The 111,484-nt window shown below is 58.8% G+C and carries 115 protein-coding genes, 2 tRNA genes and 2 pseudogenes (1 of these 119 cut by a window edge); 55 read left to right on the top strand and 64 right to left on the bottom strand.

Annotation, left to right across the window (positions count from 1 at the left end; genetic code table 11):
- From DXY16_RS06960 to DXY16_RS06890, 14 genes are all read right to left on the bottom strand, one after another.
- Positions 1-526, bottom strand: partial view of a carbamoyl-phosphate synthase gene (locus DXY16_RS06960; protein WP_115120528.1) — the start only. The gene continues 602 nt to the left of window position 1, outside the view; 526 of the gene's 1,128 nt are visible here — the first part of the coding sequence; the start codon lies at positions 524-526; the stop codon falls past the left edge of the window.
- A gap of 106 nt (positions 527-632) precedes the next feature.
- A complete protein-coding gene (locus DXY16_RS06955) occupies positions 633-1,226 on the bottom strand; it encodes an HNH endonuclease signature motif containing protein (RefSeq protein WP_137007064.1) in 594 nt (197 codons plus the stop codon).
- A 411-nt stretch (positions 1,227-1,637) separates the two neighbouring features.
- Positions 1,638-3,101 carry a hypothetical protein gene (locus DXY16_RS14955; RefSeq protein ID WP_179949733.1) on the bottom strand — a complete coding sequence of 488 codons (1,464 nt, stop codon included), beginning with the start codon at positions 3,099-3,101 and terminating at the stop codon, positions 1,638-1,640.
- On the bottom strand, positions 3,101-3,814 hold the full coding sequence (locus DXY16_RS06940) for a hypothetical protein (protein WP_137007063.1): 714 nt from the start codon (positions 3,812-3,814) through the stop codon (positions 3,101-3,103). Before DXY16_RS06940 ends, DXY16_RS14955 begins: the two co-directional genes overlap by 1 nt.
- A 342-nt stretch (positions 3,815-4,156) precedes the next feature.
- Complete coding sequence (locus DXY16_RS06935; RefSeq protein ID WP_115120524.1) at positions 4,157-5,713, bottom strand: DUF5906 domain-containing protein; 1,557 nt, start codon at positions 5,711-5,713, stop codon at positions 4,157-4,159.
- On the bottom strand, positions 5,710-6,633 hold the full coding sequence (locus DXY16_RS06930) for a hypothetical protein (protein ID WP_115120523.1): 924 nt from the start codon (positions 6,631-6,633) through the stop codon (positions 5,710-5,712). The genes DXY16_RS06935 and DXY16_RS06930 overlap by 4 nt, the downstream gene beginning before the upstream one ends.
- Before the next feature lie 590 nt (positions 6,634-7,223).
- Positions 7,224-8,132 carry a hypothetical protein gene (locus DXY16_RS06925; protein WP_115120522.1) on the bottom strand — a complete coding sequence of 303 codons (909 nt, stop codon included), beginning with the start codon at positions 8,130-8,132 and terminating at the stop codon, positions 7,224-7,226.
- Positions 8,132-8,293 carry a hypothetical protein gene (locus DXY16_RS14720; RefSeq protein WP_170953878.1) on the bottom strand — a complete coding sequence of 54 codons (162 nt, stop codon included), beginning with the start codon at positions 8,291-8,293 and terminating at the stop codon, positions 8,132-8,134. The genes DXY16_RS06925 and DXY16_RS14720 overlap by 1 nt, the downstream gene beginning before the upstream one ends.
- 31 nt (positions 8,294-8,324) lie before the next feature.
- Positions 8,325-8,564, bottom strand: a complete 240-nt coding sequence (locus tag DXY16_RS06920) for a hypothetical protein (protein WP_115120521.1) — start codon at positions 8,562-8,564, stop codon at positions 8,325-8,327.
- The gene (locus tag DXY16_RS06915; protein WP_137007062.1) at positions 8,561-8,803 is read right to left on the bottom strand and encodes a hypothetical protein; all 243 of its coding nucleotides are present in this window, start codon (positions 8,801-8,803) and stop codon (positions 8,561-8,563) included. Before DXY16_RS06915 ends, DXY16_RS06920 begins: the two co-directional genes overlap by 4 nt.
- Positions 8,800-9,333: a hypothetical protein gene (locus DXY16_RS06910; RefSeq protein WP_115120519.1), complete on the bottom strand. Its 534-nt coding sequence runs from the start codon at positions 9,331-9,333 to the stop codon at positions 8,800-8,802. The genes DXY16_RS06915 and DXY16_RS06910 overlap by 4 nt, the downstream gene beginning before the upstream one ends.
- Positions 9,330-9,509 (bottom strand): hypothetical protein, encoded by a 180-nt coding sequence (locus DXY16_RS06905; RefSeq protein ID WP_137007061.1) that lies wholly within the window; start codon positions 9,507-9,509, stop codon positions 9,330-9,332. Before DXY16_RS06905 ends, DXY16_RS06910 begins: the two co-directional genes overlap by 4 nt.
- A gap of 546 nt (positions 9,510-10,055) precedes the next feature.
- Entirely contained in the window at positions 10,056-11,234 is a 1,179-nt protein-coding gene (locus tag DXY16_RS06895; protein ID WP_115120516.1) for a hypothetical protein, read from the bottom strand.
- A 144-nt stretch (positions 11,235-11,378) separates the two neighbouring features.
- Positions 11,379-11,451: transfer RNA gene (locus DXY16_RS06890), tRNA-Thr, on the bottom strand.
- 5 nt (positions 11,452-11,456) lie between these two features.
- Between DXY16_RS06890 and DXY16_RS06885 the strand changes: the two genes are divergently transcribed.
- Positions 11,457-11,750 carry a DUF3493 domain-containing protein gene (locus DXY16_RS06885; protein ID WP_371410880.1) on the top strand — a complete coding sequence of 98 codons (294 nt, stop codon included), beginning with the start codon at positions 11,457-11,459 and terminating at the stop codon, positions 11,748-11,750.
- Between the two features lie 555 nt (positions 11,751-12,305).
- On the opposite strand, the pseudogene DXY16_RS06880 reads toward DXY16_RS06885, so the two are convergent.
- The 7 genes and pseudogenes from DXY16_RS06880 to DXY16_RS06850 form a co-directional block, all read right to left on the bottom strand.
- A pseudogene (locus DXY16_RS06880) lies at positions 12,306-12,743 on the bottom strand (low-complexity tail membrane protein); the annotation flags it as partial.
- Positions 12,744-12,840: 97 nt separating this feature from the next.
- Positions 12,841-16,185, bottom strand: coding sequence for a translation initiation factor IF-2 (gene infB, locus DXY16_RS06875; protein ID WP_115120515.1), 3,345 nt, complete (start codon positions 16,183-16,185; stop codon positions 12,841-12,843).
- 73 nt (positions 16,186-16,258) lie between these two features.
- The gene (locus DXY16_RS06870; RefSeq protein WP_115120514.1) at positions 16,259-16,528 is read right to left on the bottom strand and encodes a YlxR family protein; all 270 of its coding nucleotides are present in this window, start codon (positions 16,526-16,528) and stop codon (positions 16,259-16,261) included.
- Positions 16,525-18,000 (bottom strand): transcription termination factor NusA, encoded by a 1,476-nt coding sequence (nusA, locus tag DXY16_RS06865; RefSeq protein WP_115120513.1) that lies wholly within the window; start codon positions 17,998-18,000, stop codon positions 16,525-16,527. Before nusA ends, DXY16_RS06870 begins: the two co-directional genes overlap by 4 nt.
- A 67-nt stretch (positions 18,001-18,067) precedes the next feature.
- Positions 18,068-18,535 (bottom strand): ribosome maturation factor RimP, encoded by a 468-nt coding sequence (rimP, locus tag DXY16_RS06860; protein ID WP_115120549.1) that lies wholly within the window; start codon positions 18,533-18,535, stop codon positions 18,068-18,070.
- Positions 18,536-18,667: 132 nt separating this feature from the next.
- On the bottom strand, positions 18,668-19,174 hold the full coding sequence (locus DXY16_RS06855; RefSeq protein ID WP_244281589.1) for a hypothetical protein: 507 nt from the start codon (positions 19,172-19,174) through the stop codon (positions 18,668-18,670).
- A gap of 83 nt (positions 19,175-19,257) precedes the next feature.
- Complete coding sequence (locus DXY16_RS06850) at positions 19,258-19,527, bottom strand: hypothetical protein (RefSeq protein ID WP_115120512.1); 270 nt, start codon at positions 19,525-19,527, stop codon at positions 19,258-19,260.
- Positions 19,528-19,782: 255 nt separating this feature from the next.
- Between DXY16_RS06850 and DXY16_RS06845 the strand changes: the two genes are divergently transcribed.
- Together DXY16_RS06845 and rpiA are read left to right on the top strand one after the other, a co-directional pair.
- Complete coding sequence (locus DXY16_RS06845; RefSeq protein ID WP_244281592.1) at positions 19,783-20,850, top strand: trypsin-like peptidase domain-containing protein; 1,068 nt, start codon at positions 19,783-19,785, stop codon at positions 20,848-20,850.
- 61 nt (positions 20,851-20,911) lie between these two features.
- Positions 20,912-21,607 (top strand): ribose-5-phosphate isomerase RpiA, encoded by a 696-nt coding sequence (gene rpiA / locus DXY16_RS06840; RefSeq protein ID WP_115120547.1) that lies wholly within the window; start codon positions 20,912-20,914, stop codon positions 21,605-21,607.
- Between the two features lie 5 nt (positions 21,608-21,612).
- On the opposite strand, the gene hisD is transcribed toward rpiA, so the two are convergent.
- A complete protein-coding gene (gene hisD / locus DXY16_RS06835) occupies positions 21,613-22,935 on the bottom strand; it encodes a histidinol dehydrogenase (protein WP_115120510.1) in 1,323 nt (440 codons plus the stop codon).
- A 120-nt stretch (positions 22,936-23,055) separates the two neighbouring features.
- Between hisD and rpsT the strand changes: the two genes are divergently transcribed.
- The 14 genes from rpsT to DXY16_RS06765 all read left to right on the top strand — a co-directional run bounded on the left by rpsT (position 23,056) and on the right by DXY16_RS06765 (position 40,430).
- Positions 23,056-23,358 carry a 30S ribosomal protein S20 gene (rpsT, locus tag DXY16_RS06830; protein ID WP_115120509.1) on the top strand — a complete coding sequence of 101 codons (303 nt, stop codon included), beginning with the start codon at positions 23,056-23,058 and terminating at the stop codon, positions 23,356-23,358.
- A 62-nt stretch (positions 23,359-23,420) separates the two neighbouring features.
- A complete protein-coding gene (locus DXY16_RS06825) occupies positions 23,421-24,206 on the top strand; it encodes a TatD family hydrolase (RefSeq protein WP_371410879.1) in 786 nt (261 codons plus the stop codon).
- A 298-nt stretch (positions 24,207-24,504) separates the two neighbouring features.
- Entirely contained in the window at positions 24,505-27,798 is a 3,294-nt protein-coding gene (gene rpoB, locus DXY16_RS06820; RefSeq protein ID WP_115019605.1) for a DNA-directed RNA polymerase subunit beta, read from the top strand.
- A gap of 49 nt (positions 27,799-27,847) precedes the next feature.
- Positions 27,848-29,752, top strand: a complete 1,905-nt coding sequence (locus tag DXY16_RS06815) for a DNA-directed RNA polymerase subunit gamma (protein ID WP_115120507.1) — start codon at positions 27,848-27,850, stop codon at positions 29,750-29,752.
- Positions 29,753-29,807: 55 nt separating this feature from the next.
- Positions 29,808-33,914 (top strand): DNA-directed RNA polymerase subunit beta', encoded by a 4,107-nt coding sequence (locus DXY16_RS06810; protein WP_115120506.1) that lies wholly within the window; start codon positions 29,808-29,810, stop codon positions 33,912-33,914.
- Between the two features lie 68 nt (positions 33,915-33,982).
- Complete coding sequence (locus DXY16_RS06805; RefSeq protein WP_115120505.1) at positions 33,983-34,135, top strand: high light inducible protein; 153 nt, start codon at positions 33,983-33,985, stop codon at positions 34,133-34,135.
- A complete protein-coding gene (gene rlmN, locus DXY16_RS06800; protein WP_115120504.1) occupies positions 34,132-35,184 on the top strand; it encodes a 23S rRNA (adenine(2503)-C(2))-methyltransferase RlmN in 1,053 nt (350 codons plus the stop codon). The genes DXY16_RS06805 and rlmN overlap by 4 nt, the downstream gene beginning before the upstream one ends.
- 28 nt (positions 35,185-35,212) lie before the next feature.
- Positions 35,213-37,102, top strand: a complete 1,890-nt coding sequence (locus tag DXY16_RS06795; RefSeq protein ID WP_115120503.1) for a sodium:solute symporter family protein — start codon at positions 35,213-35,215, stop codon at positions 37,100-37,102.
- A gap of 34 nt (positions 37,103-37,136) precedes the next feature.
- Positions 37,137-37,262 carry a hypothetical protein gene (locus DXY16_RS15270; protein ID WP_256359588.1) on the top strand — a complete coding sequence of 42 codons (126 nt, stop codon included), beginning with the start codon at positions 37,137-37,139 and terminating at the stop codon, positions 37,260-37,262.
- A gap of 34 nt (positions 37,263-37,296) precedes the next feature.
- Complete coding sequence (locus DXY16_RS06785; RefSeq protein WP_115120501.1) at positions 37,297-38,106, top strand: HEAT repeat domain-containing protein; 810 nt, start codon at positions 37,297-37,299, stop codon at positions 38,104-38,106.
- 116 nt (positions 38,107-38,222) lie between these two features.
- On the top strand, positions 38,223-38,426 hold the full coding sequence (locus tag DXY16_RS06780) for a DUF2997 domain-containing protein (protein ID WP_115019590.1): 204 nt from the start codon (positions 38,223-38,225) through the stop codon (positions 38,424-38,426).
- Positions 38,426-38,818: a DUF1257 domain-containing protein gene (locus tag DXY16_RS06775; protein WP_115019588.1), complete on the top strand. Its 393-nt coding sequence runs from the start codon at positions 38,426-38,428 to the stop codon at positions 38,816-38,818. Before DXY16_RS06780 ends, DXY16_RS06775 begins: the two co-directional genes overlap by 1 nt.
- Positions 38,819-38,838: 20 nt before the next feature.
- Positions 38,839-39,225, top strand: coding sequence for a ferredoxin (locus DXY16_RS06770; protein ID WP_115120500.1), 387 nt, complete (start codon positions 38,839-38,841; stop codon positions 39,223-39,225).
- Positions 39,225-40,430 carry an aldo/keto reductase gene (locus tag DXY16_RS06765; RefSeq protein WP_115120499.1) on the top strand — a complete coding sequence of 402 codons (1,206 nt, stop codon included), beginning with the start codon at positions 39,225-39,227 and terminating at the stop codon, positions 40,428-40,430. Before DXY16_RS06770 ends, DXY16_RS06765 begins: the two co-directional genes overlap by 1 nt.
- 19 nt (positions 40,431-40,449) lie before the next feature.
- Here the strand turns inward: DXY16_RS06765 and rsmG are convergent, their stop codons facing one another.
- Positions 40,450-41,202 carry a 16S rRNA (guanine(527)-N(7))-methyltransferase RsmG gene (gene rsmG / locus DXY16_RS06760; protein ID WP_115120498.1) on the bottom strand — a complete coding sequence of 251 codons (753 nt, stop codon included), beginning with the start codon at positions 41,200-41,202 and terminating at the stop codon, positions 40,450-40,452.
- Between the two features lie 34 nt (positions 41,203-41,236).
- Between rsmG and DXY16_RS06755 the strand changes: the two genes are divergently transcribed.
- Together DXY16_RS06755 and DXY16_RS06750 are read left to right on the top strand one after the other, a co-directional pair.
- On the top strand, positions 41,237-41,818 hold the full coding sequence (locus DXY16_RS06755; RefSeq protein ID WP_244281588.1) for a J domain-containing protein: 582 nt from the start codon (positions 41,237-41,239) through the stop codon (positions 41,816-41,818).
- On the top strand, positions 41,760-42,026 hold the full coding sequence (locus DXY16_RS06750) for a DUF3143 domain-containing protein (RefSeq protein ID WP_115120497.1): 267 nt from the start codon (positions 41,760-41,762) through the stop codon (positions 42,024-42,026). Before DXY16_RS06755 ends, DXY16_RS06750 begins: the two co-directional genes overlap by 59 nt.
- A gap of 113 nt (positions 42,027-42,139) precedes the next feature.
- On the opposite strand, the gene DXY16_RS14715 is transcribed toward DXY16_RS06750, so the two are convergent.
- The 4 genes from DXY16_RS14715 to DXY16_RS06735 are packed head-to-tail and all read right to left on the bottom strand — an operon-like array spanning position 42,140 to position 44,891.
- Positions 42,140-42,295 (bottom strand): hypothetical protein, encoded by a 156-nt coding sequence (locus DXY16_RS14715; protein ID WP_170953877.1) that lies wholly within the window; start codon positions 42,293-42,295, stop codon positions 42,140-42,142.
- Positions 42,296-42,297: 2 nt separating this feature from the next.
- On the bottom strand, positions 42,298-42,972 hold the full coding sequence (gene bioD, locus DXY16_RS06745; RefSeq protein WP_115120496.1) for a dethiobiotin synthase: 675 nt from the start codon (positions 42,970-42,972) through the stop codon (positions 42,298-42,300).
- Positions 42,969-43,694, bottom strand: coding sequence for an alpha/beta hydrolase (locus DXY16_RS06740; RefSeq protein WP_115120495.1), 726 nt, complete (start codon positions 43,692-43,694; stop codon positions 42,969-42,971). Before DXY16_RS06740 ends, bioD begins: the two co-directional genes overlap by 4 nt.
- Positions 43,695-43,724: 30 nt before the next feature.
- Positions 43,725-44,891, bottom strand: a complete 1,167-nt coding sequence (locus tag DXY16_RS06735) for an aminotransferase class I/II-fold pyridoxal phosphate-dependent enzyme (RefSeq protein WP_115120494.1) — start codon at positions 44,889-44,891, stop codon at positions 43,725-43,727.
- 59 nt (positions 44,892-44,950) lie between these two features.
- Here DXY16_RS06735 and DXY16_RS06730 point away from each other — a divergent pair, with 59 nt between their 5' ends.
- Positions 44,951-47,713 carry an RNA helicase gene (locus DXY16_RS06730; protein ID WP_115120493.1) on the top strand — a complete coding sequence of 921 codons (2,763 nt, stop codon included), beginning with the start codon at positions 44,951-44,953 and terminating at the stop codon, positions 47,711-47,713.
- Between the two features lie 12 nt (positions 47,714-47,725).
- Here DXY16_RS06730 and fumC read toward each other — a convergent pair whose 3' ends face one another.
- From fumC to DXY16_RS06710, 4 genes are all read right to left on the bottom strand, one after another.
- Positions 47,726-49,123 carry a class II fumarate hydratase gene (gene fumC, locus DXY16_RS06725; RefSeq protein ID WP_115120545.1) on the bottom strand — a complete coding sequence of 466 codons (1,398 nt, stop codon included), beginning with the start codon at positions 49,121-49,123 and terminating at the stop codon, positions 47,726-47,728.
- 92 nt (positions 49,124-49,215) lie between these two features.
- Positions 49,216-49,317 (bottom strand): adenylosuccinate lyase, encoded by a 102-nt coding sequence (locus tag DXY16_RS06720; RefSeq protein ID WP_115120492.1) that lies wholly within the window; start codon positions 49,315-49,317, stop codon positions 49,216-49,218.
- 15 nt (positions 49,318-49,332) lie between these two features.
- The gene (purB, locus tag DXY16_RS06715; RefSeq protein WP_115120491.1) at positions 49,333-50,628 is read right to left on the bottom strand and encodes an adenylosuccinate lyase; all 1,296 of its coding nucleotides are present in this window, start codon (positions 50,626-50,628) and stop codon (positions 49,333-49,335) included.
- A gap of 43 nt (positions 50,629-50,671) precedes the next feature.
- Positions 50,672-50,935 (bottom strand): hypothetical protein, encoded by a 264-nt coding sequence (locus DXY16_RS06710; RefSeq protein ID WP_115019564.1) that lies wholly within the window; start codon positions 50,933-50,935, stop codon positions 50,672-50,674.
- A 99-nt stretch (positions 50,936-51,034) separates the two neighbouring features.
- Between DXY16_RS06710 and DXY16_RS06705 the strand changes: the two genes are divergently transcribed.
- On the top strand, positions 51,035-51,895 hold the full coding sequence (locus DXY16_RS06705; RefSeq protein ID WP_115120544.1) for a TlyA family RNA methyltransferase: 861 nt from the start codon (positions 51,035-51,037) through the stop codon (positions 51,893-51,895).
- A gap of 26 nt (positions 51,896-51,921) precedes the next feature.
- Here the strand turns inward: DXY16_RS06705 and DXY16_RS06700 are convergent, their stop codons facing one another.
- Together DXY16_RS06700 and DXY16_RS06695 are read right to left on the bottom strand one after the other, a co-directional pair.
- Positions 51,922-52,260 carry a P-II family nitrogen regulator gene (locus DXY16_RS06700; protein WP_115019558.1) on the bottom strand — a complete coding sequence of 113 codons (339 nt, stop codon included), beginning with the start codon at positions 52,258-52,260 and terminating at the stop codon, positions 51,922-51,924.
- 164 nt (positions 52,261-52,424) lie between these two features.
- A complete protein-coding gene (locus DXY16_RS06695; protein ID WP_115120490.1) occupies positions 52,425-52,643 on the bottom strand; it encodes a DUF4278 domain-containing protein in 219 nt (72 codons plus the stop codon).
- A gap of 18 nt (positions 52,644-52,661) precedes the next feature.
- On the opposite strand from DXY16_RS06695, the gene DXY16_RS15010 reads away from it, so the two are divergent.
- Both DXY16_RS15010 and queF read left to right on the top strand, forming a co-directional pair.
- Entirely contained in the window at positions 52,662-52,832 is a 171-nt protein-coding gene (locus tag DXY16_RS15010) for a hypothetical protein (RefSeq protein ID WP_206749553.1), read from the top strand.
- 87 nt (positions 52,833-52,919) lie between these two features.
- Complete coding sequence (gene queF / locus DXY16_RS06690; RefSeq protein WP_115120489.1) at positions 52,920-53,330, top strand: preQ(1) synthase; 411 nt, start codon at positions 52,920-52,922, stop codon at positions 53,328-53,330.
- On the opposite strand, the gene DXY16_RS06685 is transcribed toward queF, so the two are convergent.
- The 7 genes from DXY16_RS06685 to DXY16_RS06650 all read right to left on the bottom strand — a co-directional run bounded on the left by DXY16_RS06685 (position 53,302) and on the right by DXY16_RS06650 (position 61,845).
- A complete protein-coding gene (locus DXY16_RS06685; protein WP_115120488.1) occupies positions 53,302-54,597 on the bottom strand; it encodes a cytochrome c biogenesis protein ResB in 1,296 nt (431 codons plus the stop codon). The genes queF and DXY16_RS06685 overlap by 29 nt on opposite strands.
- Before the next feature lie 3 nt (positions 54,598-54,600).
- Complete coding sequence (locus DXY16_RS06680; protein WP_170953880.1) at positions 54,601-55,269, bottom strand: cytochrome c biogenesis CcdA family protein; 669 nt, start codon at positions 55,267-55,269, stop codon at positions 54,601-54,603.
- A gap of 107 nt (positions 55,270-55,376) precedes the next feature.
- The gene (locus DXY16_RS06675) at positions 55,377-56,540 is read right to left on the bottom strand and encodes an FtsW/RodA/SpoVE family cell cycle protein (protein ID WP_115120486.1); all 1,164 of its coding nucleotides are present in this window, start codon (positions 56,538-56,540) and stop codon (positions 55,377-55,379) included.
- A 223-nt stretch (positions 56,541-56,763) separates the two neighbouring features.
- A complete protein-coding gene (locus DXY16_RS06665; RefSeq protein ID WP_007098856.1) occupies positions 56,764-56,964 on the bottom strand; it encodes a phycobilisome linker polypeptide in 201 nt (66 codons plus the stop codon).
- A gap of 5 nt (positions 56,965-56,969) precedes the next feature.
- Entirely contained in the window at positions 56,970-57,458 is a 489-nt protein-coding gene (gene apcB / locus DXY16_RS06660; RefSeq protein WP_115019550.1) for an allophycocyanin subunit beta, read from the bottom strand.
- Between the two features lie 41 nt (positions 57,459-57,499).
- Positions 57,500-57,985, bottom strand: a complete 486-nt coding sequence (locus tag DXY16_RS06655; RefSeq protein WP_115120484.1) for an allophycocyanin — start codon at positions 57,983-57,985, stop codon at positions 57,500-57,502.
- A gap of 317 nt (positions 57,986-58,302) precedes the next feature.
- Entirely contained in the window at positions 58,303-61,845 is a 3,543-nt protein-coding gene (locus DXY16_RS06650) for a phycobilisome rod-core linker polypeptide (protein ID WP_115120543.1), read from the bottom strand.
- Between the two features lie 165 nt (positions 61,846-62,010).
- On the opposite strand from DXY16_RS06650, the gene DXY16_RS06645 reads away from it, so the two are divergent.
- The 13 genes from DXY16_RS06645 to DXY16_RS06585 all read left to right on the top strand — a co-directional run bounded on the left by DXY16_RS06645 (position 62,011) and on the right by DXY16_RS06585 (position 71,443).
- Entirely contained in the window at positions 62,011-63,213 is a 1,203-nt protein-coding gene (locus tag DXY16_RS06645) for a bifunctional 2-polyprenyl-6-hydroxyphenol methylase/3-demethylubiquinol 3-O-methyltransferase UbiG (RefSeq protein WP_115120483.1), read from the top strand.
- 47 nt (positions 63,214-63,260) lie between these two features.
- Positions 63,261-63,653: a hypothetical protein gene (locus tag DXY16_RS06640; protein WP_371410878.1), complete on the top strand. Its 393-nt coding sequence runs from the start codon at positions 63,261-63,263 to the stop codon at positions 63,651-63,653.
- Positions 63,654-63,677: 24 nt separating this feature from the next.
- A complete protein-coding gene (gene atpB / locus DXY16_RS06635) occupies positions 63,678-64,403 on the top strand; it encodes a F0F1 ATP synthase subunit A (RefSeq protein ID WP_115019543.1) in 726 nt (241 codons plus the stop codon).
- A 172-nt stretch (positions 64,404-64,575) separates the two neighbouring features.
- Positions 64,576-64,824: an ATP synthase F0 subunit C gene (gene atpE, locus DXY16_RS06630; protein WP_007098848.1), complete on the top strand. Its 249-nt coding sequence runs from the start codon at positions 64,576-64,578 to the stop codon at positions 64,822-64,824.
- 94 nt (positions 64,825-64,918) lie between these two features.
- Complete coding sequence (locus tag DXY16_RS06625) at positions 64,919-65,386, top strand: F0F1 ATP synthase subunit B' (protein WP_115019541.1); 468 nt, start codon at positions 64,919-64,921, stop codon at positions 65,384-65,386.
- The gene (locus DXY16_RS06620) at positions 65,386-65,904 is read left to right on the top strand and encodes a F0F1 ATP synthase subunit B (RefSeq protein WP_371410877.1); all 519 of its coding nucleotides are present in this window, start codon (positions 65,386-65,388) and stop codon (positions 65,902-65,904) included. Before DXY16_RS06625 ends, DXY16_RS06620 begins: the two co-directional genes overlap by 1 nt.
- Entirely contained in the window at positions 65,904-66,452 is a 549-nt protein-coding gene (gene atpH, locus DXY16_RS06615; protein ID WP_115120480.1) for an ATP synthase F1 subunit delta, read from the top strand. The genes DXY16_RS06620 and atpH overlap by 1 nt, the downstream gene beginning before the upstream one ends.
- Before the next feature lie 58 nt (positions 66,453-66,510).
- The gene (gene atpA / locus DXY16_RS06610; RefSeq protein ID WP_115120479.1) at positions 66,511-68,031 is read left to right on the top strand and encodes a F0F1 ATP synthase subunit alpha; all 1,521 of its coding nucleotides are present in this window, start codon (positions 66,511-66,513) and stop codon (positions 68,029-68,031) included.
- Between the two features lie 13 nt (positions 68,032-68,044).
- Positions 68,045-68,995, top strand: a complete 951-nt coding sequence (locus tag DXY16_RS06605; RefSeq protein WP_115019534.1) for a F0F1 ATP synthase subunit gamma — start codon at positions 68,045-68,047, stop codon at positions 68,993-68,995.
- Between the two features lie 371 nt (positions 68,996-69,366).
- Complete coding sequence (locus DXY16_RS06600; RefSeq protein ID WP_115120478.1) at positions 69,367-69,702, top strand: 2Fe-2S iron-sulfur cluster-binding protein; 336 nt, start codon at positions 69,367-69,369, stop codon at positions 69,700-69,702.
- On the top strand, positions 69,699-69,911 hold the full coding sequence (locus DXY16_RS06595) for a hypothetical protein (protein WP_244281587.1): 213 nt from the start codon (positions 69,699-69,701) through the stop codon (positions 69,909-69,911). The genes DXY16_RS06600 and DXY16_RS06595 overlap by 4 nt, the downstream gene beginning before the upstream one ends.
- Positions 69,908-70,987: a DUF3326 domain-containing protein gene (locus DXY16_RS06590; protein WP_115120477.1), complete on the top strand. Its 1,080-nt coding sequence runs from the start codon at positions 69,908-69,910 to the stop codon at positions 70,985-70,987. The genes DXY16_RS06595 and DXY16_RS06590 overlap by 4 nt, the downstream gene beginning before the upstream one ends.
- Positions 70,988-71,443: a YchJ family protein gene (locus DXY16_RS06585; RefSeq protein ID WP_115120476.1), complete on the top strand. Its 456-nt coding sequence runs from the start codon at positions 70,988-70,990 to the stop codon at positions 71,441-71,443.
- A gap of 432 nt (positions 71,444-71,875) precedes the next feature.
- Here the strand turns inward: DXY16_RS06585 and ald are convergent, their stop codons facing one another.
- The 5 genes from ald to DXY16_RS06555 are packed head-to-tail and all read right to left on the bottom strand — an operon-like array spanning position 71,876 to position 77,736.
- Positions 71,876-73,015, bottom strand: coding sequence for an alanine dehydrogenase (gene ald, locus DXY16_RS06575; RefSeq protein WP_115120474.1), 1,140 nt, complete (start codon positions 73,013-73,015; stop codon positions 71,876-71,878).
- Positions 73,016-73,043: 28 nt separating this feature from the next.
- Positions 73,044-74,786, bottom strand: a complete 1,743-nt coding sequence (locus DXY16_RS06570) for an NAD+ synthase (protein WP_115120473.1) — start codon at positions 74,784-74,786, stop codon at positions 73,044-73,046.
- Positions 74,787-74,792: 6 nt separating this feature from the next.
- Positions 74,793-75,380, bottom strand: a complete 588-nt coding sequence (locus DXY16_RS06565; protein WP_115120472.1) for a nicotinate-nucleotide adenylyltransferase — start codon at positions 75,378-75,380, stop codon at positions 74,793-74,795.
- Positions 75,377-76,759, bottom strand: a complete 1,383-nt coding sequence (locus DXY16_RS06560) for a GTP-binding protein (protein WP_244281586.1) — start codon at positions 76,757-76,759, stop codon at positions 75,377-75,379. Before DXY16_RS06560 ends, DXY16_RS06565 begins: the two co-directional genes overlap by 4 nt.
- Positions 76,720-77,736 (bottom strand): CNNM domain-containing protein, encoded by a 1,017-nt coding sequence (locus DXY16_RS06555; protein WP_115120471.1) that lies wholly within the window; start codon positions 77,734-77,736, stop codon positions 76,720-76,722. Before DXY16_RS06555 ends, DXY16_RS06560 begins: the two co-directional genes overlap by 40 nt.
- 11 nt (positions 77,737-77,747) lie before the next feature.
- Here DXY16_RS06555 and DXY16_RS06550 point away from each other — a divergent pair, with 11 nt between their 5' ends.
- Entirely contained in the window at positions 77,748-79,124 is a 1,377-nt protein-coding gene (locus tag DXY16_RS06550) for an aminopeptidase P N-terminal domain-containing protein (RefSeq protein WP_115120470.1), read from the top strand.
- A 179-nt stretch (positions 79,125-79,303) separates the two neighbouring features.
- Here the strand turns inward: DXY16_RS06550 and DXY16_RS06545 are convergent, their stop codons facing one another.
- Positions 79,304-80,098, bottom strand: coding sequence for a TIGR01548 family HAD-type hydrolase (locus tag DXY16_RS06545; RefSeq protein ID WP_115120469.1), 795 nt, complete (start codon positions 80,096-80,098; stop codon positions 79,304-79,306).
- A gap of 78 nt (positions 80,099-80,176) precedes the next feature.
- Here DXY16_RS06545 and DXY16_RS06540 point away from each other — a divergent pair, with 78 nt between their 5' ends.
- The gene (locus DXY16_RS06540) at positions 80,177-80,692 is read left to right on the top strand and encodes a 30S ribosomal protein PSRP-3 (protein ID WP_115019511.1); all 516 of its coding nucleotides are present in this window, start codon (positions 80,177-80,179) and stop codon (positions 80,690-80,692) included.
- A gap of 305 nt (positions 80,693-80,997) precedes the next feature.
- Here the strand turns inward: DXY16_RS06540 and atpC are convergent, their stop codons facing one another.
- Both atpC and atpD read right to left on the bottom strand, forming a co-directional pair.
- Positions 80,998-81,399 carry an ATP synthase F1 subunit epsilon gene (gene atpC / locus DXY16_RS06535; RefSeq protein WP_115120468.1) on the bottom strand — a complete coding sequence of 134 codons (402 nt, stop codon included), beginning with the start codon at positions 81,397-81,399 and terminating at the stop codon, positions 80,998-81,000.
- A 77-nt stretch (positions 81,400-81,476) separates the two neighbouring features.
- Entirely contained in the window at positions 81,477-82,937 is a 1,461-nt protein-coding gene (atpD, locus tag DXY16_RS06530; protein WP_115019508.1) for a F0F1 ATP synthase subunit beta, read from the bottom strand.
- Positions 82,938-83,176: 239 nt separating this feature from the next.
- On the opposite strand from atpD, the gene groES reads away from it, so the two are divergent.
- The 3 genes from groES to DXY16_RS06515 all read left to right on the top strand — a co-directional run bounded on the left by groES (position 83,177) and on the right by DXY16_RS06515 (position 86,244).
- Positions 83,177-83,488, top strand: a complete 312-nt coding sequence (gene groES / locus DXY16_RS06525) for a co-chaperone GroES (RefSeq protein WP_115120467.1) — start codon at positions 83,177-83,179, stop codon at positions 83,486-83,488.
- A gap of 101 nt (positions 83,489-83,589) precedes the next feature.
- On the top strand, positions 83,590-85,224 hold the full coding sequence (gene groL / locus DXY16_RS06520) for a chaperonin GroEL (RefSeq protein ID WP_115120466.1): 1,635 nt from the start codon (positions 83,590-83,592) through the stop codon (positions 85,222-85,224).
- Between the two features lie 663 nt (positions 85,225-85,887).
- Positions 85,888-86,244 carry a hypothetical protein gene (locus DXY16_RS06515; RefSeq protein WP_115120465.1) on the top strand — a complete coding sequence of 119 codons (357 nt, stop codon included), beginning with the start codon at positions 85,888-85,890 and terminating at the stop codon, positions 86,242-86,244.
- A gap of 71 nt (positions 86,245-86,315) precedes the next feature.
- Here the strand turns inward: DXY16_RS06515 and DXY16_RS15265 are convergent.
- The 3 genes and pseudogenes from DXY16_RS15265 to gpmI all read right to left on the bottom strand — a co-directional run.
- A pseudogene (locus DXY16_RS15265) lies at positions 86,316-86,444 on the bottom strand (Ycf66 family protein); the annotation flags it as partial.
- A 232-nt stretch (positions 86,445-86,676) separates the two neighbouring features.
- Positions 86,677-86,907: a preprotein translocase subunit SecG gene (gene secG, locus DXY16_RS06505; protein WP_115120464.1), complete on the bottom strand. Its 231-nt coding sequence runs from the start codon at positions 86,905-86,907 to the stop codon at positions 86,677-86,679.
- 24 nt (positions 86,908-86,931) lie between these two features.
- Positions 86,932-88,596 (bottom strand): 2,3-bisphosphoglycerate-independent phosphoglycerate mutase, encoded by a 1,665-nt coding sequence (gene gpmI, locus DXY16_RS06500; protein ID WP_115120463.1) that lies wholly within the window; start codon positions 88,594-88,596, stop codon positions 86,932-86,934.
- A gap of 104 nt (positions 88,597-88,700) precedes the next feature.
- Here gpmI and pyrR point away from each other — a divergent pair, with 104 nt between their 5' ends.
- Positions 88,701-89,252 (top strand): bifunctional pyr operon transcriptional regulator/uracil phosphoribosyltransferase PyrR, encoded by a 552-nt coding sequence (gene pyrR, locus DXY16_RS06495; protein WP_115120462.1) that lies wholly within the window; start codon positions 88,701-88,703, stop codon positions 89,250-89,252.
- A 77-nt stretch (positions 89,253-89,329) separates the two neighbouring features.
- Here the strand turns inward: pyrR and DXY16_RS06490 are convergent, their stop codons facing one another.
- The 3 genes from DXY16_RS06490 to DXY16_RS06480 all read right to left on the bottom strand — a co-directional run bounded on the left by DXY16_RS06490 (position 89,330) and on the right by DXY16_RS06480 (position 92,180).
- Complete coding sequence (locus DXY16_RS06490) at positions 89,330-89,551, bottom strand: ferredoxin-thioredoxin reductase variable chain (RefSeq protein WP_115120461.1); 222 nt, start codon at positions 89,549-89,551, stop codon at positions 89,330-89,332.
- Positions 89,552-89,596: 45 nt separating this feature from the next.
- Positions 89,597-90,445 (bottom strand): hypothetical protein, encoded by an 849-nt coding sequence (locus DXY16_RS06485; protein ID WP_115120460.1) that lies wholly within the window; start codon positions 90,443-90,445, stop codon positions 89,597-89,599.
- Positions 90,446-90,548: 103 nt separating this feature from the next.
- The gene (locus DXY16_RS06480) at positions 90,549-92,180 is read right to left on the bottom strand and encodes an Hsp70 family protein (protein ID WP_115120459.1); all 1,632 of its coding nucleotides are present in this window, start codon (positions 92,178-92,180) and stop codon (positions 90,549-90,551) included.
- Positions 92,181-92,219: 39 nt separating this feature from the next.
- Here DXY16_RS06480 and DXY16_RS06475 point away from each other — a divergent pair, with 39 nt between their 5' ends.
- The 4 genes from DXY16_RS06475 to DXY16_RS06460 all read left to right on the top strand — a co-directional run bounded on the left by DXY16_RS06475 (position 92,220) and on the right by DXY16_RS06460 (position 93,742).
- A complete protein-coding gene (locus tag DXY16_RS06475) occupies positions 92,220-92,504 on the top strand; it encodes a hypothetical protein (protein ID WP_115019491.1) in 285 nt (94 codons plus the stop codon).
- A 26-nt stretch (positions 92,505-92,530) separates the two neighbouring features.
- Positions 92,531-92,758 carry a DNA-directed RNA polymerase subunit omega gene (locus tag DXY16_RS06470; RefSeq protein ID WP_043692626.1) on the top strand — a complete coding sequence of 76 codons (228 nt, stop codon included), beginning with the start codon at positions 92,531-92,533 and terminating at the stop codon, positions 92,756-92,758.
- Positions 92,755-93,141, top strand: a complete 387-nt coding sequence (locus DXY16_RS06465; RefSeq protein ID WP_115120458.1) for a DUF1818 family protein — start codon at positions 92,755-92,757, stop codon at positions 93,139-93,141. The genes DXY16_RS06470 and DXY16_RS06465 overlap by 4 nt, the downstream gene beginning before the upstream one ends.
- A gap of 346 nt (positions 93,142-93,487) precedes the next feature.
- On the top strand, positions 93,488-93,742 hold the full coding sequence (locus tag DXY16_RS06460) for a DUF2811 domain-containing protein (RefSeq protein ID WP_115120540.1): 255 nt from the start codon (positions 93,488-93,490) through the stop codon (positions 93,740-93,742).
- Here DXY16_RS06460 and DXY16_RS06455 read toward each other — a convergent pair.
- From DXY16_RS06455 to DXY16_RS06430, 6 genes are all read right to left on the bottom strand, one after another.
- Positions 93,694-94,434, bottom strand: coding sequence for a hypothetical protein (locus DXY16_RS06455; RefSeq protein ID WP_115120457.1), 741 nt, complete (start codon positions 94,432-94,434; stop codon positions 93,694-93,696). The genes DXY16_RS06460 and DXY16_RS06455 overlap by 49 nt on opposite strands.
- Positions 94,435-94,447: 13 nt before the next feature.
- The gene (locus DXY16_RS06450; RefSeq protein ID WP_371410875.1) at positions 94,448-94,894 is read right to left on the bottom strand and encodes an EVE domain-containing protein; all 447 of its coding nucleotides are present in this window, start codon (positions 94,892-94,894) and stop codon (positions 94,448-94,450) included.
- Positions 94,895-95,731: 837 nt separating this feature from the next.
- Positions 95,732-97,108, bottom strand: a complete 1,377-nt coding sequence (murD, locus tag DXY16_RS06445) for a UDP-N-acetylmuramoyl-L-alanine--D-glutamate ligase (RefSeq protein ID WP_115120539.1) — start codon at positions 97,106-97,108, stop codon at positions 95,732-95,734.
- Between the two features lie 27 nt (positions 97,109-97,135).
- Positions 97,136-97,207: transfer RNA gene (locus DXY16_RS06440), tRNA-Val, on the bottom strand.
- A gap of 94 nt (positions 97,208-97,301) precedes the next feature.
- Positions 97,302-98,147, bottom strand: coding sequence for a photosystem II S4 domain protein (locus DXY16_RS06435; RefSeq protein ID WP_244281584.1), 846 nt, complete (start codon positions 98,145-98,147; stop codon positions 97,302-97,304).
- Positions 98,090-98,605, bottom strand: coding sequence for a hypothetical protein (locus DXY16_RS06430; protein WP_115120454.1), 516 nt, complete (start codon positions 98,603-98,605; stop codon positions 98,090-98,092). The genes DXY16_RS06435 and DXY16_RS06430 overlap by 58 nt, the downstream gene beginning before the upstream one ends.
- 78 nt (positions 98,606-98,683) lie before the next feature.
- Between DXY16_RS06430 and serA the strand changes: the two genes are divergently transcribed.
- The 4 genes from serA (at position 98,684) to DXY16_RS06410 (ending at position 102,177) form a co-directional block, all read left to right on the top strand.
- Positions 98,684-100,270 (top strand): phosphoglycerate dehydrogenase, encoded by a 1,587-nt coding sequence (serA, locus tag DXY16_RS06425; protein WP_115019482.1) that lies wholly within the window; start codon positions 98,684-98,686, stop codon positions 100,268-100,270.
- 26 nt (positions 100,271-100,296) lie between these two features.
- On the top strand, positions 100,297-101,211 hold the full coding sequence (gene prmA, locus DXY16_RS06420; protein WP_115120453.1) for a 50S ribosomal protein L11 methyltransferase: 915 nt from the start codon (positions 100,297-100,299) through the stop codon (positions 101,209-101,211).
- 139 nt (positions 101,212-101,350) lie between these two features.
- On the top strand, positions 101,351-101,650 hold the full coding sequence (locus DXY16_RS06415) for a ferredoxin (RefSeq protein WP_115019479.1): 300 nt from the start codon (positions 101,351-101,353) through the stop codon (positions 101,648-101,650).
- 119 nt (positions 101,651-101,769) lie between these two features.
- The gene (locus DXY16_RS06410; RefSeq protein ID WP_170953876.1) at positions 101,770-102,177 is read left to right on the top strand and encodes a hypothetical protein; all 408 of its coding nucleotides are present in this window, start codon (positions 101,770-101,772) and stop codon (positions 102,175-102,177) included.
- A 48-nt stretch (positions 102,178-102,225) separates the two neighbouring features.
- Here the strand turns inward: DXY16_RS06410 and psbV are convergent, their stop codons facing one another.
- Together psbV and DXY16_RS06400 are read right to left on the bottom strand one after the other, a co-directional pair.
- A complete protein-coding gene (gene psbV / locus DXY16_RS06405) occupies positions 102,226-102,738 on the bottom strand; it encodes a photosystem II cytochrome c-550 (protein WP_244281583.1) in 513 nt (170 codons plus the stop codon).
- Between the two features lie 127 nt (positions 102,739-102,865).
- On the bottom strand, positions 102,866-103,813 hold the full coding sequence (locus DXY16_RS06400) for a ribonuclease Z (RefSeq protein WP_115120451.1): 948 nt from the start codon (positions 103,811-103,813) through the stop codon (positions 102,866-102,868).
- A gap of 166 nt (positions 103,814-103,979) precedes the next feature.
- On the opposite strand from DXY16_RS06400, the gene DXY16_RS06395 reads away from it, so the two are divergent.
- The 5 genes from DXY16_RS06395 (at position 103,980) to DXY16_RS06375 (ending at position 110,744) form a co-directional block, all read left to right on the top strand.
- Entirely contained in the window at positions 103,980-105,371 is a 1,392-nt protein-coding gene (locus DXY16_RS06395) for a SpoIID/LytB domain-containing protein (protein ID WP_115120537.1), read from the top strand.
- Between the two features lie 75 nt (positions 105,372-105,446).
- Positions 105,447-106,166, top strand: coding sequence for a glucosamine-6-phosphate deaminase (locus DXY16_RS06390; protein ID WP_115120536.1), 720 nt, complete (start codon positions 105,447-105,449; stop codon positions 106,164-106,166).
- Complete coding sequence (locus DXY16_RS06385) at positions 106,141-109,920, top strand: hydantoinase B/oxoprolinase family protein (RefSeq protein ID WP_244281582.1); 3,780 nt, start codon at positions 106,141-106,143, stop codon at positions 109,918-109,920. Before DXY16_RS06390 ends, DXY16_RS06385 begins: the two co-directional genes overlap by 26 nt.
- An 83-nt stretch (positions 109,921-110,003) precedes the next feature.
- Positions 110,004-110,264 carry a DUF4278 domain-containing protein gene (locus DXY16_RS06380; protein ID WP_115120450.1) on the top strand — a complete coding sequence of 87 codons (261 nt, stop codon included), beginning with the start codon at positions 110,004-110,006 and terminating at the stop codon, positions 110,262-110,264.
- 141 nt (positions 110,265-110,405) lie between these two features.
- On the top strand, positions 110,406-110,744 hold the full coding sequence (locus tag DXY16_RS06375; RefSeq protein WP_115120449.1) for a hypothetical protein: 339 nt from the start codon (positions 110,406-110,408) through the stop codon (positions 110,742-110,744).
- Positions 110,745-110,759: 15 nt separating this feature from the next.
- Here the strand turns inward: DXY16_RS06375 and DXY16_RS06370 are convergent, their stop codons facing one another.
- Complete coding sequence (locus DXY16_RS06370; protein WP_115120448.1) at positions 110,760-110,939, bottom strand: hypothetical protein; 180 nt, start codon at positions 110,937-110,939, stop codon at positions 110,760-110,762.
- A 198-nt stretch (positions 110,940-111,137) separates the two neighbouring features.
- A partial coding sequence (locus tag DXY16_RS14710) for a hypothetical protein (protein ID WP_170953875.1) occupies positions 111,138-111,484 on the bottom strand: 347 nt, incomplete at its 5' end.

Raw genomic sequence — 111,484 nt, 5'->3', positions numbered from 1 at the left:
AGGAATCTGATACTGCTTCTAAACCTGCTGCGATCTGCTGGAAGAACGCACTTTCCTTGTCGTAGAGCGTGACACCTGTTTCAGCATTGCCTGTATTCATCGGCCTGCTGTCATAGCCGCCGTTCACGCCATACATCCAGCTGCGGTCGCTATTCAGCCAGCGGTAGCCAAGCCTTGATGAGGTACTGATCGTTGTGCCAGCAACCTCTGTATTGACGATGCTGCTGTTGCCGCCGTAATCAGCAAAGTTGGCATTGAGCAACACATCAGCAAAGAACACACTGTTCTCGCCAACAGACAGGGGCAAGAACCCACCAATACCTGCTTGATTCGGTGTTCCTGCTCCTTGCAATGCGCCTTGGAAACCCCAATTGAACTGAACAGCATCCTTGAGGTTGATCTCCATCACCCCCAGATCTTCTGCGCCACCTGCCTCTTGAGCAATGGCAGGCAGCAGAGCGCCATTAGCGAGTGCCAGTGCAGCAACACCGCTCAGCGATAAGGACAGGCGCAGGGACCGATGCATGGATCAGGCGTCAGTCCGCGCATGATGCCGGGCTTTGCTTGGTTGCGCCCGTTGAGGCTGAGCTTGGTAACGGAACTGAGGAAGATTTTGTTCCGATCGAATCTGCTTAAGAATCTTCTGCCTCGTACTTTGCTCCTTTGCTTAGGTTCTCTTCGGCGGTGAGTATCTGAAGGTTGTCGGGGTGATGTTTGCCGCCTTTGGCTAATGGCTTGATGTGGTCAACGTGCCAAGAGCGTGCTCCATCGCGTGCGTTTAATTCATTGGCCTCAGCATAAATTGCATCTACACGTTGCTGCTCTTCTGCGCTCAATTCATTGTATTGATCGGCTAAATTTCGCAGGGTTTCATGCCTTCTCTGCTTGTAATAAGCTTTGTTTTGCTCATAATGGTTGCGCATTCCTTGCAGATAGCTTTCGCGATTGTTGGTTCTATAGCGTTTTGCCTTTTCTCGCTTATGTTCTGGCGAGAGTTTTGACCAGCCTTTCTTGTTGGTTTCTCTAATACTTTCAGGGTGATTTTCTCTAAACCTAGACACATTTGAACGGTTGCATTCAAGGCATTTTCTATCGCTTACAGAGCGTTCTGCTATGTGGCCGTGCTTGCAAGGCTTGCCTGTGTAGTAGCGCTTGAGACCTTGGGCCTGCGCTTCCTTGCGGGAGATGATTTTGGGAGCAGGCTCATCCATGCCTGAATTATCCATCAGACCTCTGCTGAGGCCATCGCCCACTCGGGGAATTTTCGGCTGGGCACTCCTCTGCACCAACGGTCCACATCACTGGCATAACTTCCTTCCGCGCCTTTCCCCTGCGCTCATCATTCACTCCCTGCAGCGACCTCGCATCAGGCCATAACCGCGCTTCACCCTCAATTACACCCAATACCTCATCTCTCCTCACCCTTCGCAGCACCGCGCCCTCCGCAGCCCTGCATAACCTCCCCATTGGAATCATTCTCCTGATAATTACTTTCACCCAATATTCATTCCTCTCACTCTCAACAACACCATCAATCTCCAACATCTCGCCATCCTCATCACATAATTCCACCCCAAATTCAGCACGCGTCACACTTGACGCCAACCTCACAACATCTCCCTTAATTATCTTCATCCCTAATACACAGCCACCGGCCTGTTTGCTACCCACTTGCTCCGCCACCACTGCACCCCATATCTCACCGCATCCAAACTGTGATTCGCACAGCCATCTGCAATCCGCTCCACATCCCTCGGATGCCTAGGCAGCGTCGGCCATGTAGCCATTAAACCCTCACACGACCTAGTCCACAGCAGCCACGGCGTCTCTGGATCCCTCCCAGCTGCCTGCAACATCGTCCGCACCAAACTCAGCCCCGATGCCTCCCTCGCTTGCATCTTCCCAGCCCTAACCAACGGGCAGCCCGCATCCTTAAAGTCCCCCGCCACACTCCCTTTCGGCCCTCCCGTCGCGTTAAACACCGCATCGTCTGCAACCACACTCGTGCTCCCAGTCCTTAATCCCCAGCGGCTCAGCCACTCCATAATTCCCACTGCTTGCTCGGCATTGCTCAGATAAGTGCCACGCGTCCAGTCACGCTGCCCACCCGCCGTGCTGGCAGCTACATAAAACTCATCCAGTAAATGGATGCTCCCCTTTGGTGCACCCTCTGGATCTGGTAAACACAAATACGCCACTGTCGGTGCACTGCAGCCCCAGTCCATGCAGACAAACGCTCGACGCAGTACGTCCTGTCTGATGCCGCCAGGTCGCACATCTCGCAGTGATCTCCGGATCCCGAAGCTCGAGCCAAAGAACGCTCCAGCAATGTCCACATCCAGCCGCCCATGCAGCCACGCATCCAGCAGCGCAGGGTCATCAGCAGCTGCAATCCTGATGTTCCGGATATAGGCATCAACATCCAAATGCTGATTCGAGCTGGCCGTGAAACTGGCAAAGATGACGTGCTTGCCCAGATCCTCTGACCAGAACCTCGAGGCCTTCCCTGGCTCTGGATAACCCGCTGGAATCCCATATCTCGCCTGCAGCCATGGATGCGCTGGACCGCCAGGATTCCCCAGCAGGATGGTCCTCGTCGGCACCCCAGCAGGTCCACGCAACGTGGCAGCGGCCTGGTCGATAAACGCACTGTCGAAGTGATTTCCCACCTCGTCATGGATCGCCGTGATGAACGATCGACCCTGCAGCCGGGCCAGTGCCTTCACCTGCTCAGCTGGGCCAGCACCGGTGTAAGCCAGCTCGAGCTTCCCGAATGGCATGTCCTTGCCGCCGAGCCTGAATGTCAGGTCCCCGCTCGAGTAGGTCGTGCCTGGGAATGCCACCGTCAGGTAGCGCCACAGCAGGCCCTGGAGCTCGGTGAGGCCCTGAAAGGTGGTTCGAGTAATCAGGCAGCTGAACTTCGATTTGAAGTGCGCCGCGTCCCTGGCCACCAGCAGCGCAATGCCCCAGCTCTTGCCTGTGCCTCGAGCACTGATCACGCAAAGGTCATCGCCGTGTGGCGCATCCAACATGAGGCGCTGGGTGAGCGTGGGCTCGCGGATCTCGATGCCGGCACTGCCGGCGACGGGGGCAACAGTCATCAGATCAGCTCCTGCTGCTCGAGGGCAGGTGTCCCGACTGCGGGATGGCCAGAAGTCCCTTTGACGCCTCCGCTAGGCGTAGGTCTATGCAGGTCTGCACTTGCATCTGCCGGCATGAGTAGGTCTGTGCTCTCACTTTTGCTCTCACTCGTGGTCACATCGACAGTCTCTGCAGAGCTCCAGCGATCAGAGAAAGAAGCGCCATCGGCAGGAGCACTCAGGTTGATCACCGTGGCCTGTTGAGTCGTTTCATTGGCGCGATCAGTGATGCCCAGGAACTGAGCCCACTGATCAGCGGATCTGGCCAGCGCCTCAGCAGTGCGGGGATCGATTCCTTTTGTCCTGCGGATCTCCCTCGAGCCATCGCTGCGCTCGATCGTTTGAATCCGGCCCTCGCCGGCCTGGCGTGAGATTTCCCCTGCAAGGTGTCCAAGGGTGTTCTTGAACAGCTGGTCAATTTCAATCGTTCGCCGGGTGATGTTGATTCCGTTTTCCTCGACATGCTTTTCCCCTCGCCTAACTGCTTCCCATGCAGTGCGGGAGGACTTAACGCCGATGTCATCACCGATGGCCCGAATGGAGGAACCATTCATGTGCAGTTCGTAGGCCCGAATATCACGTGTGATGAGTTCTTGGGACCGCTTGCGCTTGTATTTCCCCGGAGCAGATTTGCCCTCTGAAGGGTCCGTTTGTTTTACGACCGTTTGGCTCATGAACCAAGATTAGCGGTTCTATGTCGGAGGCAAGGAGGCAATGGAGGCAAAATGCCCTACCCCGGTCAGATATTTCTCCACGCGTTTTATATACCCCTTTTAATAAAACATTGAATAGATATAGAGGTTTAGCTCCATTGCCTCCGAAGTATTGGTGTGACTGGGATCTTGCCACCAGATTTGCCACCGATTTGACTCCGCAGCGGATGCAGTTTGCCCCCGGTCTCCTGATTGTCAGTTCTGTGGTCTGACGTAATAGTTGATTTGCCTCCGTTGCCTCCGCGCGACTGCAATCACTGAACATTTGCATCCGTGCTTGCCTCCGGTTTGCCTCCTTTGCCTTCAGAAGGGGCATTCATTTGCCCCCAGATCAGTTGTGTTTGCCCCCACCCGTTTGATGCCATAAACCAGCACTCTTCGATCGGAGGTTGTGGCTCTATCGGGCTTGATGTCTGGATAGAGCTGCATGAGCCGTTTGGGCAGCAATCGGGCAGCGCGGATTGGTTCGTCACCGTCTTTGGTGCTGATGAACTTCCAATCGCCAATGCGATCCATGGCCATCCAATCGTTGTCCTTGTACCAGCGCGTCAGGTCTTCCCAGATGTCCTTGGCCTCGACTTCATCGGTGATGTCATTGGTGACGCGATAGCCGGCATCACGGAGGAAGCCATGAATGTGGCAGGTAGCTTCTCTGAGCTCTTGCAGGTCATCGCTGACTGCATCGAGGCTGAAGCCATGCTGCACAACATCCCCAAGGGTTTGGATCAGGAGATTGAGCAGGCCTGGCAGGACTTTCTCCGCCAAGAAATCAGGATCGTGTTTGAACCGTGGGTCTGCTGTTTTCTGACCGGGTTTGGGTTGAACGCTGTAGGTGTGCGGCATCTTGATGACACCCCAGCGCGAGGCGATTGCAGCACTGCCTCCATCAAGCAGTGGCGGCTGATTCAGGAAGAACAGGAAGGCAGCCCGTGGGGTGATCCAGTTCCCTTTGATGCCTTTGTCTTCGACGTACATCGGCTCACCGGTGATGGCGGCCTTTAGTGATTCGAGGTTGTCGATCTTGAAAGCGCCGCTGTTCTCAGAACCGATGGAGAGTCGTGCGCGATCCAGTTGCGAGACGCTGAATCGGCCTCGACCGGACCCTGATTCGTAGCCCTGCCAATCCTTGATGGAAAGGATCGCGACGGAACTGCTGCCATGCAGCCGGCCCAATGCTTCGCGGATGGTGTCCTTGCCGTTCTTGCCGGTACCGATGAGCATCGTCGCGGGGATGCGATGGCCACGACTGCGGACGGCATCAACATCGAGCGTTGCGCCGGCCACCTCCAGGAAGAGGGCACGGCCTTCAACGCTGAAGCATTCGAGAAGTTGATTGGCGTAGGTCAGATCGGCCTCGGCGTTGTAAGTGACGCCAGGGGGATCAGTGAAGAGGTGCTGTTCCGGGTCATGGATTTCCAGCGTGGGGATAGGGCGGGATCCATCCCATGAAATGTGCAGCACTCCATTGCGGCAATTGACGTAGCCATCAGGGTTGAGCTCTTCTGCGTCGCGTTCTGTCCGTAGCTGGATCCATTGCAGCGCTTCAGTAATGAACCGAGGCTTCATGAATGGATGGCTTTCGCCGCCATCCTTGAGCGGCACTTTGGTGACCCGTGCGATCTCGACGATCTTTCGCTTGAGCTTGCTCGTGGAAATCAAGCGGTAATAGTTAGCGGCCCATTGGTAGGTCTGGCCGTTGACGGTGATTAGCGGCGCTGGCGGAGGGGAATCAGGGTCAGGTGCATGTAGCAGTGCCTGTTCAACCTGCGCGGTGAAATATCGCGTGAGGTCTTCTTCAGTGAGTGCCCTGGCTTCATCAAGTTCCAGGTTGATTTCTGAAATGGAGGGAATGGAAGTCATGAGGCAGTTACCGCCAATCGGGCGAGGTGTTGGTTCCGGGCATTTCGTTTCCGCCGGCACGGAAGGGGTTGATGAGGCTTGAAGGTGAGGACATCACCGGTGCGCTTGACCAGCGCGTAACCGTTGACGACCTGACCAATCGAGAGCGGCCCATGGGACTGCTCTGCGCTGAAGGTGGATCCAGGCATGCAAAGGATCAGCCCATCGGATGTCTCGTCACACCAGAGAGCAGAACCACCACGGCCCGAATGTCTGCCGCAGATCGGGCAGGGATCGAGTCGACGGGTGCCGTTGCGTGTTTTTGATGGCCTAGACCCAGAAGCAGCCAAGGCTGTTTGCTTCAGCGCGATGCTGACGGCATGAGCCCACCAGTCATCAGGTGGAGCGTTTAGTGCTTCAGGGCCGAGCCCAGCAGGCCAGAAATAATTGCCGCCGCTCGATGGGTGCTCTCCCAGGACGATCACTTGCCGGCCACCAAAGAAGAACACCTCAAGGGCTTCGCCTTTGGCGTCGTCTTGCTTTGGTGCGGTGATCGTTTTGCCCTGAAATTCGACCGTGCCATCAAGTTGCTGAGGCAGCATCTCGAGCTGTTCTGGCGTTGGCCGGCAGAGCACCTTCAGGCGGAAAGGATCGTTATCGCGATGGACCTGCCAGGTAGTGGCTTCCCATGGATAAATCCCCAGCCCGAGGGCTGTTTCACCGTCGAAGTCAAAGCAAAGGAGCGGCCCTGTTAGCAGCCCAGTGCGAGCACCAACGGATCGCATGCCATCAGCGGTTTGCAGCTGATCAACGCTGAAGCCAGCATGTTTCTGCCAGCCATTGAGCATCGGTCCTTTGCCTTCATTTCCCCAACCGACGGGAAGGAATGCGAGGTCATCGACGAGGGGCTGGAGACGATCGAGTTCAGAGAACCAGCTCATGTCAGCTCAGCTCCTGAGCGATGAGCATCTGATCAACAGCACGATGCGCCCAGATAGGTGCACGGCCTGGGAATTTATCGATCAGTTCTTCTGGATGCACCGCTGCAGCGCAACAACATCTGCAGAGAAGGGAATCAGCTCCCTGCGTTCTGGGTAAAGTCCTAATAGTCATTGGTGCAGTGGCTTTCGACAGTGGCCCGAGGAGTGGTGTCCTGCGGGCCGTTTTTTTTGGATCAAGCTTCGGCGGTTGCCAGGCTTCCGAGATACAGAAGCTGTCGCGCAGCTTCAGCCATGGAGCGGAGTCCTTGGCTTTTTCGATATAGCTCGATGTAATCCTTTTGTTCGGGTGACAGAACCAAAGTCAGAGGACATTTGCGTTCTCTGTTGCAGTTCGGGGCTGGAATAGTGAGCGGCATCAAGTGTCATTGGGTGACGACGTTCGAACACTACATGGATTCAAAAATGGCTCACGTCGGTCTTTGCCTGCGTCTGCATCTCTTTGCCGGCAGATGTATCTAACTTCATTACTTTCTTAAGCATTTCTACACACAAAAAAGCCCCCTTATGGGGGCTTCATGATCTTTAAAGTGTCAAGACAGTGATTTCAGAGCCATCGTGATCTGCTCACGTTGTTCTGATTCGATGTTGCGCTCTTTTTCAAGATCGCCATCAAATAAATCTAATGCGATGTCTTCAATCCGCTGCCGAGCTTCAGCTGGATTCATTGCATCCATCTCCACACAGACCTCTTGTTCGGGCATAAAGCCATGCCGCTCAAGAAATCTCATTGTGCGGCTGTCGTTTTTGTTGGCGCCTCGCAGCGCGACAAGTGCGCCAAAGCCGTCTAGGTCATCGCGGGTCACAAGTACCCGCTGCATCGTTACGGCCTCCGGCTCACTGACATGCGATTGGATCTCCTCCAATGCTGCCCGCGGCCAATCGTCACCGCTTGGATCGAAATCAGCGCAGACCAGAAGCTGAATGGCTTGCCCTTCACGGATGTGCTCATCCACGCTGAGGGCCACTGACCGCAAGTAACTGGCAGAGCCATAACCCTTGCAGGCCACCACATCCAAGCCGAATTGCCGAGCGTGCTGGAGATAAACAGGTATTTGACCTGCCTTCTCCACGATCACTAACGGCCGGATCCGCTGCTCACGCCAGAAGTCCAGTCGGTAGTAGTGCGGTGCTGTCCATGCAAAGCCAGAAGGATCCACCCAGCGAGGCTGCCAATAACTGGCTCGAGATTCATCCACCACCCATTCCCAGGACATCACTCCTGCTTTGCGCAGATTCAAGACGCGAGTTTGGACAAGGTTGTAATTGACCCGGCTGCCCAGGCTGTCCTTGGTGATGTAATCAAGTAATGCGGACACCACTGCTTGGTAATAGAGACCGCGAACGGTGATCGGATGGAGCTCTGAAGCCAGACGCACCAGCTCGGATCTGAGCAGTGCGTCCTGATCATGAGACAGCAGTTTTGGGGGTTTTCTGCTCATCAGTGCCCCCAGTAATTGCTTTCCAAATCCCGTATCTCGAGCAGGCATTCCCGCCGGAGCCGCAACAGTTCAGGCAGCTGCTTTGTCGTCGCAGTGCGCTGGCGCTCGAGGGCACGATCGATGTCCTCTAAGCGGCGCTTGATCTTGAGGAGAGGTCTCATATGACCCCCTCAAACCAGCCGTCTTTCGCCATCAGATGGCCCCCTGGAGAGAGGGTCCCACCAGCTCCCGGCTGTATCGGTTGCAGGCTCTGAAGACGAATTGCCAGAACTCCTCGTCTGTCATCGACGGGTCGACTTGTGAGAGCAGATCCGTCCCAGCCAGAGAGCGCCCATCGACCTTGGCCATCTCCACGGCCTCCATCAGCTCATTGCAGATGCGCAGGTCAATGTGGCGCTGGCGGCTGTCCACAGAGAAATCAGGGATCGTCATGACTTGCCCCTCCCTGGTGCTGTGATGCCCTCCTGCTGAAGAACATCGAGCAGTCCATTCATCGAATCCATCCGATCCGTTGCGCCGGCGTCTCCCTTGGCGGTGAGCATTGAAAACGCGGCGATCAGTGGCATGCGCCGTTCCCAGTCAGGAGTGTCTGGCTGCAGTTGCCGGTGCAGCATCAGCAGATCGCGCATGCCTTCGGTGATCAAGGCCTTGCGGTCGGTCATGGTCGTCATGACTGCACCTCCTCGCTGCGATGCGTCCGGGTGGCCAACTTGACCAGCTCATCCAGTTCGCCGCTGCTGGTGTGTTCCAGCGCTTCCACGATGAAGTCGGCCAGGGGGATGTCGCTGTTGTTCAGCGCCTTGTGCAGCAGGACTGCAACCATTCGCTGGGCCAAGGTCTCCCGCGCCAGGTCATCAACCTCCTGCCATTCCTCTGAGGTGAGGGTGTTCTGGAGGTCGCGCATTTCGTCCTGGCTGCTGCCATAGACGGCCCACGCGAATGAATCGTGGAGGGGGTGCAATCCCTGGCCGGCCATCTGATCAGCAACCGCTGCAGCGGCCAACTGAACGTGGGTTGGATGGGATTGATAGGGGAGGGGCAGGTCATGGCCGGCTTCCGCATAGAAGACATCGGAAGCGCGGTTCATCACCTTGGCGGCGTGTTTCATCCGTTTCCGCCAAGCCTCATTAGCGGCGGGGTTGCTGGGGTTGAGCCCCCAGGCCATCTGCCCATATGGAGCTTCGTTGGTGGTGCTGCTCACGCTGCACCTCCTTTGGCCACTTCCCACGCTTTGAGCGTGAGTTCAGCGTTCCAAATCCAGGGCGATTTATCCGCCGGTGTGCGGCGTTTGTAGTGCCGACCATCAATCCACGGGGACTGATCAATCGTTCGGTAGTAGTGAAGCGTCCGGACGGAAATTCCGAGCTCAGACGCCATATCTCCTGACAGGAGCCATGGGGTGTTTACAAGCATTGGTGCCAGTAAATGGGTGTACTGGCTGAGGCCGTTATTGCTGCTTTTGTTCCTGGGTTTGTTTCTGGTCAGCCCAGAACTTCTGCGATCGCCGAATGGCTTTCATCGTCCGCCGCTTGTGCTCTTGCATGACGCAAGTAGGAGCTTCGACAATGAGAACGCAGCCCTCAGGCACAACTGACGAATGGCCAGCGGTGCTCAGAAATTCGCGGATCTGACGCTCGTTTCCTTGAAGCTCTGGCGGGAGCTCAAGGCGAATGCGTCGTGAGCCGAGTGGTTTCTTTGAGGAGCGTCGAGTCATACGGATGGGGAAGGAATCGCAGAGGAACAGCGATTAACGGCAACCCGACCCGATTCACCACTGGAAGCCATCCCGGTGGGCGCTGGCCCTCTGCCAGAGCAGAGAGGGGGGCTCGAAGCCCCAACATCGTGTAGGCAAGCTAACACTATTTCCGGTGTGCGCAACACATTGCCGGCACAGAACGACGCTATGGGTGGATTTAGTCGGGATCAGACGTGCTCCAGAACGGACTCATCTCGAGCCCACTCGTAACTGCTTTCATGAGTGCTCAAGCTGTGGCCCATGGCCATGCAGATCACATCATTCCGATGCCCTAAGTGATGGGCACGCAGCGAGAAAGCATTCCTGAAGCTGTATGGGCGGACCCATTCGCCGCAGTCCGCATATTGCTGCTTGAGCTCAAGCCAATACTTCTGACGCTCAAGAAATGTCCGCACTGCGTACTTGTCAGCCAAAGGCGGCAGCGGCAATTGACCGATGGCCATTGCGCCGGCGAGGTTCCAATCGACCTGCTCGCCAAAGGCATCAGTGAGCGGCAAAGGCATCAACCAACGCGGCTTTGTCTTCACTCGATTGCAGACCTTCTGATAAGTGCAGAACAGCGCTGGCTGCTTTGTTGTCGGGTGCGGCTTCACCACAAGGTGATTCAGTTCTTCTGGTCTGAGGCCGTAAAGCGCCATCAGCTGAATGGCATTCCTCCAGCGGTTTGCTGCATCGCTGTCAGCCAATGAATCCAGCAAACGCAGGATTTCAGCGTCAGTGATCGTCGCCACGGTGCGGCGCTCTGCTTTCGCGCCGCGGAGTTGCTTTACTGCGCGATCCGTCAGCGTCCAGCTTTCAGGCGGCAGGTTGCATTCCTCTACGCCGAACTCGAGGAACAACCGCAGGCACTTGATTGCCTTGCCTCTGTTGGTTGGCATTTCAGCCCAAGGCTCAATCAGACGGATGGCCAGCGCCCGTGCATTAGCCGGAGGCGATGACGTGCCCATCAGCAGAACGATGCGTTCAAGGAACGGCTTGTAATTGCGCTTCCAGCTGGTTTCGGTAACGGGTGCCAGCACTTCGCGGTCAGCCTGGAATTTTTCCACCAGCACTGGCCATTCGCTCGTCACTGTTGGACGTGTGGCCGCGGCGGGCTGAGTGGATTTGGCGACCGCATCCCGCAGGTCGAAACCCTCACCCACCAACTTGTGGAGTTCGGTGATCAGCTGCACTGTCTCGGGCACGGTGTCGGCAGCCCAGGCGATTGGCAGCGTCACGGTCGTGGCGGTGGTGCCTCCCTTGCCGGAACGAACGCTCAGGAAGACCTTGCCCCGCATGTTGCGGACAGACCAGCCCTTCGGGCAGCTGTTGCGAAGTCTGGTGATCCATTTGGCTGCGTCAGCCATGGGGTGAGAGCAGGTAGGCGTGGGTCAAGCATAACCACATAGTGAGAGCAGGGTGAGAGCAAGCCCCAAAACTCGTCAAAATTCAAGGCAAATAAAAACCCAGCGACAGAGGAAAGCTCCTGCTGCAACTGGGTTTGAGTCTTAAGCCGATGACCTGACTTGAACAGGCGACCCACGCTTTACGAAAGCGTTGCTCTACCAGCTGAGCTACATCGGCGTCGATTGGAACTTAACATTCTGGACTGCAGCCTCAAGGGATTGAACGGTCAGAACCCCAATGGTCAGTTGGATCCTGCACTGAGGGAGAGGCTTCTTAAAGAGTCACGCACTCCCTGGAGAGGGTTGCGCCGGTTGCTCTGGATCGCTCTCTTCGCCTCCGGTGGCCTCGGCCTGTTCGTGATGAGTTTTCGCGTCAGCGCTGGCGACAGTGTCGTGCTCTCCGACCTCGCTATCCAGATCGGGGCCGTCATGACCTTCGGAGGGCTGCTCTGGTTCGATCGCTCCAAGGACGGCTAATCCAGGATCGGAAGCCACTGCTCCTGCTGCAGGAGTGTCATTGCTGTCTGGCGCAGGAGTGGAACGTGTTGCAGAGAGGTCTTCGCTGATCGTGGTGGGGGTGTCCAGTTTTTCGCTGACATCCTCAGGCTGGTGCTGGTCTTCAGCCTCGCTGTCTTTCAGGGCCTGGTCCTGCCCTGCCGTCTCTTCCACGTTGTCGTCGCTCTCTTGTTGCCCCGCTGATGGGATCTCAGGCGTTTGGTGATCGTCTGTTGTGCCGCCACTGGCATCGACGGCGGTTGCAGCGACATCGCTTGCATCTGCGTCGCTTACATCGACATCACTTACATCGACATCACTTCCATCGGCGTCGCTTGCATCGATGGTGGTTGTTGCGGAGGTGGTTGTTGGGGTGGATTCGACCGCTGACCGTTCGTCTGAACTGGCTGCAGGTGGTGTTGTCGGTGCTTTCGGCTGCGAATCAGCAACGACCTCAGGACCCCAGTCCAGGTCTGGCAGCCGGAGCAGACTCAGGCCTAATGACAGAGTTGTCTGTTGCAACTCGGCTTCGCTCAGTGGGGTCAAGCGGTCCAGGGCATCGTTGTCTCTGGTCAGTAGCCAACTGGTCTGAATCAGCTGATGCCATTGCCATAGGAGAAGAGCCAGGAGGGGCGCCGCAATCAGCAGGCTCCCCAGGCGGCTGCCGTGCTGCAGCGGCGACAAGTCCGCCACTAGCAGGGCGGAGGCATCGATCCACCACAACAACAGCAGCAAGGGCACGACACCTGCACTCCCAAGCAGTTTCAAAGGGAGAGTGGTTTGGGCCGCGCTGAGCTGCCGCTGGCGCTTGGTGCGATCGGCTAGGGGAAGTCGCAGAAGGAGCAGTGATCCCCAGTCTGGTGATCGCCGCCAGAGCAGAAAGGCTGGTGCGAGAGCCCCGATGCCCCAGGTCAAGAGTCTTTCCAGGGCAGGGAATGGGCCCAGGTCTGAGCCGGCGAGCACAAGTCGAAGCACCAGCAGCTCCAGTGGGATGGCGCCAAGGGCCAGACACTGAAGCCACAACAGGGGCTCGCGACGAGAACTCACGATGGATCGGGGCAGGGGGTGACGGTCAGGTGCTCAGCTTGCGGCGTTGGGTGACCATCTTGAAGCCTTCAATCCGGTCGCCTTCCTCCCAATTAGCAAAACGATCGCAGCCAATGCCGCACTCGAATCCGGTGGCGACTTCCTTGACGTCGTCCTTGTTGCGACGGAGGGAGTCGAGGTCGCCTTCGAACACCACTTCTTTGCCCCGACGGACACGCACCTTGCAGTTGCGTTGCAGCTTGCCAGTGGTGATGTAGCAACCGGCCACGGCGCTCTTGCCGATGGTAAACACCGCACGCACTTCCGCTTCTCCCAAGGCCTCTTCGACCAACTCTGGCTCCAGGAGGCCTTCCATCGCCAGCTGAATGTCCTCGAGCAGTTTGTAGATCACGTCGTAATCGCGCACATCAACGCCCGTGGCATCTGCGGCGCGTTTCGCACCGGAGGCCATTGAGGTGTTGAAACCCACGATCACGGCACCGGAGGCCGCTGCAAGATCGACGTCTGTTTCCGTGATTTCACCAGGTGCCGAGAGCAGAACCCGAACCTGGACTTCGTCCTTCGGTAGCTGTTCCAGCGATCCGAGAATCGCTTCCACACTGCCTTGGACGTCGGCCTTGAGAATGAGGTTGAGCTCCTTAAGCTCGCCATCGCTTGCCTGGCCAGACATGGCTGTGAGCGATACACGCCTTGAGGCCATCTGTTGAGCCAGTCGGGTGGCACGGGCATCGGATGCCCTGTCTCCCACGACTGCACGGGCGGATTTTTCGTCGGTATACACCTCGAATTCATCGCCTGCTGTTGGCACTTCACTGAAGCCAAGCGCCTCAACGGCGAAGGAAGGTCCGGCCTCCTTCATGCGCTTGCCGGCATCGTCGACCATGGCGCGGACTTTGCCAAGCACAGGGCCAGCGGCCAGAACGTCGCCTGTTTTGAGGGTGCCGTTCTGAACCAGCAGCGTGGCCACAGGACCCTTCGCTTTGTCGAGATGCGCTTCGATCACGGTGCCGCGGGCCATGCGATCGGGATTGGCCTGTAGGTCTTCCACTTCGGTGACCAGCAGGATCATTTCCAGCAATTTGTCGATGTTTTCGCCCTTGATGGCACTGACGGGCACCATCACGACATCGCCGCCCCATTCTTCTGCCAACAGGTTCTGATCTGACAGTTCCTGTTTGACCCGGTCTGGGGAGGCACCTTCCTTGTCGCACTTGTTGATGGCAACCACGATCGGCACTTCGGCAGCACGGGCATGGCTGATGGCCTCCAGTGTCTGAGGCCTGACGCCATCATCGGCAGCGACCACCAGAACAGCGACGTCGGTCACCTTGGTGCCACGGGCACGCATGGCAGTAAAGGCTTCGTGCCCAGGAGTGTCGAGGAAGGTGATCTTGCGGGGTTGCTTGTTGTGTTCAACCTCCACTTGGTAGGCGCCGATGTGCTGGGTGATGCCGCCTGCCTCGCCAGCAGCAACGCGCGCTTTTCGAATCGCATCCAGCAGGCTCGTCTTGCCATGGTCGACGTGGCCCATCACCGTGACCACGGGCGGACGGCGGATCAGATGCTCGAGGTCTTTCTCCTCGATCATCTCGACGGTCTTCTTGGCGGCTTCCTCCACATCGTCCTGGAGTACCGGCACCCCGAATTCGTCGGCCACCGCCTCGATGGTCGGCATATCCAAGCTTTGGGTCACCGTGGCGATGATGCCCTTGAAGAACAGGGATTTGATGATTTCGGAGCTCTCCACACTGAGCATGTCGGCAAGCTCCTGCACCGTGAGGTTGTCCTCCGGCACAACGATCATCTCGGGCCTGACTTGCTTGGCCTCGCGTGCAGCGCGAAGCTCCATGGCCCGTCGCCGCTGACGCTGACGGGCTGTCTCCTTGCGGCGCTTGCGGACGGCAGCCACCGGTTTCGGCGTTGAGCGGTGCGGTGTCTTCGGCTTGGAGGGACGAGCCAGGCTTGCAGAGAGCACCATGGCCTGCTGCTCACCGGCGAAGCCGCCGGTCTGTGCAGCCAGGGCATCATCGTTTTCGCCAATGATGTGGACCTTTTGCCGCTGCTTCTGGGGAGAACGGCTCCGCAGTGCTTCCAGCTTGGCGCTGTCATCCCAGTCGGGTCGTCCGGGACGACGCTGACCACCTGCACCAGGTGCGGGTCGGTAACCAGGCCGGCGGGGTGCGGCTGCAGGGGATGGCGATGTGGCCGGCCGTGCGATTGGGGGCACCGCCTTTCGGGTCGGTCCTTCTGCCGTGCGAGGCGTTACCGGTGAGCCATCGGCGCGGCGCGGTGGCGGTGCTCCAGGGCGCCCACTCGGTTTTTGCAGCTGCATGAGCTCACCGGGCGCCATCGGCTTGCGCATGCCGCTGGGCATGCCCGGACGACTTGGAGGCGCCGGTCGGCCACTGCTATCGCGACCTCCTGCTCCCTGACCATCGCGACGGATGGGTTTACCCACCAATTCGAGGGTGTTGCCGCCCGAGCGTGCTGCTCCGGGCCGTCCGCCTGCAGTTTTGCTGGCTCCGGGACGAGATGGAGATCCAGGCCGTTGAGGGGCCCCGGGTCGTTGCGGCATGGCGGGCCGCTGATTTTGGCTACCGGCCTGACTTGGACGTGGGCTGACGCCAGGGCGTTGTCCGTTGCCGGCTCGCGTCGGAGGCCCAGGAGGGCGTTTCGGCTGAGGCCGTCCCACCAGTTCAGGTCTGGCTGGCGGTCGTTGGGGTGTAGGTGCGCTGCGTTTGACCGGGGGTGGAGCTGCTGGTCGGGGAGCTCCGCCTCCTTTGGCCTGAACTGGTCTTGGGCTTGGTGTGAGCGGCTTGCTTGCCACTGGCTTTGCACTGGGGGCTGCTGGCCGCGGTTGCGGTGCTGTGGGCTTGCTCACCGGTGCTGCCGCCGGTCGAGCCGGTGGGGTTTTGGCTGCCGCAGCGGGATTTGCAGGCGCTGGGCGGCTGACCGGGGCACTGGCTGTCGATTGGCGCGCCACAGGTTGCTTAGGCGCCGAGGGAGTCGAAGCTTTGGAGGGTTGTGGCGCTTTGGCAGCTACCGGCGTGGTTGCCGATGGTTTGGCTGCCACCGGTCTGCTCGGTGCGGCAGCAGTGGGCTTGACCGGTGATTTTGCCGGTGCTGCCACTGGAGCCTCAGCTTTTTTGACGGACAGGATGGCTTTGCCCGCAGGTGGTTTGGCTGGTGCTGCTGGTTGCATGCCTTTCTTGAGCAGGCCGCGGATCTTGCCTGCTTCTGTCTCACTGATGGAGCTGCTGTGGCTTTTCGCCGCAATGGACAGCTTTTCAGCGGCATCAAGCACGTCCTTGTTGTCCAGGCCAAGGTCCTTGGACAACTCATAAATTCTGACTTTGCCGCTGCTGGTCATTCAGGTCTCCGGTCGGTCCGGGCACGGAGTGCCTCGGGGCCCCAGACAAGCTGGGGCCAATGTTCATCTTGCCTCAGCGGCTGTCTCTCTGAAAGGAGAGCCGCTCCTGCAACGTGGCGATAACGCTGTCGGGCACCTGGCATCGCAGGGCCTTATTCAGACGTTTTCGGCGACGTGCCTCATCCAGGCAGGCCTCGGTCGGGCAGAGGTAGGCCGAGCGACCCATCCCCCGATCTAAGAGGACCCCCTCCCTGTGGTCGCGGATGACGCGCCAGAGTTGTTGGCGATCCAACAACTTTCGACAGGCTACGCAGCGACGCAGGACAGGGCGTGGTTCGTTCACCGGGCTCCATCCTCGTCAGCGGTCACGGCTTCGTTGTCGCTCTCAACGGATTCGGCCTCGACGCCCTCCACCTCATCGGTGGGTGCCTCGGTTGGCTTGGCTTCGCCCGATTCAGCCATCGCATTGGCATCGTCCATGGCTTCCATCGTTTCGGCCATGTCTTGGCCGTACTCCTCCTCGTCTTCAGGGAGGGGATAGAGCTCGCGCAGACGGGCGTCTTCCTCAGCTCTTGCCGCTTGCTCGGCAGCCAGGCGCTCCTCGGCCTCTCTCTGCAATGCCTCTTCTTCTTCTCGCTGGGAGATCAGCTCGGCGACGACCGCGTCTTCGCTGGCTTGGTCGTACTCCTGTGAGTTCTTGATATCGATTTTCCATCCGGTGAGCCTGGCCGCAAGACGCACGTTCTGTCCTTCACGACCGATGGCGAGGCTGAGCTGATCGGGGGGCACGAGCACATGGGCATGCTGACCAACAGGGTCGACCAGGCGAACCATCTCGACACGGGCCGGACTGAGGGAGTTGGCGATGTACTGGCCGGGATCTGAGGACCAGCGGATCACGTCGATCTTCTCGCCGCGCAGTTCATTCACCACCTGCTGAATGCGGGATCCCCTGGCGCCGATGCAGGCGCCAACTGGATCGACTTCCCTTTCGATGCTGTCGACAGCAACCTTGGTGCGCGGTCCGACCGAACGAGAGGGGGGATTGGCTTCCCTGGCGACAGCCACGATGCGCACCGATCCTTCCTGGATCTCAGGTACCTCATTTTCGAACAAGTACACCACCAGGCCAGCGTTGGCGCGGCTGATAAACAGCTGAGGCCCACGCCGCGGCACTTCACTGACTTCCTTCAGGAAGACCTTGAAGGTCGCATTAGCTCTGTAATTGTCATTCGGTAGCTGGTCGCGTCTGGGCAGTTCCGCTTCCACCTCGGGCCGACCCAGCCCAGAGCTCACTGCCATGATCACGGACTGGCGCTCAAAACGGATCACACGTGCGGTCAGCACTGGATCCTCAAGGTCGGCGAATTCCTCCTGGATCATGCGGCGCTGCTGATCGCGCAGCTTTTGGGCGAGCACCTGTTTCGTGGTGGCCGCCGCCATTCGGCCAAACTCCTCTTTTTCGGGAGTGACATCAAGCACCACCGTGTCGCCTGCCTGGGCGTCATCGGCGACTTGCATCACTTCGGCGAGAGCAATCTGATGGTCGTCGCTTTCGACCTCTTCAACGATGATCTTGCTGGCCAGCACCCGGTAGCCCTCTTCATCGAGATCGAGCGCAACATCGAAATTGCTGAAGTATTCCTCGTCAAATGGATCTTCATTGATCCCTAGATACAAGGTGCGTCGATAGCGCTCGTAGCCCTTGAGTAGAGCCTCGCGCAGGGCGGCTTCGACAACCTGAGGTGGCAGCTTTTTCTCGTCGCTGATGTCATCGATCAGGTTGGTGAGGCCGGGGAGTAGAACGAGTGCCATCGAGGGCTGAAGGAAAGAAGAAAAGGTGGTGGGTCGGAGACACGACCGGAGAGATTGGCTGCTCTAACTAGCTGGTGGGGCTGGTCAGCTGCACAGAGCGGATGCTCGATCGGGGGATTCGTTTGATTCGACCCTTGATATTGACTTCAAGGTGATCATCAGTCCTCTCCAGAAGAGACCCTGCCAGGGTTTGTTGCTGTCCCTCGTTATCTAGAAAGATGACGTCGACGGGAAACCCCCTAAATGTCTGAAAATCGCGATCGCTCTGGAGCAGATCTCCGATGCCAGGACTGCTGATCTCCAGGACGTAGGCCTCCGTTAACAGTGTGGACGCCTCGATCGCTTCGCCCATCGGAAGACTCAAACCAGCGCAGTCGTCGAGGGTCACATCGTCACCGCTGGTGTGGCGGATTTGAATCTGAACCGTCATCGGCCTCAGATGGGTGAGCATCTGAAGATCTGCCAACTCAAATCCTTGGTCGGCAGCGGCTTTTGCTGCGACAGAAGTGAGATCTGGCAGGAGGGGATGGGGCAACGAGGGGCTGGGATGTCGGGCTCTGGCCCGACGGCTGATACTGAGATCACCCTCCTGGAGAGAAGGACTCGCCAGGCCTGTGAACAATGTAGTGGATCGAGGGAAGACAGCCAGGTTGCGCAGCTGTCTGAATCAGTTGCAGCCTTGCACTGAGATTCGATAGCTGAAGCCGGTTGCGGCAGGGTCGTTGTTAGCTCCAATCCGAAAATTCACCTGGCTGACTGCTTTGCCTGAAGGAGAGGTGAACGGACCGAACTGGGCTCCTGTCCCCGTTGGCGGTTGCATGGTCTGATCCACAACCTTCAGATTGCCGCCATCGCTGAATTTGAGGAATGCCTGTATTGGATACGCTCCAGGATTGCCGTCTGTTGAGTCGGCAGTGAAGAACAATTTGAAGGAGCGATAGGGCTGATTGACAACGAAATCGGTGTTCCAGTTGGTGCGACCGACAGCTCGGCCTAGCAATCCCTTCGGACGCTCCACTTTCTTCTTGACGATCCATGGTTTGGGCCCGCTGCCATTGCCGCCGACCGGCATCAGAAACGTGCAGGAGGCTTGTGCAGCAACGGGCAGCACTGACACCAGAGTGACTGCCACTGCTGAGGAAAGAAGGGCGAGCCGATGTCTGAAGTGCCGCATGATCTGGAAAGAGGCGCTGTTGTCACTTTGAACTGAGCATTCAGAGCTGTCCACAGCCCACGTCCAGATGTGCACGACAGGGATCAGCTACCCCCATTGGCTCTGCCCAGATCAAGGGGAGGAGCTTCGTCGTAGCGGTCGCCGGGCTGTTCTTCGCCGCGCTTCGTTGCATCTTGATTGATGCAGCTGGCCTTCTGTTCATCGTTGCTGAGGTACCGACAAACCCTGACCCAAAGCTTGCTGCGGGTGCCGGCTCCACCGAGGCTGAACAACACCTGATCGATCCCGTTACTGCAGTCAATCTCCACCTGACAGAGCTCACAGCGAAGGCGCTGGCTTGTGGGGGCAGTCATGGTCTGGTCCCTGAGATGACGGCGCAAATTAATGGCAGGACAAAACCTCCGTTGCAACAACGGATGCCATGCGCATCGCGCTATCGAGCCCTTCTCTTCCCAGTGCTTTTGATGCAGCCGCTGCGCGTCCCTGGCTTGGGCTCACACACCACCACCCGACCGTGCTCCCTAAGTTGCAGATGAGATTTTCCGTTTGTGATCGCAGCCATGAATCGCCTTAGGCGCTCTCAAGGAGTGGCATTGCTCTTCTCCCTCATGGCCGCTGTTTTGTTGGTCTTCCCTCCCTCGGTGCAGGCGACCCCCGACAGTCCCCATAGCTTCGTCGCCAAGGCCGTTCGCCAAGTGGCACCGTCCGTGGTGCGTATCGACACGGAACGCACCGTGGAGCGTCAGCCCTATGACCCCACTCTGATTGATCCCCTGCTTCGAGACCTACTGGGTGAACCGGGGGGAATGGAGCATGAACGTGGTCAGGGCTCCGGAGTGCTGATTGCTGCTGATGGTCTGATCCTCACGAATGCCCATGTGGTTGAGCGAGTGGATGAGGTCACGGTGACCCTTGCTGATGGTGATCAGCGCGACGGATTGGTTGTCGGTACCGATCCAGTGACGGATCTCGCCTTGGTGCGTCTTCAGCAAGGCCCTTCGCCTGAGGTGGCCCCCCTGGGAGATTCGGAAGCCTTGGAAGTTGGCGATTGGGCGATTGCACTCGGGACTCCTTATGGGCTTGAGCGAACGGTGACGCTTGGCATCGTCAGCAGCCTGCACCGCAATATCAGCAGCCTCGGTTTTTCTGATAAGCGTTTGGACTTGATTCAGACCGACGCAGCCATCAATCCAGGAAATTCAGGGGGGCCGTTGGTCAATGCCAGGGGGCAAGTGATTGGCATCAATACCCTTGTGCGTTCCGGCCCCGGTGCCGGACTCGGTTTCGCCATCCCCATCAACCTGGCCCGCAGGGTGGCTGATCAGCTGGTGGCTGATGGTCAGGTGGTCCATCCTTATTTGGGTTTGCAGCTGGTGCCTCTCACGGCACGGATCGCCCGTGAACACAACCAGGATCCGAATGCTCTGGTGCAGTTGCCGGAACGATCTGGTGCATTGGTTCAGACCGTTCTGCCTGATAGTCCTGCCCAGAAAGCTGGCTTAAGGCGTGGTGATGTGGTGATCACGGCCGGTGAGACAGCCGTGGTCGATCCCCAGTCGCTGCTCAGTCAAGTGGATCGTGCTGAGATTGATGCACCCCTTGCCCTCGAGGTGGTTCGCAACGATAAGGTCTTGCACCTTTCGGTCAAACCGGCTCCACTGCCTGGCCTGGGATGAGCGCTCTTGCTACGGTCGCGCGATCTTTTTGCACTTGACGACGGTGGATCTTCAGACCCAGATGAAACAAGCGGTGGCCACCGCTGCTGTGGATCAGATCAAGGACGGCATGGTGCTTGGGCTTGGTTCCGGTTCCACCGCTGCTTTGATGATCCAAGGGCTCGGGGCCAAGCTTGCGACTGGTGAGCTGAAGGACATTGTTGGTGTCACCACCTCGTTTCAGGGCGAGGTGCTCGCAGCAGAACTTGGCATCCCGTTGCGCAGCCTCAACGCTGTCGATCGGATTGATCTGGCCATCGATGGGGCCGACGAGGTGGATGCCGCCTTTCAGCTGATCAAGGGTGGCGGTGCTTGCCACGTCCAGGAAAAATTGGTCGCCTGTCGTGCCGATCGTTTCGTTGTTGTGGTCGATTCCACCAAGTTGGTGGATCGCCTCAACCTCGATTTTCTCCTCCCTGTCGAAGTGCTGCCCGGTGCCTGGCGTCAGGTCCAAGCCCAACTTCAGGCGATGGGTGGCAATGCGGACCTGCGCATGGCCACCCGCAAGGCTGGCCCTGTTGTGACCGATCAGGGAAATCTGGTCCTCGATGTGAAGTTCAACGGCGGGATTGTTGATCCCGTTGGTCTTGAGCGCGACCTCAACAATCTCCCCGGGGTGCTCGAGAATGGGCTGTTCGTCAATCTGGCGGACGAGGTGCTGGTGGGCGAGGTCAATGGAGATGTGGCCGGGGTGCGCAGCCTCGAACGCGGATCCTGAGACGCTCAGCTCAACCTGAGATGCACTGAATTGGCATGGCTGTGAAGCCCTTCACTGCGGGCGAGCTCTTCAACTGCTCGTCCCGTTGCTTCAAGGGCAGCCCGGTTAAAGGCAATCAGAGAGGTGTGGCGCATGAACGTCTCAACGCTGAGCGCACCACTGAACCTGGCCGTGCCGCATGTCGGCAGCGTGTGATTGGGGCCTGCGAGGTAATCCCCGACCGCTTCCGGTGACCAGGGGCCAATGAAAATAGCTCCTGCATTCAGGATGCGATCGGCAAGGTGTTGGGGCCGTTCCACTAGCAGTTCCAAATGTTCTGGGGCGAAGCGATCACTGAGGCCTGCGCAGGTTTCGAGGTTGTCGCACACGACAATCACCCCCCAGTCTTGGAGGGATTGACGACAAATCCGTTCGCGGGGGTGCCCCTCCAGTTGTCGTTCAAGTTCGGAAGGGAGGGCATCGGCCAAGGTTTGCTCAGTGGTGAGAAGGATCGCTGCGGCAAGGGGGTCGTGTTCGGCCTGGGCTAAGAGATCAGCGGCGACCTGCTCCACCCTGGCGGTGTGGTCAGCAATGACCAGGACTTCGCTGGGGCCTGCAAGGGAATCGATTCCCACCTGGCCCACCACCGCTTTCTTGGCAAGCGTGACGAAGATGTTGCCCGGACCGGAGATCACATCCACTCGGGGCACTGTTTCAGTGCCGAAGGCCAGGGCGGCAATCGCCTGGGCTCCGCCGATGCGATACACCTCATGCACTCCAGCGAGATGGGCCGCTGCGAGCACGGTTTGATTCACTTCACCATCCGGTCCGGCGGGTGTCACCATCACGATCCTGTCCACACCTGCAGCGCGGGCCGGTACGGCATTCATCAGCACCGTGCTGGGGTAGGCGGCCCTCCCGCCCGGCACATAGAGGCCGGCACGCAAGACCGGTCGCCACCGTCGACCAAGCCGCTCGCCGTGAACGCCTTCAATCTCTAGATCCTTGGGCTTCTGCCGCTGATGGAAATCCTGAATGCGCCGATGGGCGAGCTCCAGGGCATCGCGCAGATCGTTGCTGGTGTTTGTCCAGGCTTGCTCTAACTGCGTTGGAGCCACTTGCAGTGGTTCGGGGCGGAAGTGGTCGAATCGCTGCGTCAGTTCGATTAGGGCGCGATCCCCTTGCTGGCGCACCTGAGTGAGAATGCCGTTCACCGTGGCCTGCGCCTGCTGTTGTGTGTCGCCGGTTGTGCGATTGGCCAGTTGGTCGAGTACTTGCTCCGCTGCGCCCACGTCACGGAGGCAACGCAGCAAAGAGGGCGCTGATGACTGACTGCTCGACGCTGTCATCGGCGGGCTGGAGGGCGACTGCCGCTTCAAGCTAGGTCCCTTCAGCTCCCTTGCCGGAGGTGGGGTAAGCGTGCGCTCGCTGGGTTATGGTGTTGGATTGTCGAACCAGTATCCGACTCAGTGGCTAATAACAAGTCATCGAAGAAGCGCGTTCAGATTGCGGAGCGCAACCGTGTCCAAAACAAGACTTACAAGTCTGCGCTGCGTACCTTGATGAAGCGTTGCTTCAGCGCTTGCGACGCCTATTCATCCGAGCCAGGCGATGACGCCAAGGCCACGGTTCAGGCCAGCATGAAGGCTGCTTTCAGCAAGATCGATAAGGCCGTCAAGGTCGGTGTGCTGCATCGCAACAATGGAGCCCATCAGAAGTCGCGTCTCAGCGCTGCTGTGAAGAAGGCGATTGAACCGGCCACCGCGGCCTGAAGCTACGCCTCGGGGTTGCGGGTGACCTGCAGAATGGACCTGAAGGCGCGTTTCAGGTCCTGGTGACGTCTCCCACACTGATTGACAGCCACTGTCACATCGTTTTTCGGAACTTTGAAGACGATCTTGAGGCTGTTGCCAGCCGTTGGAGGCAAGCCGGTGTTGTCTCTCTTTTGCATGCATGCGTCGAGCCGGCTGAGATCCCTGCGATCCGTGCCCTTGCCGATCGCTTCCCTGAGATGCGTTACTCCGTCGGAGTGCACCCGCTCGATACCGAGCACTGGCAGGACAGCACTGCAGTGGTGTTGCGACAGGCTGCCCTGGACGACAACAGAGTGGTGGCCATTGGCGAACTGGGCCTAGATCTGTTTCGCGATAAAAACCTTTCTGAGCAGTTGGATGTCCTGAGGCCTCAGTTGGATCTGGCGGTGGAGCTTGATAAGCCCGTGATCATTCACTGCCGGGATGCTGCAGAGCCCATGCTCGAGGAACTGCGTTCTCGTCGGTCTGAGGGGCGATGCCCAGCTGGTGTGATGCATTGCTGGGGTGGAACCCCTGATGAGATGGAGGCGTTTCTGGACTTGGGCCTCTATATCAGTTTCAGCGGCACGGTGACCTTTGCCAAAGCAGCCGAAACCCATGAATGTGCTCGCCGGGTGCCGCAAGACCGTTTCTTGGTAGAAACCGATTGTCCTTTCCTTGCTCCAGTGCCCCGTCGTGGCAAGCGCAACGAGCCTTCCTATGTCACGGCTGTGGCGGCCAGAGTGGCGGAGCTGCGAGGTCAGAGCCTTGACGAGGTGGCGACGACAAGCACCGCTAATGCTCGGCGTCTGTTCGGGCTGCCTTGATCCCCGAATCAAAACCTGTCAACCCGGAAGGGGTTCGACGCAACACCCTGAAGTGTAAGATGGTTCATTGGCCTGGCCCGGGTGCATGATCTGCGCCTGAGCTCCCAGAAGCGTCCATTTCCTTCCGGTGCATTGACGACGTCTGCCGTTCTGTCCCGAGATCTCTGAAAGCCCAGCTGCGGTAGCCGTTCTCCGTTGAGGGGGACGGCTTTCGTTGGCTGGGCATCGATGGTTTCGCGGTCATGACGATCCAACGTTCAGGCCTTTTGTCCCCCACTTCACATCTGCAGGTCTCCGCATGAGCAGCAGCGCGATTCAGGTCGCCAAGACCGCCACCTACCTGCCCGATCTGGTAGAGGTGCAGCGGGCAAGCTTTAAGTGGTTTCTTGACAAAGGCCTGATCGAGGAGCTGGAGAGTTTCTCCCCGATCACCGATTACACCGGAAAGCTCGAGCTGCATTTCGTCGGTAGTGAATACCGATTGAAGCGTCCTCGTCACGATGTGGAAGAGGCGAAGCGGCGGGATGCCACCTTTGCCTCCCAGATGTATGTCACCTGCCGTCTGGTGAATAAGGAGACAGGGGAGATCAAGGAACAGGAGGTGTTCATTGGTGAGCTCCCCCTGATGACTGAGCGCGGCACGTTCATCATCAACGGCGCCGAGCGCGTGATCGTGAACCAGATCGTGCGGAGTCCTGGTGTTTATTTCAAAGACGAACAGGACAAGAACGGCCGCCGCACTTACAACGCCAGCGTCATTCCCAACCGGGGAGCTTGGCTGAAGTTTGAAACCGATAAGAACGACTTGTTGCACGTGCGGGTTGATAAGACCCGCAAGATCAATGCGCACGTCTTGATGCGTGCGATGGGACTGTCGGATAACGACGTCATCGACAAGCTCCGGCACCCCGAGTACTACCGCAAGTCGATCGAGGCTGCGAATGATGAGGGCATCAGCTCCGAAGACCAGGCGCTGTTGGAGCTCTACAAAAAGCTGCGTCCGGGTGAGCCGCCTTCAGTCAGCGGTGGTCAGCAGTTGCTCCAGACGCGCTTTTTCGATCCCAAGCGCTACGACCTGGGCCGTGTCGGCCGCTACAAGATCAACAAGAAGCTGCGGCTCACGATCCCCGATGCCGTGCGCACCCTCACCCATGAGGATGTGCTCTCAACCCTTGACTACCTAATCAATCTTGAACTCGACGTTGGCGGAGCCAGTCTTGATGACATCGATCATCTAGGGAATCGTCGGGTCCGCTCTGTTGGTGAGCTGCTTCAGAACCAGGTGCGTGTTGGCCTCAATCGCCTGGAGCGAATCATTAAAGAGCGCATGACCGTCGGTGAGACGGATTCGCTCACTCCGGCCCAGCTCGTCAATCCCAAGCCCTTGGTGGCGGCGATCAAGGAGTTTTTCGGCTCCAGCCAGCTGAGCCAGTTCATGGATCAGACCAACCCCCTTGCTGAGCTCACGCACAAGCGTCGGATCAGTGCGCTTGGTCCAGGCGGTCTGACTCGCGAACGTGCTGGCTTCGCTGTCCGCGATATTCATCCTTCCCATTACGGCCGTCTCTGTCCAATCGAGACGCCCGAGGGACCGAACGCAGGTCTGATCAACTCCCTGGCGACCCATGCCCGGGTGAATGAGTACGGCTTCATCGAAACGCCGTTCTGGAAGGTTGAGAACGGTGTGGTGCTCAAGAAGGGTGACCCGATCTACCTGTCTGCTGACCTTGAAGACGAGTGCCGGGTTGCTCCTGGAGACGTGGCCACTGATGCCGACGGTCGGATCCTCGCCGATTTGATCCCCGTTCGTTACCGCCAAGACTTCGAGAAGGTCCCTCCAGAGCAGGTTGACTACGTTCAGCTCTCACCTGTGCAGGTGATCTCTGTGGCAACGTCGCTCATCCCTTTCCTGGAGCACGACGATGCCAACCGAGCCTTGATGGGCTCCAACATGCAACGTCAGGCTGTGCCACTGCTGCGCCCTGAGCGTCCTCTCGTGGGTACGGGACTCGAGACCCAAGTGGCCCGTGACTCCGGCATGGTGCCGATCTCGCGTGTCAATGGAACCGTCACCTTCGTGGATGCCACGGCGATTGTTGTGCGGGACGAAGAGGGGGTGGATCACACCCACTTCTTGCAGAAGTACCAGCGCTCAAATCAGGACACGTGTCTGAACCAGCGCCCAATTGTTCGTCAGGGAGATCCAGTCATCGTTGGCCAGGTGTTGGCTGATGGCTCGGCTTGCGAGGGGGGTGAAATTGCACTCGGCCAGAATGTGCTGATCGCTTACATGCCTTGGGAGGGCTACAACTACGAGGATGCAATCCTTGTTAGTGAGCGTTTGGTCAACGACGATCTCTATACCTCGGTGCATATCGAGAAGTACGAGATTGAAGCCCGTCAGACCAAACTTGGCCCCGAAGAAATCACCCGCGAGATCCCCAACGTTGCGGAAGAAAGCCTCGGCAACCTTGATGAGATGGGCATCATTCGGATTGGTGCCTTCGTTGAAAGCGGAGATATCTTGGTGGGCAAGGTGACTCCCAAAGGGGAGTCCGACCAACCCCCTGAGGAGAAACTGCTGCGAGCGATCTTCGGCGAAAAGGCCCGAGATGTGCGCGACAACTCACTGAGGGTGCCAAGCACTGAGCGTGGACGTGTGGTGGACGTGCGGATCTATACGCGTGAACAGGGTGATGAGCTGCCGCCTGGCGCCAACATGGTGGTGCGCGTTTATGTCGCTCAACGACGCAAGATTCAGGTCGGCGACAAGATGGCCGGTCGCCACGGCAACAAGGGAATTATTAGCCGCATCCTTCCCCGCGAAGATATGCCTTATCTGCCGGATGGAACCCCCATCGATATCGTCCTCAATCCTCTGGGTGTGCCGAGCCGGATGAATGTGGGTCAGGTGTTTGAGTTGCTCATGGGCTGGGCTGCATCAAACCTTGATTGCCGCGTCAAAATTGTGCCCTTCGACGAGATGTACGGCGCTGAGAAGTCCCAGCAGACCGTCGAAGCTTTCCTGAAGGAAGCGGCAAGTCAGCCCGGTAAGGACTGGATCTACAACCCTGATTCCCCTGGCAAGCTCCTTTTGACTGATGGCCGCACCGGCGAGCCTTTTGATCAGCCTGTTGCTGTGGGTTACTCCCACTTCCTCAAGCTTGTTCACCTGGTCGATGACAAGATTCACGCTCGCTCAACCGGTCCTTACTCCTTGGTGACCCAGCAGCCCCTCGGCGGCAAGGCGCAGCAAGGTGGTCAGCGTCTGGGTGAGATGGAAGTTTGGGCTCTTGAAGCCTATGGAGCCGCCTACACCCTGCAGGAACTACTCACTGTCAAGTCGGACGACATGCAGGGGCGCAATGAGGCCCTCAACGCCATCGTCAAGGGCAAGCCAATCCCTCGTCCCGGTACCCCTGAGTCTTTCAAGGTGCTGATGCGCGAACTGCAGTCGCTCGGCCTTGATATTGCTGTCTTCACAGATGAAGGTAAGGAAGTGGATCTGATGCAGGACGTGAACCCCCGCCGGAGCACACCAAGCAGGCCCACCTACGAATCCCTTGGCGTCGCGGATTACGACGAGGACTGACGGATCAACGATCGAACCAACAACTCTTTCCTTCTTTCCCTAACCGTCAATGAGCAACAGCAATCTCCGCACTGAAAATCACTTCGATTACGTCAAGATCACACTTGCATCCCCTGACCGGGTGATGGAGTGGGGTCAGCGCACCCTCCCCAATGGACAGGTGGTGGGAGAGGTCACCAAGCCTGAGACCATCAATTACCGCACGCTGAAGCCCGAGATGGACGGGCTGTTTTGCGAGAAGATCTTCGGTCCCTCAAAGGATTGGGAGTGCCATTGCGGCAAGTACAAGCGGGTGCGTCATCGCGGCATTGTTTGTGAACGCTGTGGTGTGGAGGTCACGGAGAGCCGGGTGCGACGCCATCGCATGGGCTTTATCAAGCTGGCAGCTCCCGTATCCCATGTCTGGTACCTCAAGGGCATTCCCAGTTACGTGGCGATCCTGCTTGACATGCCACTGCGTGATGTCGAGCAGATCGTCTACTTCAACTGCTACACCGTTCTTGATGCTGGCGATCACAAGGATCTGAAGTACAAGCAGCTGCTCACTGAGGATGAGTGGCTGGAGATCGAAGACGAGATCTATGCAGAGGATTCCGAGATCGAGAATGAGCCGGTGGTGGGCATCGGCGCTGAGGCTCTCAAGCAGTTGCTGGAAGACCTCAACCTTCAGGAGGTGGCCGAGCAGCTGCGTGAGGAGATCGCCGGCAGTAAGGGCCAGAAACGCGCCAAGTTGATCAAGCGCCTGCGCGTGATCGACAACTTCATCGCGACCAATGCTCGTCCCGAGTGGATGGTGCTGGATGTGATCCCCGTGATCCCCCCCGATCTGCGTCCGATGGTGCAGCTCGATGGCGGTCGTTTTGCGACCTCGGATCTCAATGACCTTTACCGCCGTGTGATCAACCGGAACAACCGGTTGGCTCGCCTGCAGGAGATCCTTGCCCCTGAAATTATCGTCCGCAACGAGAAGCGGATGTTGCAGGAGGCCGTCGATGCACTGATCGACAATGGGCGTCGTGGCCGCACCGTGGTCGGTGCGAATAATCGTCCGCTCAAATCACTGAGCGACATCATTGAAGGTAAGCAGGGTCGTTTCCGTCAGAACCTGCTTGGTAAGCGGGTTGATTACTCCGGTCGTTCTGTGATCGTGGTTGGACCGAAGCTGAAGATGCATCAGTGCGGCCTACCCAAGGAGATGGCAATCGAGCTGTTCCAGCCGTTTGTGATCCATCGCCTGATCCGCCAAAACATCGTCAACAACATCAAGGCAGCTAAAAAGCTCATCCAGCGTGCGGATGATGAGGTGATGCAGGTGCTGCAGGAAGTGATCGATGGTCACCCGATCCTGCTCAACCGTGCTCCAACCCTGCACCGTCTCGGCATCCAAGCCTTTGAACCGAAGCTTGTTGATGGTCGGGCCATCCAGCTCCACCCCTTGGTTTGTCCGGCTTTCAACGCCGACTTCGACGGTGACCAGATGGCAGTGCACGTGCCCTTGGCGATTGAAGCGCAGACGGAAGCTCGCATGCTGATGCTGGCGAGCAACAACATCCTTTCGCCTGCTACCGGGGAGCCGATCATCACTCCTTCCCAAGACATGGTGCTTGGTGCTTACTACCTCACAGCTCTCCAGCCCGATGCCAAGACCGTGGACTTCGGCGATCGCTCCTGCACCTTCTCCGATCTAGAAGATGTGATCCGTGCTCACGCGGACAATCGCCTCAGCCTGCATCAGTGGGTATGGGTCCGTTTCAACGGTGAAGTCGACGATGAGGAAGAACTGGATCAACCGATCAAGTCCGAGACTCTCAGCGATGGAACCCGCCTCGAACAGTGGACCTATCGCCGAGATCGTTTCGATGAGGACGGAGCGCTGATCAGTCGCTACATCCTCACAACAGTGGGCCGTGTCGTCATGAATCACACGATCATTGATTCGGTGGCAGCCACCTGACGCCTGAATTGATCCCGTTATTTCCCCTTTTCTGAACGACTGACTGATCGCTGCCATGACCTCCACTCCTTCCAAATCCCGCAAATCCGCCAAGGGCTCTAAGGCTGCCAAGGCCAAGGCTGCCAAGGCCGCTGCCGCTGCTGCAGCCAGCAGGGCTCTTGCCAAGACTCCACCACCCTTTCGCAATCGGGTGGTGGACAAGAAGGGCCTCAAACAGCTGGTCGCCTGGGCTTATAAGCACCACGGCACAGCAGCCACGTCAGTGATGGCTGACCAGCTCAAGGATTTGGGTTTTAGGTATGCCACCCAGGCGGCTGTGTCCATTTCGGTGGATGACCTCAAGGTGCCGGAAGCCAAGCAGGATCTACTCGGGCAGGCGGAAGAACTGATCACGGCCACCGAGGAGTCGTATCGCCTTGGCGAGATCACCGAGGTGGAACGTCATACCAAAGTGATCGACACCTGGACCGAGACGAATGAGCGTCTGGTCGATGCAGTCAAGAAGAACTTCAACCAGAACGATCCGCTCAACTCGGTCTGGATGATGGCCAACTCAGGTGCTCGCGGCAATATGTCGCAGGTGCGTCAGCTGGTGGGCATGCGTGGCCTGATGGCCAATCCCCAGGGCGAGATCATTGACCTTCCGATTCGCACTAATTTCCGGGAGGGATTAACGGTCACCGAGTATGTGATCTCCTCCTACGGCGCCCGTAAGGGTCTGGTGGATACGGCACTGCGGACCGCAGACTCGGGCTATCTCACCCGTCGTCTTGTCGACGTCGCCCAGGATGTGATCGTCCGTGAGGACGACTGCGGCACCACCCGCTCGATCATGGTGAAGGCCGAGGACGGCAAGTACGGAAGTCGCCTTGTTGGACGCCTCACCGCCGATCAGGTCGTTAATACTGAGGGTGAGGTGCTGGCGGAGCGCAACACCGAAATTGATCCGCCTCTCTCAAAACGCTTTGAGAAGGCCGAAGTGCCTGCAGTGATGGTGCGGTCTCCCCTCACTTGTGAAGCCAACCGTTCGGTCTGCCGAAAGTGTTATGGATGGGCGCTGGCTCATAACGAGCTTGTGGACCTGGGCGAGGCCGTCGGCATCGTTGCGGCTCAGTCCATCGGTGAGCCCGGGACCCAGCTCACCATGCGCACCTTCCATACCGGTGGTGTCTCCACTGCTGAAACCGGTGTTGTGCGCTCCAAAGTTGAGGGCACTGTTGAATTTGGGCCTAAAGCGCGTGTGCGTCTTTACCGCACCCCTCATGGTGTGAATGCTGAGCAGGCCGAGATCGATTTCACACTCACGATCAAGCCGTCTGGCAAGGGCAAGGCACAGAAGATCGAAATCACGAACGGTTCGCTGTTGTTTGTCGACAACGGCCAGCAGATCGCCTCTGACGTCACTGTCGCCCAGATCTCTGCCGGCGCTGTCAAGAAGAGCGTTGAGAAAGCAACCAAAGATGTCATCTGCGACCTGGCAGGTCAGGTGCGTTATGAGCAGGCGATTCAGCCCAGAGAGGTGACTGATCGTCAGGGCAACATCACACGCAAGGCTCAGAGACTCGGCCGGATGTGGGTTCTCGCCGGTGATGTTTACAACCTGCCCCCCAATGCCAAGCCGGTGGTCAAACCGAGCGACACGGTCACGGAGGGCCAGGTGCTTGCCGAGGCCAGCCAGGCAAGTGAGTTCGGCGGTGATGTCCGCTTGCGCGACTCCCTCGGTGACTCTCGCGAGGTGCAGATTGTCACCACCGCGATGACGCTCAAAGACTTCAAGCTGTTGGGTGAGTCCACCCACGCAGGAGAAATCTGGAATTTGGAGGCGAAGGACGGCACGCGTTACCGTCTCAACACCATCCCCGGTAGCAAAATCGGATCGGGTGAAGTGGTGGCCGAACTCGCTGATGATCGTTTTCGGACTCAGACCGGCGGTTTGGTGCGTTTCGCCACCGGTCTGGCCATTAAGAAGGCCCGTTCCGCCAAAAACGGTTACGAGGTCAACAAGGGCGGCACCATGCTCTGGATCCCCCAAGAGACCCATGAAATCAACAAGGACATCTCCTTGTTGATGATCGAGGACGGCCAGTGGATCGAAGCTGGCACCGAGGTGGTGAAAGACATCTTTAGTCAGACCGCCGGCATCGTCACCGTCACCCAGAAAAACGACATCCTGCGCGAGATCATCGTGCGCAGTGGCAGTTTCCACCTCTGCACCGAGAAGAAGGCGCTTGAGCGCTTCCAAGGTGACGGTGTCATGGTGAATCCCGGTGAGGCGATCGCGAAGGGCATCAATAGCGATGCGATGGTCTATGTCCAAGCCGTGGAGACGCCGGAAGGCACAGGTCTGCTCTTGCGTCCCGTTGAGGAGTACACCATCCCCAACGAAGCTCAGCTGCCTGAGCTTGGTCACGTGAAGCAGCCCAACGGTCCCCATCTGGGATTGAAAGCCACCCAGCGCCTCGCTTTCAAGGACAACGAGTTGGTCAAGTCTGTGGAGGGCGTCGAGCTCCTGAAGACTCAGCTCAGTCTCGAAACCTTCGAGACCACTCCGCAGATGACCGTTGATGTGGAGCGCGTGCCAGACAAGCGAGCCAAAACGATCGAACGTCTGCAGCTGGTGATCCTTGAGAGCATCCTCGTGCGTCGTGACACCATGTCCGACTCCAGCCATGGCTCGACCCACACCGAATTACAGGTGGAAGATGGTCAGTCGATCAAGGCTGCTGATGTGGTTGCGACCACCCAGATCCTTTGCAAGCAGGAGGGTGTGGCCCAGATGCCTGAAGAACTCGATGATGAGCCCGTGCGCCGTTTGATCGTCGAGCGTGAGGAAGACACCACCACAATCACCACCAGCGCTAAGCCGACGGTGGGTGTTGGTGAGCGAGTGGTGGATGGGGAAGAGCTCTGCGCCGGTCAACCCGCCGGCTGCTGTGGAGAGATCGAAGCGGTGGAAGGTAATTCCGTCACTCTGCGTCTCGGCCGCCCCTACATGATTTCGCCAGACTCCGTTCTCCACGTTCGCGATGGCGACCTTGTGCAACGAGGTGATGCCTTGGCTCTTCTGGTGTTTGAGCGACAGAAGACCGGTGACATCGTTCAGGGTCTACCTCGAATTGAAGAATTGCTAGAAGCCCGGCGTCCGCGGGAATCGACGATCCTCTGCAAGAAGCCCGGCGTCGTTGAGATCAAGCAGGGTGAAGATGACGAGACCACCACGGTCACGGTGATTGAAGCCGACGATGCCGTGGCTGAATATCCGATCCTTCTGGGCCGCAACGTCATGGTCAGCGATGGACAGCAAGTCCATGCCGGTGAGCTGCTCACTGATGGCCCGATCAATCCGCATGAACTTCTGGAGTGCATCTTCGAGGATCTGCGCTCTCGCAAGCCACTGATGGATGCAGCCCAAGAGGCGATCGCCAAGCTTCAGCACCGTCTGGTGAATGAAGTGCAGAACGTCTACAAGTCTCAGGGCGTCTCCATTGATGACAAGCACATTGAAGTGATTGTCCGTCAGATGACGAGCAAGGTGAGAATTGAGGACGCTGGCGACACCACCCTGCTGCCTGGGGAGTTGATCGAGTTACGTCAGGTCGAGGACACGAACCAGGCCATGTCGATCACAGGTGGTGCCCCCGCTGAGTTCACCCCAGTGCTGCTGGGCATCACCAAGGCTTCTCTCAACACCGATAGCTTCATCTCCGCGGCCTCCTTCCAGGAGACCACTCGCGTGTTGACTGAAGCGGCGATTGAAGGGAAGAGTGATTGGTTGCGGGGTCTCAAGGAGAACGTGATCATCGGACGCTTGATCCCTGCAGGAACTGGCTTCAGCGGTTTCGAAGAGGAGCTGCGTGCAGAAGCCGGGCCCCATCCCGACATCCTGTCGGAAGACCCGGCTGGGTATCGCCGGATGCAAAACCTTCGCCCCGACTACACCGTTGACATGCCTGCCGCCGATGCCGCCAAGGCGACTGCAGTTCTTGATGATCCCAGTGATGCCGATCTGTCCGCCACTCGTACCCGTCATGGCATCGAGGACAAGAGCAGCCTTGCTGCCTTTGCCCGTCCTGACGCCGACAACGAGCTGAAGGAAGAGCAGGTGGTGGATGCTGAAGCTGTGGAAGGGCTTCAAGAAGAAGGTCTTCTCAGCGATGAGTGAGTCTCTGCTCAACCTTCACAGCAGTGGCTTCCTCCACTCCAGACTGACTTGTCCCATGTGTCCCGGTCATGCTTGATCCCACACTGATCCCCAAACGCAAGTTGCCTCGGTATGGCTTCCACACCCATACCGAAAAGTTCAATGGTCGCGTGGCCATGCTCGGCTTTATCGCCTTGCTGGCCCTTGAATACAAGCTCGGTCACGGCGTGATTTCCTGGTGAGCTCTGCTCTGCTCGGGTGCAGTGCTGCTGAGCTTGAGCAGTGGGCTGTGGCCCAGGGGCAGGCGGCCTTTCGCGGTCGTCAACTGCATGATTGGCTGTATGGCAAAGGGGCTCGTGATCTGAATGCGATCACCGTGCTGCCTAAGGCTTGGCGTGCGGCATTGCAAGATCAGGGCGTGGTGGTTGGACGCCTCCATGAGCAACTGCGGTCTGTGGCGAGTGATGCCACCACCAAGTTGCTGCTCGGTACCGATGATGCCGAGACGATCGAAACGGTTGGCATCCCTACAGATCAGCGGCTCACGGTGTGTGTCTCGAGTCAGGTGGGATGTCCGATGGCCTGTCGGTTCTGTGCCACAGGAAAAGGCGGTCTTCAACGTTCGCTGGCAACTCACGAAATCGTTGATCAGGTGCTCAGTATCCGCGAGGTGATGGATCGCCGCCCTTCCCATGTTGTGTTCATGGGCATGGGCGAGCCGCTACTCAACATCGAGGCGGTCTTGGAGGCGATTCGTTGCTTCAACGACGATCTCGGCATTGGCCTGCGCAGGATCACCGTGAGCACCGTGGGGGTGCCCCGCACCTTGCCCAAGCTGGCGGAACTGGCCATGGAGAAACTTGGCCGCGCCCAGTTCACTTTGGCGGTGAGTCTGCATGCCCCCAACCAGCAGCTGCGCGAGGAGTTAATTCCTACCGCTCACGCTTATCCCTATGACGAGCTGCTCGACGACTGTCGTCACTATCTGGCGATCACGGGCCGGCGGGTGAGCTTCGAATACATCCTTCTGGGCGGCCTCAATGACCATCCAGCCCATGCTGAGGAGCTGGCCGATCGGGTTGGGGGGTTTCAGAGCCATGTGAACCTGATCGCCTACAACCCGATCGAGGAGGAGGAATTCCAGAGACCCTCATCAGAGCGGATTGCTGGTTTCCGCCGGGTTCTGGAGCGGCGTGGCGTGGCCGTCAGCCTGCGGGCCAGCCGCGGACTGGATCAGAACGCCGCCTGTGGTCAATTGCGGAGACAAAACAGGTCAGAACCCACGATCTAAGGGAGACTGCCTCCACCTGTATCGAGCCATGACCGGAGTCGACTGGCTGATTCTTGCTGTCTACATGCTTGGCACGCTGGTGCTGGGTCTGTGGTTGTCACGCCGTAACCGCAGTGAAGACGATTACTTCGTTGCCGGTCGCAGCCTCAGTGGCTGGCTAGCGGGTGCGTCGATGGCGGCGACCACCTTCTCCATTGATACGCCTCTCTATGTCGCTGGTTTGGTTGGAACTCAAGGCCTGGCAGGGAACTGGCAATGGTGGGGTTTTGGTCTAGCTCATGTGGCGATGGCTGTGGTGTTTGCACCCTTGTGGCGCCGTAGTGGCGTGATGACCGACGCTGCCTTCACGGAGCTGCGTTACGGCGGAGCAACCGCCGCCTGGCTGCGGGGGACCAAGGCCTTTCTGCTGGCTCTTCCGGTGAACTGCATCGGCATCGGCTACGCCTTCCTGGCCATGCGCAAGGTGGTGGAGGCCCTCGGTCTCGTTTCGAACCAAACGGTCTTCGAATTTCAGGGAAAGGTTGGCTCCGGCATCGTCACCCTTGGCCTCTCTGACACTGTGTTGTTGCTCGCAGTCGTGGCGGTGCTGGTGCTTATTTACACAGTTGCTGGCGGGCTGTGGGCGGTTGTGGTCACCGATTTTGTGCAGCTGGTGCTGGCCATGCTTGGTGCTCTGGCCGTGGCCTGGGCTGCGGTGCATGCCGCCGGAGGCATGGAGGCGATGCTCACCCAGATCAACGATCTCGGTCGACCGGAACTGCTCTCGCTGGTGCCATGGCGCTGGGAAGGGGATTTCAGCGGGATATGGCCCTGGAAGGAGGGGGGCTTCAACTGGTCGGCTTCAGCTGGGATGGGCGTGAGGTGGATTGGCGGAGCCCAAATCAGTGTTGCCACCTTCTTGGCCTATCTGACGGTGCAGTGGTGGAGCTTTCGTCGCAGTGATGGTGGCGGTGAATTTATTCAGCGCATGCTGGCGACCCGAGATGAGCGTCAGGCCCAGTTGGCCGGCTGGGTGTTTCTCGTCGTCAATTATTTGTTGCGTAGCTGGTTGTGGGTGGTGGTGGCTCTTGCTGCCCTGGTGCTGCTCCCACCTGGTGGTGACTGGGAGCTCAGTTATCCGATCTTGGCTGTGCGTTATCTACCTCCGGTGGTTCTGGGCCTGGTGGTTGTGTCGCTAGTGGCGGCCTTCATGAGCACCGTGAGTACCTCGGTGAACTGGGGTGCCAGCTATCTCACCCATGACCTCTATCAGCGCTTTGTGCATCCCAAGGCCAGCCAGAGGGAATTGCTGCTGGTGGGGCAGATCATCAGTGTGTTGTTGCTCGTCTGCGGGGTTGTTGTGGCCATGTTGGCTCAGAGCGTTGGCGACATTTTTCGCTTGGTCATTGTGATCGGAACGGGTTCAGGCGCAGTCCTTATCCTGCGTTGGTTCTGGTGGCGCATCAATGCAGCCGCTGAGTTGGCGGCCATGATTTGTGGCTTCGTTGTGGGCCTGAGTACGTCCGGAAAATTAGATCCGCTGCTGGATCGCTTGGTTTGGATCCCTCCGCTGAAGATTGACGATTACGGCGAGCGCCTGATGGTCACCACAGGCATTACGGCGATGGTTTGGGTTCTGGTGATGCTGATGACGCCGCCTGAATCGCCCGATGTGATCGAGCGTTTTGTCCGCAAGGTGCAGCCTCCCGGGCCGGGTTGGAGACGATGGCGCCAGCGATTTGATGTGGATGTCGTCGATCCTCTTGACGAACTGATTCGACGATTCCTGCTCAGTAGTGGTGTGCTTTTCGGTGCCCTGATTGGCTCAGGGGCTTTCTTGCTGCATCAATCTCTGACCGGTTGGTTTGGGATTGCGCTGGCAGTGCTCTGCGGTTTGCCTCTGCTCAAAACGTATGGGCTACGGTCCCGCCCCGGTTAAACAGGTTTCAGAATGGAGTGAAAGCCTCTTCAAGTTGCAGTTCTTCCGTTCCACTCTTCTGCCGGCGCTGATTGTGCTGCTCTTCGCCTTAGCCCTCGTGGCCGTTAGTGCCCGGATCTGGTTGCCAGGCGACATGCTCGCCCCTGCCCCCATCGGCTGATTCATGCCATCCAGCTGCCTTTACGATCAGCATCATGAGTGATCTTGAAAACCAGTCAGGAGACGAGGGGTTGGCCGATCTCGCCATTGACCCTGAGGTGCTTGAGAGGGAGCTTGCCGCCGAGCTGCTTGGTGATCCTCTTGATGAGATCGCCTGCGAGGAAAGTGAAGATGAGGCACTCGTAGCGGCACGAGAGTGTGACGCAGGCCTGAAGTGGTTGCTGGGTAGTCATGAGGATCGTTTGCAGGGATTGAGGGTGTTCTGTGAATACCGAGACCCTCGTGCAGTGCCACAGCTTCTCCCTCTGCTTCAGGAGATGTGTCCTGTGTTGAGGATGAGTGCGGTGTATGCCCTTGGACGGAATCCATCTCCAGTGGCCGTAGAGCCTCTTCTGAATCTTCTGCAGTCCGACTCCAACGGCTACGTGCGCAAGGCAGTGGTTTGGAGTCTGGGCAACCATGCCGATGCTCCTGTGCTCAACCCCCTGGTTCGTGCCCTCCAAACCGATATCGCGGCCGTGCGTCTGTGGGCATCCGTTTCGTTGGCAGAAGCGGGGATGGTCTCAGCGGCCAAGGCTGATCTTGTTGCCTCCGAGCTGTTGGTCAGCCTCGGGATCGATAGTGAGCCGGTGGTACGTAGTAACTGCATCTGGTCACTTGGCCAGTTGATCGATCAATTGGAGGCGCCGCGCCGCGAGCAGGTGATGGAGGCATTTGTTCAAGCCTTGGTGCACGACCCTGAAGCCTCTGTGCGCGATGAAGCTCGAGCTGCGTTGGAGCAGCTTGATCAGCCTGACTTGCTGGAACGGGTGCAGACGTTGGTGGACGAGGGGCTTCTGGCGTAAAGCATCGTCTGATCGCGTCTGATCACGACTTCAACCACTCTGTGGCCGAGCTGTAACAGATAAACCCCAGCCTTTGGCAACGTTGCTTAGCATCTGCCGAACATTGACTGAGGTGCATGCCCCAGCGCACACTCCGCTTTCGGATCCGCCCCGATGGTCGCGTCGAGGAACGGGTTGAAGGTCTTCAGGGAGAGGCTTGCCTGGGACTCACCGAACGGCTGGAGACCGCTTTAGGCTCCGTCGAACGGCGAGAGGCCACATCTGAGGCCTACACCACACCTTCTGAGCAATCCCAGCCCCTGTCCGTTAAACATCTCTGATGTCTCACTTCAGCACTGTCAAAACCGAGCTCCGTCAACGTGAGCCTCTGGTCGCGGCCCTGCGTGATCTTGGCTATTCCCCAGAGGAGGGATCAAGAGTGGTGCGCGGCTATCGCGGTCAGACAGTGGAAGCCGAACTGGCAGTGGCGATGAGCGATGGTGGGGATCTTGGCTTTCGCTGGAATGCAGAAACCGGCGCCTATGAATTGGTCACCGATCTCGATCTCTGGAGACAACAAGTGCCGATCGAGCGTTTTCTGTCCAAACTCACTCAGCGCTATGCGTTCAATACTGTTTTGAAAGCAAGCGCTCAAGAAGGGTTTGAAGTCGCTGAACAACGTGATTGTCAGGATGGATCAATCGAGCTTGTTGTGACGCGCTGGGATGCTTAATTCCTGGTTCCGACTGTTGCGTGACCTTTCCTTTTGACCCTTCTGTCGCCTACAGGGCCTCGGCTGTTGAGTCCGATGGTCCGACTGGATCAGAGCCTGTTCTCGGCGGTGCTCTGAGAGAACAAGCTGTTTGGGTGGATGAGGCAGTTTGTATCGGCTGTCGTTACTGCTCTCACGTGGCTTCCAACACCTTTGTGATTGAACCAAGCCTGGGGCGTTCTCGGGCGATTCGTCAGGATGGCGACAGCACATCCTGCATCCAAGAGGCGATCGAGACTTGCCCGGTGGATTGCATTCATTGGGTCGGCTTTGAGGAGCTTGATGGTCTCCGCGAGCGTCTTGAGGGCATGGAGATGTTGCCTTTGGGTTTGCCCTCTCCCTCACGGCACCGCCGGCAAAAGTTCTGATGGCGGCCGGCTTGCCCACCCGGCGTTTTGGGCGCACGGAGTTATCAATCCCGGTGCTTTCGCTCGGGGGCATGCGCTTTCAGCAGAGCTGGACCGATCTCCCTGCAGAAGAGATCAAGCCTGAGTCACAGAAGACGGTTGAAGCCACGCTGCAGAAAGCCGTGGATTGCGGTTTTCACCATGTGGAAACCGCCAGGCATTACGGCAGTTCCGAGCGCCAGATCGGCTGGGCGTTGCCGAAGGCTTGTGATCCGCAACGCCTTCTCCAGACCAAGGTGCCACCCCGTGAAGACCCGGCTGTGTTTGAACGAGAGCTTGAGCTCAGTGTGGAGCGGCTTGGTGGGGCCCGTCTTGATCTGCTGGCGATTCATGGAATCAACCTGTCAGAGCATCTCGACTGGACCATTCGGTCAGGGGGCTGTCTGGAGGTGGTGCGGCGCTGGCAAAGCGAGAACCGCATCGGTCATGTGGGTTTCTCCACCCACGGTCCAACGGACCTGATCCTGAAGGCGATCGCCACCGATCGTTTTGATTACGTCAATTTGCACTGGTACTTCATACGCCAGGACAACGATCTGGCCCTCACGGCTGCGAGGCGCCATGACATGGGTGTTTTCATCATCAGCCCTACCGATAAGGGCGGGCATCTGCATACTCCCTCGCCCAGGTTGGTGGAGCTTTGCGCACCCTTGCATCCGATCGTCTTCAACGATCTTTTTTGTCTCAGTGATCCCAGGGTGCATACGATCAGCGTTGGCCCTTCCCAACCAAGCGATCTTGATTTGCATCTAGAGGCGGTTGCCTTGCTTGATCAGGCTCCTGCTTTGATCCTGCCGATCATTGAGCGGCTCCAATCTGCAGCCCGCATGGCTCTCGGAGATGCCTGGTGTGAGACCTGGCAAGCCGGATTGCCGAGTTGGGAAGACACACCTGGCGAGATCAACCTGCCTGTGTTGCTCTGGTTGCACGGTTTGGTAGAGGCCTGGGGCTTAGAGGGCTATGCCAAGGCCCGCTACGGCCTGTTGGGTCAGGGATCCCATTGGTTCCCTGGGGCGAATGCCGATCTGCTCGATCGGGATGTGAGTGAAGCCTGCTTAAGAGCTGCACTCACGAAGAGCCCCTGGGCTGATCAGATCCCAACCCTGTTGCGGGGGTTACGGCAACGGGTCGGCGGATGCGCGCAGCAGCGTCTGGCGCAGATCTGATGCATTGCCCTTCCCGTCTTCAACCGCTGTTGGCGCCAAGGGGGAGCTTGGCAGGCAGTCCCACAGCCCGGGGATAGGTTTTGGGACAGGGGCCGGTCGCTTGCAGGCGCAAAAGATGGCGCATGCCTTTTCCCGCTGGCAGTTCCAGAGCATCACGCGCTCTGATCCGAGCTTTGAGGGGGGCCAAGGCTTGTTCCAGCTCCTGCTGATCGTTAACGCTCCAGCGGCCGCGATACAGGAGTGCCTCGCCCTCGTTGCGCAGCAGTGGCACCAGATATTCGGCCACCACAGGGGCCGCCGCTACGGCACGAGCCATGGCCAGGTCAAAGTGGCCGCGGCAGGAAGGATCGCGGCCTGTCAGCTCCACGCGCTCGGTACGAACGGTGACTCTGTCTTTGATGCCAATCGCCTCTGCCATGGCCAGGACTGCGGTGGTTTTTCGGCCGACCGAATCCACCAGAGTGAGTTGGGCCCCCGGCAGGGCAATGGCGACTGCTAGCCCAGGGAAGCCTCCACCGGTGCCCACATCGATACAGCGGCGAGGAGCTGTCGCAGTTTCCAGTTCCTGATGCAGGGGCCAGAGACTGTCAATGATCTGCGACACCCAAAAGTCTTCTCCCTCCAATAGCCGTGTCAGGTTGACGCGGGAATTCCAGCTCAGAAGTTCGCTCTGCAAGGTCTGGAACTGGAGGAGCTGCACCTCGTTTGGAGCCCAGCCCAAGGCGTTCCAAAGTTCAGGACCAGGAACACTAAAAAGGGACGTGGACGGCATGGAGCGCGAAGGACAAGTCTTCCTAGGATGACGCTTGGCCTCCCGCTTCGATGTGGCCTCTGCAGATCGGAGTGTGAGCACCCCACCGACTCATTACGAACGTCTTGGGGTAGGGCCAGGAGCTGATAGCCACACACTGCGTCAGGCCTTCCGCAGCCGCAGCAAGGCGCTCCATCCTGATACCACCAGCCTTCCAGCCGCTGAGGCGGCGCGACAGTTCAGGCTGTTGCGCGAAGCCTATGACCAGTTGCAGGATCCCACCCGGCGGGCTGCCTATGACGCGTCCTTGCAGCAGCAGTGCCTTCAACAGCAGCAAGCAGCCGAGAAAGCTCAAGCGACACCTCTCGCTAATTCGGATGGTTGGGGTCGTGTCGGGGAACGTCGCCCTCTTTCCGGGGGGGAATGGTGGGCACTGTTGCTGTTGCTGCTGGCTCTGATCTTCTGCCTGTTGCTGGGCATCGGTGGCGCCTGGGCCCGAGGCTTGGAACTCCAGGTGCAACCCAGTTGGTTGGTGGCAGATCAGACTTTGGCTCAGCCTTTGATCAAGGTTCGCAGCGATGACCCCACTGCCACCGGGCCAGACACCACTCAATCGCCATTCACTCCGCTCACTTGAAGAATGGCTCAACGAACTCGGTGCCGTTCGCACGGAGTCAGACCCTTGCCTCTGGCATTGGCAACAACCCACATGGTCCGCTCAGATCCGTTTGGACCAGGAAGACCTTCTGGTGACCTGGGAACACACTGGCAGGCCCTGCCAACGCAGCTTCCCCTACGGACTGTCCCGATTGGATGTTGAGGCTGCCATGCGGGCAGGTCCCTGATGGCTTGCCACCAACAGTCTCAAGCGCAGCCGTTGATCCTCCAACCAGCTCGCTTTGATGAGCATGAATGGGTCACAAGGTGGCCTTTGGGATCCCCAATTCTTTGGGCTGCATTAGCGACAGACTTCACTGCGCTCTTCTGCTCCGGTGGAGAGAGGCCCGCAGTTGACCCAGCGCACCAGATTCAACTCCACATCAGTGAACAGAACAAGGATGCCTCCGCAGAGCAGGATGACTGCAAGGGTTGCCCATGTCTGTCGGCGGCTCATGCTCAGTTGCTTGCTTGGGTGAGTACTGCTTTGAACTTAGGGCCGAGATTCTGCTGTTGCCACTCACGTTGCAGGGTCTCTGCATTCAGTGGATTCAGGGGTGGCAGCTGTGCGAGGACCGGCACCTTCCCCAGCTGCTCCAGGGTGCGTGGGTTGTCGGCATGACAGGGGCCATTCAGGATCAGTCCCAGCACGGGAAGGTCCCGGCGCTTTAAGGCCTCGAGGCTGAGCAGGGTGTGATTGAGGGTGCCCAGGCCGCTGTGGGCCACCAGCACGATGGGCAGTCGCCAGCGTTCTAGCTGATCGATTTGCAACCAGTCGCGCGTGAGTGGCACCAGCAGCCCTCCCGCACATTCCACGACAAGTGGTGAGGTCACAGATGGGAGACGGAGATGGGCGGGATTGATCCGTTTGCTTTCGCGTTCCGCCGCCCAGTGAGGCGAGACGGGCGCTTGGAACACGTAGGCCTCCGGGATCCAGCGCTGCTCGGGCAGGTTCAGCAGCTTGATCACCTGCTGACGGTCACTGCCTTCGCTCAGACCACTTTGCACCGGTTTCCAGTAGCTCGCCCCCAGCCCCTGCACCAACAAGGCACTAACCACCGTCTTGCCGACATCGGTGTCTGTCCCACAGACCACCAGCTGGAGGGGGGATTGTTCAGAGATGGTGGAGGTCATGGTGCTGTTCCGGAGTGTTCAAGCCATTCCTGCACGCGCAACAGCAGATCGGGTACGAGCAAGGCATGGCCACTGCCCTCCAGAGTCCAGATGCTGGGTTTGTGTTGGAGATGGTGCTGGAGATCTTCCAGCAATTGCCGGCGTGCTTCGGCCACCACAATCGCGTCTGCGCCCGCATTCACCACCAGCACCCTGGCACCGGTGGGAAGACCAGAGGGAAGCGATGCGGTGTCACGGAGCTGTGTGAGATCCGCACGCAGTCGTTGTCTGCCTGCAGTCGAAAGCCCGTCGTGTACAGGGTTTGCTGGTAGCCCGCTTGCAGATTCAGGGGCTGCAGCCCGGTTGAGAAAGGTGTGAAGCATGGTCCTTTCTTGGTCTGTGCCGATGCAGTGGCCCATGCCGATCAGCCCGGTATGCAGGGCTCGTCCGGCTCGCCCTACAGGCACAAAACGGCTGAAGCAGGCCAGCAGCACCACGTCGGTTGACGCTCTGAGCACCGGTTCGGGCAGCAGATGGGGACCAAGAGAGTGGCCGATGATCACGCGGCGCTGTTGTTGGACCGGACTGCGATCGCTGCTCCAGGTGGGCATGAAGGGTGGACGTGACCCGTACCCCCTCTCTCCGTTTTGCCACGTCCACCCATGGTGTTGGAAGCGGCGCTGCCAAGGGCGCCATACACGGCTGTCGCCGCTCCAACCATGCATGGCGATGACTTGTTTCATCGCAGTGTGATTGCGGTCATGGGGTAGCGGTCATTGAGCCTTCGCCAGGCAGTGCAGCAAGAGTTCCAAGGTGTCATCACTCTGCTGCCGATGCAGCACTAGGCGCAGCCTTGCACTGCCCTCCGGCACCGTGGGGGGACGGATGGCAATGCTGAGTAGGCCTGCCTGCTCCAGTTGTTGCTGCAGATTCAGGGCGGTTTGGTCATCGCCCACAAGCAACGGCAGGATCGGGCCACGCCCCCTTGGCCTTGGCCAGCCCGCAGTCGCGATGCGATCGCGCCAGTGCTCAGCACGCTCCACCAACTCCCTGCCCCAGTGGGGGTGAGCCTGGATGAGTTGGAGGGCCGCCAGGGCTGCAGCTGCCAGGGGGGGGGCTAGGGCTGTGGTGTAGCGGAATGCGCCGCTGCTTTGCAGCAGTTGATCTCCCACTTCGTCATCACAAGCGAGAAAGGCGCCGCCACTGCCGAATGCCTTGCCGAAGGTGCCGCTCACCATCGTGACGCCGTGATGGATGTGATCACTGGGCGTTGCAATGGTTGCCGCCAGTCCTTCTCCATTGGGCCCAAGGATTCCGAGGGCGTGTGCTTCATCGACGAGCAGCTTTGCGTCATGGGCACAGCAGAGCGCCACCATGCTCGCCAGATCCGGGCTGGTTCCCTCCATGCTGAACAGACTTTCGGTGATCACCAGCAGCGGCTGGGACGGCCTTGCCCTGCGAATGTTCTCGAGCTGAAGACTGAGATCTCCAAGGTTGTTATGGGCGAACCGCTTGAGCCGGGCACCGCTCGCTTGAACACCCACCAGTAGGGAGTGATGGATGAGCCGGTCGGCCAGCACCGTGGTGTGTCGATCCGTGAGGGCTGTCACCGCCGCCAGGTTTGCTTGAAAGCCACTGGGAAAGAGAAAGGCCCGTTTCCAGCCCAACCAGGACCCCAGAGCGGCTTCCAGCTCCTCATGGACCGGACGGCTACCGCTCACCAGACGCGAACCACCGGCGCCGACCCCTTGATCCTTGATGGCCCGCCAGGCGGCCTGTTGCAGCAGGGGATGTCGGGCCAGATTGAGATAATCATTGCTCGCCAGATCAACCAGGCCCTGATGGGATGGGTGGGTGCCGGAGGGTCGCAGGCGATCCGATCCGGGCTTGGGCACCCAGGTGCGCAGGCTGCGGCGGCGAGCGGGCGGGATGCTGGCCATCGATTCACTTTGGATCACGCCTGTCGGTGTGAGGCCATGGCCTCCCTAGGATCTTGGCCATGGCTGATCATGATTCACCCTCTGCGCAGTCTGCAATCAATGGGGTGATTGACCTCGAGCAGCTGTTTTCCTTCGCACTGGATGACTTCCAGCTTGAAGCGATCGATGCCCTCAATCAGGGACAGTCGGTCGTGGTGAGTGCTCCCACAGGCTCAGGAAAGACCTTGGTGGGTGAATATGCCATTCACCGCGCCATCGCGCACGGTCAGAAGGTGTTTTACACCACCCCTTTAAAAGCACTGTCCAATCAGAAATTACGGGATTTCCGCGAGCAGTTCGGTCAAGACAATGTTGGCCTGATGACCGGTGATTTGAGCGTCAATCGCGACGCCAGGGTCGTGGTGATGACAACCGAGATCTTCCGCAACATGCTCTATGCGGAAGTGGACAAGGGCAACGATCCCCTTGCTGATGTTGAGGCTGTGGTCCTCGACGAGTGCCATTACATGAATGACTCTCAGCGCGGCACCGTTTGGGAGGAATCGATCATTCATTGCCCGCCATCGGTCCAGTTGGTGGCGCTGTCAGCCACGGTCGCCAACGCAGGTCAACTCACCGATTGGATTGAGCGTGTTCACGGGCCGACAAGGCTCGTCTTGAGCGATTTCCGTCCGGTGCCGCTGCAGTTCAGCTTCTGCAGTGCCAAGGGATTGCATCCTTTGCTGAATGAAGCCGGTAATGGTTTGCATCCCAACTGCAAGGTGTGGCGTGCTCCCAAAGGTCACAAGCGCAAGGGTCGCTCCCCAAAACCACCGCAGCCAGAACCGCCACCGATCAGTTTCGTGGTGGCCCAGATGGCAGAGCGGGACATGCTTCCGGCGATCTATTTCATCTTCAGCCGGCGCGGATGCGATAAGGCTGTTCGTGATCTCGGCGTGCAGTGCCTCGTCTCGACAGAAGAACAAGCCCGGATCGCTGCGCGTTTGCGGGCCTATACCCTTGCCAACCCGGAAGCCGTCCGTGACGGGCTCCATGCCGATGCCCTACTGAGAGGGATTGCTGCACACCATGCCGGTGTGCTTCCGGCTTGGAAAGAGTTGATTGAAGAGCTGTTTCAGCAGGGATTGGTGAAGGTGGTTTTTGCTACCGAAACCCTGGCTGCCGGCATCAATATGCCTGCCAGGAGCACTGTGATCGCTTCATTGTCGAAGCGCACAGAACGGGGCCATCGCCCCTTGATGGCCAGTGAATTTCTACAGATGGCCGGTCGTGCGGGGCGCCGTGGTCTCGACTCCAAGGGGTATGTGGTCACTGTGCAGAGCCGCTTTGAGGGGGTCCGCGAGGCGGGGCAGTTGGCCACCAGCCCTGCGGATCCGCTGGTGAGTCAGTTCACTCCCAGCTATGGCATGGTGCTCAATCTGCTTGCTCGCCATGACCTCTCGAAGGCGCGGGAGTTGGTCGAGCGCAGCTTCGGGCGCTATCTGGCAAGCCTCGACTTGGTGGAGGAGGAGGAGATCCTCAATCAGTTGCGTCTTCAGCTCGGCCAACTCCAGGGCACGTCAGGAGATGTGCCTTGGGAAGACTTCGAGGATTATGAGAAACGGCGTGGACGCCTGCGCGAGGAGAGGAGACTGCTGCGCATCCTGCAGCAGCAGGCTGAGGAAACCTTGGCCAATGAACTCACCCTGGCGCTTCAGTTCGCCAGTACCGGAACGCTGGTGAGTCTGAAGGCCCCACAACTGCGCGGTGGTGTCACCCCAGCGGTGATTGTTGACAAGCTCGATGGCCCGGGTCAGTTTCCATTGCTGCTCTGCCTGACGCACGACAATGTCTGGCTGTTGCTGCCCTGTCAGGCGGTCGTGAGTCTGCATGCAGAGCTCAGCTGCCTCCAGGTGGACAGTGTCACCGCTCTCGACCTCCATCGAGCTGGCGAGTTGCGTCATGGTGACCAGCAGAGCGGTGGTCTTGCTCTGGCAGTGGCGCATATGGCCCAACGCCATGACATGACAACGCCCCAATACGACCTGGCTGGTGAGGTGCTTTCCCAGGCCAGGCTGGTGAAGGAGTTGGAGGAGGATCTGGAGGCCCATCCCGCTCACCGCTGGGGTGATCGGCGTCAGCTCAAGAAGCATCGGCGGCGTATGGAAGAGCTAGAGATCGAGATCGGCGAACGCCAGCAGCTCTTGCATCATCGGGCCAATCGCCATTGGGACACCTTCCTGGCCCTGATCGAGATCCTTCAGCACTTTGGTTGTCTTGACGATCTTCAGCCCACGGAGATTGGCCGTACCGTTGCAGCCCTTCGGGGTGATAACGAGCTCTGGCTTGGTCTGGCCTTGATGAGCGGCCATCTGGATGATCTGCCGCCACAAGAGTTGGCAGCAGTGTTCGAGGCGATCAGCACTGAAGTGAACCGGCCGGATCTATGGAGTGGTTTCCCGCCCCCGCCGCGAGCTGAGGAGGCTTTGCATGATCTGATGGGACTTCGCCGCGAACTGTTGCGGGCCCAGGAACGCTCCAACGTGGTGGTGCCTGTGTGGTGGGAGCCCGAGCTGATGGGGCTGGTCGAGGCGTGGGCCAATGGCTGCGCCTGGAATGACCTCATCGCTAACACCTCCTTGGATGAGGGCGATGTGGTGCGAATCATGCGGCGAACGGTGGATCTTTTGGCCCAGGTGCCCTACTGCGAAGCGATCAGCGAGCAGCTGCGCAGTCATGCCCGTCAGGCGCTGAGGGCGATCAACCGCTTCCCGGTGGCTGAAGCCGAGGATCTGCTCAAGACTGGTGAGGGACTCAATCCTGCGACTGAACGGGCAGCTTGACCAGCTTTCCCCTTAGCCGTGGGGGATGGTCATGGCGGCCGGATCGACGATGCGATCGAAGTCTTCGGCGCTGACATAGCCGAGCTCTAGGGCTGCATCGCGCAAACTTGAGCCCTGTTCATGGGCATATTTAGCGATAGCGCTGGCTTTGTCGTAGCCAATCACCGGTGCCAAGGGGGTCACCAGCATCAGCGACTGCTCAACGTCGCGCTGGATTCGGGTGTTGTTGGGCGTGATCCCTTCCACCATCGCGACCCGGAAGCAGCGGCTGGCATCCGTTAGCAACGTGATGGCCTGCAGCAGGTTGAAGCCGATCAGTGGTTTGTAGACGTTCATTTGTAGATGGCCACCGGCGCCTGCCATGGCCACGGCTGCATCCAGACCGATCACCTGGGTGCATACCATCGCCATGGCTTCACACTGCGTGGGGTTCACCTTGCCAGGCATGATCGAGCTCCCGGGCTCGTTCTCTGGGAGATGCAGTTCCGCCAGGCCGGCGCGGGGTCCGCAGGCAAGCAGGCGGATGTCGTTGGCGATCTTGAGCAGGCTCACAGCCAGCAGTCGGAGTTGCCCCATGGCGTTGACCAGGCCGTCATGGCTCGCCATCACGGCGAATTTGTTCGGTGCGGAGCTGAAAGGCAACCCCATCAGGCGGGCTAATTCCGCGGCGGCTTGGTCCGCATAGCCATCGGGGGCATTGAGGCCTGTGCCTACGGCGGTGCCCCCGAGCGGCAGCAACAGCACTTCCTTCAGGCTGGCGTTGATGCGCACAGACGCAGTGTTGATCTGATCTCGCCATGCGGAGGCCTCTTGCCCCAAGGTGAGAGGTACCGCGTCCTGGAGGTGCGTGCGGCCGATTTTCACGATGCTTCCCCAGGCCTCAGCTTTGGCCGCAAAGGTTTGGCTCAGCCGTTGTAGTTCAGGTAATAGACGGTGGCAGATCCCATCAGCTGCGGCGACGTGAATCGCTGCTGGGAAGGCGTCGTTGGTCGATTGCGACTTGTTGACGTGGTCATTGGGATGGACTGGTTGATGGCTGCCGAGCTCTTCTCCTGAGCTGCGTGCTGCCAGATTGCTGATCACCTCGTTGAGGTTCATGTTGGTCTGGGTCCCGCTGCCGGTCTGCCAGACCCGAAGAGGAAATTGATCGTCGTGTTGGCCTTCTGCAATGGAGGCAGCAGCGTCAACAATCAAATCGCGTTTCGCTTCGTCCAGGACACCAAGTTTGGTGTTGACGATGGCTGCCACCTGCTTGATCCTTGCCAGGGCATGGATCAGCTCAGTTGGCATCCTGTCGGCTGCAATGTCGAAGTTCTGCAGAGACCGTTGGGTTTGAGCGCCCCATAGGGCTTCAGCAGGCACCTCAACAGGCCCCATGCTGTCGGTTTCGACCCGTGTCGCTGCCACCATCAGTTCGTCTCGCCCCGCTGCGACGCACTTGCACACGTCTTCATCCTGCCAGCAGGGCTTGGATGACCGACTCTGGTGTTGGTCAGCTGTCTTCAGCTGTCTGGTCTAGGTCGCAGCACCAGCCAGGTCACAGCCGCTAAGCCTGACAGGCTCACGACCACGTAAATCCAGTCGGCATAGGGGGTCCAGAACATCGGCTGAGCGGGTGATCAGAGCCCCAGGCGTGACCAGATCACCCCTAGGTTGGCCTGGTGTAGATCGGTGCTGAAGCAGGCCGCCAGTTGTTCGGGATTGAGCTTGTTGGTCACATCGGGGTCGGCTTCTAAATTGCCGCGGAAATCACCACCGTCGGTGTTCCAGGCCGTATGGGCGTTGCGTTGCACGACCCGGTAGGCATCCTCACGGCTCATGCCGGCATCGACTAATCCAAGTAGGACTCGCTGGCTAAACACCACGCCGCCGTAGACGTTCATATTGCGGCGCATGTTGTCGGGATACACCCCCAGTTGGGAGATGACGGCGGTCATCTCTCTCAGCATGAAGTGAAGGGTGACAGAGCAGTCGGGCAGCATCATGCGCTCGGTGGAACTGTGGCTGATGTCGCGTTCATGCCAGAGCGCCACGTTTTCCAGTGCTGCCACCACGTAGCTGCGCAGTACGCGCGCCAGACCGCTGATCCGCTCGCTGCGGATCGGATTGCGCTTGTGAGGCATGGCTGAACTGCCTTTCTGTCCCTTGGCGAAGCTCTCCTCCACCTCAAGCACGTCAGTGCGTTGCAGGTTGCGGATCTCGGTGGCGAATCGGTCGAGAGACGCTCCCACCAGTGCGAGTGTCTGCACGTAATCGGCATGGCGATCGCGTGAGATCACCTGAGTGCTGGCGGTGTCTGGGGTGAGGTCCAGCCGCTCGCAAGTCAGGCGCTCCACTTCAGGGTCGGTATTGGCGTAGGTGCCCATGGCACCGCTGATCTGGCCGACGGCCACATCACGCTCAAGTCGCTCAAGCCGCTCTGCGTTGCGGCGGGTCTCCGCTAGCCAGCCAGCCAGTTTGAAACCAAAGGTGATCGGTTCGCCATGAATGGCGTGGGAGCGACCGATCATCACGGTGGCCTTGTGGGCGATCGCCAGCTTGGCGATCGCCTGATCCAGATCGGCGAGTTCCTTTCGCAGCAAGCCAACCGATGCCTTGAGCTGCAAGGCAACGCCGGTATCCAGCACGTCGCTGCTGGTCATGCCGACATGAATGAAGCGTCCTGCATCACCCACGTGCTCGTTCACATTCGTGAGGAAGGCAATCACATCGTGACGAACCTCCGCCTCGATCTCGAGGATCCGCTCCGGCTCGAAGGCGGCCTTGGTCCTGATCTCCTCCATCGCGTCCTCAGGCACGCGTCCAAGGCTGCAGTTCGCTTCACAAGCGGCCACTTCAACGTCGAGCCAGCTCTGGTATTTGGCTTTATCAGTCCAGAGGTTGCCCATTTCGGGCAGGGTGTATCTCTCGATCAAGGCCAGCGCGTGGCAACGACGTCACCAATGTATGGCCCTGCCTTCAGGCTGAATGCAGCCGCTGGTGCTCCACTTCCCACTGCACATGCTGGCCCCAGGCCTGCTGCCGCACTAGGCAACGACCGCCACGGCAGTGGATGACCTGAAAGGGAGGAAGGTCTGAGGGATGGTTATCGAGGGTCACGAAACTACCGGGGTGCAGCAGTTCGAACACATCGTGCTTTGGAGCTGGGGAGACGGCGCTGAGAACGCGTTCAGCCCGGTTTCGGCCGTGGCGATGGCTGCGGGGAGGCTGACTAGCTGACACGTCCCGATGGGCGGATTGGGTTGATCTTCCCGGAGGTCATCCAGGCTTTGGACTTACCCCCCGGATTTGTTCGGTTTTCCCCTCTGCTTTTATGACGAAATGGCACACAAGACCCGTTTGGACCAGCATTTGCTGACGCTGGGCCTGGTGCCAACCAGGCAGCAGGCTCAGCTGTTGATTCGTGCTGGCAAGGTTCGTGATGGAAGCGGGCTGCTGCTGGATAAGCCTGGCCAGCAGGTGGCCATGGATCTCACGGTGACTGTGGAGCAACCCCCACGTTTTGTCTCCCGTGGAGGAGAGAAATTGCTGAAGGGGCTCGAGGTGTTTCCTCTGACAGTTGAGGGTCGCGTTTGTCTGGATGGTGGGATCTCTACCGGTGGATTCACCGATTGCCTTTTGCAGCACGGTGCGCGTCGGGTCTATGGAATTGATGTGGGCTATGGCCAGACGGCCTGGAGCCTGCGCACCGACCCCAGGGTGGTGCTGCGAGAACGCACCAATCTGCGCAGGCTCACCCCCGAAGAGATGTATGGACCTGATGATCCCCGCCCCGACTTTGCGGTAGCGGATGTCTCTTTCATTTCGCTAGGTCTGGTGATGCCAGCGATTCAGGCCTTGCTTGCCCCTTCGGAAGCGGAAGCCGTGCTGCTGGTGAAACCCCAGTTTGAAGTGGGTCGTGAACGGGTGGGGAAGGGAGGAGTCGTCAGAGATCCTGGGGCCCATCGCGATGCTTTGCGTGGAGTGATTCAGGCTGCATCTGGTCTCGCTTGGCAGGCTTACGGACTCGTTGGCTCGCCCATTACCGGACCGGCCGGCAATCACGAATATCTGCTCTGGTTGCGCGCCGGGCGCCCGGATCTGGTCTGGTTGTCTGGTTCACGCAAGGGTCAAGCTGTGACCGAGGTCGATGACACAGACATCGCCAGAGTGGTGACTACCACCCTGGCGAAGGCTGAATGAAGTCATCCGAGCGGGTGGACCTGTCGTCAGAGAGCGGTGCCGTCGCGCTCACCCGTGCGGATTCTCAACACGCTGTCGACTGGGGAAATGAAGATCTTGCCGTCGCCGATCTCTCCTGTTTTGGCGGCCTCAGCGATGGCGTTCACGACGGCCTCAACATTGCTGTCATCGATCACAACCTCGATCTTCAGTTTCTGTAGGAATTCAACGGTGAATTCAGATCCGCGGTAGCGCTCCACCTGGCCTTTCTGGCGTCCGAAGCCGCGTACTTCGCTCACAGTCATGCCAACGATGCCGGCGTTGACTAGGGCGAGTTTGACGTCCTCAAGCTTGAAGGGGCGAATGATGGCCTCGACTTTTTTCATGGACGGCGATCGATAATTTCGAGTGTTAAAAGTGTGTCAGAAAAGGCCTGCTTTCGGTAGAGCCTGCACCGGAAGATATTGCAGGATGAATTGAAAAGGTCTCTCTGAGGTTTCGCCCATTAGGACTCAGCCTCGGAGAGAGGATTGTGCTGGCTGCTACTGATTCAGGAGTCCAAGCTGCTCTGGGCCTCTTGGCGGCGATGGTGATACACGCTGCCTCGGTAATGGAGCTCTACGTGTGGATCGGGCGCTGCAGCGTCGTGTCGCAGAGGAGCTTCGTAGTGCAGGCCACGGTAGGTGTGATCAACCTTGGCTCTGCTGGCCTGTTCGTGCTTGCTGGGGTCGTACTGGATCCCGCGATAGGTGCGCAGTTGAATGGTCATGGTGGGCAACTCGAAGGGATGAACCTTGTCCCGGCTTTGGCCGGGTCCGCTTCGATAGAAGGAGCGTTGCTTCGCCTTGCGGACTGGCTACTTCCTGCTGGTGGGTCGGTGCAAAGCACCGCTGGAGCTCAACGTTTTGTCCTTCATTATCATTTTATCGAGATGCCGCTGTTCATGGTGAACATTTGATCATTCCTTCATGGATATTTCCTGAAGGAATGTGGTGGCGGTGGGCTTGCCCTGAGCCTTAGTGTTCGACTTGTCTGTTGCCGACCTGTGAGCGAAGTCGCCCCTGATGCCACGCGCACGCCTCTATATGGGGAGAGGTCGATTGCCGATGCAGAACTGATCTGCTTTGAGAACCCTCGCCCAGGACGGCCCTACGAGGTCTCGATCGAACTGCCAGAGTTCACCTGCCTGTGTCCGTTTTCGGGGTATCCCGATTTCGCTGTGCTCCGGTTGCTCTATCAACCGGGGCCGAAAGTGGTTGAGCTCAAGGCGATCAAGCTCTATATCAATAGTTACCGCAACCGGACGATTTCCCATGAGGAAGTAGCCAATCGGATCCTGGATGATCTTGTGGTGGCCTGTGAGCCGGTGTGGATGCAGCTCGAAGCCGATTTCAATCCCAGAGGCAATGTGCACACGGTTGTGCGTGTCACGCACGGATTTCGTCAGCCCTGCTAAGCAAAGTGGGGAACTCCTGCGCAAAGCCGCTCAGATTGCGGTTGCAAAGTCCGGCGATATGTAATTTCTGATGCTTGGGGTCTTCCACGGCCCAAAGTTGACGGGTGGCTACCAGGCTCAGCCCCCCCCCCAGAAGGGTGATGGCGAAGCCGGAGTAAACCAGAGGCACCCCAGGGTCGCGCTTCAGCAAAAGTCCGCTCGCGGGCATCACCTCGACCACCCTCAAGGGCAGGCCATTGACTTCGACGGAGGAACCACCTGGGCGCAGGTTGGTGATCAGCTCGCCGCCCTCCCCGAACACCTGAACCGGCCCGGCTTCGCTCCCTAAGGTCAGGAGCACAGGTTCGCTCCCATCGGGGCGGGTTGGTAGGACAAGGCCCCAGAGCTGGTCTCCGAGCTCAGGGAAGTTCTGGAGCGGCAGTTGCAGCAGGGGGCTTCGGCCCAGCTGAACTGTGATTGTGGCGAGGGACCAATCCGCTTGATAAACGGTCATGCCGCGATATCGCAGCGGGTGATTGACACTGATTTCTTTGAAAACCGCCTCCTGATCCCCTGGGGGTTGAAGCGAGAGTTGCGAACGAAACTGTTCGGTTCGTCCCGCCGGGTCACGTTCAATCGTGAATTGATCGAGCCTGAGCGTGAGCTGGCTGTTACCGGACCTGTCGAGAAGGTCAAGGCTGCGGCCTGGCGCCAGAAACCGTTCCAGTCGATTGCCTCCGAGGGACCCCCAGGCCGCCCCGAGCATCAGCAGGACCATCCCGGTATGCACCAGGAGAGGCCCTACGCGGCCCACCACCCCACGCCGGGCTGCCAGCCGACCTTGCTGTTCCTGAACCTGCCATCCCTGCGCTCGCAAGCTGGTCGCCAGATTGGTGATCCCCTTCTTCGGATCAGGGCTGCTCACCGTTTCGGCGAGCGCCATTTTGCTGAGTTGTCGGGGTTCGCGGTAGTCGATCCAGCGCAGGGCGGATTGCAGTGCAGGCCATTGACGCCGCCAGCTGCAGAGCATGAGCGCCACACCGAGCCAGCCAAGGAGGCCTAGGAACCAACCACTCGAATAGACATGATCCAGCTGCAATTGCAGCATGCGCTCGCCGTTGATCACTCCCAGCCAAGGGTCGGCATTGAATCGCTCCAGATAGAGAGCAGGGTCTTCCCCCTGGGGAAGGATGGTGCCGATGGCGCTAGCGCTGGCAATGAGCAAAAGGAGAAGGATGGCCAGCCGCAGGTCGGAGAGCAGGGCTGCGAGGCGTCGGAGCGGTGTCATCGATCAGCTCCAGCGGGCCAGAAGGGTGAGCATGCCAGTGCAGATCAACACCACACCACTGATGGGTGGAACCCATCGGCCGATCGGTCTCAATGCCAGCAGCTTGGGCACACTGGCGGCAGCACTGCCGGCGACCAGCAAGGGCAGCACTTGGCCGACCCCGAAGCTTGTGAGGAGCAGCACGCCCACGAGTGGTCTGCCGCTTGTGGCAATCCAGCCCAGCAACACCGCCAGCACAGGCGTTGTACAGGGCGACGCTGCTAAGCCGAAGGCGAGTCCGGCTGCGATCGGTGCCAGGGGGGCTGGCACTCGCTCAGTCCAGCGCATTGGATCCGGGCCTGAAGGAAGGGGGAGCCGCACCAGGCCAAGCAAATTGAGTCCCATCACCACCGCCAGCAGGCCGACGAGGCTTGGCACCACATCCGGTACCTGGCCATAGATGCGGCCCACAAGTCCGCTGAGGCTGCCCAGCACGACCAAGGCACCCACGATGCCCGAGCAAAACAGCAGGCTGCGTTGCCAGCCTGGCTGCTGGCCCTTGAAGCCAGCAAGATAGGCAAGGGTCACCGGAAGCAAGGAGAGCGAACAAGGCCCCAGGCTGGTGAGAGCACCGCCCGCAAAGACAAGCCCGATGGTGAGGGGACCGGGCTGATTGAGCGCCTGGGTGAGCAGCTGCTCACTGCTGCGCGCCAGATCCGACAGATCCAGGGAAGCAATCGCCAGGAGGGAAACGTGAATGGTCGCTGCCGGAGCATCCGGAGTGCGCTTGATGGATCACCCTATCGACTTGGCGCCAGGTGCTGATTGGAGCGCTCGTTGGCTCGCCTCGGTCGGCGTCCTCCCACGAGACTGGTGGATTCAAGCGAACAGCGGATCAGAAGGCCTGCCACCAGAAGGCTGGAGAGCAGAGAGTTGCCGCCGTAACTCACCATCGGTAATGGCAGCCCCGTTGTCGGCATGGCACCAGAAGCAACGGCAAGATTCATCAAGGATTGGCCGATCAAGAGGGTGGTGCAGCCAATGGCGGTGAGTCTCGTCTGATTGCTGCGGCAACGCAGGGCAACGCGCAGCCCAAGAAATGCCACCAGCATCAAGAACAGCAGCAGCATGACTGATCCGATGAATCCGAATTCTTCGGCATAGACAGCGAAGATGAAATCGGTGCTCTGAATGGGCAGGTACTGCAGTTTCTGGGTGGACAGTCCGAAGCCTTGGCCGACAATGCCTCCGGAACCGATCGCCAGAAGGCTCTGGACCAGTTGGTAACCATCGCCCTGGGGGTCTTGCCACGGGTTGAGGAAGGAGACCACCCTCAGCCGCTGGTATTCGTTGATCATGATGCTGCTGACCCCGAGTGCAGCGCCGACCAGTGCTGTTCCAAAGAGGCTGCGAAGACGAAGGCCGGCAGAAAAAGCCATGAGCCAGAGCAGGAGTCCCGTCAGAGCCGCTGTACTCAGATTCGGTTGTTTGAGAATCAGCAGTATCAGAGCCCCGAAGCTGCCTAGCCAGAGCAACTTCTGATCCACAGCACTGCGTTTCCAGTGCGCAAATAAGTTGGCTGCCTGTAGTACCACGAAGGGTTTCACCAGCTCGGATGGCTGAATCTGCATCGGACCGATCGGTAGCCAGCGGCTAGCGCCATTGACTGGGTCCCCAAAAAGAAGCGTGGCGGCCACCAGTAGACAGCCGATCCACAGAGCTGGGCCGGCCACTTTCATCCAACGTCGTAGGTCGGTGCTGACAGCAAGACTGAGGAGGCCCCAGCTTGCGACCATCCAGATCACTTGTCTTTTGAGGTAATAGGCCCCTTCTCCCATCTCACGACTGGCAACCCACCAACTGGCAGAACCCAGGATGAGAAGTCCTGCAACGCTCCAGATCAGCGTGAGAGTCAGTAGCAGGCGCGCTTCGGCAGGCCAGAGAGACCAGTCAAGGGGCAGCATGCGGGACCAGATGCTGCTGGCCTTTGGCACCGCATCTGCTGCGGCGCTGATCCGAGCCTGTCGCGAGGAAGCCCTCCGTCGGGAGTTCAAGCTTTTGCGGGACAAAGACTCAGGATCTGATTCAGTCCATTCAGCCGTTTTAAACCGTGTTTGCCAAGGCATGGAAGCAAAAAAAGCCCGGTCATTGACCGGGCTTGGAAACGAATTGGTTTGGTGGTGACTCTTAGTTGCCCACGTTGACCTGACGGCCACCTGTGCAGAGCTCAACTTTGATGATTCGTCCACCTTGCTTCTGGATTCGCTGTTGTTCAGCGAACCAACTGTCGTAGGGCACCCACTTGGTGAAGAAAGTGTTTTGCAACTCGCGTTGCGTGCGCACTTTCTCAGGGCTGGGAATGCAGGCCGTAACTTTGAACAACCGCATGGTTCTCAGTTGCCGAGACCAGAGCAGATGTAATCCAAGTAAACGCCCATCTCCTTGCCAGCATCTGCGCCGACGAGGGTGGCAACCACTTCCTTCATTGCCTGGATGGCCTGAACGGTTGCGCCAATGGGAACACCCAGGGAGTTGTAAGTCTCCTTAAGACCGTTGAGAACACGCTCATCAAGGATGGAGGTGTCACCGGCCAGCATGGCGTAGGTGGAGTAGCGCAGGTAGTAATCCAGATCGCGGATGCAGGCTGCGTAGCGGCGGGTGGTGTACATGTTGCCGCCTGGACGGGTGATGTCCGAGTACAGCAGTGCCTTGGCGACGGCATCACGGATGATGCCGGAGGCGTTAGAGCTGATGGTGGCTGCGGCACGAACGCGCAGCTCACCACTGGAGAAATAGGACTCAAGGCTGGTCATCGAAGCCGTGTCCAGGTACAGGCCCTGGACGTCGGACTTATTGATGACGTTGGTGATGGCGTCTTGCATGGATCCGTAGGAAGAGCGTTGTCAGTAGGAGGGACAGGGGATCAGGCGAGGGCGCCCACCACGTAGTCGAAGTAGAAACCGGCTTCCTCTGCATCTGAGCCGGTCAGCAGGCCCATGGCGACGGTCTTCATTTCACGCACGGAGTCTGCGAGGGCTTCGAGGGGGGTGCCTAGGGACCTATAGAGCTCCTTCGCGCCAATCACGCCAATCTCTTCGATTGGGGTGATGTCACCGGCGACGATGCCGTATGTCACCAAGCGGAGGTAGTAATCCATGTCCCGCAGGCAGGTCGCGGTCATTTCCTGACCGTAAGCATTGCCGCCAGGGGAGATGACATCTGGACGCTTCTGGAAAAGCTGACCACCAGCCTGCTTGACGATGCGCTCTCGGCTCTCACAGAGAACCTGAGCAACACGCAGGCGTCGTTCGCCGCCGTTAACGAAAGCCTTGATCTGGTCGAGTTCGCCAGGGCTCAGATAGCGGGCTTCGGCGTCCGCGTTGATGATCGAGTTGGAGACGATGCTCATGCAGTTCTGCCTCGAAACAAGCGACCGCCCGTAGGAGGCCGAGATCCGGTGAAAGGTTTACGCGATCATTTTGGCTGACCGCCCAATCATTGTGCGGTCAGCGGCCTGCACTTATTAGAACTCGTTAACAGTTCTTCATGGGCGGTGCGGGCCCAAAACGGTTGCAGCGCAGCGATTCTGCTGTTTCGCGTTTGTTATTTTCTGCTATTGAAAGGTCCGCCTCTTTTTGTCACATTGTGTTAGCAACCAAAGAAAACAAGCCCGCGTATTGCGGGCCAATGTTTTTAGAGGTCTTTGTTTTGGGGGCTGTTATTAATCTAGATCGCCGAATCTTTTGGAGGATTGAGAGCTGAATTGCCTCGATACAGTGATGCTGTGCGAATCACTGTTGATTGCGATTGGCCTGGACTTGTTTCCATCCCTTGGACGCGAGGGACTTCATTTGTTGAGAGGGACTCTGCAGCCATCAGAAGCGAGCGCACCGCTTCTAGCTGTCCAGCCCCAGCGCGAATCTTCAAGAACTCGGCGACTTCCGCTGGGGTGGCTGCTCGTCCTAGCAGGGCTAGGGCGGCGGCAGATGCCGCGCGAAGGGGCGCCATGCTCGAGAGGCGTTGTTGGAAGAGATCGCTCATGGCGACTGCTTCAACAAATCCTGAGATGTCCAGATCTTGATTGCGAAGCAGGGATTCAGCGCTCGTCAATCGCTCGTTATCTAAGGGGATGCGGTTGATGAGTTGGCGATAGGTCGCATCAATGGCAATGCTTAATTCATCCTCGCTAAACGGAGGAGTGAGAAGGATGGGTGATGGGATCCCTGCCTTGCGTTGGAATCCTGTGGTGTCTTTGCTCTCAAGTGCTCTGGCTAATGGAGGCAGAGGTGCTGCAGTCGCTTGAATGGCCTGGGTCTTGACCGCATTGAAGAGGGTGGTTGTTTTGCCTTCACCATCTCCCTCGAAGATCGGTGGTGTCACCGGAGCAATGGGTCTTGGCAAGCTGTCCTGCCGGGTGGTTTGCAGCTCTCTGAAGCTTTGGCGACCATCCGTGGAAGGAAGTTTGATTTGGAGGAGGCGGTTGGCATCATCGGCCTCGCGCCGTTCGAAGACCTTGCGAATGGCAGCGGGTTGGCCATTGGCGGCTCTGGTCTGAACGAATTCAGCCGCTTCTCCAGGAGTTGAAGCGCGACCAAGAATGGCCAGGCTGACTGCAGCAGCTGCTCTTAATGGAGCCATTGCGCTCAGACGTTTCTGGAACGTGTCGCTGAGGGCAACAGCTTCAATAAAACCAACAAGGGGGATTGTCTGGTTTCTGAGTTGAGACTCTGCTTCAACTAAGCGTTCGTCATCGAATGGGATGCGATTGAGGAGCTGTCGATAGGTTTCGTCGATGACGGAAGAAAGAGCTTCCTCTGTAAATGGTGGCTTTAATTCAATCGAGGTTTTCAGGCCAACGCGTGCTGCAAAGCCATTGATGTCATTACGCCTTAGGGCCTGAAGGATTTTTTCTCCAGGAATCTCGGGATTAACGATCCCTCTGAACTCAACCTTGGCTTGCCAGGATGGAGTTTTTGCTTTAGTTGTTTTGTTGAATTGCTTGGTGAGAGCAAACGACGTTAGTTGCTCGTTGTTCCGATTGTTAATGGATGAGGATTGTTCCCATTTGATCTGACCTCCGGCTCCCTGGATGTTTCGCTGTGTGAGATCGCCGCTGGTCTTGAGGCTCTCGACAGTTTGGGCCTCAGGCCTCTCTGACTTTGTACCAGAAGCAAGAGCTTCGAGATTGATGGCTTGCTTCCAAGTTGGAACCCGCCGCGTATTGAGATCGGCTGGGGTGATGAAGCGTTCATAGGGAGCGGTGTCTTCCCCGAAGCAATCGCAGTATTCCTTGCTGTTGATCAAGGCATCAATCAGACCGTAGAAGCCATGGCGAGCCGCGACATCAAACAGAGAATCGATCTCCCAACGACCAAATGTTGGTCGCCCCAGGAGGCGACGATGCATGACCTCGATGGCCTTGGCGATGTAGAGGCCGCTCCAGTAGCGACGCCGGAAGGCATCAGAACGGGCAACACTGCGCACAAAATCGCGCAGGGAAATGTCGCCGTTCTCCAGACGTGCTTCGTCTGATGAGACGCGTTCACCCGCATAGCCGGCATTGCCGAGAACCTGCACATAGACAGCGTTGATCACCGCTTGCGTACTGGCTTCCGTATTTCGAACGCTGGGCAAACCACCCCGCCGAGGACGCGCTGCTCCGCCGGTGGCGATCTGCTGAAGTCGGACCACACGGGGACCGACTTTGCGGGGACGGCTGCTTCGGAACTGAGCGCTGTCCATCTGGCCTGGAGAGGCCAGCCCGTTGCTGACCAGCAGCCGTCGGCTGTCGTAGCCATAGGGCGCTGGGCGTGTGGCTACGGAAGCAGTGCCACTCGGGAAAATCGCACCGTACTGATTGCCAATCGGATCATTCCCACCTCCGTAGACGTGTTGATCAGCGAAAGGCTGTCGATAAGAGGCGTAAAGGGTGACGTATTGGGGTGCTCCCTCGAAAGGTGCGCTGAAGCGGAAAAGCTTTCGGTTCGAACCCCACCCAGCACTTTCTTGGGCCTCTTCACCAAGGTCACGCAGGAATGGAACTGTCTCTTCTCCGAAGGTCTGTGCGTACTCACTGGAGTTCACAAGCACATCAATCAGACCATGGAGGCCTTGGTCGCTGAGGATGGCAAATGAGGTTTTGAATTCCTCGAGGGAGCTAACCCCTCGGCCGAGGAAGTGACGATAAGCGAGTTCAACAACTCGGCTGTTCACAAACCTGTCGTGGAATTGCTGGCGGTATTCCTTGCATCGACCAAGGGCGCGAATGAATTCGCGCATTGAGATTTTGCCCTGGACTAACTGAGAGGCTTCTTGGGCACAAGGTGCCTGGGAATAACCCTTGGCGATATCGCGTTCAAAAACCTGGCGGTAAGCGGCACGTACGATCTCCTGACGTTCAGCCCCACTCATCCCCAGCTTGATGCTGTAACGCGGGGATTTTCCCTGTGAAGCGAGGGCATAGATCGCTGGCAGTTGAAGGCCTTGACGCTCTGAACTGCCTAGTTTCTGTCGGCTGGAGGGCGTTGCGATGGCGAGCTCTTGGAGCAGCACGTTGAAACACTGAACGGCCATCTCACGTGCTTCTGGGCGATCGCGCAGCAAGCTGGCGGCTGCAGCACGCATCTCCTGGAGCGCCACATTGGTGGCAGCAAGCGAACATCCCTTCTCAAGAACGTCGCGAAGTCCGCGGGTATTGACCGAAAGAATGCTTGGGTCTCCTGCCACTAGGGCATAGCCCACATAACGGAGGAACCAGCCGAGGTCACGCACCGATTTGCGCATGCGTTCGGGGCCATATTTGGCCACGCTGATCGGAGCGAAACCGGTCGGGAGAACGACTCGAACGTCGGCATCTTCGCTACTTCCCCGCAGAAGGCGGGTGAAGGCATTACCGCCGCCTGTTGCCGCACTGGCTCCTGTAAATGTCTCGATTGACGCTTGGAACGCTGCTTGGTCGGAGGCAAGCACCGTGCCGTCTCGACGCTGTACTTCCCCTCTGCTGAGCGGTGCTTCCAGAAAGGAGAGAGGCGTCCCTCCGGCAAAGATCTTATTGGCGGCCCTCGCCACGATGGCTTCGGCGTTGTCAGCTAGAACCCTTGATGCCTCAATCCGATCCTGACCACTCCGGAAAAAGGTAATCAGGTTGTTGAGCTCGCCACCATCAGGAAAGCGGTCCTGCTGTTCGGCCTGACGCACGCTGGACAGCGGCAGTGTGTCGAAGAGCTGGGGCGTCACCCTTGGGCTGCCGCTGCTGGCGGTCACGGTCATGAACGAAAGCAAGCCAGATCGAGCCAGATTACGGCTCGCTTCATGGCCTTCCTTGCCTGCATGAACAAATGTTTGCAGGGGGTCGGTGCTGGTCGCTTTGTTGGCCATCGCCCGTGAAATGCTCGGCCCGTCGACCCTGCACTTCACCGCCCAGCACCCAAGCCGATGCCTGAGCACTCAACCGACGCCGCCACCCCTGTCGTCAGCGCCTTCTATGACCGTTTCCCCTATCCGGGTGATCCTGTGCAGGATGGTCCTCCGCCTGGATACAACTGGCGCTGGTGCCTACGCAGCGTGCATGCAGCCGTGCATGGTGAACTTCAGCCTGAGCCGGCTGGGGGAAGGCCCTGGAAGATTCTCGATGCCGGTTGCGGCACAGGAGTCAGCACTGATTACCTCTGCTATCTCAATCCAGGTGCTGATGTGCTGGCTGTTGATATCAGTGCAGGTGCTCTCGAGGTTGCCCGTGAACGCCTCCGTCGTTCCGGTGGGGCAGATCAGGTCATCTCATTAAGGCAGGAACAACGGAGCCTGCTGGATCTTCAGGGCGAAGGACCTTTTGATTACATCAATTCCGTGGGTGTCCTGCATCATCTCGATGCCCCTGAGGCCGGACTGACGTCCTTGGCTCAGTTGCTCGCGCCCCACGGGCTTTTGCATCTTTTCCTTTATGCGGATGCTGGACGTTGGGAAATTCATCGAACCCAGAGAGCTCTGAACCTCCTGGAGGTGGGTACAGGAGCTGAGGGCTTGCGTCTGGGACGTGAATTGTTCGAGACGCTTCCTCAGAACAATCGTCTGCGGCGCCACCACGAACAACGCTGGTCAGTGGATTGTGCTGCTGAAGCGAATTTCGCTGACATGTATCTCCACCCTCAGGAGACCAGCTACGACCTCGAGCGACTGATGGGTTTCATCGAAGCCTCCGGGCTTCACTTCGCAGGATTTTCAAATCCTGCTGTCTGGGATCCAGCTCGTTTGCTTGAGGGCGAACTGCTTCAGAGGGCTTCTTCCCTCCCATTGCCCCAGCAATGGGCCTTGATCGAGCAACTCGATCCAGACATCAGTCATTTCGAATTCTTTGTCAGCGCCCAGCCTGTGCAGGTCGAGACCTGGGGGGATGACCAGGCATTGCTTGATGCCTATGGAGAGCTTCAGCCCTGTCTCTGGGGCTGGCCTTCGTCGAGTCTGCTCGGCACAGATCTCGAGCCGATCAGCCTCGACGAGCCGTCTCTCGCGCTGCTACAAGCCGTCGAGCAGCACCCAGGGACATCCCTGAAATCTCTCGGGATCGGAGCTGAAGTCGTTGACGTAGCGCGAGACCTTTGCAAAAGACGCCTGCTGCTGCTGAAGCCTGGTTCAGGCTGAGTTGGGTGTTTCGCGTGATAGATTCCGCGCGCTTTCTCAAGTGTTGTTTGCAGGCTGCGACTTCCACTAGTTCGGACGAGGCGAACGCCCCTTCCGATAACGGTATGGAGGACTACGCACGCCTGCAGCGACGCCTGATGCTGGCCACCTTGATGGTGTCTCTTGTTGCGACTCTGGTCGCAGCTTGGCGATTCGATCTCTTGGTGGCCCGCAGCCTGTTGGTCGGAGCCTGCGCAGGAGTTCTCTACTTGCGCCTGCTCTCCCGCAGCGTGGCCCGGCTCGGCGGAGGATCCCGTCAAGTTGGTCGTTTTCAGCTGGTCGTGCCGATTGTTCTCATCGTCTCTGCCGCTCGATTCCCCCAACTTGAACTCCTCCCAGCCTTTGTGGGTTTTCTCCTCTACAAGCCCGCCCTGATTCTTCAGACCGTCATTGACGGCTGAGTCCGCGCACCCCCTCCTGCATTCATGGCTTTGCTGCCTTTATCACTGCCGTTCGCCGAACTGGAGGTTGGCCATCATCTGTATTGGCAGATCGGCAACCTCAATCTTCATGGCCAGGTTTTTCTTAGCTCCTGGATCCTGATCGGTGCCTTGCTCGCTCTTGTAGTGGTCGGCACCCGAAAGCTCGATCGTGATCCCCGGGGTGTGCAAAACCTCCTCGAGTTCATGTGGGATTACTTGCGTGATCTTGCACGTGATCAGATTGGTGAGAAGTACTATCGCGATTGGCTTCCATTCATCGGAACCCTCTTCCTTTTTATCTTCGTCAGCAACTGGGGTGGTGCACTGATCCCCTGGAAGATCATTGAACTTCCTGAGGGTGAACTCGGGGCTCCAACAGCTGATATCAACACGACTGTGGCGATGGCCTTGCTCGTGTCCCTTGCATATTTCTATGCAGGTCTCAGCCGTAAAGGACTGCGGTTCTTCGAGCTTTACGTGGAGCCGACTCCGATCATGCTCCCGTTCAAGATTATCGAGGAATTCACGAAGCCTCTTTCTCTCTCCTTCCGTCTTTTCGGGAACATCTTGGCCGATGAACTTGCCGTTGGAGTGCTTGTTTATCTCGTTCCATTGATTGTTCCTCTTCCTGTGATGCTGCTGGGACTCTTTACCAGTGCAATCCAGGCTCTGATTTTTGCGACTCTTGCCGCCTTCTATATCGGCGAAGGTCTGCACGAGTCGCACTAGTCACACATTCGCTATTCGCCTTTTCAAGGCGATCTGCTATACACATCTGCGCGTAGGTCCGGCGCTTATACCCGGGCCCGCTCTCTCTTGAGGGAGTGTCCCTGCGCAGGGGGAACCAATCCCCACGCCTTACTGCTCTGCGCTTCACGGCGCGCCCCCAAACGCACTCAACATGGATTCCATCACTTCCGCAGCTTCTGTCGTTGCCGCTGGTCTTGCTGTCGGCCTGGCTGCCATCGGCCCTGGTATCGGTCAGGGCAGCGCTTCCCAAGGTGCTGTTGAAGGTATTGCCCGTCAGCCCGAAGCTGAAGGCAAGATCCGCGGCACCCTGCTGCTTTCACTGGCATTCATGGAGTCGCTGACGATTTACGGCCTGGTGGTGGCTCTGGTGCTTCTGTTCGCCAACCCCTTCGCCGGTTGATGCAGGTGAGAGGAGCGATGTCTGTTAAGGCATCGCTCCTCCCTCTTTGAAACCTGCTCTGCATTCTTTCGCTTTTTCCTAGCGCTCCTCTTCCATGACCTGGCTTCTGCTCGCTGAAGCGGCGGTTCCGGAGGGAGGTCTCTTCGACCTCGATGCCACCTTGCCTCTTATGGCAGTTCAGGTGGTTCTCCTTACCTTCCTGCTTAATTCCCTCTTCTTCCGTCCGGTCGGCAAGGTCGTTGAAGAACGTGAGGGCTACATCTCCACCAGTCTTGCTGATGCCAAGCAGAAGCTTGCGCAAGTTGAGCGTCTGGAAGCTGATCTCACTGAACAACTGCGTGGTGCTCGCCAGTCTGCTCAAACTGCGATTGTCGAAGCTGAGCAGGAAGTCGATAAGCTTTATCGCGATGCGATCACCACAGCTGAGACCGAGGCGAACCGCACTCGTGAGAAGGCTCGTCGTGAGATTGAAGAGCAACGAGAAGCAGCTCAGTCCAAGCTGATGGCCAAGGTTGATCAGCTCAGCTCTCAGATCATTCAACGTCTGCTGGCCGTTTCATGATGTCTTTCCTCACCGTGCTCGCCACTGAGGGTGGCTTCTCGATCAACCTCAATCCTCTTGAGACGAATCTGATCAACCTCGTGATCGTGATCGGGGTTCTTGTCTATTTCCTCAAGGGATTTCTTGGCGACATGCTTGATCGCCGTCGTCAGTCCATTCTTAAGGAACTGGACGACGCTGAGGCTCGCTTAAAGGCCGCCACTACTGAGCTGAGCAAAGCCCAGGGTGAGCTTGCTTCGGCCCAACAAAAAGCAGAAAAAATTCGCGCTGATGGTAAGGCTCGAGCTGAGGCCATTCGTGCTGATGGTGAAAAGCGCACCATCGAGGCCATGGCGGCACTCAAGCAAGATGCCCTTGCTGATCTCAACGCTGAGGGTGCACGCCTGACCGAAGAGCTTCGTCGTCAGGCTGCTCTTGCCGCGATTGACAAGGTCTTGGCCGATCTGCCCGGACGGCTCGATGAGAAGACGCAGTCTCAACTGATCGATGCCTCCATCTCGAACCTGGAGGATGCCTGATGCCCCTACTGAATTCACTGGCCACCCCTTACGCGCAAGCTTTGCTTCAGGTCACCGATGCCCGCAAGGAGTCTGATGATGTGGCTGATCAGTGCAAGCAACTGCTGTCGATCTGGTCATCTTCCTCTGATTTCAGGGAAGCGATGACCTCACCAGTTCTGGAGCCTGATGCAAAGAAGCAGGTTCTCTCCACTCTGCTTTCAGAACAGATCCAGCCTTCTTTGCTGAATCTGCTCAAGGTTCTCGCTGATCGCCAGCGTCTTGTTGCCTTTGACGCGGTTCTCAATCGCTACCTCGATCTCTATCGGCAGTCCCGCCAGATCTCCTTGGCCAAGGTGGCCACGGCCCAAGCGCTTTCCGAAGCCCAGCAGGCAGCCCTGACCCAAAAGGTTCAGGCGATGCTCGGCAAAGGATCTGTCGAGATGGATCTGAGCGTTGATCCTTCTTTGATTGGCGGCTTTGTTGTCAACCTGGGTTCCCAGGTCATTGATGCCAGCCTCGCTGGTCAGGTTCGCCGCCTCGGTCTGGCACTCGCCAAGACGAGCTGAGTTCTCCTCCACCCCTTCCTGCTCCTCTACTCACCACCCTTCCTAGGGATTACCCGCCATGGTTTCCATCCGTCCTGACGAGATCAGCGCCATCCTCAAACAGCAGATCGAGGACTATGACAAGTCCGTTTCTGTCAGCAACGTCGGTACTGTCCTGCAAGTGGGCGACGGTATCGCTCGTGTTTACGGCCTTCAGCAGGCCATGGCCGGCGAACTCCTTGAGTTTGAAGACGGCACTGAAGGCATCGCCCTGAACCTTGAGGACGACAACGTCGGCGCCGTTCTGATGGGCGAGGGCAACGGCATTCAGGAAGGGAGCACCGTTCGTGCGACCGGAAAGATTGCATCCGTCCCTGTTGGTGACGCCATGCTGGGCCGCGTGGTCAACCCACTGGGCCAACCCATGGACGGTAAGGGCGATATCGCGACGACCGAGTCTCGTTTGATTGAGTCTCCCGCTCCGGGGATTATTCAGCGGAAGTCGGTGCATGAACCCATGCAGACCGGCATCACGGCGATTGACGCGATGATTCCGATCGGTCGCGGTCAGCGTGAGCTGATCATTGGTGACCGCCAGACTGGTAAGACCGCCATTGCGATCGACACGATCCTCAATCAGGCGGATCAGGACGTGGTTTGTGTCTATGTGGCCGTTGGCCAGAAGGCTGCATCGGTGGCCCAGGTGACTGAAGTGCTGCGCGAGCGTGGAGCTCTTGATTACACCGTGGTTGTTGCCGCGAACGCTTCCGAGGCCGCGGCTCTTCAGTACCTGGCGCCTTATACCGGTGCCTCGATTGCTGAGTACTTCATGTACAAAGGCAAGGCCACCTTGGTCATCTACGACGACCTCACCAAGCAGGCACAGGCGTATCGCCAGATGTCACTGCTTCTCCGCCGTCCACCCGGACGTGAGGCTTACCCCGGAGATGTCTTCTATTGCCACAGTCGTCTGCTTGAGCGTGCAGCCAAGCTCTCTGATGCCATGGGCAAAGGCTCGATGACTGCTCTGCCAATCATTGAGACCCAGGCTGGTGACGTTTCTGCTTACATTCCGACCAACGTGATTTCGATCACCGATGGTCAGGTCTTCCTCAGCTCTGATCTGTTCAACTCTGGTCTGCGTCCTGCCATTAACGTCGGTATCTCTGTGAGCCGAGTGGGCGGTGCTGCTCAAACAAAGGCCATTAAGAAGATCGCCGGTACCCTCAAGCTGGAGTTGGCTCAGTTTGACGAGTTGGCTGCCTTCTCTCAGTTCGCATCTGATCTTGATGCCGCCACACAGAAGCAGCTCGGCCGCGGTAAGCGTCTGCGTGAACTTCTTAAGCAGCCTCAGTTCAGCCCGTTGATTCTTGCTGAGCAGGTGGCCATCGTTTACGCCGGTGTGAAAGGTTTGATTGATGATGTTCCTGTGGATCAGGTGGTTCAGTTCTCCCGCGAGCTGCGTGAGTATCTGAAGAGCAACAAGCCTGATTTCATCCAGAAAATTCAGACCGAGAAGGTGCTCAGCCCTGACGCTGAATCCATGCTTAAGGAGGCCATCTCAGAAGTCACGTCCACAATGCTGGCCACGGCCAACTGAGAGGTTTTCACTCATGGCGAATCTCAAGGAGATCAGAGACCGGATCAAATCGGTCAAAAACACACGCAAGATCACTGAGGCCATGCGTCTCGTGGCGGCGGCAAAGGTCCGTCGAGCCCAGGAACAGGTGTTGCGCAGTCGTCCATTCGCGGATCGACTCGCTCGTCTGCTGGAAAATCTGCAGTCACGAATGCGCTTTGAGGACGCTGACGCTCCTCTGCTGGAGCAGCGAGCTGTCGACACCATCACTCTTGTGGCTGTCACCGGCGATCGTGGTCTCTGCGGTGGCTACAACACCAACATCATTAAGCGCACCGAACAGCGTTTTAATGAACTCAAGGCCAAGGGTTTTAAGGTTGATGTGGTTCTGATTGGCCGCAAGGCGATCACCTATTTCACGAACCGCAACTATCCAACTCAGGCCACATTTACTGGTCTTGAGCAGGTCCCAACCGCTGAGGAAGCCGGCTCAATCGCAAATGAGTTGTTCGCTGAGTTTCTCTCGGGGAGCACCGATCGTGTGGAGATTATCTACACCAAGTTCATCAACCTGGTGAGCTGCAAGCCGGTTGTTCAGACACTCCTTCCGCTTGATCCTCAAGACATTGCGGATCCAGACGATGAGATTTTCCGTCTCACAACGAAAGAGGGGCGCCTCACTGTCGAGTCTGGTGCAGCACCAGCCAACACTGAACCGAAGATTCCTTCGGACATTGTGTTTGAGCAAACTCCTGATCAGTTGCTGAATGCCTTGCTGCCCCTTTACCTCCAGAACCAGCTTCTGCGCTCTCTGCAGGAATCGGCAGCGTCTGAATTGGCCAGTCGAATGACGGCGATGAACAATGCCAGTGACAACGCCAAGGCACTCGCCAAGGAGCTGACTCTGGATTACAACAAAGCGCGTCAGGCCGCCATTACTCAGGAAATTCTTGAAGTGGTTGGTGGTGCCGCAGCAGCTGGCTAATCGCTGAATTGATTGTCACCTCTTTCTTCAGCCGGTTCCTGACGGGACCGGCTTTTTATTTGTCGAATTTCAGTGTCGGGAACTGGCGCCTGTCTCGATCATCACTTTGGAGTCTTGTGCGTTGCCGGAGATGGTCATGCTCCGAGGGCGCGTGCACGGATTCGTCTCCAGCACACGCAGGCTTGATCGCAGCTGAGATCAAGCGCCTTCGGATCACCACAGTTGGCTGCCCTCTGTGGGGGAGTCCTGGCTGAGTCCGTAGGGCTGGTCTCGCCATCCCAATGCCCATCTCTCACTGCTCTGATGCAAGAGAAGGGTCGCAATCGTCCCTCGCCCTGAGAGGATGAACTTTCTGGTGCGTTCCTGGAAGGATGAGCAACACGACTGGCACGAGCTATGCCATCAGCATTGAGCTGGATGGTCAGCAGCAGGTTTTCCAGTGTGCTGAAGATCAGACCGTGCTGTCAGCGGCAGAGGATGCCGGGGTGATGATTCCGAGCTCTTGCTGTGCTGGTGTTTGCACCACCTGCGCTGCGCGCATCACGCAGGGTGAAGTGCATCAGCCCGATGCCATGGGAGTGAAGGAGGAGCTGCGCAACGACGGCTTTGCCCTCCTCTGTGTTTCGTTCCCTCGCTCAGACCTCAAAATTGTGGCCGGCCAAGAGGATGCTCTCTATGAAGCGCAATTTGGTCAATATCAGAAGTGAAACTCGCCTCTCGGCGATTGATGCTGGCCTGCCCGGCAGACCTTCCACCTTCCGGTTTGCATGCTTGGGTTCTGAATCAGCTCCGCGATGAGGGGGAGCCCTTGCGTTGGGCGATCACCAGTGTTCACCGCACTGCTGGCACGACTGCTTCTACGACTGATGCCATTGCTGTGCTGACCCTGCAAGTCGAGGCTGTCTTGATCCAATGAGCGGGCCTGACCGATGCGCCGCACCCTTCCCCACGCTGCTGCTGGTTCCCACTGGTATCGGCTGTCAGATCGGTGGTTTCGCTGGTGATGCGCTCCCTAGTGCACGGCTGTTGGCCGCTGCTAGTGGTTGCCTGATCACCCATCCCAACGTGATGAACGGCGCGGCGCTGTACTGGAGTGATCCCCGCATCCACTACGTGGAGGGCTATGCGATCGACCGATTCATGGTCGGGGACTGGCGCTTGCGGTCAGTTCGGGGGCATCGGATTGGCTTGCTGCTGGATGCGGCCATTGAACCTGAGTTGCGGCATCGGCACCTGCAAGTGGCCGATGCTTGTCGCGCCAGCCTTGGTCTGGAGATTGGACCTGTGGTGACGAGTGATGTGTCCCTGGGGGTGCATCTGGAGCTTGGGGAGAGCGGTATCAGCTCGGGCACGCTGGAACGTCCCGATGCCTTGCTGCGTGCCGGCGATCAGCTCAAGGCGGCTGGTGCCACTGCTATTGCCGTTGTGACACGTTTCCCTGAGGACCCTCACAGTGAGGCGCTGGCGGCCTATCGGCACGGCAGTGGTGTGGATGCTCTTGCCGGTGCGGAGGCCGTGATCAGTCATCTTCTGGTGCGTCACCTGCAGATTCCCTGTGCCCATGCTCCTGCCTTGTCACCACTTCCTCTCGAGCCTGAGCTTGATCCAAGAGCAGCTGCTGAAGAGCTGGGTTATACCTTTTTGGCCTGCGTCTTGGTGGGGCTGAGCCGGGCCCCAACTCTGCTCTCTGCGGAGGCCTCTGCCCACGGTTCGGATCTGAGCGTTGAGCATCTGGGTGCCGTGGTGGTGCCTGCAGATGCGCTTGGGGGAGAACCGGTGCTCGCTTGCCTAGAGCAAAACATCCCTTTGATCACGGTCGCCAATCCGTCGTTGTTGACGGTGACGGCGCAAGCTCTCGGCCTCAAGTCCTACGCCCAGTTGCTACCTGCAGCGTCCTATGCAGAAGCGGCAGGACTGGTGCTGGCGCTGCGGGAAGGGGTCAGCCCAGCCTCTCTTCAGCGTCCCCTCTCTGGGTTGCAGGAGCTGCTCTAGGTGGGACGAGGATTCTCAGTTGCGGAAGACAGCGCTGTTCCATGCCCCTGTGGAAGTGGTAAGAGCTATGCCGTTTGTTGCGCACCCTTGCACCAGGGTTTGGTGATGGCGGACACGGCTGAGCAGTTGATGCGCTCCCGCTACAGCGCCTTTGCGAAAGGGGAGGTGGATTACTTGATCAAGACCCATCTCGATCGCGAGAATTCGCCGGCGCGCCAGCGGCGAGACCTTCGCGCGCATTGCCGCCAGACACGATGGCTGGAACTTCGCATCCAAGCGGTGGAGGGAGGAGGAAGCGGCGATCTGACCGGTTGTGTTCGCTTTGAAGCGGATTTTAAAGAATCTGGGCAGCACAGAATCTTGAAAGAAGCATCACTGTTCAAACGCTGTGCTGATCGAATTGAGGGCAACTGGCTCTATCTACGACCTCTTTCGTTAGAGCTTGTTCATGCCTGATTGTTTTGGCAGCTACTGAGCAAGTTTTGGATTCTATTTAACATCTTTTCTGCGTGTGGGCCTTTGTTTTCGCGGCAGATTGTGGCCTCTAGAGTGCTGAGTCATAAGCATCAAGTGATTGTTGTTGATGAGGCAGAGGCTCTCGATGCTCCCACTTTTGATGGTCCACTGTCGATGTCGTTGATGCTCTGGAATCAGCTCATTGTGTCGTCAGCTTTGGGGCTTCGCTGCTTCAAGATGCTGATGAAGGTGTTGTCTTCGAAAGAGGGATTTGGCTGAAGCGTTTGGCTGGAATGAAGGGTTCATTCTGTGTGTGCTGTGCCTTTGGCCGCTCCCTGACATTGAACATATGCGGCTCTTTTCTGAATTAGGGGTTATCGATTGATCTATCTGCCTAGGTCATGAGCTGTTGGCACAGCTGTGCGCCCCGTCTCAGCGAAGGCAGGCCATCGGATGGCGAGGCTGCACACCCAAAGCCTTCGCCACGCTGGGATGACAGACCGCCCCCTGCACAGTATTCAGGCCTGATAGAAGCTCAGGTCGTTCCGTCACCGCTTCTTCAAGGCCGCGTCCTGCGATGCCAAGGATGTAAGGCAGGGTGACGCTCACAAGGGCTTCCGTGGATGTAAACGGCACAGCTCCTGGCATGTTGCCGACGGCATAGTGCTGAACACCATGGATTTTCACGGTTGGGTTGGTGTGGGTGGTTTCCCTGCTGGTTGCCACACAGCCGCCCTGGTCGATCGCCACATCAACAATCACCGAATCCGGCTTCATCTGCTTGACCATCTCTTCGTCCACAAGCGTCGGGGCCCGACCACCGGGCGTGAGAACAGCCCCAATGAGGAGATCGGTGCTGGGCACGAGCCGCTCCAGCAGACCGCGACTACTCACCACGCTCATCAGGCGACCGCGCCGATCCGCCTCCAGGCTCCGAAGCCGTTCGGGAGAGCGATCTAGCAGCATCACTTCCGCATCCATGGCGGCCGCCAGCCTCGCCGCGTTCCAGCCCACGGTGCCGGCCCCCAGCACCACAACCCGTGCCGGTCGCACGCCTGTGCATCCTCCGATCAGCACACCACGGCCACCATGGGGGCGTTCCAGCAAATGGGCTCCCACCTGTGCTGCCAGTCGCCCGGCGATTTCACTCATCGGGGCAAGCAGTGGGAGGCTGCCGTTCTCCAGCTGCACCGTTTCGTAGGCCACACCTGTGGTCCCCGCCTCTAAGAGCGCCTCTCCAACTTTTGGATAGGCGGCAAGGTGGAGATACGTGAATAGAACCATGTCGTCGCGGAGAAAGTCGAATTCCTCCTCCTGTGGTTCCTTCACCTTCACGATCAAATGGGCTGCCCAGGCTTCCTCCCTGGTCACAACCCGTGCCCCGGCTGCTGCAAAGTCAGCGTCGCTGAGGCCAGCACCTGAGCCAGCACCACTCTGGACCCGCACCTCTAGACCCTGGGTCACCAGTTCCCGCACAGCATCTGGGGTGAGTGCGACCCGTTGCTCATCGACTTTGATTTCGCTTGGCACGCCGATCGTGGCCATCGGCGCCGTCAGGACGGAGTGGACCATGGTTGCGGGGAAGTGCCCTCAATCTGGCTCAGCTGGCGGCGATCGGCAGCCTCCATCCAGTCCCGAATGCCTGGCTGCTCACCTTCAGTAAAGGCGCTGCCTGGCGGCGTTTGAACTCAGAGCGGCGGAACAGTCGTTGCACCCTGTCGATCTCCTCTGCCGGATGGCCTCGCTCCAGCAGTTCTTCCCGGCCGCAGCGTTCCTCGATCAGATCGCGCAGCAGTGGATCGAGCACGGCGTAATCCGGAAGGGAATCACTATCTTTTTGGTCCGGCCTCAGTTCGGCACTCGGTGGTTTTTCGCGGATCGCTCGGCCCACCAGTTCCCCTCCCCCCGGCAGATTGAGGTCTTTGCGGCATGCGCAGGCTGCATCGCTGTCCAGCCAGTTGCAAAGAGCAAATACGGTCGATTTGTAGAGGTCACCGATGACTGCCAGTCCACCGTTCATGTCGCCGTACAGAGTGCAGTAGCCCACAGCAAGCTCCGATTTATTACCAGTAGAGAGCAGCAACTGGCCCTGCTGATTGGCTACGGCCATCAGCAGGGTGCCGCGGATGCGCGACTGCAGGTTTTCGGCAGTCACATTCGCGGGTGCCGCTTGCATCACCGGTGTGAGGCTGGCATCGAAGCTGGCTATCAAGGCGGAAATCGGCACGGTGTGGGTGCGAAGTCCCAGGCGGCTTGCAAGGGCTTCCGCATCCTCGATCGAGCCCTTTGAACTCCAGGGAGATGGCATGAGGAGTCCTTCCACCTGGTCTGCACCCAGAGCTGCCGCTGCGATCACTGCCACCAAAGCCGAATCAATGCCTCCACTCAGACCCAGCAGGGCTTGGTCGAATCCGCATTTTCCGGCGTAGTCGCATACCCCGAGAACGAGGGCGCGGAACAGGCTCTCTTCCACCGGCATCGGCGTTGTTGCCTGTGCTTGGTGTGGGGTGGTGACGGCTTCCCATACAGCCAGCTCTTCGCTGTAGCTGGGTAGCTGCAGGGCTAGCCCAAGCGGTGTGCCGCTCTTTGCAGATGTCTTTGTGGATGGATCATCTGTGGCGGGAACCATCACGAAGCTGGCGCCATCGAACACCAATTCGTCGTTTCCTCCCACCTGGTTGACATAGACCACTGGGCAATCCAGGCGACATGCGGCCTGCTGGGCCAGCTGATGTCGGACTGCCTGCTTGTGCCGCCCGAAAGGGGAAGCGGAGAGATTGAGCAGCAGATCGATCTCTTGTTTGGCAAGAGCTCCGATCGGATCGGGGCCGCATAGTCGCTCCCGATGCAGGCCTGGGTCGACCCAGAGGTCTTCGCAGAGGCTCAGTCCAAGCTGCCAATCACGGTTGCCCACTGTGAAGTTGAAACTGGATGGGGCGCTGGCCGGCCGGAAATAGCGGCTTTCATCAAACACGTCGTAGCTGGGCAGCAATTGCTTTCGCCCCACCACCTGCCATTGCCCGCCGCGGATCAGAGCGACGGCATTGAACAGTCGTGGCTGCTGGCCATCATCGGCAGGGTCCACTAGCCCAACCAGTACACCTAGCGCCGGTGACACTGCATACAGATCACGGCTGAGTCGATCCATCACCGACTGCTGCTGGGCGACGCGAGAACGGTTGAGCAGCAGATCTCGTGGTGGATATCCCCACAAGCCAAGCTCTGGCGTTACAACGAGGTCCGCTTGAAGTCCGTTGGCTTGACGGCAGGACTGAAGGATCTTGTTGGCATTGCCGGCCAGGTCGCCGACGAAGGGGTTGAGCTGGGCCAGGGCGATGCGCATGGACCTTTAGAGAGCGGCTGAACCGGAATCTGTGTCGAAACCGTAGAACTTGTTTTGCATGAGCAGTGGCCTTAGGACTGCTGGGATTTGAGAGGGATCAGTGTCGCGTCGGACGCTGGAACTGGCCGTTCCCGGTATGTGCAGTGAGAGCACATCCAGCTGAGCACCATGGCGGCGGAGCATGGCGATGGCGGTGTGGTTCAAGGGCCAGCCTTCCCTGGGCACGATGATCAACCGACAGCGGGCCAGCACTGCGTCGGCCTCTTTCCACCGCAAGACCTGATCCATCAGGTCGCTGCCAATCACGAAGCAAAGCACCTGCCCAGGCCAGAGGGCCTCTGCTCGTTCAAGCGTGGTGATGGCCCAGGGACTGCTGAGCTCTTGCACCAGTGTCAGGCGCGGATCACCGACTGACTGCACCAGTGCTTGCAGCAGTGCACTTCGCTGTGCAAGCGGTAGGGCATGTTGCTTGCCTGGATTGTCACTGGCCCAGGTCACAACGTGAGTGAAATGGGTCAGTAATTGCTCAAGCAGGGCCTGATGACCACAGGTGGGTGGATCCGCGCTGGTGCCAAGCAGAGCGATGGCACTCATGGCAACACATCCGCGATGCTGTTCCGCTGGCTGTGATGGGGCCAGTCGTTCAACAAGAGGCGCAATGTCGGGTCGCTGCCAGCCAGGTGACGCAGTAGGGAGGCCGGCACCGGTTGACTGCGGCGTCCTCGTCCCTGTTGTTCCAACAGCCAACGGGCCGTGAGTCGCCCCGTCCGGCGGGTTGTATGAACGGCAAGGGCTGCCTGGGCGATGGCCACGGGGGCTGCCGGGGCAAGACTCAGGCCTGCTGTGAACGGCACTGCTGCCATGAGCAGTTGGCGTATGCCTGCTAGCGCGGCCTGAATGCCCAGTTGTGCACCACCGATCAGGGCGTTATGGCCTGAGAGTCGTTGGAGCAAACGTCGGGCCGCTGGGCCTCCCATCGGCAGGTCATAGAGCTGGCAAAGTTGCATCACCAAGGCGGTGTCGCAGGCCATTCCACCGGCTAGATCGACAATCACTAGTGGGTTGGCGGCCACTCCTGTTGCCTTGAGTGCGGCAAAGCGACCAATCAGGCTTTGGGCATCACGGCGTCTGCGTTGTAACCGCCCTTGTTCGATCTGTCGTTGCAGCCTGTCGGCTTGCCGCAGCGCATTGAGGGCAAGTAGCGGTGCCCCTTGCGCGCTGAGCAGTTCGACCAGCACCTGATGCAGTGCATCCACGCGTGCCGGTTGCATTTTGCTTCTAACCCGACCGTCTTGGAGAAGACTGGCCTGTCGTGGTGCAGCGGCCACCGCCACTGGTGAGCGCAGACTGAGCCCAGCGGTGGGTCCGCAGTGGTCACTGATGCGCCGCCGAATGCTGGCCAGCAGGGAGAGGCGTTCCTGCTCAGACCAGCAATCGCTCCGATTCAGAACTGGCAGCACCGGTTTGCCGCTTGCTACAAGGCTGTCGAGAGCGTCGAGTTCGACGCGACTGATATCGGCATCGAGCACCAGCAGCACCAGATCCGATTGCAGGGCAACACGCGCGGCCAAGCGGGCTCGCGCTTCAGCAGAGACTTCGTCGATTCCAGGGGTGTCCACCAGTTCCACTCCCTTTAGACCCGGGATTGGCTGTGGCCAGGCCACTGCTTTCTGAAGGCGCGTGCAGCCATGGGCAACGTCGGTGGCGAGCAGCGCCTCCCCCGCGAGAGCATTGACCAGACTTGACTTGCCTACACCCACCCTGCCGAAAACGGCCACGCGAAGGCGGCGATCGCGCAGCCTTTGCATCTGCCGGTCCAGGTTGGTCATGGTTCCGGCCAGCGTGCTGCGTTCTCTGCCGCTGAGGCTGAGCTCGCTGCGCCAGCGTTGGAGCAGCTCCAGGGCATGCTCCAGCGTGGGAGGCGACACGTCCCTCACGGTGTCGCTCCACTGGTCGCTGAGGATTTGCGCCACCAGCCAGCCAGCACGGCCAGGACGGAATCGGCTCCAATCACCCCTACAAAGCCACCGAATTCATCCACAACCACCCGCACGCCGCTGTTGTCGCGTCGAAAGCTTGTGAGCAAACGGTCAACCCGGATCATTTCGGGAACAAATTCGACCGGTTCTGCCAGGTCGAAGGCGCTGAGATGACCTTTGTGCTCCAGCAGAGCGGTGAGCAGATTCTCACGGCTGGCGACGCCCAACACGTTGTCGACTTCCTTGCCCAGGACCACCCACCATGGTGAGGAATTATCGACCAGCTGCTGGCGTAGTTGATGCAGGCTTGCGCTGCCGGCAAGGGTTGGAGCCGCCACCCGCGGGGTCATCAGCTCACGGGCAGTGAGGTCATTGAGTTGAAACACCTTGGCGATCATCGCCGCTTCATCGGCTTCGATCTGACCCTTCTGGGATCCCAGGCGTGCAAGCAGCCGAATCTCGTTCTCGTCGGTGCTGATTTCGTTCTCTTCGGTGATTGCAGGAAGGAGGCGTTCGAGCAGCAGCACCAGTGGCCGCATCAGCACCCCAAGGGTTTGCAGCACAGGTGCACTGCTGAGGGCTACCGGCAGGGCTAAGCGGGTGCCGAGAGCCTTGGGCAGGATTTCTCCCAGGAGAATCACCAGCACTGTGAGTGCCACAGAAAACAGCGGTAATGCGACCTCGCTGAAGTTGTGCTGCTGGAACACCCAGGCGGCGTAACCACCCAACATCATGCTGCCAAAGATGTTGAAGGCGTTGTTGGCGATCACCAGCACTGACAGGGTGCGACCGAGGCGTTGGCGCAGGCGGGCCAGAGTGCGTGCTCCTGCAAGGGGCTTGGTGCGACTTGCCAGTTCGTGCAGGCGCACTGGGTTGACTGAGAGCAGGGCGGCTTCGACACCCGAGCAGAGGGCGGACCCGGCGAGAACCACCACTACCATCAACAGCAGGATCAGCAGATCGGAGCTCATGCCGGGACGCTTTGCCTGCCATCCTGACGGTTCCCTGTCGCTCTGTCTCCGCCGTGATCGATCAGCACTGCCATGCCGAGCGGCGCCAGCGCTTTCTCGAGCTGCTCGGTGGTGCCGCGGCAGTCATCCCTGCTGCCCCGCTGGTCACCCACCATGCCGACTGTGAATGGCCGTTTCGTCAGAACAGTGACTTCTGGTATCTGACCGGTTTCGATGAGCCCGATGCGGTGGCGCTGCTGCTGCCCCATCGCCCAGAGGGCGAGCGCTACGTGTTGTTCGTTCAGCCACGTGAGCCTGGCGCCGAAGTGTGGACCGGGAGGCGCTGGGGAACGGAGGGTGTTGTTCACCATTTCGGGGTTGATATTGCCCATCCCCTGGCGGATCTACCCACTTTGCTGCCGGACTATCTCCACGGCGCGGAGGGCATTGCCTTCCGTGTCGGTCACCATCCGTCAGTGGAACCATTGGTACTCAAGGCCTGGGCTGGCCAGCTGGATCGTCAGCCCCGCGTCGGATCGGCAGCCCTGGCCCTGGTGGCCCCCTGCCCGTTGCTGCATCGTCTTCGTCTGCAGAAGACCCCTGAGGAGCTTGAACGCCTGCGGAAGGCGTGTGGGATCTCGGCCGAGGCCCATGAACTGGCCCGCCAGGCGGCGGCACCCGGTGGGAGTGAACGACAGATCCAAGCCGTGATTGAGCAGCACTTTCTCTCCTCTGGTGCGCGGGGGCCTGCGTACGGATCGATCGTGGCCGGTGGAGACAACGCCTGCGTGCTCCATTACATCGCCAACAGTGACGTGTTGCGAGATGGCGACTTGCTATTGATCGATGCAGGTTGCTCGATCAGTGACTACTACAACGGCGACATCACGCGTACCTTCCCGATCAATGGGCGTTTCAGCGGTGAGCAAAGGGCTCTCTATGAGCTCGTTCTGGAGGCTCAGAACGCGGCGATTGCTTCGGTGAAGCCTGGAGGCACCGCCGAAGAAGTGCATGCCACGGCTCTGCGGGTGCTTGTGGAGGGTCTGTTGGATTTGGGGCTGCTTGCAGGGCAGGTCGATAGCGTGATTGAGCAGGGCGCCTACCGCCATCTCTATATGCATCGAACCGGTCACTGGCTGGGGCTTGATGTGCACGATGTAGGTGCCTACCGCTTGGGTGAGCATCCGGTCAGTCTCAGCCCGGGCATGGTGTTGACCGTTGAGCCTGGTCTGTATGTGAGCGACCGGTTGCCTGTACCGGAAGGTCAGCCCGCCATTGAGGAGCGCTGGAAGGGCATCGGCATCCGTATTGAGGACGATGTGGCGGTGCGTGATGGTTCCGAGCTGGCCTGCGGCCATGAGGTGCTAACGGCCGCGGCGCTCAAGGACACTGCCGACATGGAGGGGTGAACTTCCCTGATCCCGCCAGCCTTCAGACGATCCATGTCATCCCTACGGTGAGCAGCATGAGCGCCTCAGCATCAGACTTGCGGAGTGCTGAAGCAGCTCCGTCAACAGCGCTTTTGCCCCGATTGCAACCAGGATGAGGAGTCTGCGCAGCAGTGCCCATTCCTTGCGGAGCGCGGCAATCACGACAGGCCCTTCACCCACTCCAACGCTTCACTGGTCTGGCGGAGGATGACATCAGCCCCGGCCTCTCGGAGGGCCTGTTCATAACGAGCCCGGGCCGCAGCTTGGGTGGTTGTCTGCAGATGGGGAGGAACCACCGCCAAACTGACAAAGCGTTGTTGCGGCCACCGCTTCCGAGCCCGCATCACGGTGTGGACGTCTGCCACGGTGTCGCCTAGGTAGCCGACAGGAGGTGCCGTCGCGGAGAAGGGCTGGCCAAGTAATTCGGCTGCCATGCGCAGAAATCCGCTGGGGTCAGGTTTGTCAGGCGCATCTCCCATGGCGATCAAGGCTGGGTTGATCAGCCCCAGTCGTGTGGAGAGAAGAAAGCGTGCGGAAGGAGGTTCAGCCCCACTGACGAATCCCCAGCGCACATTGCGGTTCGTCAGGCTGGAAAAAAACCCTTGGTCCACCAATAACGATTCATCGCAGATGTAGCCGTCCCAGGCCTCTGGCTCGCCGTCTGGATTGGCGCCGAAATAAAAGCGGCTGAAGACTGTGATCAGTGCATCACGGTCGGGCAGCGTCGCGTTGTCGATTGGATGGCTGATCCAGTGCCGTCGCAATAGTTCCAGGCTTGCGTCCCAGTCGTTGTTCCAGACGCCTTCTCCCTTGAGAGCGTCGATGCAGCTCGGCTCAGGGCACCAGCCGCTGTAATGCTCCACCGTGGATTGCAGGGCACGGCGGTAACTGCCCGCCACATCGCGGATGACTCCATCGATGTCAAACAGCAGGAGGCAGCTGGGCGGTGCAATGGATCGGTCCAGAGATCAGCCAAGGTTGGGGCGGCTGGTAGGTTAGTTCTTTGTCCTGAATTCTTGAGCGCTGACACCATGACGGTTTCCGAAGGCGCTGCTGCCGACCAGGAGGTCGCAACCGCAGCACCAGCAGCTGATTCCGCCCCCCAGGAAGCGCCGGAAACCGGCAGCACTGAACAGGAGCAGGAACCCAAGGAAGGCCGTCCGGTCATGCGTGGCGGCAGTGCTGCACTTGCCTCGGCCACCATCGATGCGGATGGTGTGCCCTCCGGCTACACCCCCAAAGCCGATGAAGGCCGTTTTTTACTGAAGATCCTTTGGCTGCCAGACAACGTGGCTCTGGCTGTCGATCAGATCGTTGGTGGCGGTCCCAGCCCCCTCACGGCTTATTTCTTCTGGCCCCGTGAGGATGCCTGGGAAACCCTCAAGAGCGAACTAGAGGGCAAGAGTTGGATTACCGACAACGAGCGGGTTGAGGTGCTTAACAAGGCCACTGAGGTCATTAACTATTGGCAAGAGGAGGGCAAGGGCAAGAGCCTCGACGAGGCCAAGCTCAAGTTCCCCGACGTCACTTTTTGCGGAACCGCTTGATTGGGCTTTCAGCCTTGGATCTTCGACGACCTGCTTAGCCGGGTCGTTTTTTTTTGCCTCATGGTCCTCGCCGGTGGCCGCTTCCTTCCTTCTGTCGGCGTTAGGCGCCTTGCAGCTGGAAGGGATTGTTCGGGCTGTTGTTTGGATCTGGATGGGACCCAGCAGTGGTTGGGCTTAATCAGGCCAGCTTTGAGGATGGAGAGGTGAGGCTGCGACCCACGCGATCTGTCTTCCAGGCACAAAAAAACCGGAGAGTTTGATCTCTCCGGCCTGATGTCTTGCGGGTTTGGACCCGGCAGTCTTGATTACTTGCTGGCTTGCATGCGTGCACGAGCACGATCAAGCGATTGCTGAGCTTTGACTTTTTCAGGTGTGGAGGGCTGGCCTTCCAGTCGGGTGACATTGGCCCGAGCTGATTCCAGTTCAGTCGCAGCCTTACTGGTGTCGATGCTGCTTCCTAGTTCGGCAGCGTTCACCAGAACAGTGACGTCGTCAGCTTCAACTTCTGCAAAACCGCCCATCAGAGCGATGGACTGCCAGTCGTTGTTGGTCCGTACGCGCAAGACACCAACATCAAGGGCGGCCAAGAGAGAAACGTGACCGGGGAGGATGCCAAGTTGGCCTGTGGTGCTGGGGAGGATGACCTCATCAGCGGAACCATCAAACACGCTCTGGTCGGGCGCCAGCACGCGAAGGGTGAGGGACATGGGGAGTCAGAACGTGGGAGCGAAAAAAGCCATAAAAGAAGAAGATAGGGACATCATTTTGATGTCCCTATTACGAATCAACCCTTGGCTTCGGAGGCGATCTTCTCAGCCTTGGCCTTGACTTCATCGATGTTGCCAACCAGGTAGAAGGCCTGCTCCGGCAGCTGATCCAATTCACCGGCGAGAATCTGGTTGAAGCCGCTGATGGTTTCTTCCAGCTTGACGTACTTGCCAGGCATGCCGGTGAAGATCTCAGCCACAAAGAAGGGCTGGGAGAGGAATTTCTCGATCTTGCGAGCGCGGTCAACAGTTTGACGATCGTCTTCTGAGAGTTCGTCGAGACCCAGAATGGCAATGATGTCCTGGAGCTCCTTGTAGCGCTGCAGGGTGGACTGCACGGCGCGGGCGGTGCGGTAGTGCTCGTCACCGACAACCGCCGGCTGAAGCATGGTGCTGGTGGAATCGAGGGGGTCCACAGCGGGGTAGATGCCTTTGGATGCCAAGGCGCGGTTCAGAACCGTGGTGGCATCGAGGTGGGCAAAGGTGGTGGCAGGAGCGGGGTCGGTGAGGTCGTCAGCAGGCACATAAACGGCCTGAATCGACGTAATCGAACCCTCAACGGTCGATGCAACACGTTCCTGCAGAGCGCCAACGTCTGTACCAAGGGTGGGCTGGTAACCCACAGCTGAGGGCATGCGGCCCAGCAGAGCGGACACCTCGGAGCCGGCCTGCACGAAGCGGAAGATGTTGTCGACGAACAGCAGCACGTCCTGCTTGTTCACATCGCGGAAGTGTTCAGCCATGGTGAGAGCCGAGAGGCCCACGCGCATGCGTGCACCAGGGGGCTCGTTCATCTGGCCATAGCAAAGCGCCACCTTGGACTTGGAAAGGTCCTCGGAGTTGATCACCCCGGATTCCTTGAATTCCTCGTAGAGGTCGTTGCCCTCACGGGTGCGCTCACCCACACCACCGAACACGGAGACGCCACCGTGTTCCTTGGCGATGTTGTTAATCAGCTCTTGAATCAGAACGGTTTTGCCGACTCCGGCACCCCCGAACAAACCAACCTTGCCGCCCTGACGGTAGGGGGCCAGAAGGTCGATCACTTTGATGCCCGTTTCAAACACCTTGGGCTTGGTCTCAAGCTCGGTGAGCTTGGGAGCGTCACGGTGAATAGGGGCGGTGGTGGTGGTGTTGACAGGACCTTGCTCATCAACAGGCTCACCGAGCACGTTGAAGATGCGCCCCAGGGTGGCTTCGCCAACAGGCACGGAAATGGCAGCACCGGTGTCAATGGCATCCATGCCACGCACCAGACCATCAGTACCGCTCATGGCCACGGCGCGGACGCGGTGGTCACCAAGCAGTTGCTGAACTTCTGCGGTGAGAGCAACCTGTTCACCTGCGGTGTTCTTGCCTTCAATCCGAATCGCATTCAGGATTTTGGGCAGCTTGCCAGCGGGGAATTCCACGTCCAAAACCGGACCGATGACCTGACGGACAACACCCTTGGTACCGGCGGTAGCAGCAGCAGCCATAAGAAAGGAAGAGTTCGAGGGAACGGAGCAAAGCAATGCTCTGAAGGCATTCCCTTCCTGAGCGGCGCAACCATACCACCGCAACCGTTGGCTGAGCATGGTTCGGTCAACCGCACGCTCAGGTGGTAGTCGGACCCTGCTGCTGAGGCATAGGTTGGCAGTCATCGACCTTGAGTGCCAGTCGCCTCTGAGTCGATGCGCGGCGCTCGACGCCCTCTTTTCTGCTTCCGCAATCAACCATGGCTGCTGTTTCCCTCAGCGTCTCCACCGTTAAGCCACTCGGAGACCGCATCTTCATCAAGGTGTCTGCTTCCGAAGAAACCACTGCTGGTGGCATTCTTCTTCCTGACACTGCCAAGGAAAAGCCCCAGGTGGGTGAAGTCGTTCAGGTTGGCCCCGGCAAATGCAACGACGACGGCAGCCGTCAGGCTCCTGAGGTTGGGGTCGGCGACAAAGTCTTGTACAGCAAGTACGCCGGCACTGACATCAAGCTCGGTAGCGATGAGTACGTGCTTCTTTCCGAGAAAGACATTCTCGCAGTTGTGAACTGATCAAGTCCATCGCGTTGTTTCGACCCGGCTGACGCGCTTGGTCCTCCGGATCATCCCGGACCTATCACGTTTTTCTTTTTCTCTCATTCCCTTCGCCCGCTATGGCAAAGCGCATCATTTACAACGAGAACGCCCGTCGCGCTCTCGAAAAAGGCATCGACATTCTCGCTGAATCCGTTGCCGTCACCCTGGGCCCCAAGGGGCGCAACGTTGTCCTTGAAAAGAAGTTCGGCGCCCCTCAGATCATTAACGATGGCGTCACCATCGCCAAGGAGATCGAGCTCGAGGACCATATCGAGAACACGGGTGTGGCTCTGATTCGTCAGGCTGCGTCCAAGACGAATGACGCAGCTGGAGATGGCACCACCACCGCGACAGTCCTGGCTCACGCCATGGTGAAGGCGGGCCTGCGCAACGTGGCTGCCGGAGCCAACGCCATCACCCTCAAGAAGGGGATCGACAAGGCATCTGACTTCCTGGTTGCCAAGATCGAGGAGCATGCCAAGCCGATCGCTGACAGCAATGCGATCGCTCAGGTGGGCACCATTTCTGCCGGTAACGACGAAGAAGTCGGCAAGATGATTGCTGACGCCATGGACAAGGTTGGTAAGGAAGGTGTGATTTCCCTCGAAGAGGGCAAGTCCATGGAGACCGAGCTCGAGGTCACCGAGGGCATGCGCTTTGACAAGGGCTATATCTCCCCTTATTTCGCTACCGACACCGAGCGGATGGAGGCTGTCCTCGAAGAGCCCTACATCCTTCTCACCGACAAGAAGATTGGGCTGGTGCAGGATCTGGTTCCCGTACTCGAACAGATCGCCCGCACCGGCAAGCCTCTGCTGATCATTGCTGAGGACATCGAGAAGGAAGCTCTCGCCACTTTGGTGGTGAACCGTCTTCGTGGTGTTCTCAACGTGGCCGCTGTGAAGGCCCCTGGCTTTGGCGATCGCCGTAAGGCCATGCTCGAGGACATGGCTGTTCTCACAAATGGTGAGTTGATCACTGAGGACCGCGGCCTCAAGCTCGACAACGCCACCTTGGAAATGATGGGCACCGCTCGCCGCGTCACCATCAACAAGGACACCACCACCATCGTTGCTGAAGGCAACGAGCGTGATGTTGAGGCTCGTTGTGAGCAGATCAAGAAGCAGATGGAGGAGACCGACTCCACCTACGACAAGGAAAAGCTCCAGGAGCGCCTGGCCAAGCTTTCCGGCGGCGTGGCCGTGGTGAAGGTGGGTGCAGCCACTGAAACCGAGATGAAGGACAAGAAGCTTCGTCTCGAAGACGCCATCAATGCGACTAAAGCGGCTGTGGAAGAGGGCATTGTTCCCGGAGGCGGCACCACCCTGGCTCACCTGGCTCCCGCTCTGGAGCAGTGGGCTGGTGACACTCTCAGCGGCGAAGAGCTGATCGGTGCCAACATCGTGGCTGCGGCTCTGACCGCTCCCCTGATGCGCATTGCTGAGAACGCAGGTGTGAATGGTGCGGTTGTGGCTGAAAACGTGAAGGCCAAGTCCTTCAATGAGGGTTACAACGCCGCGAATGGCGACTATGTCGACATGCTCGCTGCAGGCATCGTTGATCCTGCCAAGGTGACTCGCTCTGGCTTGCAGAATGCCGCGTCTATCGCCGGCATGGTTCTGACCACCGAGTGCATCGTTGCTGACATGCCTGAGAAGAAGGATGCTGCTCCCGCCGCTGGCGGTATGGGCGGCGGCGACTTCGACTACTGAGGCTGAAACGGGAGGTACTATTTCCTCCCGAACGCTTCAGTTACCTGATAGCAACGTTTCTGGGGCACTTCGGTGCCCCTTTTTGATTGCCTGCCCATTCTGGGATGTGTGGAACATCGGGTGATTTGTGTGGAGCATTCACGGCAATCCAATTCCCGCCATCGCTCCTGATTTCTTGCCTGGAGCAGCGCGTGGAGCATTCTGTATAGACGAAACTAGGCTAGTCAATGTGAGTCGCTGCTTCTAATGCCAGCAAATTGCAGGAGCACCCAATCGGATTTGGCCCATAGAAATTTCTTGGCGATGCAATTTGCATAGGCATTGCTAGGTGTGCCAATACAGGAATCAGGGTATTGCTCCTAGGTCTTTGCGCGTATTTGCCTTGCAACAATCTCAAGCGCATCGCGTTGAGCGACCCTTCGGTGACCGCTCCCAGGGGTCGATTCATTGTTCTTTGGAGGGCCTGGCCTCAGTCCAGGAGAAGGGAAGGTGTCCGTGGATTGGGGATGTCCTCAAAAAGGGAGGGTATTGGCCTGTCGCTTCAGCGGCTCCCAGGAGCAATCCTCATCAAAGAATTGATGGAGGTGGGGTCCGGAGGGGGTGAAAATGAGGCCCCTAGCTTCTACAACACCGATATAGTTGGATCAATACCTTTGTCCTTCTATGTCAAGGCCAGGTGCCTTTGCTGCCAACTTCTCTCCGGACACCCTGAACCGGTTTAGAGGTCTCTGTAAGCAACAGGGAAAGCAATACACAAAGGTGCTGGAGAGGTTGGCAGAGGTCTATCTGGAAACAGGTGGTGGAGTGCTGGACGGTGTTGCCTCGTCTGTTCCAGTGCCGGATGCCAAAAAGAGGCAGGTTCAGGTCGAATCCCTCCAGAACAAGTTGCTTGAAGACCTCCTCAAGAGGGTGGAGGTGTTGGAGAAGCAGAAGGTCAAGACGGACTATGAAATCGAGAGAGTGCAGAAGTCCGTTGCATTTATCCGGTCAGGATTGCAGGAGCCCAGTCAATCTAAATAGGCTTACTCCTTGAGATCGGTTGGTTGCATTTTCACTGGTAAAGCTGCCTTCGCTCGACCAGTGCGAGCTCGTCACTTCTGGTAGTCAGTAATCATAGAGCTGGCTGATGTAAGCAAGATCTCAATGGCTATTAGGAATTGTCCAAACTGAAGAATTGGATCTAATCTCCACCCTTGGAAGAATAGGATCCCTCCGTATAGGGGAAGAATGGTCTGCCTTGCAGGCTCCTGAAAAATGATGAATACGGTTTTCCCGATTGCTGCGGGTGTAGTGTCTGCTCTCCTCTGGAGGTTGAAAAAGATTTAGAGTATTCCCAGCAATTCTGCAAATATTCCCTAGGGGTATAAGGCCATGCCTGCGATCCTTGCCTGGTTCAGTGACGGATTGATTGCTTTTGCTTTATACCCGTGGATGCATGAATGAATTGAGCGCCTAGCTGAGCCAGCCCGCGCTGAGGATCACGGCCAGAGTTAGAAAAATTGCAAGGCAGGTCCATGTGATGCGGTTGAGCGTGGATTCTGCGCTACTTGCACTCGTAAACATTGAACTGCCGCTAGCGGCAAGACCACCCATGCCATCGCCTTTGGGACTGTGCAGTAACACCAGAAGGATGAGAATGAGTCCACTGCCTATCCAGACCCAGGAGAGAATGGAAGTGAGCATATCTACAGAAATAGGGGTGATGAATTAGACCGGTTGGGGAAGTCTGGCACTGAAGGCAGACCCGGCTTCGACCGCTTCGATCAGGCTGGATCCTGACATGGCTTCCGGCTTTGGAAGCTCTAGCAGCTGGAGCAGAGTTGGCGCGATATCGGCCAGGCCGCCGTCGTCGCGGAGATTGATCGAATTGCCCATCCCTGCGACCTTGCGCTTCTCGCCTTCCACCAGAATGACGGGCACCGGGTTCGTGGTGTGTGCGGTCCAGGCCTGACCGTCAGGGCCCTGCATGAGCTCTGCATTGCCGTGATCGGCAGTGATCAGCAGGGTTCCTCCCATGCGACCCACCGCATCAAGCAGGCGGCCGATGCAGTGATCAACCGTTTGTATGGCTTCTGTGGCTGCTGTCATCACGCCCGTGTGGCCGACCATGTCGGGATTGGCGTAGTTGATCACCACCAACGAGTATTCACCCTTCTCGATCGCTGCAATGCAGCTGTTGGTGAGGATGTCAGCCGACATGGCAGGAGCTTCGTCATAGGTGGCGACCCGAGGTGACGGCACCAAATGGCGTTCTTCTCCCTCTAGAGGCTGTTCGATGCCTCCGTTCAGGAAATAGGTCACATGGGGATATTTCTCAGTTTCTGCCGTCCGGTATTGCTTGAGACCATGTTCAGCAACCACCTGTCCGAGGAGATGGTCAAGGGATTCAGGGGGGAAGGCCACGGCAACTGGGAGCCCGGCTTCGTACTGGGTGAAGGTCACCACCTCCAATTTTGGTTGATTGGCTCGTTCGAACCCTTCGAAGGATGGGACTGTGAGGGCTTGGACCAGCTGGCGAGCACGGTCTGGGCGGAAGTTGAACATCACCAGCCCATCGCCATCACGCAGGAAGGTGTCGCTTAGCCGAACAGGTTCGAGGAATTCATCGGTAATACCTTCTGCATAGCTGGCGGCCAGGGCGGCCTCCACATCGGTGTCGCTGATGTCGACCGCCGGGTCGGTGAACAAGGTGTAGGCCTTGGCGGTCCGTTCCCAACGGTGGTCGCGATCCATGGCCCAATAACGACCACAAAGGCTGGCGATCTCGCCAATGCCGCTGCTTTGGATCGCTTTGCGTACCTGCTGGATATAACGGGGGGCGCTTTCGGTGGGCGTGTCGCGGCCATCGGTGATCGCATGAATGGCGACCCGGCTGATGCCCGCGTCCGCTGCCCATTGCAAGAGGCCACAGAGGTGATCCACATGGCTGTGGACCCCGCCGTCGGAGCAAAGCCCCAGCAGATGGAGCGTGCCACCGCTGCTGCGCAGCGACTCAGCCAGCTGGGCCAGGGCAGGGGTCTGGCTCAGTTCACCATTGCGGACCGTTTCCGTGATGCGAACCAACTCTTGGCGGATGATCCGGCCTGCCCCGATCGTGAGATGCCCCACCTCGGAATTGCCCATCTGGTTGGCAGGAAGGCCCACGTGAGCTCCGCTGGCTTGAATCAGACTGTGCGGATAGGCATGCCAGAGCGCATCCATCACAGGCGTTTCAGCGCTACGGATGGCGTTATGGGTCTCTGTCTCCCGATGTCCCCAGCCGTCGAGAATGGCCAGGACCACCGGCGCGACTGGGATGGTGCGATTGATGGCTTTATCACTGCTAATCGTCACGCTCACTCCGCGGCTATTCGTTCTTAAGAGCTTCTCCATATTCAAGTTACCTCCAGAGGACCCGATCGCGATGGCTGCTCTCGGGTCGGTCAGGTTTTGCTCACGCCAACGCTCATAAACTGAGTGGCCTCGGCGACAGAGTCATGACTGCTCCTGCAGGATCCGAGCGGATTGAACTCCTCTCTGCCCAGGATCTGACGCGGACGCTGCAGCGTCTGTCCAGCCAAGTGCTGGAAACCGTTGAGAACAGCGAAGCGTTGTTACTGCTGGGCATACCCACCCGAGGGGTCCAGCTTGCCCGTGTGCTCGCCAAGCAGCTTGAGACGATGAGTGGGTACCCGCTGGCCCAGGGAACGCTTGATCCCACCTTCCACCGGGATGATCTGCAGCGTGTTGGCACACGCATGGTGCAGGCCACTGATCTACCGATCAGCGTGGAGGGGCGGGATGTGCTGCTGGTTGACGACGTGATTTTCACGGGTCGCACCATCCGTGCTGCTCTGGAGGCGATTCAGGCGTGGGGGCGCCCCCGCCGAGTCATGCTGTTGGTGATGGTGGACCGTGGTCACCGCGAGCTACCCATTCAGCCTGATTTTTGCGGCCGTCACGTGCCTACACGACGGAGCGAAACCATCGAGCTGCGCCTTCAGGATCTGGATGGTGAAGAGGGTGTGTATTTGCGTCGTGAGCAATGACGTGCAGTGATGACACAAAGGCATGCACTATCCAAGCGATCATTTTCTCAGCGCAGATCTGTCGCTCTTTGATGGCCTCAGTCAGCGAAGCTGAGCTCATCGCTGCGGAAATGGGCCTTGTAGCGACCGAAGGCGACGATCACAGGCAAGGTCGGGCTGATCGGCCGGCCTTTCCATTCATTCAGAACGCTGACCACTTCACCGCTACTGCCCTGCATGTCAAAGGCCTCCCCCCTGTGCTGAGGGTGGTTGAAGACCACAACGTTGGCTGACACGACAACTTTGTCTCCGGGTTGCATGAGCCATGGCGTTCCTGGCGGCATTTTGTCATGCGTGCCACGCCCTTAGGGTCTGTTCCTCTTGCAAAGACTTTCTGGGCCTTCTTCTTCAACATGACCGCCCACATCACTGCAGCCAGCCTGGAATGCCTGCCAGGGCTCGAGTCCTTCCGCGATTCTTGCTTTCACGGCACGGTCCAGATCCGCTTGGGACACGCTGTGGGCAGGAAGGTCGCCATGGTTGTGGTGCTCCTCAAGGTCTTTGAGCGCATCGATCGCTGCTTCGACCTTTGCTCGTAAGGGTTCTGATCGGCTCTGCCACCAGGGGTGATCCAGTCTGTTGAGAACTGCGAGAGCTTCCCACCAGCGTTGGCTCTCCACCAGATCAGCAAGGCGTTGGTGGTCGAGTTGATTGCGGTTCCAGGTCTCGCGCAGGCTGTCGCTCAGTCGGTCGCCTCTGGAGCGGATGCTGGTTTCCATCGGTGCCAGCAGCTCAAGGGCCGCCTCGATGTCACCATCCCGGAATGCCTCCAGTGCTGTGCGTTGCAGGTGCTTGCGCCAGCGCGTTAGGCGCTGACGATCGGTACGTTGGTTCTCATCGGAGCCGACAGCGGAATTGACCAGCTGTTCTTGGAGCTGGAGAGCTTCGGCCTGGCGCCCTGTTTCCCAAGCTTCTTGAGCGGCACGTCTTCGGCATAGGGCTTGCTCCTCAGGGACTCGCTGACCCAGCCAGCGCAGGGCTGCAAGCTGTTCGCTGTAACGCAAGCAGGCCATGTTGTCGCCCTCAAGGAGCGCATTGGACAGGCGTGCGGGGAGCTGACGTTCCCACCAGTACGCCACGCCGCAGAGCATGGCCACTCCGCCCAGGGTGAGCCCAAGCCAGTAGCGCGGGAGCCGGTGGCGTCGGAGCGCCAAGGAGGTGGAGGCGAGAGATCACTTCTTTCTATGGAGATGTCCACCGCTTCTCACGTTGCGGTGGACGGACGGTCCACCGCCCTGATCCACAGGTCAGCGATGTTCAGCGCACGCGTCCCAGCTTTCTCGGTTCAATGGCTGCCCCGGTGCGGAGGTCTTCTCCGTCCATCAGCAGATCGGCACCATCATTGAGACGGAAGTGCAGTTTCAAGCAGTCTTGACCGGGAGATCCAGGCTCATCCAGCTCGATGCTGCTGACGGGCTGATCCCAGGCGTTGACTTCGGGCGTGCCCTGGTGCTCCTGAACAGTGGGTAATCCGTTCACGAACACCACGTCATGGCGTGCATGGTTGTCGGGCTCTCCGAGCACCAGCTCGATATTGCTCTGATTGTCCTGACCGGCCGCAAGCACAAGTGTGAGAGGAGATTCGGATGGCCAGGTCTGTCCGGCGACAAACAGTGGGTGCCAGTGATGGGTCCCGCTGCGTCGGTCCCAGCAGCGCAGAGACACCCCCCGTTGCAGCACATCGCGCACACGAACCCCAGGCGTCAGGCTGAGGGCGCCTTTGGCCACTGCCTCCACAGGGGGCGCGCTCAGCAGAGGTACCGGTCGGGTGCGCTTGCTGAGCCAATCGCGAAGCAGAGGTAGCTGGGCACCGCCACCCACGGGTAGGACGCCCTGCAGATCTTCGAGTTGGCACGAATGCTGACGGGCTCCGGCGAGCGTTTGCTCCAGAAGATCATCGAGGACCTCGAGAACGCCTCGTTCCACAAGCAAGGTCTCTAGCTGATGGCGGCTGAGGCGCAACTCGTGCTGTGAGCCGTCGTCGGCTGCCGCGAATTCCGTGAGTACGGTTCTGTCTGCCAGTGTTGGGTCACTCAGGCGGCATTTCAGCCGTTCAGCGGCGTTCAGAACCGCTGGCGTGGGCTTGCTGATGCTGGTTGGATCCGCAGATGGCTGGAGATACTCCACGATCCAGTGGTCGAGATCTCGCCCCCCAAGCTGAAGACCTGCTTTCCCCAGTACCCGAGCGCAGCGGAGGGTCTGGCGACTGTTGTCAAGACTCTGGCCCCCGAAACGAAGCAACTGGGCGAGAGGGGCTGCCCGCCCTTCTCCTCCCTCCAGAGCCACGATGGAAAGGTCGATGGTGCTGCCACCCATGTCCACCACGAGCAGTCGGCTGCCTGGCGCGAGGCCGGCCCCAAGAGCTGCTGCGGTGGGTTCGTCCACCAGGGCCACCTCGTCGATGGGGAGGGCTTGACTGGCCTGGAGAAGCCATTGGCGATAGCCCCGGTAGTGCTCCACTGGCGCCGTCAGCACGAGACGCTTGATGTGCAGATCAGTCGGTAGCCGTTTCCAGATTTGCAATAACAGTGATTCCGCCGCTGCCTCTGCGCTCAGGCAGGTCTGGTGGGAATCGAGAGGTGCTGGTGCCCCAATCGCCCGTTTGAAATCACGCAGCAGTTGGGGGGCATCACTGTCTCCAAGGCCGGCATCCAGGACCTGGCGTCCGACTAGGGGACTCGGGTCTTCCTGGCTTTGTGCCCAGATCAGGCTCGGCACCTGGCCTGGGGAACGGGTGATCGCCTCGAGCTCCAAGAGTTTTGGCTCAGGAGTCTGTGGTCCTTGGAACGCGACCACCGTGGTGGTGCTCCCAAGGTCGATGGCAAGGGTGCCTGCGTTTTCGGAAACCTGAAGGTTTTGTTCGTCCGTAGGGGCCTGGTCCACCGCCATTGGCAGGTTGGTGAGAGGAAGAGGTTACGGGGAATCTGAATGGATCGCTTGCAGCGGCTCGTGTGGTCCTTCTATCGGGAGGAACCCCAACTGGAGGCTCAGTTGGAACCCTTGCGTGACTGCAAGTTGTCCCGTAGCTGGGGGAGTATCCGGGTGGAGTGCGTGGATGCCCGCCACTTGGAGGAGGTCAGCGCTCTCCTGGCTCTGCTGCGCCGTCCACTCGCGGCCATGGGGCTTGGACGTCAGATTGTTTTGAAGGTGCCAGGCAGCCTTCAGCGCACGTACCCAATGCATGTGCCGTTTCATAGTGACCTCCTCACCTAGGATGGGGAATCCTTGCGTGGACAAACGTGATCAGTGCCGGTGTGGATTCCCAGGATCTGGCCAAGCGCGGTGAAAGTCTGATTCGTCAGTCCAGCAACCGTTATCTCACGACCGTCCGGATCGCATTCCGTGCAAAGCAGCGTCGTTTTGATGATTTCGACGGACTGCTTGAGGAATCCAGTGTCAAGCCCGTGCAGAGAGCCATTGTTGAGCTCAGCGATGAGCAGGATCAGCCCGACCTGCTGCCTGGATGATTCAGCAGGAGGGGCCCGGCTGGCGCTTGGCCCGGGATCTATCCCGTGCTGATTTCCCTGCCTTGATTGGTGGAGAAGGATGGGCGTTTGAGCTCACGCAGAAGGAGAGTCAGGTGCTGATGGCACTGCTGTGTGAACTCACCGATCAGTATCAAGCACTTCAATCCCAGTTGATGTCTGAAGAGTCCATCGAGCTGGAGATGGAGCTTGAGCCCTGGTGGGGATGTCTTGAAGGCAGCAGGGAGAGCTGGGGTCTGCGTGTCGTGCTTGAGGGGGGATGGACCGGCCGTGGCGTTGAGGGGCATTGGCCTGCACCGGCTGCCCAGGCCTTTGTGGCTGCGATGAGAACGGCCTGGGACACATCCGGGAATAAGCAGGGCTGATCGATAGCACTTTGTTTGATTTTTCCCGGAATTCACGACGACCTTTCACAGGTTTTCCACACGCTTGCGGCCTGGATCGTTCTCCTGGGGCCGTTCTGTGGAAAAGCGCTGGTCGTGGGGTCTAGGCCTTGACGGCTGCCTGGTCGGTTCAGGGTTTCATGCAGATTTTGCATCGCTTGCCCTGAAAGGAGTCTGGGCCTTGTGTCTTATCCGGAGATTGGATGCGACTCTCGTGTTCGGGCGTCCTTGACGTTGGCTGACGAATGTGGAGAACTGGTTAGCGTTCGAGGGCTTCAGGATGCAGCACGTGCAGTCAGTGGATCAGGAACAGGCCATTCTTCCTTGCATGGAAACTCGGGCTTCCGCCGCTTTGGTGGATGAGGTCACTGACGCAATGGTGAGCTTCCATGCTGAGCTGCCGGAGCCTCTGCAGCAGGCCATGACCAGCTTCATCGAGCGTTACCCCAATTGGGACCAGTACCGATTGATTCAGGCCGCTCTCGCTGGCTTTCTGGTCCAGAACGGAGTGGAATCTCGCGAGATCACCCGTCTCTACGTGGGCAATATGTTTCGTCGCCAGTCCTTGCTCCAGGGCGCTTGAGTTCGGCAGCTGGCCATCAGAATGAGGGCGCTGAACGGGAGGCTGAGAATCAGGCCCAGGCAGGCCCCCATCAGCCCAACCAGATTGATACCCAAGATCAGGCCGACGAGAGCCAAAACCTTCAGCCGGTTCTGCTGCACAAGTTTGCGGCTGTGTTCCATCGCTGCCAGTGGTCGATAGCCGTGATGAATCAGTAGGGGCAGGGCCAAGCACTGTTCGAAGGTCCATGCGATCAGAGCAACGCTGCCAATCAGCGCACTGAATGCTGCGAGGACTCCGCTGTGTGTGATCAGGCTGAGAGAAACACTGCGAATCGCCGTGATGCCGCCAAACAAGATCAAGGCTTCAATCAACACGAGTGCGATGGATTGACGCATCAGCCAGGGCATGCGCTCCCTGGTCTGCGCTTGGTCCCGTTCGTCAGGGCCTGAGCCAGGTAGCAGCTTGTCGGCGAGTTGAAGAAGTGCGAGAAGCGGCACAAGGGGAGCCAGCATGGAGAGCACCCAGAACAGGTCTCCCAGGTGTCGGACCCAGGCATCTTCACTGGTGTGAAGCTCCTGGGCCAGGCTTCCCAGGGCGAAGGCGCTACTCAGAGCTAAAGCAGCCAGGCCGATACAGGGCCAGGGTGAGCTGCAGAAGCCAATCCAGGCGCGCGGCAGAACTGTGCTGAGCGGAAGGCGTTCCGGAGACATGACGGCCTATCTCTTATTGGAGAGGACCGAGACGCTTGAGTAGATCGGTTGCAATCGCAGAGCTCACTGGCAGGATCGACAACCTGTTGCCCCTTCTGACGACAGTGAGTTCTTCAGGGTTGTAGGTCTCCTTGAGGGCATCCAGGCTGAGCATCGTCTTGAATTCTCCGAGATAGCGGAGCCGAACGCAGTCCCAGCGTGGAGAGTCTTGTTTTGATGCAGCATCGTGATACTTCGAACTGCTATCAAATTGGGTAGGATCTACCACGTTAAGTTCGCAGACCTCCATCAGGCCGACAATTCCTGGAGGTTTGCAATTGGAATGATAGAAAAAAACGCGATCACCGATTGCCATGGTGCGCATGAAGTTGCGAGCCTGGTAGTTGCGAATGCCATCCCAAAGAGTGGTCTGTTCGCGTTTTAGGTCGTGGATTCCATAGACATCTGGCTCGCTTTTCATTAGCCAGTATGAAATATCAGTCATAGCAATGATTCTTGTGAGTTGAGGCTATTGGGATGCCCTTGCTATGGCCAGCGTTTGGGCCATATTCGCGTGGGCTTTCGAATGAAAGCGATCACATACTGGACAAGGCAGCAGAGTTCTGCCCGTTTTGTATAGCAGTGACACGCAGCGGTTTGGCCTTGTTGGGCAACACGGGTTTTTTATCCCGATTCCTTCTCTTCCTAATGATGTGCCTGCTTTGGCGGCTTGCGGTACAGCGAGAGCGCCTCTGCTATCGCTTCGATGTTGAGGAACGCTGATCAAGGCACTGTCAAAATGACGGTGCCGGCAACAGCTCTCTGTCTGTCTTTCTGGGGTTGCTGCTGTTGATGGTCATGCTCGTTCTCTTCTTGCTTCTTTTGGGTCACTACAGTTGAGCGGCAAACTCCATTCGCTCTGGTGGTCTCGTGGTCGTCGACGCTGCCATTGCGGCGATTGCCTCAATCGCGATTGCTTGCCCTGATTGACCTCAGAACGATTGGTCGAGGCCTGAGCCTCATCGTATCCATTACGCGTCTGGTCAGGCACTAATCCTCTGGCTGTTGTTGAGTGAAGCGATTGAGACGGAAGATCATAGGCCTATGTGTATCTGAATTCAATGATCGCAACGGGAGGTCTCTTCTCTGTCGCCCCCTATTTGTGTGGGTTGATTGCTGTCTTGTGCTTGCGGTTGGTCTGTGGGATTGCCGGGTCTATACCTGCCTAGAAAATGTTGTTGAAATAGAAGGATTGACTGCCTGGTGAATGGTTTTTTTGAAGACTCGTGCGGCACTCGCTGCGCTCTGATCGCAATGTTCAGGGTTTCTGCGCTGCTTTGACTAGGCGGCGGAAGTCTTCGCCTCGGGCTTCAAAGTCTTTGTACTGATCAAAACTGGCGCATGCTGGCGAGAGCAGAAGCGAGTGGGCAGTGTGCGCTGCACCGCAGTGGATTGCTGTTGGAAGGGCGGCCTCAAGATCGTTCTCCATCCACACGCCACCAGCGAATCCGCAGGCGTTGATCAGCCTTTTCAATTCCTCGGCGCCATCGCCGAACAGCACGACATCACAAGCCCGTTGCTTCAGCAGGTCGAGCCATTCGGAAGCATCACCTTGTTTGGTCTGTCCACCCGCAAGAACCACCGTGGGACTGGCTACAGCACGAAGGCCGACGGCGGCTGCGTCGTAATTGGTGGCTTTGCTGTCATTGAAGACCTCCATGCCTTTCAGGAGCCCTAGTGGTTCAAGGCGATGGGGTACTCCAGAAAAACTGCGCAGACCCGCTTCTATCGCCGCCGCGGTTAGGCCGGTCTTCAGGGCTGCGGCGGTGACCAGCAGCATGTTTTGGCGATTGTGAGCGCCTGGTAATGACAGGGCTTCAGCAGGGAACAGGCGGTCGGCGGTGGTACGCACCCAGTGCTCCGAATCGATCCACAGCGAGCACGGCATGGTTGGACATGGTCTGGTGCTGACCCAGGTGGCGTCAGTCCATGCGTGCTGATGCTTGCGCAGATCGGGGTCGTCTCCATTCAGGACTGCATGTTCGGAGCGGACTAGCAATCCACGTTTGATGGCTCGATAGGCCTCAAGCGTTCCGTGTCGCTCGAGATGGTCAGGGGTGAGGGTGGTCCAGATGCCAATCCTGGGTGCTACCTGCTCAGCGGCCTCGATCTGGTAGCTGCTCATTTCCATCACCACCCAGTCGGGCTGATGCTGCTTGGTGTTCATGCACTGCAGTGCAAGTTCGGCGGCGGAATGTCCCACATTCCCTGCCATCGGAGCCTGGAGGCCTGCCTCATTGAGCACATGCTGAAGCAGATGGGTCACGGTGGTTTTGCCGTTGGTTCCGGTGATGCCAATCCAGGGGATATGACGAAGAGCATCCCAGGCAACGGCCATTTCGCCACACACATTGATGCCCTTCCGGCGCAATTGGGTCATGGCTGGGTGGTCCCAGGCGATCCCGGGACTGATCACAACTTGGTCCAGACGATCGGCCAAGGGATCGAATGGATCAGGGTGAAGAGGGCAGCCAAGGTGCACTTCAATGCCAAGTTGCCGTAGCGCCTTGGCGGACGCCTGCTGGGTCTTGTCGTTCTTGCTGTCCAGCACAGTCACGGTGTGTCCCTGGGCCTGGAGCAGACGCGCCGCTCCCATCCCGGATCGTCCAATCCCGACGACCACGCTGGCTGTCATGGAGAACTCCTGTCCCTGCAAGAGAAATGGGCGATACTGGATTTGAACCAGTGACTCCTACAATGTCAATGTAGTGCTCTACCCCTGAGCTAATCGCCCGCACATTTCACATTGATGTGAAAGCGGTCTGCACACCCTGGTGCGCTGAAGAATGTAGCAGCCGGCCATGATCTGCACGGCTGACATATGGCATTCAGCTTCTCTCCATGGTGACCCTCCAGCGGTCCCGTTTCGTGAGCTCTAGAGACAGCACTTCTAGGCTGCCGCGGTCCTGAAGCTGCAAACGGTCGCCGCTGCTGAGACTTTTACTAGCCAGCCGCACCGCTTGCCAATTGAGACGCAGGCGGCCGCTGCGGATCTGCTGCAACACCCTGGCGCGGGAGATGCCGAATCCCGCTGAAGCGATCGCGTCCAAGCGGCAAGAGGCCTCAACGCTGGTGAACCGTTTGGTCGTACGGATTGAAGGGAGTTGCAGCATCTCAACCCCTCGCTGCTCCATCTGAATCTCTACCTCCCTGACGTGACTTGTCTTTCCGTTCAGCGCAGCGGCAGCCTCGGGTGTGCAGAGGGCCTGGGCACCACGATCGCCACGAATCCAGATGTCGCCGATCTCCCCGTCTGAAATCCCTAGGGAGGCGATAGCGGTACGCATGTCTTCCGGTTCCAATGGATCAAACAGGAAGTTGCCTTCCACCTCCAGCCCCATCACAGGAAGGGGATGGCGTTCCAGCACGTCATTGACCTCACAGCGCCGACTGATCAGCAGGCGCTGGCGTTCAGCGCCCTGGCGTCCGCCATCGCTGTGCACCTGGAGTTCTGCGAGCTCGAGAAGCCGTCCCACTGCCTCCTCCCTCAAGGGGGCGGAGAGAAAAGGAGACCAGAGAGGTTGCCAGGTGCGAAGCACGGTTTCTGAAAGCTCCAGCAGCGTCTTGATGCCCTGCGGGTCCCTGCAGCCTTCAAGCAGCTCTTGTTTGGGCAGCATCACAGATCGTTGAGGCGCACCACCTGGAGTGGTCGGGAGCTCTGTAGCAGCTGCCATGGCGGCTCGATCCCAGTGGGTGTCTCAAGCAACAACAACCACCGGTTCTCCTCATGCCGGTTGCGCAGGATGCGAACTCCGTCCTCATTCTCAGAAGGCACGCTCGCCGCGGCTGAGTAACTGCCCATCAGGCCTGCACCCATCCCCAGCAGTCCGCCAATCACGGGTTGTCCCCAGGGACCAAGACTGGAAAAGGTTTCGAGGTTCGTGATCTGGGTGAAGGTGAGGCCTGCCATGAAGCCGAATGGCAGTAGCCATCGGGCCATGGACCGTTGGCGTCGCTGTCGCGCCAGGCGAGGTGTGAGCAGATCAACAGAATCGATTGGCGTCCCTTGTTCCGTGCGATCCGCAGGCGGAACCAGCAGGCAGCGCTGCAGGGGGACTCCGTTGGCCCTCAGCTTCTCCTGCAGGGATGCCGCAGCGACTTGTTCCTTCAGCACCAGCACGCAGACGGGCATGGGTGATTTCCTGAGAGCGTTTAATTCTGGCCTGCTGGCCTGTCTTTAAAGTGGTTTGAGGCAGTCTTTCGCCGGTTGATGACAAAAGTTCTGGTTTCCGATCCCATTGATCAGGCCGGCATAGACATCCTGAGCCAGGTGGCTCAGGTTGATCAACGCACTGGTCTCAGCCCAGAAGAGCTGAAGGGAATCATTGGCGAGTACGACGCTCTGATGATTCGCTCGGGCACGCAGGTCACCGCCGATGTGATCGCAGCGGCCGATCGCCTGCGCATCGTTGGTCGCGCCGGAGTGGGCGTTGACAACGTTGATGTGCCGGCCGCGACCCAGCGTGGGGTGCTCGTGGTCAATTCCCCTGAGGGGAACACGATCGCTGCAGCTGAGCATGCCCTGGCGTTACTGCTCTCGTTGTCTCGCCATGTGCCCCAGGCTCACGCATCGATGCGTCAAGGGGCCTGGGATCGGAAAAAGTACGTCGGAAACGAGCTCTATAAAAAAGTGCTCGGCGTTGTGGGTCTCGGCAAGATCGGCTCCCATGTGGCGAAGGTGGCCAAGTCAATGGGCATGGATGTGATCGCTTATGACCCCTTCGTGTCCAGTGAGCGAGCTCAGCAGATGCAGGTGCGTCTGACGCAGTTGGCTGATCTGTTCAGCAGCGCTGATTACGTGACGCTGCATATCCCGCGAACCCCAGACACCGAAAACCTGGTGAATGCGGAGCTGCTTCGAAGCATGAAATCCACCGCTCGCCTCGTGAACTGTGCCCGTGGCGGAATCATTGATGAAAGTGCCTTGGCCGAGGCGATCGAGAACGGTGTGATCGCAGGAGCCGGTGTGGATGTGTTTGCGACTGAACCACTCGCGGCTGATTCACCGCTGCGCAGCGTTGAGCGTGGTCTGGTGCTGACACCCCATCTTGGTGCGTCCACTGAGGAAGCCCAAGAAAATGTCGCCACCGACGTGGCCGAGCAGATCCGCGATGTGCTCCTCGGTCTTCCGGCACGCAGTGCGGTGAACATCCCCGGTCTCAGTGCCGAGATCATGGAGCGTCTCAAGCCCCATTTGCAGTTGGCCGAAACACTGGGCCTCCTTGTTAGCCAGTTGTCCGGGGGGCAGGTGGAGGAACTGGAGGTCAGGCTCCAGGGTGACTTCTCGGAGTATCCATCCCAGCCCTTGGTTGTGGCTGCTCTTAAAGGTCTGCTCTCCAGTGCCCTTGGCGAGCGCATCAACTACGTCAATGCTCTGCTTGAGGCCAAGGCCCGCGGCATCCACGTGCTGGAGGTGAAAGACGAGTCCAGTCGTGACTTCGCAGGGGGCTCGCTCCAGCTCACCACCCGTGGCTCCCAGGGGGGGCACAGTGTCACTGGTGCGGTGTTTGCCGATGGTGAGCTGCGTGTCACCACCATCGATGAATTTCCAGTGAATGTGCCGCCCAGTCGGCACATGTTGTTCACCCGGCATCGCGACATGCCCGGGATTATTGGCCAGCTTGGATCCGTTCTGGGTGAGCACAACGTCAATATCGCTTCAATGCAGGTGGGACGTCGCATCGTCCGAGGTGACGCGGTGATGGTTCTCAGCATTGATGACCCAATCCCACCGAGCCTGCTGGCCACCATCAGTGCCATCAACGGCATCCAGGAAGCACATCCCGTCACCCTCTGACGGTTTGTTGTTCAACCTCCTTTGCCATGACATCGACCTCCCTTCGTTGGTGGCGTTTTTCCCTGCCACTTCAGCCCGAACTTGAGGAGTCGCTTCTCTGGAAGATGGAGAGTCTTGGGCTGCATCGCGTGGCGGTGCAGCATGCACCGGAAACGCCACACCAGCGCACCCTTTTCGCTTGGTTGCCGGAGCCAGAATGGCCTGAAGATCAGCGCACAGAGCTGATCGATAGTCTTCGGCCGTTGGCGACCACGTTCGGCCTGAGCTTGCCCAGGGTGGAATGGAAGCAACTGGATGATGAGGATTGGAGCCTCACCTGGAAACAGCATTGGCAGGCCGATCCCGTCGGAGATCGATTGTTGATCCTGCCTGCCTGGCTTGAGCTGCCTCCGGAACATGCCGATCGTCTGGTGTTGCGGATGGATCCAGGCAGCGCTTTTGGTACTGGCAGTCATCCCACCACTCGGCTTTGCCTCGAGGCCTTGGAAGCCTCTCCCCCTCAGGGCTTGCAGGTGGCCGATCTCGGATGCGGCAGCGGTGTCCTTGGGCTGGCGGCCTTGGCCCTAGGCGCCGAACGGGTGTTAGCGGCAGACACTGATTCTCTCGCCGAACGCTCTACAAGGGATAACGCCAGTCTGAATGGGCTCGATGAAGACCATCTGATGGTGCGCCAAGGCTCGGTCGAGACATTGGCTCTGATGCACGCAGGTGTTCAATCCCAGCTGTTGCTCTGCAACATCCTGGCGCCTGTGATCGAAGCCCTGGCGCCTCATTTCACCTCGGTGTTGGCCCCGGGAGGGCGCGGCCTCCTCAGTGGTTTGCTTGTAGAACAGGCTCCGCGGCTCACCAGCGTGCTGGAAGAACTGGGATGGACTGTTGTGGCGCTTCGTTCCCAGGGAAGCTGGGGATTGATGGAGATCAGCAGGGTCGAATCTGCATAAGCCTGCCTTATCAGTGCATGGGCTTTGATTGGCCTTGCCCGGAAAGCTTGTCCTAAAAGACTGAGAGTGCCCCAGTCCGATGTAGAAGGGTTTGGTCCTGCATGCCTGTTTTTCAGGTCAGTGCGCACTCCATCCATCCATGGCTTCCTACAAGGTCACTCTGGTCGCTGAGAGCGAAGGTCTGAACAAGACCATCGAAGTGCCCGACGATCAGTACATCCTCGACGCCGCTGAAGAGCAGGGCATCGATCTGCCCTATTCCTGTCGTGCAGGCGCCTGCTCCACCTGCGCTGGCAAGATCACCTCTGGCACTGTCGACCAGTCCGACCAGAGCTTCCTGGACGACGACCAGATTGAAGCTGGCTTCGTTCTGACCTGTGTGGCGTATCCCACGTCAGATTGCACCATCAAGACCCACGCTGAAGAAGAGCTCTATTGAGTTCGACCTCAGGGTCCTGAATCTCGTATGCAGTCCTCCGTCGCTTTGATGGACTGTCCATCCGCCACCCCCAGGGGTGGCTTTTTGATGGCATCGTGAACCCACGATCAGGATCTCCCATGCCTGCAGCGTCAGCCGCTGCTTCTGCCTCCTCCAGGCCTGAAGTCGATGCACTGATGGAACACGGCAGTGTTCACACCAGTCCTGGTGGTCAATACAGCTTTCGGGTCATTGGACCCTGCTGCCGCCTTTTCGATCGGGAGGAGCTGCCGTGGCCCTGCTGCCGTCTCGTCTGGCGAAGCAAGGAGCCCAGTTGGAGAAGGGTCGGACGGCGCTTTGTGCCTGATCTGGCGGCGCGTCGATGCCCCTCCTATGCCGTCGAGTTGTTGCAACCTGGCTCAAGACCCACGGCCACGGTGCTGACGCTGTTCTCGATCCGTTTCAGCTCTGCGCTCCAGGAATGGTGGTATAGCCGCCATCCCCGTTCCTTTGAACCGGCGAATACAGCACCGGGTTCCCAGTCATGAAAAAGCCGCCCTTTGGGGCGGCTTTTTAATTGAGAGCTGGTTGAGAGATCAGAAGTAGATCTTTCCGCCGCCCCATTCTTTGCCAAGCACCTTTGGTGCCACAAGGATGTAGCCAGCCATCAGGCGGAGGTCTTCATCGGTGAGATCACGCATTGCTGGATAGAGCTCGCGGCTGCGCATGCTGGGGTGGACGTCAGCAATGCTGTATTCGCCGTCGTAGGAGGTTGGATCGTTGATGTAATCCACCAGGCCTTCAATGCTGTCGCGCGCTGGAGTTGCCAGCGCAAGGGTCTCAGGGTCGAGTCCCACGTTGTGGTTGGTCTTGGTAATACCACCGGCATGGCAGGTGCCACAGCTGGTGTTGAACACCTTGCGGCCAGTTTTGATCTCCTGCTCGGAGAAAGTCACCTCAGCGCCGCTGGTGTCAGCGGGAACGGTGAGGGTCTGGGCATCCCACTGGGCAGCAAGAGCGGGGGAGCTGAAGGCGAGAGCGACCAGCGCAGGCAGCACGAGCAGCAGTCGGCTCAGGGACCGTCGCAGGGAATGGAAGGGAGAGACCATGAAGGACACCAGAATCTGACGGATACACCGCACCAAGTTCTTGTATCACGCGGTGATGGTCCCTTGGTGATGTTCCTGGAGCGTGCTCATGAACTGTTGCAGCCGGGAGGATGGCTTGTGGTTCCGCTCACTCAGCCGGGTGGATGTCCAGGGTGAGGAAGTCCTTGGCGAGGAGCGTGTTGGGGAAGATCGCCTGTGCCTCATGCAGCAGGTCATCGGGGGTGACGGCATTGCCCGGCGCATACCGGGGGCTGAGGTGGGTGAGAGCCAGCTGCTTGACCCCAGCTTCCGCTGCGGTTTGAGCCGCCATGGTGCTGGTGGAGTGTTGGCGCTGGAAGGCCATCTCCGCTTCGGCGTGGGAGAAGGTTGCTTCATGGATCAGCAGATCGGCGCCGCGGGCTAGCTCCACAGCCGCCTCGCAAAACACTGTGTCTGTGCAGTACACAATGCTTACCCCAGGCCGGTCTGGTCCGCATAGTTCCCGACCGTCGATGCGGCGGCCATCCTCCAGGGTGACGGTTCGCCCCTGCTTGAGTTGGGCATAGACAGGTCCAGGCGGGATATTTAGGGCACGGGCTTTGTCGATGTCGAATCGTCCTGTGCGCGGTTTTTGGTCGATCCGGTAGGCGTAGGCGGGAACCCGATGGGTGAGGGGAGTGGCCCGCACAATGATGTCGTCGTCTTCCAGTACCAGCCTCCCTTGCTGGGCGGCCTCTTTCACTCGATGCACAGTGATCGGATAGCCGATTCGGGTGGAGCTTGTCCGCAGAACTCCCTGCAGATAGTCCTCCAGCGCCTCAGGACCATAGAGATCCACTCCCGAACTGTTGCCGGCTAGGCCGAGGCTGGCCAGCAGGCCAGGCAGGCCGAAGACATGGTCGCCATGCATATGGGTGACGAACACCCTTCGCAGTTGGGAAAGGCGCAGCTCGCTGCGCAGAAATTGATGTTGTGTGCCTTCTCCACAATCGAACAGCCAGAGTTCCGACCGCTGCGGTAATCGCAGTGCCACAGCTGAAACGTTTCTGGCCCGGGTGGGAACGCCGGAACTGGTGCCGAGGAAAGTGACCTGCACGGTCTGGGGCGGGCAAGCATCAAATTTGCCATGCAGCACCCTGGATGAACGGGGCAGAGGGGGGCACACTGAGCTGCCCTGCCGATCGGATCGCGTGGTGAGGCCCTTCCCTTCCCTTCTGTTCGGACCCGTTGCCGCTCTGTTGTTGCAACCGTTGCTGCCGGCCATGGTGCCAGCAGCAGCTGTTGAGATTGCTGCTCGGCAACCCCAGATGCGGGTGTTGGTCGCGGAGGCGAGCACCTTGCGCCTGCGCGCCGACGGTCGACAGCGCTTGGAGCTGTCAGGACTGGGTGGGGAGCCGCTGCAACTGTCCCGTCTTCTGATTAAAAGCAGCCACGGACAATGGCTGATCGAGTCTCCTGAGCTGGGACGTCGGAGCCTTCCTCGCACAGCCAGATTGACGATCCACAGCAGAGATCCGCGCGGCATCTGGCTCGGTCAGCGTCGCTATAGCGGTGAACTGCGTCTGGCGTCACGAGAGGGTCGGATCCAGGTGGTCAACCATCTCGGCATCGAGAGTTATCTGGCCAGTGTCGTGGGCAGTGAAATGCCCCAGGACTGGCCGATGGCCGCGCTGCAGGCTCAGGCGGTTGCTGCTCGCACTTATGCCCTGCGTCAGCGCGGGCGCAACGGCAGCTTTGACTTGAAAGCGACTGTGGCTAGTCAGGTGTATCAAGGGTTGGAATCGGCGACGCCCCGCACCCGCGAGGCGGTTGACAGCACCCGCTCCTTAGTCATGGTGCATGGCGGCAAGCTGATCAGCGCCGTCTTTCACAGCAGCTCCGGCGGTGCGACCGAGCCCAGTGGTGAGGTGTGGCGCAACCAGCTGCCCTATCTAGTGAGCGTGCGTGATCACGATCAAAACAGCCCGGTGCATCGCTGGGAGCAGCGCTTTGATACCCGTCAGCTCAAGAAGGCCTTTCGGGAAACCGGGGGGTTGCAGAGGCTGGAGGTCTTGCAGACCAGCTCGACCGGCCGACTGCGCGCAGTGCGTGTGCGCGGTCCTCGAGGCGCGCTTGAAATCACGGGCCGGGAGTTGCGTCAGCGCCTCGGTCTCAAAAGCACGATGGTCAGTTTTAACTGGCTGGCTCAAGCGCCCGTCGCGGCCGTGCCCGCTACAAGCCCCCTCCCCTCGACGGCGGCTGCAGTGCCCGCACCCACCACAAGCCGGATGCGCGACAGGGCTGTTTTGATCGGCGTGTGGCGGGATTCGGCGACTGGATCTGTTGATGTCGAGTCCAAGGGACCTGCCTCCTTGCCTGCGACCTCCTCCGCTGCTCGGCCTGGGGTGATGCCGCCGCCACCCCCGCCACTGGAGCTCTCTCCCCTTGTGACTAGAGGTGGTGGTACCAAGAGAGTGCTGGCGGTTCGCGGTCGCGGCTTCGGCCACGGCGTCGGCATGAGTCAGTGGGGAGCCCGTGGCCTGGCGGAGCAGGGCGCTGACTTCCGCCAGATTCTCCAGCACTATTACCGCGGTGTCACGATCCGACCGTTCTTGCCTGCTGATGACCCGGCGATGGCATGGATCGCCCCACTCAGGCCAGCCTGGAGCAGTTGATAGTTCTCATCGTTGGATCTCCAGCAACTTCCGCACACGATTGTTGTCTCACAGCGAGCCGATCCAGCCGCGCTGATGGACGCCATCGTTGATGACTGGGAAGGGCAGCTACGCAAGCGGTTGAACACGGTGGCCCCCCGTCCGTTGGGCCTGGCCACCGGACGCACGATGGAATTGTTCTATGCGGCCTTGGTGCGGCGCCTGCAGCAATGGAGCGGCTCTGACTTGGAGCGGCTCCGTAGCGGCTGGCTCAGTTTCAATCTCGATGAATATGTCGGTCTTTCCAGCACGCATGCCAACAGCTTTGCCTTCTACATGAAGCAGAGGCTGGCAGACCCGCTGGGATTGCTTCCCGAGCAACTGCATCTGCCCGATGGTGCAGCGGCCCAGCCTGATCTGGAAGCAAGGCGTTACAGCCAGGAGCTGCAGAGGGCCGGTGGCATCGGACTGCAGCTGTTAGGCCTCGGTGGTAATGGTCATATTGGCTTCAATGAACCCCCCTGCGGTGCCGATGCACCCTGCCGCTGCGTTCAGCTCTGCGCTGCCACCCGTGAGCAGAACGCAGCGGCCTTTGGTGGAGTGTCTGATCAGGTGCCGGCTCGGGCGATCACTCTGGGTATCGCAGAGATTCTCGCTGCGCAGGAGCTACATCTGATCGTCACAGGTGCGACGAAAACTGAGATTCTCCGGCGCGTGTTTGCCAACGGTTGCAACCCCTCCTTGCCGGCAAGCTGGTTACTGCGTCATCCGCGGGTTCGGCTTTGGGTTGATGATGCCGCTCTTGGGTTGCGATAACGGCACCTTGACGGACTGGCGCTTCTGGGTTGATCGCGGCGGTACCTTTACGGACCTGGTCGGGATGGCTCCGGACGGACGTCTGGTGGTCCGAAAAGTGCTCTCGGAGCAGCCGTGGAAATCAGGAGATCCCGCAGTGCAGGCCATGCAGGAGATGCTGCTAGAGGAGGAGCTGTCTGCGGAGCCGGAGTCCTCCATCGGGGAACTGAGGCTGGGCACGACTGTCGCGACCAATGCCCTGCTGGAGGGAGCTGGGGATCCTGTCCTTTTGCTGACCAATGCTGGCCTGGAGGATCTATTGCGCATCGGTGATCAGCACCGAGTGGATCTTTTCGCTCTCGAACTCGAGGAACCGCCCTTTCTTGCGGTGGCGGTGGAGGCGGTGAACGGGCGGCTTGATGCCGATGGTGCGGAGGTGATTCCGTTGCAGCTTGATGATGCGCTTGAGGAGCGACTGCGTCATCACCACCGTCAGGGATTGCGCTGTTGTGCCATCGCTCTGTTGCATGCCTGGCGCTATCCAGAGCATGAACAACGTTTGGAGGCCCTTGCTCGGCGGATCGGTTTCACCACCGTTGTCTGTTCTCATCGGGTGTGTCCGTTGCCGAGGTTGGTGCCGCGCGGGCAGACCACGCTGGTGGAGGCGACGGTGGCGCCATGCCTCTTTGGCTATCTGCAACAGGTGCAGCAGGCGCTCGGTCACCGGACTCAGTTACGGGTGATGACCTCCAGCGGTGCCCTGCAGGCACCAGGGCACCTCCAGGCCAAGGACACGATTTTGTCTGGTCCAGCTGGTGGAATGGTGGGAGCGGTGGCGGTGGCGCGTAGGGCGGGTTTCGCGACCCAGCCGCTGGTGGGCTTCGATATGGGCGGCACCAGTACGGACGTGTTTTGTCTCCCGGCCGGTTCCTCGGACAGTGCTTGGGAGCGCAGCGCTGAAACGGAGGTGGCTGGGTTGACGCTTTTGGCGCCAAGGCTGCCGATTCACACGGTGGCCTCGGGGGGAGGGTCGATGATTGATCGGCATGGTGATCGCCTCACCGTCGGTCCCCGTTCGGCCGGTGCTGATCCGGGGCCTGCCTGTTACCGCCGCGGCGGTCCGCTCACGATCACAGACGCGAACATGCTGCTGGGACGACTGCAGGTGCAGGGTTTCCCGGCTGTGTTTGGGGACACCGGCAACCAGCTGCCCGATGGGGAGGTGGTGCAGCAACGCTTTGCTGCGCTTGCCGAGGCCCTTGCCTGCACCCCTGAGCAGTTGGCGGAAGGGGCCCTCGATCTTGCGGTGGAAACCATGGCGGCTGCGATTGAGCAGGTGTCGCTCTGTCGTGGCCATGACATCCGTGGTGGTGTGTTGGTGGCCTATGGCGGAGCCGCTGGTCAACTGGCTTGCCGTGTGGCTCGCGCTCTCGGCCTTCGGCAGGTGTTGCTGCATCCTCTGGCAGGCGTGCTGTCGGCTTACGGCATGGGACAGGCGCGTCAGCGGCAGTGGCGACAGGGTGCCGTGCGCCAGCCATTGCAGGAGAAGCAACTGCTTCCGTTAGCGGAGCAGCTGCGTGCGGCTTTGGAGCTGGCAGAGCAGCAGTTGCTTTCCGATGGCGACGCACAGGGCGGTCTCCTGGAACGGAAAGTGTCGTTGGAGTTGCGTGATCCAGCCTCCGAGCAGGGGTTGATGGTTGAGATTGCCGATCCAGGCGAGGCCAATCTCCTGGCCTTGCCAACGATCACCGATCTAGAAGGAGCCTTTGCCAGGCTGCATCAGCAGCGTTTCGGTTTTCTCCCCCAGCGCCAGGTCCCTCTTGTGGTGGAGCGGTTTGAGGTGGAGGTGGTGGCGCCACCTCTGTTGGCCATGCCGTCGGTTCGTGGGTCTGGTGCCGAGGCAACCCCGTCCGTGTTGGCTTCAGGCGACCGATCTGAGCTCGTCTCGATGCACTGCCCTGGACGTGGCTGGTGTTCTGTCCCGTTGTGGCGTCGTGAGCAGCTGCACGAGGGTCAGCACTTGGTTGGCCCTGCCCTGATCCTTGAGGCCACCGGGTGCATTGTGCTGGACCCCGGTTGGAGGGCACGCTGCGCCTGTCATGGCGATCTCATTCTTGAAGACCTTGTGATCAGTGGTCGGGGTGTGAAAGCGGGGAGCGATTCAGCCTCAGCAGGTTCCGATCTGGTGCCTCAGGCAGCTGAGGCTTTGGCTGGTGGGGGTGCCGATGAGGCTGTGGATCCAGTGGACCTCAGCTTGTTTCACCATCGCTTCATGGTGATCGCCGAACGGATGGGGGAGCGGCTGCGGCAGACCAGTCGGTCTGTGAATATCCGCGAACGGCTCGACTTCTCCTGTGCCTTGTTTGATGGTGCTGGTGCCTTGGTGGCCAATGCTCCCCACATCCCAGTGCACTTGGGGTCGATGGGGGAGGCGGTGGTTGATTTGCTCACTGAGGTGGCGGCCGGCAAGGCCCCGCCGCTGCAGCCAGGTGATGTGGTGATCAGCAATGACCCTTTCCATGGAGGCACCCATCTGCCAGATATCACTGCGATCACACCTGTGTTCGCAGGGGGAAGTGAACCGCTCTTCTTCGTGGCTAGTAGGGGCCACCATGCTGATGTGGGTGGTCTGACCCCCGGCTCGATGCCTCCCTTCAGTCGATGCATTGAGGACGAGGGGTTGTGCTTGCGTCACTGGCCTCTGGTGCGGCAAGGACGTCTTGATCGCGAGGCCTGGACGACGCGCCTTGCAGCCGAGCGGTTGCCTCCGCGCTGCCCTGATGTCCTTCTTGCTGACCTCCAGGCCCAGGTCGCTGCCAATCGACTTGGGGTGGACTTGCTCGAGGCTCTTGTCGCCCGAGAGGGCCACAAGAGGGTGGCTGGTTACATGGATTATGTGCAGCAGCACGCTGCGGAGGCGGTGGAAACGCTGCTCTCTCGTCTATCCGACCAGTGCTTTGAGGTGAAGCTCGACAACGGTGCTTGCCTGCAGCTTGAGGTCCGGGTGGATCAGACGCGGCGGCGAGCCCATCTCGATTTCAGCGGTAGTTCGCCGCAGGCAGACCACAACTTTCATGCTCCGCTGGCGGTAACGAAGGCGGCAGTGCTCTACGTGATGCGCTGTCTTGTGCAGGAACCCATCCCTCTGAATGCTGGCTGCTTTCGCCCCCTCACACTCACGGTGCCGTTTGGATCGCTGTTGAATCCGAAAGCTCCTGCGGCTGTCGTCGGCGGCAATGTGGAGACCTCCCAGGCACTCTGCAATCTGCTGTTTGCTGCCCTGGGAGTAATGGCTGCCTCCCAAGGCACCATGAACAATCTCAGCTTCGGCAACCAGCACTTTCAGTATTACGAGACCATCGCCGGAGGCAGCGGGGCAGGAGAAGGCTTTGCTGGTGCATCGGGTCTGCAATGTCATATGACCAATTCCCGGCTGACGGATCCCGAGGTGCTTGAACAGCGCTTTCCTGTTCGCGTGGAGCGCTTCGCTCGCCGCAAGGGCAGTGGTGGCGCGGGTCGATGGCCCGGGGGAGATGGGCTGGAACGCCGTTTACGTTTCCTTGCACCCATGACGGTGGGACTGCTGTCCGGTAGTCGTTTCGTCTCGCCGTTCGGGCTTGCGGGTGGAGGGGATGGACTCTGTGGGAGCAATCAGCTCGAACGCGCCGATGGGTCCAGGGAGCACTTGCCCGGTTGTGTGCAGCTTCAATTGGAGGAAGGTGATTGTCTGACGATTGCGACTCCAGGCGGAGGAGGCTGGGGCATACCGCAATGATCGGAATTGATGGGTCTGTAGCGCACTGAACGCCAGAGGGAGCGACACTTTCGCTATTTATGGAATGTGAGGCATTCATCTGAATGCGTCGCGACACGTTCACTCTGTGTTTCACAGAGCGCAGTTCGTTTCAGACCAAGGAACGGGGGTCTGAGCTAACTCGGAGAACCACCATGCAGCTCACCTACATGGGCAATGTCTACACGCGTCAGTCCGTCGCAGTCGTCAAGCCGACTGTCGCCCTCGTCTATCGCCATGCTTCTTATCAAGCCCGCCAGGCTGATGCCCAAGCTGCTTCAGCAGGTCTCACCTACCGCGGCGTGCACTATCAACGGTCTTTCTGAAACGTCGTACCTGATCCAGGTCGTTAGCCATTCGCCCCGCTCCGGCGGGGTTTTTTGTTGACGAGCGCACCACACTGATGCCACTGGTGATAACTTCGGCGCAGATAGGTGATCAGAATGAAAACATCACGGCTGGTCCGAATGGCACCGATGGTTGCCAGCGCGATGCTGCTTGCTGCAGCTCCCGTTGTTGCTCGCACGCCCTTCGTGTATGCAAGCAAGTTCAGCTATGACGGAAGCCTTCAGAGCTGCATCGATGGTGCCACCAAGGCTCTGAAAATCCATGGGTTTGATAAGAACGTGCGGGTTCTGGATGTCAATCCCAAACTCAAGGAGGTGAAGGCTAATCACTCCGTGGAGTATGTGGCCGCACTGATTGAGTGCGATAAGAAGCGAGGCCTCACAATGCTGGTGGTGGCTGGTCCTGACAATGACGCTGTTTATGAAGCCTATGAGAAGCTTTACAGCGCGGATTGGTAAGGCCCCCATCTCGCCTTAGTGATGGATCTCAGCGGTTTCGGGCAGACGTTCCACTTGCTCGTTGAGCATTGCGGCAACGATGCTATGCAAATAGGCGGCTTGTCTTAAACGCAGCATATCCAAAGTGTTGAGGCTGCCGGACTCAATCACGGCAATCATCTGCTGGAGGGCGGCGTTGTTGAGATCGCGGTTCATGGTAAAGGTTGAAACTGCAATCACCCTCTCTGAACTGGTTGTGGTCAGGTGTGACTCAGATCCTTTTTACTGTGATCTTGGTCACCCCGTTGTTGCGCAGCAACGAGGCTGTTCAGGGACCCAGCCCACTTCCTGTTGGAGCGCAGACAATAAAAAACCCCGCTCAAAGCGGGGCTGGTAAGGGCATCAAGACGTTCATCACAGGGCAATCGTGGACTGATTCAATGCCTCCTGGCTGCCAAGTTGGACAGTATCAGTGCTGCCGAGTAGTGAATCACGCAGTGGGTCGGCTTGATGCTCTACGGCTGCAGTTGTTCCTAGCGACTGTGCATCAAGGGGCAAGATTGTTTCTGGAGTGGATGCAAAGATTGCAGCACGACGCTCAGTACTTGCCTCGAACGCTGGGTCGTCTCCCTCAAAGCCTTCATCTTCATCAAAACCAAAGTGCTGAAGGGCTTGGCCTGTTGCGGTGAATGCTTTGGCGACCTTGTCGACGCCTTCGATTTGTTGTTGAGCTTCTTGGGGCAGAAAAGGTTTCAGGGCGT

The sequence above is a fragment of the Synechococcus sp. UW105 genome (assembly GCF_900473935.1).
In the GTDB taxonomy this organism is placed as follows: domain Bacteria; phylum Cyanobacteriota; class Cyanobacteriia; order PCC-6307; family Cyanobiaceae; genus Synechococcus_C.
This window is presented reverse-complemented; position numbering and strand designations above follow the sequence as displayed.

Excerpts from the sequence above, each read along its gene's own strand:
- DXY16_RS06955 (WP_137007064.1), bottom strand. The coding sequence starts at position 1,226 with ATGGATAATTCAGGCATGGATGAGCCTGCTCCCAAAATCATCTCCCGC.
- DXY16_RS14955 (WP_179949733.1), bottom strand. The coding sequence starts at position 3,101 with ATGACTGTTGCCCCCGTCGCCGGCAGTGCCGGCATCGAGATCCGCGAG.
- DXY16_RS06940 (WP_137007063.1), bottom strand. The coding sequence starts at position 3,814 with ATGAGCCAAACGGTCGTAAAACAAACGGACCCTTCAGAGGGCAAATCT.
- DXY16_RS06935 (WP_115120524.1), bottom strand. The coding sequence starts at position 5,713 with ATGACTTCCATTCCCTCCATTTCAGAAATCAACCTGGAACTTGATGAA.
- DXY16_RS06930 (WP_115120523.1), bottom strand. The coding sequence starts at position 6,633 with ATGAGCTGGTTCTCTGAACTCGATCGTCTCCAGCCCCTCGTCGATGAC.
- DXY16_RS06925 (WP_115120522.1), bottom strand. The coding sequence starts at position 8,132 with ATGAGCAGAAAACCCCCAAAACTGCTGTCTCATGATCAGGACGCACTG.
- DXY16_RS14720 (WP_170953878.1), bottom strand. The coding sequence starts at position 8,293 with ATGAGACCTCTCCTCAAGATCAAGCGCCGCTTAGAGGACATCGATCGT.
- DXY16_RS06920 (WP_115120521.1), bottom strand. The coding sequence starts at position 8,564 with ATGACGATCCCTGATTTCTCTGTGGACAGCCGCCAGCGCCACATTGAC.
- DXY16_RS06915 (WP_137007062.1), bottom strand. The coding sequence starts at position 8,803 with ATGACGACCATGACCGACCGCAAGGCCTTGATCACCGAAGGCATGCGC.
- DXY16_RS06905 (WP_137007061.1), bottom strand. The coding sequence starts at position 9,509 with ATGGCGTCTGAGCTCGGAATTTCCGTCCGGACGCTTCACTACTACCGA.
- DXY16_RS06895 (WP_115120516.1), bottom strand. The coding sequence starts at position 11,234 with ATGGCTGACGCAGCCAAATGGATCACCAGACTTCGCAACAGCTGCCCG.
- infB (WP_115120515.1), bottom strand. The coding sequence starts at position 16,185 with ATGACCAGCAGCGGCAAAGTCAGAATTTATGAGTTGTCCAAGGACCTT.
- nusA (WP_115120513.1), bottom strand. The coding sequence starts at position 18,000 with ATGGCACTCGTTCTACTCCCCGGCCTCACCAACCTGATCGATGACATC.
- DXY16_RS06855 (WP_244281589.1), bottom strand. The coding sequence starts at position 19,174 with ATGCGGCACTTCAGACATCGGCTCGCCCTTCTTTCCTCAGCAGTGGCA.
- DXY16_RS06850 (WP_115120512.1), bottom strand. The coding sequence starts at position 19,527 with ATGACTGCCCCCACAAGCCAGCGCCTTCGCTGTGAGCTCTGTCAGGTG.
- DXY16_RS06845 (WP_244281592.1), top strand. The coding sequence starts at position 19,783 with ATGGCCGCTGTTTTGTTGGTCTTCCCTCCCTCGGTGCAGGCGACCCCC.
- rpiA (WP_115120547.1), top strand. The coding sequence starts at position 20,912 with ATGAAACAAGCGGTGGCCACCGCTGCTGTGGATCAGATCAAGGACGGC.
- hisD (WP_115120510.1), bottom strand. The coding sequence starts at position 22,935 with ATGACAGCGTCGAGCAGTCAGTCATCAGCGCCCTCTTTGCTGCGTTGC.
- rpoB (WP_115019605.1), top strand. The coding sequence starts at position 24,505 with ATGAGCAGCAGCGCGATTCAGGTCGCCAAGACCGCCACCTACCTGCCC.
- DXY16_RS06815 (WP_115120507.1), top strand. The coding sequence starts at position 27,848 with ATGAGCAACAGCAATCTCCGCACTGAAAATCACTTCGATTACGTCAAG.
- DXY16_RS06810 (WP_115120506.1), top strand. The coding sequence starts at position 29,808 with ATGACCTCCACTCCTTCCAAATCCCGCAAATCCGCCAAGGGCTCTAAG.
- DXY16_RS06805 (WP_115120505.1), top strand. The coding sequence starts at position 33,983 with ATGCTTGATCCCACACTGATCCCCAAACGCAAGTTGCCTCGGTATGGC.
- DXY16_RS06795 (WP_115120503.1), top strand. The coding sequence starts at position 35,213 with ATGACCGGAGTCGACTGGCTGATTCTTGCTGTCTACATGCTTGGCACG.
- DXY16_RS06785 (WP_115120501.1), top strand. The coding sequence starts at position 37,297 with ATGAGTGATCTTGAAAACCAGTCAGGAGACGAGGGGTTGGCCGATCTC.
- DXY16_RS06780 (WP_115019590.1), top strand. The coding sequence starts at position 38,223 with ATGCCCCAGCGCACACTCCGCTTTCGGATCCGCCCCGATGGTCGCGTC.
- DXY16_RS06775 (WP_115019588.1), top strand. The coding sequence starts at position 38,426 with ATGTCTCACTTCAGCACTGTCAAAACCGAGCTCCGTCAACGTGAGCCT.
- DXY16_RS06765 (WP_115120499.1), top strand. The coding sequence starts at position 39,225 with ATGGCGGCCGGCTTGCCCACCCGGCGTTTTGGGCGCACGGAGTTATCA.
- rsmG (WP_115120498.1), bottom strand. The coding sequence starts at position 41,202 with ATGCCGTCCACGTCCCTTTTTAGTGTTCCTGGTCCTGAACTTTGGAAC.
- DXY16_RS06750 (WP_115120497.1), top strand. The coding sequence starts at position 41,760 with ATGACCCCACTGCCACCGGGCCAGACACCACTCAATCGCCATTCACTC.
- DXY16_RS14715 (WP_170953877.1), bottom strand. The coding sequence starts at position 42,295 with ATGAGCCGCCGACAGACATGGGCAACCCTTGCAGTCATCCTGCTCTGC.
- bioD (WP_115120496.1), bottom strand. The coding sequence starts at position 42,972 with ATGACCTCCACCATCTCTGAACAATCCCCCCTCCAGCTGGTGGTCTGT.
- DXY16_RS06740 (WP_115120495.1), bottom strand. The coding sequence starts at position 43,694 with ATGAAACAAGTCATCGCCATGCATGGTTGGAGCGGCGACAGCCGTGTA.
- DXY16_RS06735 (WP_115120494.1), bottom strand. The coding sequence starts at position 44,891 with ATGGCCAGCATCCCGCCCGCTCGCCGCCGCAGCCTGCGCACCTGGGTG.
- DXY16_RS06730 (WP_115120493.1), top strand. The coding sequence starts at position 44,951 with ATGGCTGATCATGATTCACCCTCTGCGCAGTCTGCAATCAATGGGGTG.
- fumC (WP_115120545.1), bottom strand. The coding sequence starts at position 49,123 with ATGGTGGCAGCGACACGGGTCGAAACCGACAGCATGGGGCCTGTTGAG.
- DXY16_RS06720 (WP_115120492.1), bottom strand. The coding sequence starts at position 49,317 with ATGTTCTGGACCCCCTATGCCGACTGGATTTACGTGGTCGTGAGCCTG.
- DXY16_RS06705 (WP_115120544.1), top strand. The coding sequence starts at position 51,035 with ATGGCACACAAGACCCGTTTGGACCAGCATTTGCTGACGCTGGGCCTG.
- DXY16_RS06700 (WP_115019558.1), bottom strand. The coding sequence starts at position 52,260 with ATGAAAAAAGTCGAGGCCATCATTCGCCCCTTCAAGCTTGAGGACGTC.
- DXY16_RS06695 (WP_115120490.1), bottom strand. The coding sequence starts at position 52,643 with ATGACCATTCAACTGCGCACCTATCGCGGGATCCAGTACGACCCCAGC.
- DXY16_RS15010 (WP_206749553.1), top strand. The coding sequence starts at position 52,662 with ATGAACCTTGTCCCGGCTTTGGCCGGGTCCGCTTCGATAGAAGGAGCG.
- DXY16_RS06685 (WP_115120488.1), bottom strand. The coding sequence starts at position 54,597 with ATGACACCGCTCCGACGCCTCGCAGCCCTGCTCTCCGACCTGCGGCTG.
- DXY16_RS06675 (WP_115120486.1), bottom strand. The coding sequence starts at position 56,540 with ATGCTGCCCCTTGACTGGTCTCTCTGGCCTGCCGAAGCGCGCCTGCTA.
- DXY16_RS06665 (WP_007098856.1), bottom strand. The coding sequence starts at position 56,964 with ATGCGGTTGTTCAAAGTTACGGCCTGCATTCCCAGCCCTGAGAAAGTG.
- apcB (WP_115019550.1), bottom strand. The coding sequence starts at position 57,458 with ATGCAAGACGCCATCACCAACGTCATCAATAAGTCCGACGTCCAGGGC.
- DXY16_RS06655 (WP_115120484.1), bottom strand. The coding sequence starts at position 57,985 with ATGAGCATCGTCTCCAACTCGATCATCAACGCGGACGCCGAAGCCCGC.
- DXY16_RS06650 (WP_115120543.1), bottom strand. The coding sequence starts at position 61,845 with ATGACCGTGACCGCCAGCAGCGGCAGCCCAAGGGTGACGCCCCAGCTC.
- DXY16_RS06645 (WP_115120483.1), top strand. The coding sequence starts at position 62,011 with ATGCCTGAGCACTCAACCGACGCCGCCACCCCTGTCGTCAGCGCCTTC.
- atpB (WP_115019543.1), top strand. The coding sequence starts at position 63,678 with ATGGCTTTGCTGCCTTTATCACTGCCGTTCGCCGAACTGGAGGTTGGC.
- atpE (WP_007098848.1), top strand. The coding sequence starts at position 64,576 with ATGGATTCCATCACTTCCGCAGCTTCTGTCGTTGCCGCTGGTCTTGCT.
- DXY16_RS06625 (WP_115019541.1), top strand. The coding sequence starts at position 64,919 with ATGACCTGGCTTCTGCTCGCTGAAGCGGCGGTTCCGGAGGGAGGTCTC.
- DXY16_RS06620 (WP_371410877.1), top strand. The coding sequence starts at position 65,386 with ATGTCTTTCCTCACCGTGCTCGCCACTGAGGGTGGCTTCTCGATCAAC.
- atpH (WP_115120480.1), top strand. The coding sequence starts at position 65,904 with ATGCCCCTACTGAATTCACTGGCCACCCCTTACGCGCAAGCTTTGCTT.
- atpA (WP_115120479.1), top strand. The coding sequence starts at position 66,511 with ATGGTTTCCATCCGTCCTGACGAGATCAGCGCCATCCTCAAACAGCAG.
- DXY16_RS06605 (WP_115019534.1), top strand. The coding sequence starts at position 68,045 with ATGGCGAATCTCAAGGAGATCAGAGACCGGATCAAATCGGTCAAAAAC.
- DXY16_RS06600 (WP_115120478.1), top strand. The coding sequence starts at position 69,367 with ATGAGCAACACGACTGGCACGAGCTATGCCATCAGCATTGAGCTGGAT.
- DXY16_RS06590 (WP_115120477.1), top strand. The coding sequence starts at position 69,908 with ATGAGCGGGCCTGACCGATGCGCCGCACCCTTCCCCACGCTGCTGCTG.
- ald (WP_115120474.1), bottom strand. The coding sequence starts at position 73,015 with ATGGTCCACTCCGTCCTGACGGCGCCGATGGCCACGATCGGCGTGCCA.
- DXY16_RS06570 (WP_115120473.1), bottom strand. The coding sequence starts at position 74,786 with ATGCGCATCGCCCTGGCCCAGCTCAACCCCTTCGTCGGCGACCTGGCC.
- DXY16_RS06565 (WP_115120472.1), bottom strand. The coding sequence starts at position 75,380 with ATGAGTGCCATCGCTCTGCTTGGCACCAGCGCGGATCCACCCACCTGT.
- DXY16_RS06555 (WP_115120471.1), bottom strand. The coding sequence starts at position 77,736 with ATGAGCTCCGATCTGCTGATCCTGCTGTTGATGGTAGTGGTGGTTCTC.
- DXY16_RS06540 (WP_115019511.1), top strand. The coding sequence starts at position 80,177 with ATGACGGTTTCCGAAGGCGCTGCTGCCGACCAGGAGGTCGCAACCGCA.
- atpC (WP_115120468.1), bottom strand. The coding sequence starts at position 81,399 with ATGTCCCTCACCCTTCGCGTGCTGGCGCCCGACCAGAGCGTGTTTGAT.
- atpD (WP_115019508.1), bottom strand. The coding sequence starts at position 82,937 with ATGGCTGCTGCTGCTACCGCCGGTACCAAGGGTGTTGTCCGTCAGGTC.
- groES (WP_115120467.1), top strand. The coding sequence starts at position 83,177 with ATGGCTGCTGTTTCCCTCAGCGTCTCCACCGTTAAGCCACTCGGAGAC.
- groL (WP_115120466.1), top strand. The coding sequence starts at position 83,590 with ATGGCAAAGCGCATCATTTACAACGAGAACGCCCGTCGCGCTCTCGAA.
- DXY16_RS06515 (WP_115120465.1), top strand. The coding sequence starts at position 85,888 with ATGTCAAGGCCAGGTGCCTTTGCTGCCAACTTCTCTCCGGACACCCTG.
- secG (WP_115120464.1), bottom strand. The coding sequence starts at position 86,907 with ATGCTCACTTCCATTCTCTCCTGGGTCTGGATAGGCAGTGGACTCATT.
- gpmI (WP_115120463.1), bottom strand. The coding sequence starts at position 88,596 with ATGGAGAAGCTCTTAAGAACGAATAGCCGCGGAGTGAGCGTGACGATT.
- pyrR (WP_115120462.1), top strand. The coding sequence starts at position 88,701 with ATGACTGCTCCTGCAGGATCCGAGCGGATTGAACTCCTCTCTGCCCAG.
- DXY16_RS06490 (WP_115120461.1), bottom strand. The coding sequence starts at position 89,551 with ATGCAACCCGGAGACAAAGTTGTCGTGTCAGCCAACGTTGTGGTCTTC.
- DXY16_RS06480 (WP_115120459.1), bottom strand. The coding sequence starts at position 92,180 with ATGGCGGTGGACCAGGCCCCTACGGACGAACAAAACCTTCAGGTTTCC.
- DXY16_RS06475 (WP_115019491.1), top strand. The coding sequence starts at position 92,220 with ATGGATCGCTTGCAGCGGCTCGTGTGGTCCTTCTATCGGGAGGAACCC.
- DXY16_RS06465 (WP_115120458.1), top strand. The coding sequence starts at position 92,755 with ATGATTCAGCAGGAGGGGCCCGGCTGGCGCTTGGCCCGGGATCTATCC.
- DXY16_RS06460 (WP_115120540.1), top strand. The coding sequence starts at position 93,488 with ATGGAAACTCGGGCTTCCGCCGCTTTGGTGGATGAGGTCACTGACGCA.
- DXY16_RS06455 (WP_115120457.1), bottom strand. The coding sequence starts at position 94,434 with ATGTCTCCGGAACGCCTTCCGCTCAGCACAGTTCTGCCGCGCGCCTGG.
- DXY16_RS06450 (WP_371410875.1), bottom strand. The coding sequence starts at position 94,894 with ATGAAAAGCGAGCCAGATGTCTATGGAATCCACGACCTAAAACGCGAA.
- murD (WP_115120539.1), bottom strand. The coding sequence starts at position 97,108 with ATGACAGCCAGCGTGGTCGTCGGGATTGGACGATCCGGGATGGGAGCG.
- DXY16_RS06435 (WP_244281584.1), bottom strand. The coding sequence starts at position 98,147 with ATGGCAGCTGCTACAGAGCTCCCGACCACTCCAGGTGGTGCGCCTCAA.
- DXY16_RS06430 (WP_115120454.1), bottom strand. The coding sequence starts at position 98,605 with ATGCCCGTCTGCGTGCTGGTGCTGAAGGAACAAGTCGCTGCGGCATCC.
- serA (WP_115019482.1), top strand. The coding sequence starts at position 98,684 with ATGACAAAAGTTCTGGTTTCCGATCCCATTGATCAGGCCGGCATAGAC.
- prmA (WP_115120453.1), top strand. The coding sequence starts at position 100,297 with ATGACATCGACCTCCCTTCGTTGGTGGCGTTTTTCCCTGCCACTTCAG.
- DXY16_RS06415 (WP_115019479.1), top strand. The coding sequence starts at position 101,351 with ATGGCTTCCTACAAGGTCACTCTGGTCGCTGAGAGCGAAGGTCTGAAC.
- DXY16_RS06410 (WP_170953876.1), top strand. The coding sequence starts at position 101,770 with ATGCCTGCAGCGTCAGCCGCTGCTTCTGCCTCCTCCAGGCCTGAAGTC.
- psbV (WP_244281583.1), bottom strand. The coding sequence starts at position 102,738 with ATGGTCTCTCCCTTCCATTCCCTGCGACGGTCCCTGAGCCGACTGCTG.
- DXY16_RS06395 (WP_115120537.1), top strand. The coding sequence starts at position 103,980 with ATGGTGCCAGCAGCAGCTGTTGAGATTGCTGCTCGGCAACCCCAGATG.
- DXY16_RS06390 (WP_115120536.1), top strand. The coding sequence starts at position 105,447 with ATGGACGCCATCGTTGATGACTGGGAAGGGCAGCTACGCAAGCGGTTG.
- DXY16_RS06385 (WP_244281582.1), top strand. The coding sequence starts at position 106,141 with ATGATGCCGCTCTTGGGTTGCGATAACGGCACCTTGACGGACTGGCGC.
- DXY16_RS06380 (WP_115120450.1), top strand. The coding sequence starts at position 110,004 with ATGCGTCGCGACACGTTCACTCTGTGTTTCACAGAGCGCAGTTCGTTT.
- DXY16_RS06375 (WP_115120449.1), top strand. The coding sequence starts at position 110,406 with ATGGCACCGATGGTTGCCAGCGCGATGCTGCTTGCTGCAGCTCCCGTT.
- DXY16_RS06370 (WP_115120448.1), bottom strand. The coding sequence starts at position 110,939 with ATGAACCGCGATCTCAACAACGCCGCCCTCCAGCAGATGATTGCCGTG.